This is a genomic window from Erythrobacter sp. GH1-10 (assembly GCF_045363165.1).
Lineage (GTDB): Bacteria > Pseudomonadota > Alphaproteobacteria > Sphingomonadales > Sphingomonadaceae > Erythrobacter.
Genome location: NZ_JBJFLP010000001.1, coordinates 2,401,721 through 2,515,692 on the forward strand (window position 1 = coordinate 2,401,721; position 113,972 = coordinate 2,515,692).

The following is a 113,972-nucleotide window of genomic DNA, read 5'->3' on the forward strand; positions in this document are numbered from 1 at the left end:
GCTGACGATCGACCACTGCATCGGCGAGCACGTTCGCGGCTTCCGAAGCTTCCCAGTCGCCGAGCGCGTGGAAGATGTGGCTGATCATGTGCTGCGCATGGCCCGCGTCCGGCGCGACCTTGGCGTACCGCTCCGCCGCGCGCTTGCCGAGCGGGGCATGGACCGGATCGTCGTAGGAATGGATCAGGTAGTGCAGGATGCCGGGATGCATCTCGTTGGTCATGAACCCCGGTTCGAGCAGTCCGGCGGCTTCCATGTAGATCGGGATCTGCCGCCCGCCGTGCGAGGTCCCGAGGATCGCAAGGCCGGTGAAGGCGCGCGCGTCGATGTCCGAGGGATCGGCCTCGAACAGGGCGCGCATCCTGGCGAGATAGAGGTGGTCGCGTTCCTCCTTCGTACCCTCGCCATAGAGCGTTTCGATCGCGTTCAGCCACATCGCTTCGCGCGGCGAGCGGACTTTGGCCTGCCGCGCTTCCGGCGTGGCTCCCAATCGCGCGAGGACGGCCAAGGCGGCGTCGCGATCCTGCTCCTGCCACAGCGGGTGGTTGTAGGTCATCGCCTCGCCCCAATAGGCCATGACGAAATCGGGATCGGCTTTCTGTGCCGACTCGAAGGCTGTTGCGGCGCGCCGGTATTCGAAGTTGTGAAGCAGCGCGAGCCCGCGCAGGAAATGCGCTTTCGCTTCCTCATCGGCCTCGACTTCCAGCACCATGTACTCGGTGCCGACCCCGTCGCCGCGCGGCTCCACGGTTTCAGCCGCAGCAGGCGCTGCCGTTGCGATACAGGCCGCAGCCAGCGTCAGTTTCAGAATTTTCATCGTTTCCCCCCTCGACTGCGACCAGTTTCGCACAATCGGTCGGGATCGCAAGTGGGCTCAGAGGCCCTGAATCATCATCTCGACCCCGCAGCCGCCTGCGACAGTTACCACGGTCTCGACCGCCTCGCGGTCATCGACCCGGCGAAGGCGCGCCATCGCTTCGCCGGTCGAGAGCGGGACACGGCTTTCCCCGTCCTGCGGCTTGATCCGCTCGAGTTTCCTGAGCTGGTTGATGCTGAGACGGTCGGCGAGGCGCGGTGCCATGCAGCCGGCCATTTCGGGCGGGACACGGTTGTCGAGCAAGGCCTGTTCGACCCGCGCGGCGGTCACCTGCTCGAGCATGCCGTCGTCGCGCAGGACGAACCATGCGCCGCCGCCTATCACAAGAAGGGCGAGGAGGATCACAGCCGCGCGCATCGAACCGTCAGTCGAGCGCCTTGTTGATTTCCTCGACCATCTTCTTCGCGTCGGACAGCAGCATCATCGTCTGGTCCATGTAGAACACGTCGTTGTCGACCCCGGCATAGCCCACGCCGCCCATCGAACGCTTGATGAAGAACACCTGCTTGGCCTTGTCGACGTCGAACACCGGCATGCCGTAGATCGGCGAGGACTTGTCGGTCTTGGCCGCCGGGTTCACCACGTCGTTGGCGCCGATAATGAAGGCGACGTCGGCCTGCGCAAACTCGGAGTTGATGTCCTCGAGCTCGAACACCTCGTCATAGGGCACGTTGGCTTCGGCGAGCAGCACGTTCATGTGCCCCGGCATGCGGCCCGCGACCGGGTGGATCGCGTATTTCACGTCCACGCCCTTTTCCTTCAGCAGGTCGGCCATCTCGCGCAGCACGTGCTGCGCCTGGGCCACCGCCATGCCGTAGCCGGGGATGATGATGACCTTCTCGGCCTGTTCGAGCATGAACGCCGCATCGTCGGCGCTGCCCTGCTTGTAGGGGCGCTGCTCGCGCGCCTCGCCGTCTCCGGCAGAGCCGCCATCCGCACCGAAGCCGCCCGCGATCACGCTGATGAAGCTGCGATTCATCGCGCGGCACATGATGTAGCTCAGGATCGCGCCGGACGAGCCGACCAGCGCGCCGGTGATGATCATCGCTGTGTTGCCGAGCGTGAAGCCCATCGCCGCCGCGGCCCAGCCCGAATAGCTGTTGAGCATGGAAACCACGACCGGCATGTCCGCGCCGCCGATCGGGATGATCAGCAGGAAGCCGATCAGGAAGGCGAGCACGGTCAGCGCGACGATATAGGGCAGGTTCGCTTCGGACCCCGGCGTGTAAGCGAACAGCGCCGTCAACACGAGAATGGCGACCAACGTACCCAGATTGATGACATGGCGCGCCGGCAGCAGGATGGGCGCACCGCTCATCTTGCCTGAGAGCTTGGCAAAGGCGATGACCGAGCCTGAGAACGTGATTGCGCCGATGGCGATGCCGAGGCCCATCTCGATCTTGCTGACGGGCGAAATAGCCATCGGCACCAAGCCTGACGGGGGATCAACATATACAGTATGGATGATATCCTGACCGCCCACTAGCAGCCCGAACGCGCCGGGGTTGAGATAGGCCGCCCAGCCGACCAGCACCGCGGCCATCCCGACCAGCGAGTGGAAGCCCGCGACCAGTTCGGGCATCTGCGTCATCGCGATCTTGCGCGCGATGATGAACCCGATCGAGCCGCCGACGAAGATCGCGATCGCGATCTCGACGATGTTGGCGATGTCGTGCGTGACGAGCGTGGTCGCCACCGCAATGATCATGCCGATCATCCCGTTGCGGTTGCCCGCCCGGCTTGTGGCGGGGCTGGAAAGCCCGCGCAGCGCGAGGATGAAGAACACGCCCGCGACGAGATAGGCGAGCGGCACCCAGGTCGGCGTCGCGGCGTCGGCGCCGGCGGCGAGAATGGAGAAGCTCATCACTTCTTCTCCTTCTTCTTGTACATCGCGAGCATGCGCTCGGTGACGGCAAAGCCGCCGAAGATGTTGACGCTAGCCAGCACCACGCCCGCAAGGCCCAGCCACTTGGCAATCGCGCTCCCCGCCTCAGCCGAAGCGATCAGCGCGCCGACGATAATCACCGAGGAAATCGCATTGGTCACCGCCATCAACGGCGTGTGCAACGCCGGAGTGACCGACCACACGACGTAATAGCCGACGAAGCACGCCAGCACGAAGATCGAGAGAATGCTGATGAAATCCATCTCTTAGGCTCCCTTCAGCCGCTCGTTGACGATCTCGCCGCCCTTGGTCAGGCGGATCGCGTCGCCGATTTCCTCATCGAGTTCGGGTTTGCCCGCTTCCTTGTCCCAGAAGGCGCTGAGAAAGTTGAAGTGGTTGCGCGCGAACAGCGCGGAGGCGTCCGCGGCTAGGTGTGCCGGTGTGTTGGCGTAGCCGATGATTTTCACGCCGTGCTTCTCGACCACGTCGTCGGCCTTGGAGCCTTCGACATTGCCGCCCTGCGCGACCGCGAGGTCGAAGATCACGCTGCCCGGCTTCATCGTCGCGATTTGCGCGTCGGTGATCAGCACCGGAGCCGCGCGTCCGGGGATCAGCGCGGTGGTGATGACGATATCCTGCTTGGCGATGTGTTCGGAAACGAGCTTGGCCTGCGCGGCCTTGTACTCGTCGCTCATCTCGGTGGCGTAGCCGCCCGAGCCCTCGCCTTCGATTCCTTCGACCTCCTCGACGAAAATCGCTTTCGCGCCAAGGCTTTCGATCTGTTCCTTGGTAGCCGATCTCACGTCGGTCGCGGAAACCTGCGCGCCCAGACGCCGCGCGGTCGCAATCGCCTGGAGGCCCGCAACGCCGACACCCATGACGAAGCACTTGGCCGCGTTCACCGTGCCCGCGGCGGTCATCATCATCGGGAAAGCGCGGCCATAGGTGTCCGCGGCGTGGACGACCGCCTTGTACCCGGCGAGGTTGGACTGGCTCGAAAGCACGTCCATCGACTGCGCGCGGGTGATGCGCGGCATGAATTCCATGCTCAGCGCCTCGAAACCGGCCTGTGCATACGCATCGACCAGTTCTTTCGACTGAAACGGATTGAACAGCGCCGCGACCCATGCGCCGGGCTTTGCGCCCTCGAGCAAGGCCACTTCGGGCGCCTGAATGCCGAGGACGATGTCCGCATCCTTCACGCAGGATGCCGCATCGCCGACCGTTGCGCCTGCCTCCTCGAAGGCAGTGTCGGAAATCGCAGCACTGGCGCCTGCGCCGGTCTCGACGGCAAACTCGTTATCCAGGCCGATGAACTTCTTCACCGTCTCGGGCGTTGCGGCCACCCGCGTTTCGCCCGGCGCGCGCTCTTTCAGTACAGCGATTTTCACGTGATATTGCCTGCCCTTATTCCGCGATCAGCATGATGACGAACAGCGTGATGATCGCAATGACCGGCACCGCCCATTTCAGCGCGCCCATGAAGCCGCTGTAGGTTGCGCGAGCCTTGTCCATATCGTGCGTAGCCATGACTTTGGTCTTTCCCTTGGATCCCAAACGTTGAAGCCGGCAGAAAGTTGCCGGAAAGTTGCTGCTGAAGCCCGTATCGCGGAGAGCAGCCGCACTCAAGCCCGCTCTATTGAGAGGGGTGGAAACGAAAACGCGACGAAATCCCGCGCATCGGGGATCAGCCTTAATCGGGTCTTTACCCGATTTGCCTACGGTCGAGCGACGTTTCACCCCGGGACGAGTGCCGGGGCAGCAGAGGATGCGCGGACCGGCCTATGGCGGATCTTGATTCGCACCTGGAATCGCAGCTTGGCCCGCGGGACGAATCGCGTCTCGTGATGCTGATCGACGATGAACCGGCGCAGAGCCGGTTGATCTCGGCCATCGCCGCGCGCGACGGCTGGCGCACGATCGTTGCCAGCGATGCCGAAACCGCGATCGCAATGCTCGGCACGCGCGAGGGCATGCAGCTTTCCGCGATCCTGCTCGACCAGTGGGTTCCGGGTGACGATGCCTGCTCGCTGATCGCCGAACTCAAACAGCGCCGCCCCGCCCTGCCGATCCTGATGCTCACCACCAGCGCCTCGCCGCTGCTCGCCGTCGAGGCGATGCGCGCGGGCGCGAGCGACTACCTCGTGAAACCGGTTTCTCCCGACCGGTTGATGGAAGCGCTGCGCACGGTCACCACCCGCGAGGCTCCACGCGACGAACTTGCGCCGTTGACCGAGAAGATGTCGGCCAGCCTCGATTTCGATGCGATGATCGGCACCGCGCCCAAATTCCGCACTGCTCTGGCGAAGGCGGCCAAGGCGGCGCGTGGGCACGGCCATGCGGTGATCGAGGGCGAAAGCGGCACCGGCAAGGAAATGCTGCTGCGCGCGATGCACGCCGCCTCCCCCCGCGCGAAGGAATCGCTGCGCTTCATCAACGTCGCCAGCGTTCCGCCCAATTCGATCGAGTCGGTTCTGTTCGGACACGAGCCCAATGCCTTTCCCGGCGCATTCGACCGGCAGATCGGCGCGCTGCAACACTGCGACGGCGGAACGCTGGTGCTCGACGAGGTCGAGCGCCTGACGCCGCATCTCCAGACCCGTCTTGCCGACGTGTTCGAGACCGGCATCGTCCGCCCGATCGGCGCCAAGCACGGGTTCCGCGTGGATGTGCGTTTGCTGGTCTCGACCAATATGGAGCTCGACACTCTGGTTAAGGGTGGCCAGTTCGAAGAGGCCCTTGCCAAGAAGCTGGGTGCAACCCGCATCGCCCTGCCGCCGCTCCGCGAGCGCACGGGCGACATCCCGGCGCTCACCCGTCATTTCCTCGGCCGGATCGGAGAGCAGCCCGGTCTCAAGCACCTGTCAGTTTCCGACAGCGCGCTGGCCCTGCTCGCCGCCTACGATTGGCCGGGCAACGTTCGCCAGCTGCAATCGGTGCTGTTCCGCGCGGCAGTCTATTGCGAAGGCAACACGCTGACCGCCGAAAGCTTCCCGCAGCTGTCCGAACTGCTCGGCGATGTGGAGAGCGATCCGCACTCGAACGCGCATGAGGGCGTGGGCGTGATGCTTTACACCGAAGACGGCAACCTGCGCCCGCTCGAAGAGATCGAGGCCGACGTGATCCGCCTCGCCATCGGCCATTATCGCGGACGCATGACGGAGGTTGCGCGGCGGCTCGGGATCGGTCGCTCCACCCTCTACCGCAAACTCTCCGATCTCGGGATCGACAACGCGGCGTAATCGGGTCAGGGTCTCCCAATTGCAAGGATTGGGGGATCGATCATGGCCAGGCTGGCAGGGAAGCTGTGTGTCGTAACCGGCGGCGCGCGCGGTATCGGGCGCGGCGTGTGCGAAGCATTCGTCCGCGAGGGCGCGAGTGTCCTGCTTACCGACATCGACGAGGACGAAGGCGAAAAGTCGGCGCGCGAGATCGGCTGCGAGTTTGCCGTGCTCGACGTTCGCAGGGAAGACGCATGGTCGGACCTCGCTGTGTCGCACCCGCAGATCGATGTGCTGGTCAACAATGCCGGGATTACCGGTTTCGAAGACAGCCCCGGCCCGCACGATCCCGAACACGCCTCGCTGGAGGATTGGCACCGGGTCCACGCGGTCAACACCGACGGGACCTTTCTCGGCTGCCGCTACGCCTTGAGAGCCATGAAAGCGAAAGGCGCGGGTTCGATCATCAACATGTCTTCGCGCTCGGGCGTCGTCGGCATTCCCGGTGCCGCCGCCTATGCCGCCAGCAAGGCTGCGATCCGCAATCACTCGAAATCGGTCGCGCTCTACGCCGCGCAGAACGGCTGGGCGATCCGCTGCAATTCGGTGCACCCGGCCGCAATCCTCACGCCGATGTGGGAAACGCTGCTCGGCGACGGCCCCGATCTCGAGGAACGCAAGGCGGCCATGGTCAAAGACACGCCGCTGAAACGGTTCGGTACGGTCGAGGAAGTCGCCGAGGCCTGCGTCTATCTCGCGAGCGACGAAAGCGCCTACATGACCGGAAGCGAACTCACGCTCGACGGCGGCCTGCTGGCCGGAAGCGCTGCGGCGCCGGGCGACTGACGCCGCTTACCAGCGCACCGTCCGCGTCACCCGTTCTTCGCCCTCGGCGCCGCGCAGGCTGAGAGTAAGGCTCTTCGCCCCCCAATCGATCTCGACCAGTCCGAAATTTTCCTCGGAGATGAAATCGGTAAGCCGCCTGGGATCGGGCTCGCGCGCGGTGTTCCGCTCGGTCGACGAGAACGAGTAGTTGAGCGAGGAACTGGTCAGCTCCCACAGCTGTTCGCCGCCCGCAGCCTCGGGACTGTCGCTGTAAATCCCGCCTGCATGGCGATCGCCCGAAAGCATCACCAGCCCGCTGTCCTCGCGCCCCGCCAGCAATGCGTAAAGCTTCGCACGTTCGAGCGGCAGGTTTTCCCAGCTTTCGTAATCGTGCGCATCGGTGATCACCTGGATCGAGGAGACGAGGATACGCAGGTCTGCCGGCTTCGCGAGCTCCTGCTCGAGCCACTGCCACTGCGCCTCGCCAAGCATGGTCTTGGAGGGATCGCTGCTCGGTACATACGGTCCGAGCGGCGGACGTTCGTCCTGATATGGCATCCGGTCGAGGTCCGAACGGAAGAAGCGGGTATCGAGCATGATCACCTGCGTGACCTTGCCGTCCGCGCCGAACATCCGGCTGTCGTATACGCCGGGGCGCGACCTCACCTCGTCGGTCGACCCCCAGAAGGTCTCGAAGATCGTCTCCGACCAGCTGCGGAACACGAAGCTCGCTCCGCCATCGTTGAAGCCGTAATCGTGATCGTCCCACATCGCCATCATCGGCACGCTGGCGCGGAAATCGGCCAGCTCGGGCGTCTTTGCCATCACGCCATAGGCTTCGCGCAAGGACGTGAGCGCGGCATCGCCGCTCCAGCCGTTGTCGCCGTAATTGTTATCGCCGATCATCAGGAAAAGATCGGGGTTCGTCGCTGCGATCTGCGCCCACATATGCTGGCTGCGGCTCTGGTGGTTGCAGCTGCCGAATGCGAGGCGGGTGATGGTTGTCTCGAGCGCGATCGCGGCGTTGGCGGGCGCGACCGGAAGCTCGACGCGCTTTTCGAGCTTGGCGTAATAGGCCGCCAGCAGGTCCTCCGCATACATCGGCACGTGGCCGTCGCCCATCATCGCGTGATGCTTGTGCGGTCCCTTCATCCCGCCGTGATTGTCGGCAAGAAGTGGGCCGGTCGCGAGACCGATAGCGGCGGTGGCAAGAGCGAGGCTGGTAAAGCGGCGCATTGGCATGTTCCCTGTTGTTGGTTCGCGCAGTCCCATGCGCGTCAAGCGTGACTCTATGGCGACGGCAGCGCGTCAGTCCATCGGCAGTTGGGAGAAATCGGTCAAGGCCGCATCGCGCATCCCGCGCCAAACGTTGCGCGCCTGCACCGTTGCCTTGACGTCGTGGACGCGCAGCATGTGCACGCCTGCATCCATCCCCTTCACCGCCAGCGCGATCGAGCCGCCGAGCCGCTCGTGAGCGGGTTCCTCGTTGGAGAGCGCGCCGATCATCCGCTTGCGGCTGACGCCGAGTAGCAGCGGTGATCCGAGCGCATGGAACAGCGGCAGCGCATTGAGCAGCGCGAGATTGTCCGCAAGCGTCTTGCCGAAGCCGATACCGGGATCGAGCATGATCCGGTCCTCGGCGATGCCGCCCGAAATCGCCTTTTCGCGGGCGTGCTTGAGGAAGTCGAACACATCGCTCACCACGTCGGTATAAATGCCGCCCTCATGCAGGTCGTCGCCTGTTCCCGGCGCATGCATCAGCACCGCCGGGCACCGGCTGTTGGCGACCAGTTCGAGGCTGCGCGGATCGTAACGCAGCGCCGACACATCGTTCGCCATGTGCGCGCCCGCGGCAAGCGCCGCTTCGAGCACACCCGCACGGCGGGTGTCGACGCTGATCGCTGCGCCCATCGCCGCGCAATATTCGACCGCGGGGAGCACGCGATCCTTCTCGTCGCCTTCCCATGTCGCCGCTGCGCCGGGCCGTGTGCTCTCGCCGCCGATGTCGATCACAGCCGCCCCCGCTTCGAGCATGGCGGCGGCGTGCGCGCGACCGGTATCGGGCTTTTCGAGGAACTCGCCGCCGTCGCTGAAGCTGTCCGGCGTGACGTTCAGCACCCCCATCACCTGCGGCTGGTCGAAACGGATCGTGCGCTCGCCCAGCTGCAGCGGCGCGTGGGTCTTCTGGAGGTTGGCCCATTGCCGCTGCGCCTCGGCGGCGAGCGCGCTGTCGAGACTGGTCGCTGCCGCCTCGAACCCGCGCGCGCCGAACAGCAGCCGCTGCGTTGCGGTCCCCTCGTCGCGCACCACCAAGGCAAAACGGCTGGCATAGACCATCGAACCGGCGAGCCGGATCGCCGCACCATCCTCGGCCTGCGGGCCGGAGGCGAAAGCGATGGGGTGGAGATAGACGGACGCGGTCATTTCGGGGCCCCTGTGACAGGAGATGGACACGGCATGGCGCGCGGTCGGAGAGCCAGGTTTCCGGGGGATCGTGGAGCGGTAATCGAGCCGGCGTAAGTCATGCGATCCGCCTTAGCGTCGGCGGGACGTGGAGGATAGCCAACCGTGCGGAAATCCACGGATCGGTGCGAATGGCCGGGTCCCGTCGCTACGCAGACGCAATGCGAGAAATGCGGTCTACCGGCAGCATTGCATCGGTCAGGGCGCGCGCCCGCTTCAGCGTTTCCGCATCAGCGATGGTCGGATGCCCGCATCCGAAAGGCGGCGCCGGATTGTACTCGATAATCAGTTCGATCAGGCGCGCCGTATCGGCCCCGGCAATCATGCCGGCCACCGTCAATCCGATATCGACCCCGGCCGTCACCCCGCCACCGGTACAGCGGTTGCGATCGATAACCACACGCTCGTGGACCGGTATGGCACCGAACACCTCGAGCGTGTCGATCACGGCCCAGTGGCTCGCCGCTTTGTAGCCATCCAGCAGCCCGGCCTTTCCGAGCAGAAGCGAGCCGGTGCAGACCGCCACAATCCAAGTCGCCCTTGAACCTCTCTGCGCGAGGAAATCCATTGTGCGATCATCGTCGAGAATGTCGATCGAAGGTGTGCCTGCGCCAGGCACCAAGAGCACGTCCGGCTCGGCCGAGGCAGTCTCGTAGGTGGCGCCTGCCATGATCGCAGCGCCGCAATCGCTTGCGCAGGCTCCCTTGCGTTCCGCCACGATCTCCGTGTTCGAATTGGGGATCTGCGACAAGGGCTGCAGGGCCCCGATGAGATCCAGCGTCGTAAAGCCTGGATAGACGAGCGATTGGATCAGCACGATACGAGCCCTCCCCTTGAGATTTCGTACCGTTTCGTATTTAAATCGCGCGTCGTCAATAATTAAATGCGAAACGGTACGAAAATGGTTCAAACGCCCCGCAAGCGCGGTCGCCCTCCTTCGGTCGACAAAGAGGCTGCCATGGAAGCGGCAATCGGACTCTTCCGCGCAAAGGGATTTGCGGCTGTCTCGCTTGATGACCTGTCGGAAGCCACCGGACTAAGCCGTCCCAGCCTGTACCGCGCCTTTGGCGACAAGCTCTCGATGTATCTCGGCGCCATGGACTCGTTCGCCTCGCAAGTGTCCAAAGGGGCAATGCACGCCTTGAAGGAAGACGCCGATCTGGAACTGGCGTTGACAAATTTCTACAGGAGTGTGCTCTCGATCTATTTTCGAGATGATCCGGTTGCCCCAGGGTGCCTCGTTTACGGAACGGCGCCGGGCAGTGCGGACCTGCCCCCTGTCAAATTGCGCCTATCCTCGTCAATCCAGCACCTCGACGATGCAATGCGTCAACGCATCGGCCAATCGTTCCCGAACGCACCGAGCGACCGGATCGAGGCGGCCGAGCACCTCGCGTCGAATACCCTGATTGCATTCTCGGCCCGCGCGAAAGCTGGCGCGTCGATGGACGAATTGGCGGACATGGGAGGGCGAACCGCCCGGGCGATTTGCCAACTGCTGGAGCGGGATGCGGAATTCAACCCCGGTCACTCCGGGAAAAGTGCCCTTTGAATACGGGTGCCCACCCTACGAAATACGGCGCGACGATCGCTCGAACGACCGGAGCTTTGTCCGGGAGCGGGAGCGGGGGCCACCGCACGAGGGCTGTTGATGCGTCCCGGCTTATCCAATTCTGACGCGAAAAGGGCCGCACCTTCCGGCACGGCCCTTGAACGAATGTCATCGGAAGCTTTCGATCAGCCGCCGAAGTGGAAGCGCACGCCTGCCGAAACGATCGACTGCGAAGATTCCACGCCCAGAGTTGCCGGGAGGAGTGTCAATGGAACGTCCGCTTCTTCCGTGGTGTCGCGCCATGTGTACTGGCCGAACACTTCGGCACTGTCGCTCAGTTCGAAGCTAGCGCCTGCCATCAGTTGGTAGGCGAATGTGCCGTCATTGTCGTCCCCGACCGCAACTCCGGAGGGCGAATAGTCGACATCCACCCACTGGTATCCGATGCCGGCGCCGACATAGGGTTTGAATGCGCTCCCGGTCTCGATGTCGTAATAGACGTTACCGAAAACGCCGAAATTGCTGACCTTCCCCTGGCCGTCGGCGATCACGTCTCCCACGGTGGGGTTGGCCGCATCTGCCGGACCGCGCGTCAGGACTGCAACGTCCGCACCGTCGATATTGGTTCCGCCGACGGTCAGGCCAGAGTGGCTATCGACGTCGTATTCGGAATAGGCCAGTTCGGCTTCCAGTCTGAAGCCGTTTTCGAAGGCATAACCGGCCTGGCCGCCGATAGCGAAACCGGTGTCGAACTGGGTGTTCCAGCCGAGCTCGGTGCCTGCGGGGATGGCACCAAAATCGGGGGTGGCGGGGACATCGGCGTCGAATTCGCCCGCATTGGTGCTGTCTTCGGGCAGTGCGACGCCGCCGCTCACCCCGACATAGGGGCCATCTGCGAGCGCTGCAGACGGGATGGCGGCGAGTGCTATTGCAGCAGCGGGGATGAGACTGCGGTTGATCTTATTGGTCATTTATTCCTCTTTTTCTCATGTGCAGACGTCCTAGGGAGACGCCCGTCTGCGAGAAAAACCGGGAATTATGGCAAGATATCCATCACTTGCGATGGATTGCATCGAGTTTGAGATAGATTGTTGCGCAGGTGTGTCAGGAACGATGAACCGATAAAGGGTCAGCCGTCCTCACTCGCCAGCAGGTGCAGCTGCCGCGCGTGATCGACCGGCTTCACGTCTTTGCCATTGGGACCGTCGATCTCGTAGTGCCAAAAGGTCCATCCGTTGCAGCTCGGCGCGCCTTGCAGGTCCTTGCCGAGCCCGTGGATCGATCCGGTTTGGCCCTCGTAGTCAAGCGAGCCGTCGGCCCGGACGATCGCTACCCAGCGGCGCTTCTTGTCGAACACCTTGCTGCCGGGAGCAATCAGTCCGGTTTCGACGAGCGTCCCGAAGGCGACCCGGGGCGCGGACTTTCTGCTCTGCATTGTTGCAAGAGCGCTTTCGTCCAGCGCAAGTTCCCGGGAAATGCGTTTTTCCGCTACGGAACGGTAGAATTCTTCGCGTTCGCAGCCGATCCAATTGCGGCCCAACCGCTTGGCGACCGCGCCGGTGGTGCCGGTGCCGAAGAACGGATCGAGCACGACGTCGCCCTTCTCGGTCGTCGCGAGCAGCACGCGGTACAGCAGCGCTTCGGGCTTTTGCGTGGGGTGCGCTTTCTTGCCGTTTTCCTTCAGCCGTTCGCCGCCCGAGCAGATCGGCAGCACCCAGTCGCTGCGCATCTGGAGCTCGTCATTGAGCGTCTTCATCGCGCGGTAGTTGAACTGGTAGCGCGCTTTTTCGCCCATGCTCGCCCAGATCAGCGTCTCGTGCGCGTTAGTAAAACGGGTGCCCTTGAAATTGGGCATCGGGTTGGTCTTGCGCCACACGATGTCATTGAGGATCCAGAATCCGAGGTCCTGCAGTATCGCGCCGACGCGGAAGATGTTGTGGTAGCTGCCGATCACCCACAGCGCGCCATCGGGCTTGAGCACGCGGCGCGCTTCGGTGAGCCAGGCGCGGGTGAAATCGTCGTAGACGCGGAAGCTTTCGAACTGGTCCCAGTGATCGGTGACCGCGTCGACCTCGCTGCCGTCGGGACGATTGAGATCGCCGCCGAGCTGGAGGTTGTAGGGAGGATCGGCGAACACGCAGTCGATCGAATTGTCGGGCAGCGAACGCATCGCCTCGATGCAGTCACCGTCGAGAATCCGGCCCAGCGGAAGCTCTGCGGCGGGTGCCTTCTTGGGCGCCGCAACAGCCGCCTCTGCCCGCATCTTGGCGGTTTCCATCACACCCATCACTCTTCCCCGAATTGAATCACGCCGGTTTGCGGCGCAAAGTTATCCACAGGGTGAGTCCAAGCGGACTCCGCGTCAAGCGGGAATTGTGAAGCGGTATGGTTAACGGGCCGTAAACCGCACCACACTTCGCGTGGAACGAAAGGAGACCGGCACAAGATGTTGAGTCCCCCGCGAATCGCGGGACTCGATATGGAGGGGTGTTGCCGCGAGGACTCAGCTGAATACGAGAACGACATTCCCGACAAAGGCGGCGACCAGCACCGCGCCGACAACACGCCCGATGCGCTTCGCCTGCCACAGCAGCGCGAGCAGGATCACCGCGCTTCCGGTCAGGAGCGCCATCTGCAGGCCCACGAGATCCGCGGGCAAGGCCGACGGGGCGATGCTCATCGTCGCACCGCCGATCAGCAGGATGTTGTAGATGTTCGAACCGACGACATTGCCGAGAGCGAGACCCGATTTGCCGCGAACCGCCGCCGCGATCGAGGCGGCGAGTTCGGGCAGCGAAGTGCCGACCGCGACCACGGTCAGGCCGATCACCGTCTCGGGCACGTTGAAGATCGTCGCGAGATCGATCGCGCCCACCACCAACGCGTTGCCTCCTGCGACGAGGATACCGAGCCCGACAAAGAACAGCATCGCCGAGACAACGCCGCTGGAAGGGCCGGTTTCGTCCTCGTCTTCCTCGACCTGCATCTGGCCCGGGTTGCGATAACGCCACACGATGTAGACGAGGATCCCGCCGAGCAGCACCAACCCGATCCAGCGCGCGCCGAGCTGCGACACTGCGAGCGCCCACAGCAGCAGCGTCACGCCGAGCGCGACCACCGCGTCACGCCGCCCCGCCCCCGAAAGCGAGATCGGCATCACCAGCGCCGCGACGCCGAGGATCAGCAAGGTGTTGGCGAGGTTCGATCCGACGATATTGCCCCACGCAATCTCCGGCGATCCGGCGAGTGCCGCCTGCACGCTTGCCACCATCTCGGGCATCGAGGTTGCAAAGCCGACGATCACGAGGCCGGTGATCAGGGTCGAAATACCGAGCTTTTGCGCAATCCCGACAGACCCGCGGACAAGCAGTTCGCCGCCGATGGCAAGCCCGACAAGCCCGGCTACGCTCAGGAGAATCGCGTTCAGCATGGCGCGCGCTTAGGCGAGACCGCCGTCAGAGCAAAGTCGCTTGCGCGACCGGGGCAAAGGAATGGCGGTGCAGGGGAGAAGGTCCATGCACGCGCAACGCCTCCATGTGCTCGGCGGTTCCGTAGCCCTTGTTCCGCTCCCAGCCGTAATGCGGGTGGCGTTCGGCGGCGGCGATCATCAGGCGGTCGCGCCATTCCTTGGCGACGATCGAGGCCGCGCCGATCGCCGGTTCGATCCCGTCCCCGCCCACGATCGCCCGAGCGGGCCAGCGCCAGTCGGAACAGCGCCCCTCGGGCGTCATGTTGCCATCGACCAGCACCTTGCACTCCGCATCGAGTTGCTGGACCAGATCGGCGACGCAGCGGGTCATCGCCTCCATCGTCGCGCGGAAGATGTTGAGCCGGTCGATCTCTTCCGGCTCGACCACCGCCACGGCCCATGCACAGCGGCTGCGGATCTCTTCGTCGAGCGCGGCGCGGCGTTTGGCGGTCAGCTTCTTGGAATCGTCGATCCCCTTGGGTAAGCCCTTTCCCAGCACCACGGCGGCGGCCACGACCGGCCCCGCCAGCGGCCCGCGCCCCGCCTCGTCAACGCCGATTACAAATGGCGGGGCACCGAATTCGAGATCGTGAGTTGGAAGAACCATGAAGCAAAAAACCAATCTATCGTTCGCACTTTCCCTGTCCGCCCTCGCGCTCGCAAGCTGCGCCCAGGCCGAAACCGGGGATAGTCAGGACACTGCCGCCGATACGCCGGTCAGTTTCACCACCACCGCCATGGGCGAATTCGAAGAGCCATGGGCAATCGAGTTCATTCCCGGCACCGCCCTGCTCGCGGTGACGGAGAAGGAAGGCACGCTCAAGCTGATGGACATAAAGACCGAAGCGATCTGGACCGTCGCAGGCGTGCCGGAAGTCGATTACGGCGGACAGGGCGGCTTCGGCGACATCGCTTTCCTCGAAAGCGAGGCGGACGCAGACCTGAGCGGGCGCACCGTCTATCTGAGCTGGGCCGAGGCGGGCGAAGGCGACACCCGCGGCGCGGCGGTCGGCAAGGCGACTCTGATGTGCCCCGAGATCGACGCTTGCGCTCTCGAAGGGCTCGAAGTGATCTGGCGTCAGACGCCAAAGGTCACCGGCAAGGGTCATTATTCGCACCGCATCACCTTTTCGCCCGACGAGCAGCACATGTTCGTCACCAGCGGCGACCGTCAGAAGCAGACGCCCGCACAGGATCGCAGCAACACGATGGGTACCATCGTGCGGCTCAATCTCGACGGCACCCCTGCAGCAGGCAATCCGTTTGCCGACGAAGGCGGGGCTGCCGCTGAAATCTGGACCTACGGCAATCGCAACATGCTCGGCATCGACTGGGATACCGAAGGGAGGCTGTGGGAGGTCGAGCACGGCCCGGCGGGCGGAGACGAGCTGAACCTTGTACAGAAGGGCGCGAATTACGGCTGGCCGACCCGCTCCTATGGCGACAATTACAATGGCGATGAAATCCCCGATCACACCGAGGATGACGGCTTCACCAAACCCGCGATCCACTGGACCCCGGTGATCGCGCCGGGCGACATGATCATCTATTCGGGCGACATGTTCGCTCCGTGGAAGGGCGATGCGCTGATAGCCGGTCTCAAGACCCAGGCGATCATCCGCGTTTCGCTCGACGGCGAGACCGCCACCGAAGCCGCGCGCTACGATTTCGACAACCGCCTGCGCTCGATCGAACAGGGCCCCGACGGCAGCATCTATGTCGCCGAGGATGGTCCCGGCGGGCGCGTGCTCAGGCTCACCGCCGAATAAAATGTTGGGAAAGGCGCGCCTAAACCCCTAAGCGCGCCGCCCAATGGCAGGCGATTCCGCGACCCTTATCCCGCTTTCGGCGGTCGAACCCGGCATGATCGAGGCAGTGCTCGACCGTGCCTTCGGGCCAGATCGGCATGCGCGTACCGCCTATCGTATCCGCGCCGGGATGGAGTGGCTGGAAACGCTCAGCTTTGCTGCGCTCGACGAGGACGAATTGCTGGTCGGCACGATCCAGTGCTGGCCGATCGCGCTGATCGGCGAGGATGCGCGGCCCGTCCCACTTGTCATGGTCGGACCGGTCGCGGTCGTGCCCGAACGGCAGGGCGAAGGCTTCGGCATCGGCCTTATGGCGGCGATGCTCGATGCCGAGGCCCGCATGACGGCGAGCGGTTCGCCGACCTTTCCGCAAGTGCTGATCGGCGATGCGGACTATTATGGCCGCTGGGGCTTTTCGGCGGCCGCAACCGGCGGATGGCGCTGCCCCGGCCCATACGAGCAGAATCGCCTGCTTGCGCGGGGAGCAGCGCTTTCGGCGATGCCCCACGAAGGGATGCTCGGCCCGTGGGATCCCAAGGGCGGAATTGCGGGACGCGACTAGTTTGCGATGTCTTCACGGGAACGCCGGTCTCTGGCATCGCGTTATCCCGATATGCCCTACGAACCTCCCCCCTATCTCGCCGAACTCACCCTCGCCGAAATCGCCGAGCAGGTTGCGCAGCGCAAGCTGCCGCCGGTCGAAGGCTGGGCGCCGCAGCAGATCGGCGACAGCGAAATGCGCATCGCTGCCGACGGCACGTGGTATCATCAGGGCGGCGTGATCCGGCGCCCCGGCATGGTCCGTGCGTTCTCGGGCCTGCTCACCCGCGATGATGCGGGCCAGCACTGGCTCGTCACGCCGTTCGAGAAACTGTCGATCGAAGTCGACGACGCGGCGTTCGTCGCGGTCGACTGCGTGCTCAAGGATGGCGAGATCGCCTTCCGCCTCAACACCGACGAACTGGTCGTCGCCGGGCCCGACAACGCGATCCGCGCGGCGGGCGATCCCGATACACCGGCGATCTATCTCCACGTGCGGCGCGGCTGCGAGGCGCGGCTCAACCGCTCGACCTACGAACAGCTGGTCCAGATCGCGATGGAGACGAGCGGCGACGATATCGAACAGGGCCTGATGGTAACCAGCCAGGGCGCGATCTTCTCTTTATTGCCATAAGCCCCTATCGCCCCGACATATGAGCAGAGTGTTCGATCAGCTGAAGGCCGCGTTCGAGGAAGGCCATGCGCGCGACATTACCGACCTGCTCACCGATGCCGAATTCGCCGATGGCCGCGCAACACCGGCGGCGGTGTTGATTGCTGTTACGGAAGTCCATGACGATCCGCAGGTGATCCTTACCCAGCGTCCGCGCGACATGCGCGACCATCCGGGGCAGGTCGCCTTCCCGGGCGGCAAGATCGACGCGGGCGAGGACGCGGTGACCGCCGCTCTGCGCGAGGCCGAGGAGGAGCTTTCCCTGCCTCGCGAAGAAGTGCGCGTCATCGGCACCAGCGATCTCTACCAGACCGGCACCGGCTTTGCCGTCACCCCCGTACTCGGGGTCGTCCCTCCCGGGCTGGACCTCACCCCCAACCCCAGCGAAGTCGAGGCCTGGTTCGAAGCGCCGCTTGCGCTGCTGCTCGATCGGAGTAACTGGACCACTAACGAAGTGTTCTGGCGAGGGGCTAACCGGCGCTATCTGGAAATGGATTACAACGGCTTTCGCATCTGGGGCGTGACCGCAGCGATCATCGCCAACCTGTCGCGGCGGATTTCGCTGGAGCGGTCGGCGTGAACACCCCCACCTTTCCCGGCTCGCTGGCCCGCGCCGACTGGCCGAAGCGCGAAGGGCTTGCGGCGCTCACCGCCGCCCTCGGCATCGAAAACGTGCGCTTTGTCGGCGGCGCGGTGCGCGACACGCTGCTGGGCGCGGAGGTGCATGACGTCGATTGCGCGACGCCGCTGCTTCCCGACACGGTCATGGATCGCTGCAAGCAGGCGGGCATCAGGGTCGTCCCCACCGGGATCGACCATGGCACCGTCACGGCCGTGTTCGACGACGGACCGGTCGAGATCACGACACTGCGCCATGACGTCTCGACCGACGGGCGCCGCGCCACCGTGGCGTTCGCAAGCGAGTGGCGCGAAGACGCCGCGCGACGCGATTTCACCATCAACGCGCTCTATGCCCATCCCGAGACGCTCGAAATCTCGGACTACTTCGGCGGGCTCGATGACCTTGCGGCGCGGCGGGTGCGGTTCATCGGCGACCCGCACGAACGCATCGCCGAGGATCACCTGCGGATCCTGCGCTATTACCGGTTCCAGGCGCGTTTCGGCGCGGAGCTGGATCACGAAGCCGAAGAAGCCTGCGCCGAACTTGCCGACACGCTAAAGGGATTGAGCCGCGAGCGCGTATCGGACGAATTGCTGCGCCTGCTCGCGCTTCCCGATCCCGGACAAACCGTGGAGCGAATGTACAACCGCGCGGTGTTGCGGGTGATCCTGCCAGAGACAGGGCTGCGCCATGTCGAGCTGCTGCGCGACCTGATCGAGCGCGAAAGCGCGCAAGGCTTCGCCGCCGATCCGCTGCGGCGACTTGCCGCCCTGCTGCCGCCCTCGCCCGATGTGGCCGAGATCGTCTCTGCACGTCTGCGACTGTCGAAAGCGCAAAGGGCGCTTCTTGTGGCCACGGCGGAACGGCTGGGCCGCGACACCGACGATATTCACGCGCTCGCCTATACCGAGGGAAATGCAGTCGCGATCAACCGGTTGCTACTCCTCGGATCGGACGCACAGCCTCTGCGCGACTGGGAAGCCCCGGTGTTCCCGCTTAAAGGGGGAGCGATCGTCGAACGCGGCGTCGAGGCGGGTCCCCAAGTCGCGCGAATCCTGAAAGCGGTCGAGCGTCGCTGGGTCGCCGAAGACTTCCCGGATGCCACCAGAGTGGCTGAAATCCTCGAAGAAGAGATAAGTTCGGGTTAACGTTTACGTTAAGGCGAGCTTCAGTTGCGGTGCGCCATACGGAGGTCACGGGCCGGGTGCTTGCCACGTGGCTTTTGGGTCCCTAGGGAACCAACCGCGCGTGTCGCTCATTACCTGAGTGCGCGCATTCCATCGCTCATGGCGTCCATATCGCTGGTCCAGCTTGCCGGTTCCGGTCGCCAATCATGCGTGCGCTGCCCTCCCGTTTGTGGCGGCGACCCGACGAGACTGAACAACGGAGAGTACACATCATGAAATTCGCAAAGCTGGCATTGTTCGCCACTGCAATCGCCGCCACCCCGTTCGTTGCGAACGCACAGGACGCCGGCACAACCATCTACAGCCAGGTCGATGACAGCGTCGTCGGCACCGTCGAAAGCAATGACGGCACCACCGTTGTGGTCGACACAGGCGATTACAAGGCACCGCTGCCCGGCAACTATCTCGCAGAGCGACCGATCGGCGACACCGGGAAGACCGGCTGGACCATCAACGCCACGAAGCCACAGATCGACGCGATGATGGCCGATCAGATCGCTAAGCAGGAAGCCGCAGCCGCTGAAGCGAAAGCCAAGGCCGAAGCCGAAGCCGCAGAACGTCTCGCCGCGGCTCTGGTCGTTGGCGCGCCGGTGATCACTGCCGACGAGCAGTCGCTCGGCATGGTCGATGAAATCACCGAAGCGAATGTCATCGTGAAGACCGAAGACGAGCAATTGGTGACTCTGCCGCAGAACCTGATGTGGGCGGATGAGGATGGCCAGCTGATGGCACGCGCAAACCTCGACGACATCATGGCTGCGCTGGAAGCAGTCGGCGGCTAAGCCACAAGTCCCAAACCGAATACGAAAGACCGCCGGGAGCGATCCCGGCGGTTTTTCTTTGCGCACCGGAAATCAGGTGAAGGTGTTGTCCTTGGGAAAGCCCTGCGGCGGGAGCCTTCCTGCGGCCCCGCGCGCGACCTTCCATTGCCAGATCTCGGTCTCGGTCCGGGTGCGTTCCCCCGATCCGCCCATTTGCCAGCTGAGACCGTCCTCGAGCTTGAACGTCGTCGCATCCGAAAGCCCGCCGTCGCGGTAGCGTTGCAGCATCACGCCCTGACCGCGCGCCATGATAGGCATTTCTTCCAGGTTGAAGACGATCAGCTTGCGGTTTTCTCCGACGCAGGCGACGTGGTCGTGCTCGGGCGCGATCTCGTGGATGACGCGCAGTTCGGCGTCTCCTTTGAGATTGACCACCTGCCTGCCTTTGCGGGTTTCCGCGAGCAGTTCGTCGGTCTCGGCAACGAAGCCCTTGCCGATGCTTGAGGCGAGCAAGAGCTTGCCGCCCTTCTTGTGCACCAGCATGCCGACTATGCCGGTATCGGCCTCGAGATCGATCATGGAGCGCACGGGCTCGCCGAAGCCGCGCGCGCCGGGAAGTTTGTCGCACCCGAGCGTGTAGAACCGCCCGTTGCCCGCAGCGATCAGCAGCTTGTCCGTGGTCTGCGCGTGCATGATGAAGGCCAGCTCGTCGCCTTCCTTGTACTTGAATTCCTGATCGAGCGGCACGTGGCCGCTGGCGGCGCGAATCCAGCCCTTTTGCGACAGGATCACCGTGACCGGTGCCTTTTCGATCATCGCATCCATCGAGAATTCGACTGCGGGTTCGGCTTCCTCGATCCGCGTGCGGCGCGCACCGAGCTTGGTATCCTCGGCGTAGTCCTTGCGCAGCGTCCGAAGGTCTTTCTTCAGGCGAGTGCGCTGGCGTGCGGGGCTGTCGAGCAGCTTGTTGAGATCGTCCTGCTCGGCGAGCAGCTCGTCCTTCTCCTGCCGCAGCTCCATTTCCTCGAGCTTGCGGAGGCTCCGCAGCCGCATGTTGAGGATCGCCTCGGCCTGCCGGTCGGTGAGCTTGAACTCCTCCATCATCACCGGCTTCGGCTCGTCCTCGGTCCGGATGATCTGGATCACCCGGTCGAGGTTGAGGAAGGCGATGATGTAGCCTTCGACCAGTTCGAGACGTCTGGCGATCTGGTCGAGCCGGTGGCGGGTCCGGCGCTGGAGAATCTCGATCTGCGCAGCAGTCCAGTGCTGGAGCAGTTCCTTCAGCCCCATCACCATCGGCGTGCGGGTCGCATCGAGCACGTTCAGGTTCAGACCGAAGCGGGTCTCCATGTCGGTGAGCTTGAAGATCGACTCTTTCAGCAGCTCCGGATCGACGTTGCGGCTCTTGGGGACGAGCACGATGCGGATCGTCTCGTCGCTTTCGTCGCGGACATCGTCGAGGATCGGCAGCTTCTTGTCGGCGATCGCCTGCGCGATCTGCTCGATCAGCTTACCTTTCTGCACCTGGTAGGGAATTTCGGAAATGACGAGCTGCCACTGGCCGCCGCCGAGCCGCTCGATACCCGCCTCCTTGTCTTCGTCCTTCTCCGCTTCGGGGGCCTCGAACACGCCGCGCACGCGGAAACTGCCGCGCCCGGTGGCGTAGGCTTCGGAGATCGCTTCCGCGGTGTCGATGATCTGCCCGCCGGTCGGGAAGTCAGGACCCTGAAACAGCTCCATCAGCCGCTCATGCTCGACATGCGGGTTATCGATGAGTTCGAGCGTCGCGTCGATGATCTCGGCGACGTTGTGCGAGGGGATGTTGGTCGCCATACCGACCGCGATCCCGCTTGCCCCGTTTGCCAGCAGGTTCGGGAACAGACCCGGCATCAGCTCGGGTTCCTGCTCTTCGCCATTGTAGGTCGGGATGAAATCGACCGTGCCCGCGTCGAGCCCGTCCATCAGCTGCATCGCGGTCTTGGTCAGCCGGGCCTCGGTGTAGCGGTAGGCGGCGGCGTTATCGCCGTCGATATTGCCGAAGTTGCCCTGCCCTTCGACCAGCGGGTATCGCAGCGCGAAATCCTGCGCGAGGCGGACCATGGCATCATAGGCGGCGGTGTCGCCATGCGGGTGGTATTTGCCGATCACCTCGCCGACGACGCGCGCGCTTTTCTTGAAGGTGCTCGACGGGTCGAGCTTCAGCTGCCGCATCGTCCACAACAGACGGCGGTGAACCGGCTTCAACCCGTCGCGCAGGTCGGGCAGCGAGCGCGCGGTGATCGTGGAAAGGGCGTAGACGAGGTAACGCTCGGACAGCGCGGCATCGAACGGGGCATCGACAATCGCGTCGAACGGATCAGAATCGTCGGTTGTATCGGCTTCGGACATGCTCTCCGCTTAGCAACGCCCCGCGCTACACGGGAGGGGCATTTCCACAGCAAAGAGCGTTACATTTCCATCAGCAAATCACGCAGCCCGTGGCGACGGGCCGCGCCCTGGGCTGGTAGTTGGTATTGTTCCCGGCCACGCTGTCACCCATCTTGCGTTCGCGCTTAAAGAATGTCGGCGTAAAGATCAGACCCTTCGGGCGGCCTTGCTCGTCATATTGCAGCAATGCCATGCGCCTCGGGCTGAAGCGGCCGCCACCTTCGTAGAGAGTGATCCGGTATTGCCCGTCGCGGTTGCGGCGCGAAACGCGAAAATTGCCCTTCGAATAAGGTTCGAGCCGCGCGCGGTCGAAATCGTCGAGTACGATCCGTCCGCCGAGCGTCATATCGCCGCCGTCGGTCACTGCCTTGCCGAATTCACGAAGGATCGCGCGTGGCTCGACCCCGTCGGGCGGCTTCCCCACAGCGGCGGGACTGGAGAGATCCTGCAGCATGCGATTGATCGAGAACCCCCAGAGCCTGCCATCCTCATGAAACAGCATGGCCGTGGTGCGAGCGAGCCCCGGCTTGTCGGTCCCCTCGCCGCACACCCAGTTGACGATCACTACGCGATCCCCGCCGCCGCGATTGAGCAATGCGTCGCACCCTGAAAGCTTGGCGAGTTCGGCGTATTCGGTCTCGGTCAGAGGCGGCAGCATCTCGCGGAGTGTGGTCATATCCCCGGTGAGGATCGCATTGCCCGCATTGGCCGCGGTCCTGGCGTAATCCTCCGCCTGAACCGGCGAATAAGCTCCGATGGCCAGAGCCGCCGCTGCCAAAGACATCCTGATCATCCGACTTCCCCCGAAAGCACGCGAACCGGTGCGAAGAGTGTCGTCACCGCGAACGGGAGTCAAATTCCGGAACGGTCGATGCTGAGCCACGCCTCACCGTGCCCCTCGGAACGATTCCCCGTTTTGCTCATTGATTTAACAAAAGAAATACAAGGAGATACCAGATCATGAAACGCATTCTGATCATCGCAACCGATGGATTTGAACAGTCCGAACTGATGCAACCCAAGGCGCTGCTCGAAGAAGCGGGCGCAGAGGTCGTGACCGCCTCGCTCGACGATGGCGAGATCAAGGGCTGGGACAAAGGCGACTGGGGCGAGGCCGTGAAGGTCGACATCACCGTCGATGAAGTCGCAAGCTCCGATTACGACGCGTTGCTGCTTCCCGGCGGCCAGATGAACCCCGATATTCTGCGCATGAACGAGCGCGTGATCGCACTTATCCGCGAATTCTACACCGCCGAAAAGCCGATCGCCGCAATCTGCCACGCACCGTGGCTGCTTGCCGAAGCCGATATCGTCAAGGGCAAGGTCGTGACCGGGTGGCCGTCGATCCGCACCGACCTGCGCAATGCAGGAGCGGAGGTTGTCGACCGCGAAGTCGCCGTCGACGCGCGCCTCATCACAAGCCGCAATCCGGATGACATCCCGGCCTTCACCAAGGCACTGCAGGACGCTCTCATGATGGAACGCATCCCCGAGAACGCCTGATCCGTAGCTTGCATGAGTCCGGCCATGGCCTCCCGTCATCTGGCTGACTCAGAGCCCCGTCATGCAGCGATGCGTGGCGGGGTTTTCTTTTTTTCTCTTGACCTTAGGGCCGCAATGATACTTCGTATCATTGATGGTGGTTGTATTGTGGCGAAAATGTGGCACGATTAAGGCGTAATTAAGGCACGACTCGGAAGAAGGCGGACCTGGTCGCGAGGTTCAAGAGGAGAGAGAAATGCGCAATCACATGATTTTGGCGGGAACTGCCGCCCTTGCCCTTGCCGCCTGTGGCCAAAGCGAACCGGCTTATGAGGAAATGAGCGCCGACGTCGCGGTCGAGGCCGCCGCCGAAGCTCCCAGCAACGAATTCGGCTTCATGGAAGCCCGCGAAGAAGGCGGCATCTCCAATCTTTTCACCGGCGACGATGAAGCGGCAGCGGATGCCATGGAGGCGGGAGCGGATGACGCATCCCAATCCACGGCTGTCGAACCTGACGCAGCCGTCGCCGCGCCGCAGATCGCCTATCGCTACGAAATGGGCTTCCGGCTCGCCGCCGGTGCGATCAAGCCGCTGCAGGAACGCCATGCCGACATGTGCGAGGCGCGCGGTCCCAACGTGTGCCGGATCATCTCGATGCGGCAGGCCGATAGCGACGGCGATTACGCCTATGGCAACCTGCGCATCGCGGTCGCCGCCAATATTGCCCGCGACTTCAGCAAGGAACTCGAATCGAGCTCGGGCAGCGTCGATGCCGAACTGGTCTCCTCCTCGATCGAGGGCGAGGACCTGTCCAAGGCGATCGTCGACACCGAAGCGAAACTGCGCGCCCGCACACTGCTGCGCGACCGGTTGATGGAAGTGCTGCGCACCCGCAAGGGCACCGTCGCCGAACTGGTCGAGGCCGAGCGCGGGGTTGCGCAGGTCAACCAGGAGATCGACCAGGCACGCAGCTGGCTCAATGAAATGCGCGGCCGGGTTGCCTTCAGCCAGATGGCGATCAGCTACGAATCGGGCGCGCGCAGCTCGGGCAGCTTCAGCGAGCCGATCCGAAGTGCTTGGAACTCGCTCGGTTCGATCCTCGGTTCGATGATCGCGTTCCTGATGCTCGCCTTCACCGTGCTCCTGCCGATCGGCATCCTCGTTTACGTCGGCGTGCGGGTTTGGCGCTGGATGCGCCGGAATTCAAGCATCGGCAGCAGTCAGGCGGTCGAGGAGAATGCACCGGGCGATCCTGCCGGCTGACAGCGGCTTCGGAACCGCTCATACCCCCGTGCGCTTCCATCGGTGACGGCTGCTTGACCCCGGCATTCGCATGGCGGAGAGAGCAGCCTCTCCGACGGTACTGAATACGAGGATTCGCGATGCGCGGTGTTTGGCTTGGAAAACTTCTTGCGTTGGTGACGGCACTGGTTGCGCTGCCGATGGCGACACAGGCGCAATCCTTTCTCGAGGCAGACTTCGATCCCGAAATACCGACTCTGGCCGAGACCGCCGGCCACGCGCCGGGCATGCGGATCACCTCGCCGGATGAGACCGTCGCCTACCTCAAGGCTCTGGCCGAGGCCGCGCCCGACCGGATGAAGATGGTCCGGTACGCGACCAGCTGGGAGGGCCGTCCGCTCTATTACGTGATCCTCACAGCACCGCAAAACATGGCGCGGATCGATGCGATTCAGGCCGATCTTGCGACCATCGCTGCAGGCCGCCCCGGCAACGGCGAGGCGCTGCCGGTGACATGGCTGACCTATGGCGTCCACGGTAACGAAATTTCCTCGACCGACGCCTCGCTGATGATGGCGTACCATCTGCTCGCCGCGCGCGGCGATGCGCGGGTCGAGCGGATCCTCGGCGAAACGATCGTCGTGCTCGATCCGATGCAGAATCCCGACGGGCGCGCGCGTTTCGTCAATCACTTCCGCGCCGCGCTCGGGATCGAACCGGTCGGCGACCGGCAGGCCGCCGAGCATGACGAGCGCTGGCCGAGCGGCCGCGTCAATCACTACATGTTCGATCTCAACCGCGACTGGTTCACGCTGAGCCAGCCCGAAACGCGGGGCAAGGTCGCTGCAATGCGGGCCTGGAACCCGGTGGTTGTGGTCGACGTCCACGAAATGGGGGGCGACGACACCTATTTCTTCAGCCCCGCCGCGCGTCCGCTCAATCCCAACATCACCGCCCGCCAGCGCGAAGCCTACGAACTGATCGGGCGCAACAACGCCGCGTGGTTCGATCGCATGGGCGAACCGTACTTCACCCGCGAGGTCTACGACCTGTTCTATCCGGGTTATGGCGACACCTGGAACGCACATCAGGGCGCGATAGGCTCCACCTACGAGCAAGGATCCTCGCGGGGTCTCGTGTGGGAACGGCGCGACGGGACCGAGCTCACCTACGCGCAGACGATACGCAACCATTTCATCGCCAGCCTTTCGACCGCCGAGGCGGTGTCGCAGAATGCCGGCCGTTTCCTCGCCGATTATGCCGCCTATCGCGCTGCCAACGCCAATGGCGCCGCCGGTCGCGGCACCTATCTGATCGACCTGTCCTCGCGCCGCTGGAATGCCGAAGCGCTCGGGCGGCGGCTGGTTGCACAGGGCATCACGGTGCTGCGCCGCGAGGGCGCCGTTACCGTCTGCGGCAGAAGCTATCCGGCGGGCTATCTCGCCGTGCCGCAGGCCCAGCCCGCCGCGCGGCTGGTGCGCAGCCTGCTCGACAAGGAAACCCCGCTGGCGCGCGACTTCGTCGAGGAACAGGAAAGGCGCCGCGAACGCGATCTCGGCCACGAACTTTATGACGTTACCGCGTGGTCGGTCGGCTTCATGTCGGGCGTCGATGTGACCCTGTGCAACGGTGCCGTGGGGGGCGATCCGCTTGCCGCCGATGCGCCCATCGCTCCGGTTGCCGAAGGTGCAGGCAGCTTCGCCATCGCCGTGCCATGGACCGACAGCGGTCAGGCCCGATTTGTGACGCTCGCCCTGCGCGAAGGGATCGAGGCGCGGGTGACCGACGAGGCGTTCGTCAAGGACGGGCGCACCTATCCGCGCGGCACCGTGCTGTTCCAAACCGCAGCGAATACGCCGGAGAGGATGGCGCGGCTCGCAGAACTGGCGCGCGAAGTCGGGGCGCACACGGTCGCGCTCGAATCCAGCTGGGTCGACGATGGCCCCAATCTCGGGAGCGAAAGTTTCGTCCGCCTGACGCTGCCGCGCGTGGCAATGGCGTGGGACGAGGGGCTTTCGCAGCTCAGCGCCGGATCGACCCGCTATGTGCTCGAGCGGCGGCTCGGCCTGCCGGTCGTGCCGATCCGTACCAACCGCTTCGCGCGCGCCGACCTCAGCGATTACGATGTGCTGATTGTGCCCGATGGCCGCCCCGCCGACGCGTTCGGCAAGGGCGGGCTCGAGACCATCCGCGAATTCGTGAAGCGCGGGGGCGTGCTGGTAACTTTCGAAAGCTCGATCTCGGCCTTCGCCGAGGGGGACAGCCCGCTGCTATCGATCAAGCGCGAAGCGGCGCTCGGGCGCAATCCGTCCGAAGCCGGGGACGATGACGAGAAAGCGCCGAGGCTCGCCGAAGCGACCGAGATCACCAGCGAAGGCGAGTATCGCGCTGCGATCCGGGACGAGGCCGCGCTGCCCGACACTCTGCCGGGCGCGCTGCTCAACACCGTGGCCGACACCGACCATTTCCTCTCGGCAGGCTACGACGATGGCGCGGTGGTGCTTGCCGCCGGATCGAGCATCTTCACACCGCTCGACCGGGCGGCGGGGACCAATGTCATGCGCTTTGCTGCCGCCGACGAATTAATCGCCAGCGGCTATGTCTGGGACGAAAACCGCCGCCAGCTCGCCTTCAAGCCGTACCTGATGGCACAGCCGACGGGCGACGGGCTGACGATCGGCTTCGCGCACGATCCCACGACGCGCGCGTTTCTCGACGGGCTGGACCTGATGCTGGCCAACGCCGTGCTGGTTGCGCCGTCGCGGGTGCGCTGAAGCCTCAGGCGGCGTTCTTGATGTCGACGAGGGTAAGGCCGAAGACGAGGTCCTCGCCCGCGAGCGGGTGATTGCCGTCGGCGCGGACCGCCTCTTCGTTCACGTCGGTGATGATGAGCTGCATCGACTGGCCGTCCTGCTGCTGCGCGGTCAGCGCCATGCCGGGCTGCGGCTCCGATTCGGGCGGCAGCTGCGTCCGGGGAATGTCGACGATCAGCTCTTCGCGGCGCGGGCCGAAGGCGTTGTCGCTCGGGATCGTGACGGTCTGCTCGCCGCCGACCTCCATCCCGGTCAGGACTTGCTCGATCTGCGGGAAGATCTGGCCCGCGCCGAGTTCGATCGTCTGCGGGCCCTGCCCTTCGGTGCCGCCGACGACTTTTCCTTCGCTGGTCGTGACGGTGTAGTCGATGGCGACGGTATCGCCGGTTTTGGGATTGGTCATGGAATTCCTTTCGTAGGGGAATGATCCGTGCGGGGCACGGCGGCGCGCATCGGTTGATCGCGCCATTTCGGGTTCGCGCGCGAGTCTCGCAAGCGCGCGGCATGGTGTCAAATCAAGCGGCGACGCGTCACATCTTGCGCGCGTCGTTGCTCTCGCTGGGCACTGTCACCGTGAGGCCATCGAGTTCCGCCGTGAGATCGATCTGGCACGACAAGCGGCTCGTGCGCCGGGCCCCGGCAGCGAAATCGAGCATATCCTCTTCTTCCTCGCTCGCCTCGGGCAACCTGTCGAACCATTCGGCAGCGACGATCACATGACAGGTCGAACACGCCATCTGCCCTTCGCACGTGCCCTCCAGCGGAAGCCCCGCCGCCTGCCCGATGCGCAGCAGGTTGTCGCCTTCCTCGCCGCGCGCCTCGATCCGGTCGCCGTAAGGGTCGATGAATGTCACGCCGATGGGACGGGACGCGGTCACAGACCCTGCGCCTTTGCCGCTTCGTTGATCGCTTTGGCTCCGGCTTCGAGATCTTCGAGCGAGGTGTAGCGCCCGAAACCGACCCGGATCGACGATTTCGCCTGCTTGTCGCTGAGCCCGATGGCCTTGAGCACGTGGCTGGTCTTGCCCGATCCGCTGGCGCAAGCGCTTCCGGCGCTGAACATCACATCGCGGCATTCGCTCATCAGGCGGTTCACATCCAGCCCCTTGCGCCGCACGTTCAGGTTGCCGTGATAGCGCGTATCCTCGGAGCCGTTGAGTTCCCAATCGGAGAACAGGTCGCGCGCGCGCTTCCATAACTCTTCGACGTGCTCGTGGTCTTCAGCCATGCGTTCCTTCGCGACCGCTGCTGCCGCGCCCATTCCGGCAACGAGCGCGGGGCTGAGCGTGCCCGACCGGTCGCCTTCCTGCAGCCCGCCGGTGATCTGCGGCTCCAGCTCGAGCCCGTCGCGCACCCACAGCGCGCCGATGCCCTTCGGTCCGTGGAATTTGTGCGCGGAAATCGCGATCATATCGGCCTGCGTGATCTCGATCTTGCCGTATGCCTGCACCGCATCGACGAGGAACAGCGCGTTGTTCTCCTTAGCCTTGCGATGCCAGTCGACCGTCGGCTGAATCGTCCCGATCTCGTTGTTGATCGACATGACCGCCACGAGGCGACAATCGTTGGGAAGGTCCTGCGCTGTATTGCATTGCCCTTCTTTCGAAACGTTGAGGACGTGCGCGGCCCCGAGCGCCTCGGCGGTTTCGTAGACCGCCGCATGCTCGATCGCGGAGATCGAGACCGAGCCGCCCGTCCCCGATCCGCGGATCGCCAGATTCAGCGCCTCGCAGGCGTTGCCGGTGAAGATGATGCGCCCGCCCGGCGGCAGCAAGGCCGCCACCCGCTCCCGCGCAAGCTCGATCGAGGCCTTGGCCTGCCGCCCGAGCTTGTGCGGCGAATGCGGGTTCGCAAAAGCGGTCCCGTCGGGCCCGTCGAGCCAGCGAAGCATGGCATCGCGCGCTTCGGGCGCGAGCGGGGTAGTCGATTGGTAGTCGAGATAGATCATCAGGAGTCCTCTTACCAAACCCGATCGTCATTGCGAGCGAAGCGAAGCAATCCAACGCCCGCCGGCTCTATTCTGCGCCAGGTTGGTCGATGGATTGCCACGTCGCCTTCGGCTCCTCGCAATGACGAATCAAGTGAGGGAGCGCCAGGCTTCAGCGAACCGCTCCAATTCATCCGGCGTCGTGGACCACCCGAGGCTTACCCTGATCGTCCTCTCGGCAACATCGTCGGGCACGCCGAAAGCATCGAGCACGCGGCTCTTCTTGAGTGTGCCCGAGGAACACGCGCTGCCAGCCGAAACGGCAAATCCCATGGCGTCAAGGCGGATCAGGAGGGCTTGGGCGCTCATGGTAGGGTGTGCAATCGCTGTGATCCAAGGACAGGACAAGAACGGATGCGCTGTCGCCAATTCGATAGAGTCGGCGTAATCACCTATCGAGTCATAGAGTGACTGCCTGAATTGATACTGCTGCGCATCTGTTGTTTTCCAGTTCTCGGTCCCTCCACATTCAAGCGCAGCGGCCATACCTAGGATAGCTGGGAGGTTTTCCGTGCCTTGCCTATAGCCGCGTTCATGACCGCCAATGGGCTCTAGCAAGTTGAAGTCACGTACCAACAAGGCGCCTACCCCAATGGGACCACCAAACTTGTGGGCTGAGACAACCGCAAAGTCTGGGTTTAGTTCGATGCCAAACTTTCCGGCAGATTGCGAACAATCTGTCAGGACGAGGGCGTCATGACTGCGGACAACTTCACTGAGCGAGTTGGCCTCGGACCACATATATGAACCGGTCTCAGAATTGATTGACTGAATTGCGCAAAGAGCTTTTCCGTCTTTTTGCAGCATATCGTCGAGCCAGTTCACATCGATCCATTGAGCCAGCCGATTAGGAACAATAGGAGCCACCTCAGCATCAGGTGCCGCACGGAACACAGCGTCGTGCTCGACTGCGCTCACGATCCGGCGCTTCGCCTTCGCGCGGTTGAGCGCGATCCACAGCGCCTCGCTAGCACCGCTCGTGAAGATCAGCTCGCCGTCCCACCCAAGCGCCGCCTTGATCCGCTCGCGCGCATCCTCGAGCGCGGCCTTGGCCTTGCGTCCTTCCGCGTGCGGCGAGGAGGGGTTCGCCCAGATGCGGAAACCCTCGTCCATGGCGGCTTTTGCCTCGGGGCGCAGCGGACTCGTCGCCGCGTGATCGAGATAGATGCGTTCAGGAATGGGAGACGCTCACAAAAAATTGCGAATTTTGCATGCAGCCCTATATAGAGCGCGCGTTCAGCCGCGCCACCCGGTGCGCGCGACATCCACATTTAGCAAGGTCCACAAATGCCGTCAGTCATCTTCCCCGGCCCCGAAGGCCGTCTCGAAGGTCGTTTCTCTCCGCCGCCGCGCCCGCGCGCGCCGGTCGCCATGATCCTGCATCCGCATCCCGAAGGCGGGGGCACGATGAACGACCGGATCGTGCAGCGGCTGTACAAGACCTTTGCCGACCGCGGTTTCGCGACGTTGCGCTTCAACTTTCGCGGCGTGGGCCGCAGCCAGGGCAGTTTCGACAACGGGATCGGCGAGCTGTCCGATGCCGCTTCGGCGCTCGACTGGGTCCAGTCGATCCACCCCGAGGCGCAGACGACCTGGGTTGCAGGCTACAGCTTCGGCGCGCTGATCGGCATGCAATTGCTGATGCGCCGCCCCGAAGTGCGCGGCTTCATCTCGATCGCGCCGCCCGCCAACATGTACGACTTCAGCTTCCTCGCCCCCTGCCCGGCGAGCGGCATCTTCGTGCAGGGCGCGGCGGACACGGTTGTGCAGCCCAGCGCGGTGCAGAAGCTGGTCGACAAGCTCCGCACGCAGAAGCACATCACGATCCACCACGACGAGATCCCGCGCGCGAACCATTTCTTCGAAAACGAAATGGAAGAGATGATGAAGTCGGTCGACAACTATCTCGACTTCCGCCTCTCCCCGGATTGCCCGATCAAATGAGTCTCTGAGTTTCGCAGCCCGTCCGGGCTGCGATATCCTCGCTCTCGCAACCTGAAGCTCACATCGCTGCGGGCACCCCGTCGGGCTTACGGTCGGCTGAGCCGACCGAGTGGCAAAACCAAACCATTGAATTCGGTGGTCAATCGCAACGCGATAGTCCTTGACCTCATAATGTTATGTTGTAACATTGCGTATGGAAGGTGTCGGTGACGTCCTCCTGTAATTCATGGCCGCCGGCCCCTTCTCGCAAGATAACGAGAGAGGAACCTGATCATGAGCTACGCACAAACCGCCAATCGCGCGAACCCCGCCGCGATGCTCGGCGCCCTCGGGGTACCGGCGGCCTTCGGGGCGATCCTCGTCCTTGGGCTGGCAGTGAAAGTGATCGTCGAGCCGAAGCTCGAGAATCCCGATACTGTCTTCGTAACCCCGACCATCCCCGATGAACCGCCTCCGCAGCCCAAGCCGACCGACCAGCGAACCGAAAGCGTTTCCCAGCAGCAGACGCCCATCACTCCGCCGGTGCTGCCCGACACGGAGTTCACTCTCGGCTCCACTTCACCAATCGAGACACTGCCGTTCTCCGGCGAAGTCATTACCGGTCCGGTCGAACTGGGCGGACCGATCGGGATCCCCTCTCCGATGCCCGCACTGCCCGATCCGATCGCCGCATCGCCCGCCAACAATCCGGGCCGCTGGGTGACCGACAGCGATTATCGCAGCACCTGGATCCGGCAGGAAATGTCGGGTGTCGCAAGCTTTGCGCTCACCATCGATTCGCGGGGCAAGGTCAGCGACTGCACCATCACCCGATCGACGGGGCATTCCGCACTCGACCAAGCGACCTGCACGTTGATCGAACGCCGCGCGAAATTCGACCCGGCCAAGGACAGCTACGGCAATCCGATCGCTGGAACCTACCGCAATTCGGTCAACTGGAAGATCCCCGAGTAACGCGTTCGAGCGGGCGGGCTAACCCTCTCCCGCCCGCTCGGCCTGTTCGACAGGTGAGGTGCCGTCCGCAGCCGGAATCGTCCAGATCAGCACATTGACGATCGCGATCAGCGCCAGCAACAGCATCAACGCCGGCTGCTTGATCTCACCCGTCCGCCGCCAATAGACGAACGCCCCAGCGATCAGGGCAAAGGCGGTGAGCATTACGAGTGACAGGACAATATTCATGCACAGTTCCGTTCGCTTGTGGTATCAGTCACTTGTTGGTCCGTCATACGGCTTGAACGATTGGCGGATAGCGTAACCACGACCATCACGGGAGGGACTTAATGGGTATTTTCAGTTCGATCAAAAACGCGATCTTCGGCGACGACAAGGACGAGGCCAAAGCGGAGACCAAGGGCGCTCCCACTGCGACGACCGGCCCCAGAACCCCGGCGCCCATCAGCATGGAAGAGGTCGAACGGCGAATATCCAACATCCCGGGTGCGGAAAAACTCAACTGGCAAACCTCCATCGTCGACCTGCTGAAGCTGGTGAAGATCGATCCGAGCTATGCCAACCGCAAGGAACTCGCCCAGGAAATGGGTAACACCGATTATTCGGGCACCGCCGAAGACAATATCGCGCTGCACAAAGCGGTGATGGAAAAGATCGCCGAGGCTGGCGGCGTCGTGCCGGGCGACCTCAAGGACTGATTGCTCAAAGAACGGGTTTGACACCTCCCCGGTGCGCGGTAGACCCGCTCGCCATGAGAGAGACAAACACGAAAATCACGCGCCGTCAGGCCCTCTACGGGCTTGGCGGCGTTTCCGCATTGGCGCTCGTCCCCGGCTGTGCGGGGGCGGCCTATCAGGCGGCCAACCAGCCCGTCACGCTTACGCCCGACGAGATGCTCGACGAGATCGCCTATGCGATGCTCAAACACGAGCCGGGGCGCGCGACCGGTCTCGGCGTCGATACTGGCCAGCATGCCGATTGGCGGGGGACTTTCGGCACGCCGGGCGAAGCAGGTCGGACCGATTACAAGGCCACCTTGCGCTGGGCGCTCGAACAGGCGCGCTCCTATCCCAAGGATAATCTCACTCCCGACCAGCAGGTCGGGTTCGACGTGGTCGAAAGTGCCTTTTCAAAGGCGCTCGAAGGCATGGACCTTCCCTATGGCGACGTCGCCGTGGGCAGCTGGCGCAACGCCCCTTATCTGATCATCCAGAATGTCGGTGGCTATATCGATTTCCCGCGCTTTTTTGGCGCGACCCAGCCGCTCCGCGACGCGCAGGATGTCGAGTATTATCTCGGTCGCCTGAACGAAGTTCCCGCCGTGCTCGATGGCGAACTCGAGCGCGTGAAGGAAGCGCGGGCGTTCGGGCTGGTCCCGCCCGATTTCCTGCTCGACAAGACCGTCGCGCAGATGCAGGCGGCGGTGAAAGACGCGATGGAAGGCGGCTCGCTGCTGCAGCCGCTGCTCGATTCCGATCTCGAAGCCGCGACGACCGCAAGCCGTCAGGCCAAGCAGATCATCACCAGCCGCATCGCGCCCGCGCTGGAAGCGCAGCTGGCCGAACTGTATTCGCAGCGCAAAATTGCCGGGTCCGATGCCGGCATGTGGGCGCAGCCCGAGGGCGAGGCATGGTATTCCTGGGCCACCAGTGCCTCGACCACGACCTCGCTTTCGCCCGACGAGATCCACCGGCAAGGGCGCGAGGAACTGGCGGAACTGCACGGACGGATGGATCCGATCCTGCGCGAAATCGGCTACACCAAGGGCAGCGTCGGCGAGCGTATGCAAGCTCTGAGCGAGGATCCCCGCTACAAATTCGCCGAGGGCGACCCGGGCCGCAGGGAGATATTCGATTTCATCGACGAGCGGATCGAGTGGATCAAGGCGCAGATGCCGCGCGCGTTCAACCGGCTGGTCGACCCCAACATGGAAGTCACCCGCATCCCGATCAACGAGGAAGCGGGAGCACCCGGCGCCTATGGCGGCGCGGGCAGCAAGGACGGCAAGATACCCGGCAGGTTCTGGATCAATCTGCGCACAACGGACCTGCACCGCAAATACGACCTCGCCGACCTCACCTATCACGAGGCGATCCCCGGGCATGTGTGGGAAGGTGAGTATTCGAACCGTCTGCCGCTGATCCGCTCGATCCTCGCTTTCGGCGCGTTTTCCGAAGGCTGGGCGCTCTACGGCGAACAGCTCGCCGACGAACTCGGCGCCTATGACGATTTCAAGGTCGGGCGGCTCGGATACCTGCAAAGCCTCGCTTTCCGCGCCTGCCGCCTCGTGGTCGACACCGGCCTGCACTCGAAGCGCTGGACCCGCGAACAGGCGCGCAAGTTCTTCGTCGAGGAGAACGGCTCGAAATACGAGGAAGTCGCCAGCGAAGTCGATCGCTATTGCAGCTGGCCCGGCCAAGCGTGCAGCTACAAGATCGGCCACAGCGAAATCGTTCGGCAGCGTGCCCGGGCCGAGGCCGAGCTTGGCAGCGCCTACGACTTCAAGGCGTTCAACACTGCGGTGATCCTCGGCGGCAACGCCCCGCTCGACGTGGTCGGGAAGACAGTCAGCCGCTACATTGCCAATGCCCGCGGCTGACCCCATCTAGCCTTCCGGGACACCTCGGGAGGCGCGCATGGAACAGCTGGGACAAGATCTTGAGACCATGCGGCGCGTGCCGCTTGCGGACGAGCATGTCGCCGCGATCCGCGAAATCGGCGAGGAAAGAACCTATCCCGACGGCCATATCGTCGCAAAAATCGGCGATCGGATGGATTGGTTCGTCTATATCATCGAGGGCGAGCTCGAGGTGATCGATCCCAATACCGGTGTCCGGCTTCTGGAACACAGCCTCGGCCCGACGCAGTTCATGGGCGAAATCGGGTTCCTCAATCGCGGCGTCAATTATCTGACGATGCGCGCCGCGAAGGAAACGCGCGCCATCGCCGTCCCGCGCGAGGCGATGCTCGACCTGATGAGCCGGGTGCCCGAGCTGTCTGACCACATCATCACAGTGTTTGCGGCGCGGCGTCGAGCACAGTTCGAGATGTCGAACGGAGCGATCAAGGTGATCGGTGCCGACCGCGATGCGAAGGTCCAGGCGGTCGAGCGCTTCCTTTCGCGAAACCGCCTGCCGTTCCAGAGCTACGATCTCGACGCCCGCGACCCCGAGAGCCTTGAGCTGTGCTCCGCGCTCGGCCACGAGCCCGGCGTGATCCTTGCGGGCAAGCACAAGCTCGAAGATCCCACCCCGCGCAAAATCGCAAAGGTGCTCGGGCTCGACCTCGACATCTGTTCGCAGCGCGATTTCGACCTGTTGATCGTCGGCGGCGGACCTGCGGGCGTCGCTGCGGCAGTGTATGCCGGATCGGAGGGGCTCGAAGCGCTGGTGATCGAGGACACTGCGATCGGCGGTCAGGCGGGCACATCTAGCCGCATCGAAAACTATATGGGTTTTCCGACCGGGATCAGCGGTACGGACCTGACCTGGCGCGGGCAGATCCAGGCCTTGAAGTTCGGCACCCGCTTCGTGATGCCGCGCCGGGTGGTCGGGCTGGCAAAGCGCGAAGACGGCTCTTTCTGTGCGACGCTGGACGATGGCGACGAAATCTGCGCAGGCGCGATCCTCGTCAGCACCGGCGTTCAATATCGCAGGCTGCCGCTGGAACGGCTGGAGGAACTCGAGGGCGCGGGGATTTTCTATTCGGCGACCGAGATGGAAGCGCGCTTCTGCGCCAACACCGAAGCGGTGGTGATCGGTGGCGGCAATTCGGCCGGGCAGGCGGCGATGTATCTCTCGCGCGCAGCCGCGCATGTGCATCTTGTCGTACGCTCTGGAAGCCTCGCCGCTTCGATGTCGAGCTATCTCAGCCGCCGCCTCGAGGCCGACCCCAAGGTCACGATCCACTATCACACCGAGGTGAGCGCACTCCAAGGCGAGAGCGGGCTCGAAGGCGTCACCTTTTCCGGGTCCGACGGCGAACGCCGCGTCGATACCCGCGCGCTGTTCATCATGATCGGCGCCGCGCCCAACACCGATTGGCTCTCCGGCCTCGTCGAGACCGACGACAAGGGCTACGTCCTTACCGGAGCGGAAGTCGGTCGCCCGTCCCCGTTCGAAACCGGCACCGACGGGATATTCGCGGTCGGTGATGTGCGCGCGGGTTCGGTCAAGCGCGTCGCCAGCGCAGTGGGCGAAGGCTCTGTCGTGGTCAGCCGTATCTGGTCTTACCTGGAGGACCGGCTTCAGAAGAACGGCACAAGGCCGAAAGCGCGAGGTTCGTAACCTTCTCGGACAGCCGCGTGGATGACCTCCAGCAGTTCGGCCAAGGCCGCACAGGTCCCGCCGATCTAGCGCACTTGCGCGTCGGTCTCGACCAACCGGATTTCGAACAGGCTTGGCCACAGCTTGCCGGTTACGAACAGCCGCCGGTTTTCCGCGTCCCACGCGATCCCGTTGAGCACCGCCCCGTGATAGTCGACCGGGACCTGCGCGACGATATGGCGGAGGTCTATCAGCTTGTGGACCCTGCCGTCCGCAGGATCGATCGCGACAATGTATCCGGTTTGCCAGATGTTCGCGAAGACGAGGCCGTCGATGAATTCGAGCTCGTTAAGCAGGCCGAGCGGCCGTCCGTTGAGTGTCACGTCCACACTGCGTTCGACATCATAGGTTGTCGGTTCAAGCACGCGCAGGGTCGCGCTGCCGTCCGAGTGGATCAGACCTTCCTCGAAGGTCGTCAGGCCCCACCCTTCATACGGGAACCCCGAGAAAGATCTGATCGGTGAAAGGTCGTCCGCCTTCCAGCGATGGATCGCCCCGTCCTGCCAGGTGAGGCTGATGAATTCATCCTCCCAAAGCGCCAGGCCTTCGCCGAACTGTTCTGGCGGGATCGCACGCTCGGCCAGCACTTTGCCGGTTTCGAGTTCGACCTTTCGCACGCGCGACTGGCCGACCTGGCCGGTGCTCTCGTAGACCGCGCCTTCGTGCCACAGCAGGCCCTGTGTAAAGGCTTCGGAATCGTGCGGATACTCGGCGAGGACTTCGGCGCGATAGACCTTGGGCCCAGTGTAGACCGGCGCTTCCGCGCCGGGTGCCGGAGCGGGCGGCGGAGTTTGCCCGGCGACCAATCCGGTTGAGATCAACAGCAGGCCGATGCCTGCCAACACGACTGGATTTCTCATGATATCGCGCAGGCCTGCCTCAGTAATTCAGCGGGTCATCATGCCGCTGACGATCGAGCCGAGAATACCGCCGAGCGCCCCGCCGGCAGGTGAACTTTCGCCCGGAACCTCTCCGGCAGCCTGTTTCGCCAGATACCCGGCGACCGCCATCGCCAGGATCGGCAGCATCTTCTTGAGCAGGCCCTCATCGATGCCGGTCATCGCCGAAACCTCGCCCGCGACCGATCGGCTCACATCCTTGCTGCCGAAGATGTTGCCGAGAATGTCGTTGCCGGGCTGGGTCGGTGTCGGACTGGTGCCGAGCACGGCATCGAGCAAACCACCGCCCAAGCCTCCGGCAAGCGAGCCCCCGAGTGAGGCAGAAGAAGAGCCGCCGCCTCCGACGATGGCTCCGACAAGGCTCCCGAGGCCTCCCATAGGTTCGGATGTGACCGCTCCGCCGGTGGCGCTGCGCCCCATTCCTGCAACGATGGCAGGGAGCAGTGCCCCCGCGGCGGTCTTGGCGGTGCCTTCATCGACACCCAGTTCGCGTGCCATCGAAGAAATCGCACCGGTCTGTTGCAGCATTTGTGCAAGGCTCATGGCCTGCCCTCCCCTCGTCGTCGCCGGGTCGACTATTTCTTGCCGAACAGGCCCTTGGCCATGTCGGTAACGTCGTCGATCACGTCCCCATCGCCATCGCGGTCGAGCAGCTTCGAGAAGCTCGTCGGATCGTTCTTGATCGCATTGGCGAATTCCATCAGCGACCCTTCGCCGCCGATCTGTTCGACGATCTGGCCGAGAACACCGGTATCGAGCCCGGTCTTGGCCGAGGCGAGCTCTACAGTGTCGCCTTGCATCTGGTGGGTCTGCCCGAGTGTCGCGATCGCCTTTTCCGCCATTGCCGGGTCGATCCCGACCTTCTCTGCGAGATTGGCCACATCATCGGGCGCGCCGCCGATACTTTTCAGAATTCCGTCGAGCAGGCTCATTTCGTTCTCCATTCTTTGCGAGTCGTTTGCGGAGTGTGCCGCAAAGCCGCGGTAAAACAAGGAAAAAGCCCCGCCCGGCTGCATGCCGAACGGGGCTCTCCTCTCCAACGGGTCAAATTCGTCAGGCGGCGACGGGCGCTTCGGGCGCAGCTTCGCGAACGCCTTCGTCGACATGCGCTTCGAACTCGGTGAAATTGTCGATGAACAGCTGCACCAGCTTGTGCGCGGTCGCATCGTATTCGGCCTTGTCGCCCCATGTGCTGCGCGGATCGAGGATCGTCTGATCGATTCCCTGCTCGGCCAGCACCGGCACGTGCACCGGCACATCGAAGCCGAAGTTCGGATCCTTGCGGTATTCGACATTGTCGAGATCGCCGTCGAGCGCCGCATTGAGCAGCGCACGGGTCGCCTTGATCGGCATGCGATTGCCGACGCCATACTTGCCGCCGGTCCAGCCGGTGTTAAGCAGCCAGCACTGCACCCCGCCCTTGGCAATGCGTTCCTTGAGCAAGTTGCCATAGACGCTCGGGTGGCGGGGCATGAAAGGCGCTCCGAAGCAGGTCGAGAAGGTCGCTTCGGGCTCAGTCACACCGATTTCGGTGCCGGCGACCTTGGCTGTGTAGCCCGAGAGGAAGTGATACATCGCCTGATCGGGCGTGAGCCTTGCGATCGGAGGCAGAACGCCGAACGCGTCGGCGGTGAGCATCACGACGTTCGACGGCACAGGGCCGAGATTCTTCTCGCTCGTGTTGGGGATATATTCGATCGGATAGGCGCCACGGGTGTTCTCGGCGAGCGAGTTGTCGTCGAAATCGAGCTCGCGCGTTTGCTCGTCCATCACCACATTTTCGAGCACCGTGCCGAACATCTTGGTGGTCGCGTAGATTTCCGGTTCAGCCTCTTCGCTGAGGCGGATCATCTTCGCGTAGCAGCCGCCTTCGAAGTTGAAGACCGCCGTGTCCGACCAGCCGTGCTCGTCATCGCCGATCAGCGTACGGCTCGCGTCTGCCGAGAGCGTCGTCTTGCCGGTGCCCGAGAGGCCGAAGAACACCGCCGTCTTGTTGTCGGGCCCGATATTGGCCGAGCAATGCATCGGCATCACACCCTTGGTCGGCAGCAGGTAGTTGAGGATGCCGAACACGCTCTTCTTCATCTCGCCAGCGTATTTGGTGCCGCCGATGAGGATCAGCTTTTCGGTGAGGTTGACCGCGATCACCGTTTCGCTGCGGGTACCATGGCGCTCGGGATCGGCTCGGAAGCTCGGCAAATCGATGATGGTGTATTCGGGCGCGAAGCCAGCGAGTTCGCCCTTGGTAGGACGCACCAGCAGCGTGCGGATGAAGAGATTGTGCCAGGCCAGTTCATTGATCACCCGCACGTTGACGCGGTGCTCGGGCTGCGAACCACCGAACAGGTCGGCGACGTAGAGCGTTTCCTTGTCCTTGACCGCGGCCATGAAGTCCGCCTTCAGATTGGCGAAGTGCTCGGGCGTCATGCCCTTGTTGACCTTGCCCCACCACACGGTGTCCTCGGTCGTGGCATCGCGCACGATGAACTTGTCGTTGGCGCTGCGCCCGGTGTGGGCGCCGGTCTTCACCACCAGTGCGCCGTGCTTCGAAAGCGCGCCCTCGCCTGCGGCGAGCGCAGCTTCGACCAGCGCGGGCGTGCCGAGGTTGGGATGGATCTCTGCCTGGGTTTCGATCCCCTGACTGGACAGCGATTGGGCAAGAGGCGTCAACGTGAATTCTCCATCGAAGGATTGTCGTGCGGCGAACGGCTGCAGCTCATCGGCACCGATTCTGCATACGTATGCATTAGCACACGGAATACGCCAAAAAACAGGCCAAAAAGAGTCGTGCATGAACCGCCCGATCCCGTCGGTGGCGCGCATAAAGCGCTGCAATCTGCACGTCAAACCGGAGTGCCGCGAATCCTCCGGACAGGTGGCATCGGTGCGACCGGACGTTGAAACCGCCTGTGGCCATCCGCCGCGTTGTCTCCGCTTCAAGAACCCGCTAACTCTCGGGCGAACGGGACGCGTCGATTTCGCGGGAGGAACAGCCATGATCGATATGCAGGGCGAACAATCCGCCGGCCACGAGCCGGGCGGTGAGGACGCGGCGGTCATCGCGCTGGTCGACGACGATCGCAATATCCTCACCACGGTATCGATCGCGCTGCAGGCCGAGGGATTCGTGACCCGGCTCTATTCGGATGGCGAGACCGCGCTGAAAGCCTTGATCGAGAACCCGCCAGCGCTCGGTGTTTTCGATATCAAGATGCCCAAGATGGACGGGATGGAGCTGTTGAAGCGCGTGCGCGAACATGTGCCGCTGCCGGTGATCTTCCTGACCAGCAAGGACGACGAGGCCGACGAAGAGGCGGGGCTGGAGCTCGGCGCCGACGACTACATCGCCAAGCCTTTCAGCCAGCGATTGCTGATCGCCCGTATCCGCGCGATCCTGCGCCGCGCCGACCCGCTGCGCGAACCGGCAACCGAAAGCGGCGAAAGCGATCCGGCCAGCCCGGGCATTGCCCGGGGCCGTCTGCAAATGGACCCCGCACGCCACCACGTCACCTGGGACGGCAAGCCGGTCAGCCTGACCGTCACCGAATTCCTGATCCTCGAAGCGCTCGCCGCGCGCCCGGGCGTAATCAAGAGCCGCAACCAGTTGATGGATGCCGCCTACCCCGACGACATCTTCGTCGACGACCGCACGGTCGACAGCCATATCAAGCGGATGCGGCGCAAGTTCCGCAGCGTCGATCCCGAGTTTAGCGCGATCGATACGCTTTACGGCGCAGGGTACAGTTTCAACGATGGCTGAAAAATCCGGCGAGGAAGCGCCGCAACTGAGCAGCGGCGAAACGCTGAGCACGACCGGGCGGTTTTCGCTCACGGCACGCATCCTGCTGGTCAACATGCTGCCGCTGGTGTTCCTGGGGGGCGGGCTGTTCTACCTCGACAGCTATCGCACCCAGCTGATCAACGAGCGATTCAAGCTGGCGCGGATCGAAGCGCAGATCACCGCCGAAGCGCTGGCCGGCGCCACCCGCGAGCGGCAGGAAGCGCTGCTGGTCCAGATCGGCAAGGAGCAGGGGATGCGGCTCCGCATGTTCGACGCCGAAGGCAGACTGTGGGCCGATAGCTTCGCGCTCGACGAACCGGCTTTCACCTTCGACGACATCACCGACGATACCTGGGACCAGCAATTCGCGCGCTGGCTCGATCGCACGGTCGATACGATTGTCGCGGCCGAGACGGTGACCGACTATGTCGAGCCCGAGAGCGACACGGCCGAAGCCTGGCCCGAGCTTGTCCGCGCACGCGAAGAGCGGGTGAGCCAGGTCAACCTTTACGACTGGCGCGACGGCACGCCGGTGATCACCGCTGCCGCGCCGGTCGGGCTGAACGGGGCGACACTGCTCACCGTGCGAAACGCAGTCGACATTACCGCGACGGTCCGCGCCGCGCGGACCACTTTGGTCACGGCAGTGTTGCTCGTGCTGTTCGCCTCGGCGATGCTCTCGCTCTATCTCGCGCGCACGATCGTGACCCCGCTGCGCCAGCTTGCCAATGCTGCTGTAAAGGTCCGACAGGGGCGCGAGCGCGAGGTCGAAGTGCCGCGCCTGCCCGATCGCAGCGACGAGATCGGCCTGCTCGCCCGCGCCGTCTCCGACATGACCGGAGCGCTGCGCCAGCGCATCGATGCGGTCGACAGCTTCGCCGCCGACGTCGCGCACGAGATCAAGAACCCGCTCGCGAGCCTGCGCAGCGCGATCGAATCGCTCCCGCGGGTCGAGGATCCTAAGCTGCGCCGCGAGCTCGAGCAGATCGCCACCCACGACGTGCGCCGGATCGACCGCCTCGTCACCGAAATTTCCGACGCGAGCCGGATCGATGCCGAAATGTCGCGCGCGACGCTGGAGCGGATCGACATGGCGGACCTGATCCGCTCGATCATCGGCAGCCGCGAATACCGCGCGGAAAACCAGAACCATCGCATCGAACTGACCACGCGCGGCTTTGCGGCGAATGTGCTGGGCGTCGGAGCCCGGCTCGAACGCGTGATCGAAAACCTGCTCGACAACGCCGTGTCATTCTCGCCGCCCGAGGCCGCGATCGAAGTGACCGTCGACAATGACGGGACCTGCGTTTCGGTGACGGTGTGCGATTCCGGCCCCGGGATTCCGGAGGATTCGCGCGAGAAGGTGTTCAAACGCTTCCATTCGGTGAGGCCCGAGCAGGAGGACTTCGGCAATCATTCGGGGCTCGGGCTAGCGATCGCCCGCGCGATCGCCGAAGCGCATGACGGTTCGCTGCTTGCCGAAAGCCGCTCTGACGGCGCTCCGGGGGCATGCCTCCACCTTCGCCTGCCTGCGGCATGACCGATACACCGGACACCCTCGTCCAAGCGAGCGCGGTCGCCATCGACGGGCGCGCCCTGCTGATCGAAGGGCCACCCGGCAGCGGAAAATCCAGCCTTGCGCTCGCGCTGATCGATCGCGGTGCCGGCCTGATCGGGGACGACGGGGTGAGCCTCATGCCCGAATCCGGCACGGTGCTCGCGGCATGCCCGCCCAATATCGCCGGGTTGATCGAAGTGCGCGGCGTGGGGCTCGTCAGACTGCCGGCAACAGAGCAAGCTCCTTTGGCTCTGATCCTGACGCTCGGCGGCGAAAGCGAACGCCTTCCCGAAACCCTCGCCACCCGCACCATTTTCGACATCGAGATCCCGGTCCTGCCATTCGATCCCGGCGCTATCGCGCCCGCCGTGCGAGCCGAATGGGCGCTGCGCGAGCACGGTCTTCCGCTCACCTAGGCGGGAGAATCCACAAGCCTTGCAGAAAAGGCGCTTTCCATTCGCCGCGATCATAGCGAGATTGCAGGTATGACCAGCGCGCCGAACGCCGACTCATCCCCGCCCGACGCCGCGCAGCGATTGCTGCTCGTCACCGGGCTGTCGGGTGCGGGCAAGTCGACTGCGCTCGATGTACTCGAGGACCTGGGCTGGGAAACCATCGACAATTTCCCGGTAAGGCTCCTCAAGCGTCTGGTCGGCCAGTCCGGCCAACCTTTGGGGCAGTCGCGCAGACCCCTCGCGATAGGGTTCGATTCGCGCACCCGCGGTTTCGTTCCTGCCGAGATGATCGCCCTGCTCAAGGACCTCGCCAAGCGCGACGACCTGACCGTCAGTTTCATGTTCATCGACTGCGCCGACAGCGAGCTTGAGCGGCGATACAACGAGACCCGCCGGCGCCACCCGATGACGCAGGGACGCCCGCTGCTGGACGGTATTGCCGCCGAACGCGAATTGCTCGAACCGCTGCGTCGCTGGTCCGATATCGTGATCGACACCAGTGCGCTTTCCGCGAACGACCTGCAGAACCATGTCCGCGACCTGTTCGAGGCCAGCGAAACGGGTGAAATGACACTCACGGTTTCCAGTTTCGGTTTCGCGCGCGGGATGCCGCCGCTGGCGGATCTCGTGTTCGACATGCGGTTCCTCGACAACCCGCACTGGGTCGAAGGCCTACGCGAGCTCACCGGACAGGATGCGCCGGTGGGCGAGCACATCGAGAAAGATCCGGCCTTCACGAGCGCGTTCGAGCAGATCCACAACCTGCTGCTGACGCTGCTTCCGCGCTACCAGGCGCAGGGCAAGAGCTACGTTCACATCGCCTTCGGCTGTACCGGGGGAAGACACCGTTCGGTATTTACCGCCGAACGCATGGCGCAAGGCTTGCGTGACGCCGGATTTTCGCCCACTGTCCGCCACCGCAATTTGGGCTCGCGCGCCGCAGACGAAATCGAACGCAAGCGCGCCGGTACATCGAAGCCAGGTAACTAACGGACGCGAAATCCCTGTATGATTGGTTTGATCCTGGTCACCCACGGCCGCCTTGCGGACCAGTTCGTCGAAGCGATGGAACATGTCGTGGGAGCGCAATCGGGCATCGCCACGGTCTGCATCGGCCCCAATGACGACATGGAACTGCGCCGCGAAGAGATCGCGAAGGCGATCGGCTCGGTCGATGTCGGCAGCGGCGTCATCGTGTTGACCGACCTGTTCGGCGGAACGCCATCAAACCTCGCGATTTCGCTGCTCGATGCGGGCCGGGTCGAGGTCATTGCCGGTATCAACCTGCCGATGCTCATCCGCCTCGCCGGAGCGCGCAAGAGCATGGGCGTGGTCGAGGCGGTCGAGGCGGCCCAGCAGGCCGGACGGAATTATATCACCGTCGCCAGCGAACTTCTCGGCGACGATGCGGGCAAGAAGGCCGCCGGGGGCTGAGGCACGAGCGATGGGTGAATTGCGCCGGACCGTTACCATCGTCAACAAGCGCGGCCTGCATGCGCGGGCAAGCGCAAAGTTCGTGGGCGCCGTGGCAGCGCTGTCCGAAGGCGTCTCGGTCAAGGTGGCCAAGGATGCCAACGAGGCGGCGGGCGGCTCGATCCTCGGGCTCATGATGCTCGGCGCTGCCAAGGGCGACAGTGTCGAAGTGATCGTCTCGGGCGACAATGCCGAGGCGGTGCTCGGCGAACTGGCAGGCCTGATCGAAGACGGCTTCGGCGAAGAATAGCACCGGTTCGCCATGCGCAAGCAGATCACCGGATTCTCCAACCCGACGGTGAAATACCTTCGCAGCCTGCGCGACAAGAAACACCGCAAACGCGCGGGACAGTTTCTTGTCGAGGGCCTTCGCCTGCTTGAGGATGCGCGCGAAGGCGGACGCCTGCCCCGCCAGCTGGTACTCGCCGACAGACGCGATCCGCACCCGCTGCTCGAACGACTCGAAGCCGAGGTCGACGCGGCAGGTGGCGAAGTGATCGAGACGACGCCCGATATCCTCACCAAGATCACCGGCAAGTCGAACCCCCAAAGCGTTGCTGGCGTGTTCGACGAATGGGACACTTCGCTCGGCGCGCTCGACTGCGGCACCGCGTCGATATGGCTGGTCGCACAGGCTTTGCGCGATCCCGGCAATCTGGGCACCATGCTGCGCACCGGCGACGCGGTCGGCGCAGGTGGGCTGATCCTGATCGACGACTGCGCCGACCCGTTCAGCGCCGAAGCCGTGCGCGCGAGCATGGGGGCGATCTTCACCCAAGGGCTCGCGCAGGCGCGGTGGGAGGAATTCCTGCCGTGGCTACGGAGCGGATCGGGGCAGTTGGTCGCAGCGTCCCTGCGCGATGCGGTACCCTATCGCGGAGCGCCCTACGCCGCCCCGTGCTTCATCCTTGTCGGCAACGAATCGCAGGGCCTGCCGGAAGACTACGAGGCGGCGTGCGACTTGCGCGTTACCATGCCTATGAAAGGGCGCGCCGACAGCCTCAATGCGGCGGTTGCAGGGGCGGTGCTGGCATACGAGGTGCTGGCAAGCCTGGACGATTGATCCACCGCAAATGGCATAGTGTGCAATTGCTGCTAGGCTGGATGCAACCACACAGCTTCAGCACGGGGCGCGATGTCCGCACGACTGGTTCAGATCTATCTTCCCGAAAGCCATATTGTGCGGGTGGAAGACATACTGCCGCGCCATTCACGGCGGTTCTGGCGCGAGACCATACCCGGCGGACAGGAGAAATACTCCTGCATCGTCCAGCAGCGTTACACCGAGCGACTGCTTGACGAACTCGAGACCGAATTGGGCTCGGTCGAGGGCTTCCTGCTTACCGTCCAGCAACTCGAAGCCGCCTTTCCCACGATAGAGGAAACCGCGGAGACCGAGCTTCGCCTCCATACCGACCTGCCCCCGCCCAACGCGCTCGAACGCTTCTTCAGCCGTGACCGGTTGAGCACCGACGAGATCAACGACGATATCGACGAGAGCCTTCACATTCGTCCGTCCTACCTGCTGACGGTGACGCTCTCTGCGATTATCGCCGGGCTCGGGATGAACGCTGGCCAGGTCGCGGTGGTCATCGGCGCGATGATCATTGCGCCGCTGCTGGGGCCGACCATGGGGCTCGCACTGGCGGCCACGGTGGGCGACAATCGGCTCGGCCTGCGTGCCGCCGCAACCCTCGCCATCGGGTGTATCTTTGCGCTGCTGTCAGGCTGGGCGCTGGGAATCGCGGTCGAGATCGATCCGCTCGTCTCCGAACTGCGCAATCGCACGCTGGTGCAACCGGCGGACATCGCGCTGGCGCTGGCGTGCGGAGCGGCGGGAGTTCTCGCCTTCAGCCGCGGTGCGTCGCTGTCGCTGGTCGGGGTGATGATCGCGGTCGCGCTGGTCCCGCCACTCGCGGCTGCGGGAATGTACTTCGGTGCGGGCTACCCGCAATCCGGAGGCGCTGCGCTGTTCCTGTTCGCGATCAACCTCGTATGCGTGAATGTCGCCGGGATCGCGATGTTCCTGTTCCAGGGCCTCCCGCCCAAGAGCTGGCGCATGACCGGCGGGATCCTCGCGCTGTGGACGGGAATCCTCGTGGTGCTGGCGCTCATGGTCGCAGGCCGAATCGCTCTCGGGGTCGGGGCATGAAGAACGACCTTCGGATCAGTCGCCCGCGACGAAAGTCGTGATAACCCAGCGCCCCTCGCGACGTTCGGCGATCAGGCGGTAATCGATCTGCGAGCGGATTTGCTCGTATTTCATAAACCCTTCCTTGCCGTCGCGGGTGCGCACCGGGGCATATATCTGGCCGGGTTCCTCCAGTTCCATCCGCACCATGATGCTCTCCCAGCCTAGCCTGTCGATCAGGCGCGCGTTTTCGTCCGGTTCGGAGTAAAGCGGGACGTCGCCGCCCATCACCACATAGGTCGAGAACGGATCGTCGAAGCCGAGATCCTGCGACCAGTAATAGGGCATGACGATCGCATCCTCGTATCCCACCGCGCAGCCGAGCCGGGTGACTTCGTCGAGTTCGGCCCACAGATCATAATCGGTGGCTTTGAGGCGCGCACGCAATTCGTCCCAACCGGCCCCTCCGCCGAAATCCAGCAGGATCTGCGGGTGGACGAGCGGTTCGAGCATATCCGCATTGCGATTGGCGACTGCGGTCACCAGAGCCATCCGAAAGTCATCCGCGCCTTCGAGCTCTCCGCACGCATTGCGCGGATAAAGATGCTCGGCGTGAGCAGGAACGGCGAACGCCAATGCGGCGACGACAGCCAAGACGGTCTTTTTCATGATGCCCTCTGAGTCTCCCTACTCGGCAGCATCCCGCTTGTCTTCGAGAGCGTCAACCTCTTCGGCGTCCGCGGCGTTGTAGCGCGGTGCGGCTTCGACCAGCGGCACTTCCTCGATCTCGCGCTTGCCGATCTCGATTCCCTTTTCGGCGAGCCGCTTGCCCGAGGACAGCACGTTGCGTTCGAAGCTGCCGACGAACTTGTTGTAATTGTTGACCGCGCTCTCAAGGCCGCCGCCGACACGTTTGAGGTGCTCGGCGGCGGTGGCGAGGCGGTCGTAGAGCTCGGCACCCATCCGGCCGATTTCCTGCGCTTCTTTCGCCAGCCCGTCCTGCCGCCAAACCTGCGCAACGGTGCGTGCGATGGCGACGAGGTTGGTCGGGGTCGCGAGCAGCACGCGGCGCTCGAAAGCGAAGTCCCACAGCGCCGGATCGTGTTCGAGCGCGGCGGCGACGAAATGCTCGCCGGGAACGAACATCACGACATAGTCGGGCGCGTCCTCGAACTGCGTCTGGTATGACTTGGCACCGAGTTGTTGCACGTGATTGCGCATCGAGCGGACATGATCGGCGAGCGCGGCATCGCGCGCTTCCTCGTCGTCGGCCTCGAACGCCTGCTGATAGGCGTTGAGCGAAACCTTGGCGTCGATCACCAGCACCTTGCCCCCGGGGATGCGCACGATCGCATCGGGGCGCAGCCGTCCGTCCTCGGTCTCGATCGAGGCTTCGAGCTCGAAATCGGTGTGCTGCGCAAGACCGACCTGTTCGAGCAGGTTCTTGAGCTGCTGCTCGCCCCACCGCCCGCGCGCCTTGGGCGCGTTGGTGAGCGAATTTCCGAGCCGCTGCGCCTCGCGCCGGACCTGCTCCTGCCCCTCGCGCATCGACTGGATGAGGCCGTTCAGCTGCCCGAAGGCATCGACGCGCTGCTTTTCCAGCGTTTCGACCTGTTCCTCGTATTTCTTCAGCCGCTCGCCAACCGGATTGAGCAGCGCCTTGATCTTGGCCTCGCCGGTTTCCTCGGACTGCTTGAAGCGCTCCTCGGCGCGTTTGAGGAATTCCTCCTGGCTGCGCGAGAGCACCTCACCGCCGACCGCCTTGAACTGCGCGAGCATCTCCTCGCGCGCTTCCTTCATCTGCGCCATCTGCTTGTCGAAACTTGCAGCGTTGGCCTCGAGCGTGGCGACCTTGATCTGCGCTTCGCCCAGTTGGGCGATCGCGGCCTTGAATTCGTCTTCTCTCTCGTCCGCGAATTCCTCAGCATCTGCAACTCGATCTTCTAGCTCGGCAACTCTACGAGACAGAAAGAACCAAACGCCAGCAGCGCCTAGAACAATACCGAGTATCAAAGCGATCAATGGCAAAAGCTGACTGTCCATACATTTCCCCTGACGCTTGAGGGGGCGGACGTGTTCGCCCCCTCGCGTCGGTGTCAGGCGAGTTGCCCGACAATGTCAGCCTTTGCTAGTTCTTCTGTCAGAAACCCAACAGACGACTGAGCCACGCACCGGCTTCCATCACGAGACAGAGCCACCCAGTAGCAAAGGCCATCAATCCAACGCAGCACGTAGGGTCGGCCAAACATAGCCGCTCTCCTTTTCACTGCGATTTACTGATTTTGTGGATGGCTTCAGTTGAGTGTCGGACGAAGATTCACACTTTCAGACCTGCTATGCATCTGCCTTCTTTCGGGCATTCAAACAGGCAAGGCCATACTCGTGTCGGTTCGCCAGCTCAGGTGACGCCAAGCCACAGTTCATGAGCTTAATCGCCCTCGCGGCGTTTCGGGTAATCGTAAGGCTCCTCCGACTCAGTGAGAACAGAGGATGAACGTGCCACAATGGCCGAAAGAATCCAACAGGCGTAATCGACCCTCTGTGGATTGCGCGGAGAACTAAGCCGCTTGCCGGAGTTTCTTGAGCTTCTTCAGCGCCATATTGCGCTTCAACCGGCTAAGGTGGTCGATGAACAAAATCCCTTCGAGGTGGTCCATCTCGTGCTGGAGGCAGGTCGCCAGCAGCCCTTCGAGGTGTTCCTCGTGGCTGTTCCCGTCGAGGTCCTGATATCGCACGGTGCAGGTCGCCGGGCGATCGACATCGGCGTAGATCTCGGGGACCGAGAGGCAGCCTTCCTGATAGGTCGAAAGCTCGTCCGCCGGATCGACGATCTCGGGATTGATGAAAATGCGCGGCTCTTTCTTGGTCGCGGGATGAGTGTGCTTGTGCCCGTCATGCTCGCACTCGACCGGCTCTGCATCGGGGTCTTCGGGTTGAAGATCGATCACCAGCACGCGCTTGGGCACGCCGACCTGGATCGCCGCGAGGCCGATCCCGGGCGCGTCGTACATGGTCTCGAACATGTCCTCGACGAGCGTCTTCAGCTCGGCGTTGAACTCTTCCGGCTTGACCGGTTCGGACACGGTTTTGAGCCGGGGGTCCGGCACTTCAAGGATTTCGCGAATAGCCATGGGAGGAATTTAGTGCCGCGCCATCAAAACCACAAGTGAGTCCCCGCGCAGGCGGGGACCTCAGTGCTATCCAGAATGCGGCTCCCGCCTTCGCGGGAGCTCACGTCTACGAAAGAGGCCGTCGCGCCCTGAGCGCCTGCGCCAGCGTTCCTTCGTCGAGGTAATCCAGTTCTCCGCCCACCGGCAGGCCGTGCGCCAGCTGGGTGATGCGCAGGCTGAACGGTTCGAGCCGCTCGGCAAGATAGTGCGCGGTGGTCTGCCCTTCGAGCGTGGCGTTCATGGCGAGCACCACCTCATCGACCGCCCCCTCCTCGACCCGCACCAGCAGCGAGGCGATGTTGAGGTCCTCGGGCCCCACCCCGTCGAGCGCCGACAGCCTGCCGCCGAGCACATGGTAGCGACCCTGGAACAGGCGCGCCCGGTCGAGCGCCCAGACGTCGGCGACATCCTCGACCACGCAAAGCGATTTCGCATCGCGCTTGGGATCGGCGCAGATGCCGCACGGATCGCGCGTGTCGACATTGCCGCAGGTCTGGCACTCGACCAGCGTCTCGGACACCGCATCCAGTGCTTCGAGAAGCGCGGGCAAGGCCCGTTCGCGGTTTTTCACCAGCCACAGCACTGCGCGCCGCGCCGAACGCGGACCGAGCCCCGGAAGCCGGGCGAGCGCCGCTGAAAGCTGTTCAATTTCCTGTGAGGCCAAAGCGCCAATCTCTCTTTCCGCTCGCCCTGAGCTTGTCGAAGGGTTGCACTTCTCTTTATGGGCCGCGCTAGAAGAAAAGACAGGGCTTCGACAAGCTCAGGGCGAACGGATATTTTTTCAAGGCTTTTGCTATGCGCATAATCTTCATGGGAACGCCCGATTTCGCCGTCCCGGCGCTGGTTTCGCTGCACGAAGCGGGGCATGAGGTGGTGTGCGTCTACACCCAGCCGCCGCGCCCGGCGGGTCGGGGCAAGAAGCTGCGCCCCTCGCCGGTGCAAGCCAAGGCGGACGAACTGGGCATTCCGGTACGCTCGCCGAAATCGCTGAAGGGCGAGGAAGCGCAGGCCGAATTCGCCGCGCTCGATGCCGATGTCGCGGTGGTCGCCGCTTACGGCCTGATCCTGCCGCAGCCGATCCTCGATGCGCCCAGGCATGGCTGCCTCAACATCCACGCCTCGATCCTGCCGCACTGGCGCGGGGCGGCGCCGATCCACCGCGCGATCATGGCGGGCGACGAGGAAACCGGCGTCACGATCATGCAGATGGAGGCCGGGCTCGATACCGGTCCGATGCTGCACATCGTCCGCACGCCGATCGACGACAAGACGACGGGCCAACTGACCGAGGAGCTGTCCGTACTGGGCGCGAGCGCGATGGTCGAAGTGCTGGCCGATCTCGACGGCTACGCCCCGCAACCGCAGGACGACGCGCTTGCCACCTACGCTCCCAAGATCGACAAGGCCGAAGCGCGGATCGACTGGTCGCGCCCGGCGCGCGAACTGGTGCGTCATGTCCACGGCCTCGCGCCTTTCCCGGGCGCGTGGTTCGAACTGGAACAGGAACGAATCAAATTGTTGGGCGCGGAAGCAATCCCGAGTCCCCGCGAAGGCGGGGACCTTGTGCCGGATGAAGGAGGCTCCCGCCTACGCGGGAGCTCGCAGGTGGGCGAAGTCCTCGACGACGATTTCACCGTGGCGTGCGGTGAAGACGCAATCCGCCCAACCCGCCTCCAGCGCGCCGGCAAACCGGCCATGGCGCGCGAGGCCTTCTTGCGCGGGCGGGCAGTAGCCAAAGGCACGGTGCTCGATTGACCCGTTTCGCGCTCACCTTTGAATTCGACGGCACGCCGTTTCAGGGGCTCCAGCGCCAGAAGCACGGGCCAAGCGTGCAGCAGGCGATCGAAGACGCACTCCACCGTACCACCGGCGAGAAAGCGGTGCTTCACAGCGCAGGCCGCACCGACACCGGTGTCCATGCGCTGGCGATGCGAAGCCATGTCGATCTCGACAAGGACATCGCGCCGTTCCGCCTGATGGAAGCGCTCAACGCGCACCTGCGCCCCGATCCGATCGCGATAAACCATTGCGAAGTCGTCGCCGATGACTGGCACGCGCGCTTTTCCTGTGTGGGTCGCAAGTATCTCTACCGCATCGTCAATCGCCGCGCGCCGCTTGCGCTTGCCCGCGACCGTGCGTGGCAAGTCGCGCAGGAACTGGATATCGAGGCTATGCAGAACGCCGCGCAAGCGCTGGTCGGGCGACACGATTTCACCACCTTCCGCTCGGTCCATTGCCAGGCGAAAGACCCTGTCAAAACACTCGACCGGCTGGACGTGGTGCGGGCGGAAGCGGATTTCGGCCCCGAGATCCACTTCCATGTCGAAGCCCGCAGTTTCCTGCATCACCAGGTGCGCTCGATGGTCGGATGCCTGAAGCTGGTCGGCCAGGGCACATGGGCGGTCGAACAGGTCGGGAAAGCGCTTGCCGCGCGTGATCGCGCCGAACTGGGTCTCAACGCACCGCCCCACGGGCTCTATTTCGTCGAAGCGGTCTATCCCGCTGCCGATTGATCCAACGTCACCCTAGCCAAGCGGGATTGGCGGGCCTACCTCCGGGACAAACAGCAACAGGAGACGGATCATGGCCCATACCGGCAAGCAACTTTTCACCACGCTCGACGCAGGCGGCGAACTGACGCTCGAGCTCGACGAAAAGACCTTCCCCGAGCCGACAGGCAACCAGGTGCTGGTCAAGATGGAAGCCGCTCCGATCAACCCGTCCGACCTCGCAATCCTGACCGGTGCGGCCGATTTCGACCATGCCGACTACTCGACCGGCAAGGTCGTGGCCAAGATGCCGGAACCGTTCCTCTCCGGCCAGAAGGCACGCCACGGACAGAAACTCCCCGCCGGCAACGAAGGCGCGGGCACGGTTGTCGCGACCGGAGACGGCGATGCTGCCAAGGCGCTGATGGGCCAGCGGGTCGCCTGCGTGCCGGGTACCGCGTTCAGCCAGTATGCCATCGCCGATGCGATGATGTGCCTGCCGCTTGGCGATCACAGCGCCGAGGAAGGTGCTTCGAGCTTCGTCAATCCGATGACCGCGCTCGGCTTCGTCGAGAATGCCAAGATGGACGGCGCAAAGGCGATTCTCCACACGGTCGGGGCCTCGAACCTCGGCCAGATGCTCAACCGCATCTGTCTCGAAGACGGCATGGGCCTCGTCAACATCGTGCGCAAGGACGAGCAGATGAAGCTGCTCAAGGACCAGGGCGCAACCCATGTGGTGAACTCGTCCGACCCCGATTTCATGGAGCAGTTGAAAGCCGCGATCGACGAGACCGATGCCTATTACGGTTTCGATCCGATCGGCGGCGGGCAGATGGTCGATACCTGCTTCAAGGCGATGGAACAGGTCGCAGTCGCCAAGATGACCGAATATTCGCGCTACGGATCGAACCAGCAAAAGCGCATGTTCATCTATGGCCGCCTCGATTTCGGACCTACGACTTTGACCCCGAGCTACGGTTTCGGCTGGACGCTTTCGGGCTGGCTGCTGACCCCGTTCCTGCAGAACGCCGGGATGGAAACCGTGATGCGGATGCGCCAGCGTGTGCTCGAAAACCTGACGACGACGTTCGCTTCAAGCTACAAGACCAAGGTCGATCTCGAAGGCATGCTGACGAAGGATGCGATCACCGACTATCGCCAGATGAAGACCGGCGAAAAGTACCTCGTCACGCCCTGGGGCTAGTTCTCACATCGCTCACCCTGAGCCTGTCGAAGGGTCGTACTTTCTTCAAATGCGACGCCCGCAAGCAAGAAAGACGGTGCTTCGACGCGCTCGGCACGAGCGGTTCTGGATTTTGGACGCCTACGGCTGATCGAATGCTGCCTGGATCGCCGCAGGGTCGGTGACCCCGTTCGCGATCAGGACCATCAACAGGATGCGCGCCTTGGCCGGGCCGAGCGCGCGCGCGGCGACAAAACCGCGCGCGTCATCGTCGACCTCGACATTGCGATCGACCATGCCCTCGTCGACGCGGCTCGATCGGACCACCGGCACGCCCGCATCGACCGCGGCTTCGAGAGCATCGAGCACCACGCGCGGCGCGTTGCCCTGTCCCATCCCCGCGATCACGATACCCTTGCAGCCGATGCCGAGCAGCGCCTCGACCGGTTTTGAGTCCATTCCCGCCCCGGCGGTGAGGATCGCGACGCGGGGCAGTGCTTCGGGCCATGCGAAACGGGGCGGTTGTGCGGTACGATGTGGCGGCGCGAACCAGTCTAGACTCGACGGCGTCACCCTTGCCAGCGGTCCTCGCGGGAAGCCCCGAAACGCATCGACGCTCGCGGTCGCAGCCTTGCGCACGTCGGCAGCGGCGAAGACGGTATCGCCCATAACCACCATCACCCCGCGTCCTGCGGCATTCGGATCGCCCGCGACCCGTACCGCATTGGCGAAATTGCGCATGCCGTCGCTGCCGACCGCATCGGCGGGCCGCATGGCCCCGACCAGCACCACCGGCTTGCCCGCCGCCAGCGTCAGGTCGAGCAAGTAAGCGGTTTCCTCGGCGGTGTCGGTGCCATGGGTGACGATGATGCCGTCGACGCCTGTATCGTCTTGTGCCACGGTGATTTCGCGGTGGAGCGCATCCCACTCGGTCCAGCCGATATCCTGCGAGCCGATCCGGGCGACGGCCTTGGGCAGCAACTCTGCCTCCAATCCCAGCGCGCGAATCTCGCCCAGCATCGTGTCGAGCGGCACTTCGCCCGCAGCATAGGCCTTGCCGGTCGAACTTGCGGCCCTCCCGGCGATGGTTCCGCCGGTGCCGAGAACGAGGATGCGCGGGTCGGTCATGCCCGCTGCCTTTAGCCGCGCATTGCGAAATCCACCACATGCGCAATTGATTTTGAGCTTTTTGCCGCTAGATAGCGCTCACCCGCTCCGATGGAGCGCGAGGCCGTAGGGCGATTAGCTCAGTTGGTAGAGCATCTCGTTTACACCGAGAGGGTCGGCAGTTCGAGCCTGTCATCGCCCACCACGCAGTCAATTCTCCTTTGGATTCGATTTCTTGAGGAGAATTGACTGCGTGGTCTTATCGCACCACTTCCAATCGACACGCGTAAGTTCAATAACTTACAATTCTCGCAAGAGACACTTTTGGTCGTCGCAGGCAGTCCAACAATTAGTCCCGGCTCTCTAGCTGCCGATTTTTGCGGTCGGAGGACGCATTGCACGTTCGCTGCAGATTTGACGCTCATTTGCTGCACTTCAGATTGTGCATTAAACGAGAGGGTTTGCGTTTCGAACACGCTACTTTCCACTACACGGTTACTATTCCCGCTGGATCAGGCCGAAACAGCAATCCTCAATGCCAGTGCGCGCAAAACAGACGCACAAAACGAACCCGCACAAGCCAACAATTTTTCGGCTGCGGCTGCTGCTCGCGGCGCCGACGGCTCGGCTGCAAGGAATGCCTATAACCACTTCGGAGCAAATCTTGACAATAGTGATCCACTAAGCGTGGCTCAGGCTGCTGTTTTATTTGACATTGCAAGAGCCGCGGCGAATGAGGTGAGTGACGCGGTAGATCGTGCAGTGGCAATCATCGCCTCTACCGCGGTTGTTGAACATCGCACTGCGGCCATGCAGGCGCTTTCAGCTGCCAATACTGGCAACGCGATAACCATCCCAAGCTTTAGAATTCTGCTGTGCATTTGGGCTCATTCCTGGCCAAGGATGGCCTCTACATACGCGTAACAAGTGCATGACTTTACATGGCACTTGAAACTGATTGGGGCTGCATTCCATGGCCTTACTCGTTAGAGAACCGAGTTGCTTGTTAATCATATCCGAGTTCCAAGGAACGCAATCGAGCAGGAGCATTGGACGAAAAGGTCGTAAGCAGGATTCCAATTCGCAGAAACTCAGCTTCATTGGCGAGCCAGCCCCCTCTGGCATGAGGGCAAGAAAGAGTATGAAATTGAGCGCTTTAGCCGCTCGCGCCTTGATAGTGTGAAACGATCTGCCGTGGACCGATCGTATCCAGCGACTTCCTTCCCAGAAAATACGTTCCGCTCGCGGCGTCGATCGCGAAATCTCGTGGAATCACAAGATCGAAGATTTGCGCCCAAGAGAATGCCAGCTTTGCGATCTTGCCGGCCAATCTGGACCGGAAGAGTGAGCGCGCGAAATAGTCCGCCGACCACATGAGCTGGATTCCCGGCCCACCGCAGACACCTGAATCGATAAGCCTGAATCGACGGAAGAGATATCTGTGCCCACTTTCGGTGAATCGCGTGAAGTCGTACGCGCCTTCGTGGACATGCTGCATGAAGGGGGTTTCTGCGTAAACCAATCCATCCTGCTTGAGGACTCTCCAGATCTCGGCGACGACCTTTTGAGGTTCGAGCACATGCTCGAGCACCGCTTGCACGATGACGGCATCAAAGAATTCATCGCAAAGCGGAAGAGCGTGGGCATCCGCGACGAACTGAACTGTGGGCGACGCATAGATATCGAAGCTGTAGATCTCGATCTTCTCGTCATCGTAGAGTGGGTTGAGAGAGCGACCCACCGACCCTCCGCCGATAACCAGGACGCGGGCAGGCTGCGGAAGCGAGTGCAGCATTTCCCGTAGCTTTGCGATGTTTGCGCGCGTGTTGCGATTCTCGGGTGAGAGGATCCGTTTCAGCAACCCTGCGGGCCCGGAATATTCGTTTCGCGCGACTTCGCTTGCGCCCTTGGTCTTTGTAACGGTTTCTCGATCCACTACGGAATTGTCGAAGTCGATGAGAACAGGCTTTCCATCAACAATCGGGTATTCGCGCCTGATCCCTGAACGGTCATCTGTGGAGACGAGAACATCGCCAGTTTCTACCAATCTGGATTGGGAGATCGGGCACCTCAGGTCTTCAAGGCACTCTTCAGCTCTCACAAGCATGAGCCTGTGCTCCTTCGTCTGCACATCGGAACTCGAACTCTCAATGCTTTAGTTCCACTCCTGCTCACTAAGCGCGACACCGTGAGAGCAACCGACAGTCTCGCAAACCATTTGCACAACTCGGTCCAACGTACTGAAAAATCGACGCACTCGGCCCCACCCCAATCGGGCATTCGCCTACTCTTGCAAGGTTGATTGCGTGATGCCGCTGGAAATCGGACGATAATACTAAATGGTCAAAGGCGCGTGTCGAACATCGGCTATGTTGCGAACGGGGCAGCGGAAACTGAGTGAATGGTGCACAAGTCCGAACAAGAGATCGCTGGTTTTTCAGCATCGGAGCGAGAGAAATTCCCGATGACTCTCATCGGCAATGTCTTCGCCGCGCTACGCGTTCCGCAATGGTCCAAGAACCTGCTGATCTTCCTGCCGACCCTCATCACCCACTCTTTCGATCCTGCGTCATTGACCAGCGCTACGCTCGCTTTTTTCGCATTCTCCTTGGCGGCTTCGGCGACCTACGTGTTTAACGACCTGAACGATCGGAAGTCTGATCGCAGCCATCACAAAAAGCGTTTTCGTGTATTTGCCGACAATCGCCTGGAGGCACGTACGGGTTATGCAATGATTGTGATCCTGCTCTTGCTGAGCGGTGTGATTGCTTCACAACTGCCTTGGCAATTCGGCCTGGTCCTCCTGACTTATGTTGCGAGTTCCGTTGCGTATACGCTCTTGTTCAAGCGTATGCTCGGCTTCGACGTTATTGTTATCGCATGCCTCTATGTTCTGCGGGTCATCGCCGGTGACGAAGCCATTGGAGCCGAGTTCCAAGGCATCGATTCCTCCAACTGGATTCTCGGCTTTTCGTGCCTGTTCTTCTTCTCGCTGGCGATGGTGAAACGTTGTTCCGAGCTTGCGAATGAGCTCACTGATCTCGAAGCCAGAATGCCTGGAAGGGCGTATCGTGTGGAAGATTATCCGGTGATGCTCGCTTTTGCGGTTGCCTCGGCGATGGCCTCGATCGTGATCTTTATGCGGTATATCGATTCTTCCACCGTAACCGAGAGCTTCAGTGCCCCGGACACGCTTTGGCTCATGGTTCCGATCCTGGTCTTTTGGCTGGTGCGCACAATTCTTCTCGCGAACCGTGGGAAGATCACGGAAGATCCCGTGCTGTTCACCTTGAAGGACGGCAAAAGCCAAATCTGCACCGTTGCGGCTATATTGGTCACGCTAGCGGCTTGGTGACATCGGACATGGAGAACACGGAGGCTACGGGATCTCGGCAACTTACGACCGAGATCTTGGTCCAACTCAGGCAACGATTCACGCATCTGCGCTGGTCCGACCTTTGGGCCGCTCTAGTTCTCGCATTCGCCGTGGCGGCAGCTTCGGCATGGAGGATCGATGCGACCCAGGCCGCCACACTGGTCAACAATTGCATCTTCGGAACCGACACAGTGACCTTTTGGCGATGGCTTCTCGAAGGGAATTATCTCGGTCTCGGCGTTCACAAGCACACCCTGTCAGTCATTCTGACCGCAGTCATTGCCCACCCTCTCGTTTGGTTAGGCATGTCGAATGCGACCGCGGTAGCCTTGGGAATGGCCGCCGTATGGGGAGGCGTCGCTGCGGTCTCCTTTGTGTATTTTCGACAGGCCGGACTAACGAAATGGGCCTCACTCGCATTCACCGTTCTGGCGATGTCTGCTTTCGGAACCGCTACGCATTCCGGCATCGCCGAAACCTACGGCGCAACCTTGCTTATGATCGGCGTCGCAGTCCTGCTGTTGCCCGTGATCGCACAGATCGCAGAACGATACATGATCGCCAGTGCGACGATGGCTGGCGGAATTGGTGCCGGACTGGCACTGGCTAACGCGCCCTCGATAGCGTTTCTGCTAATCTACTACGCATGCCTTGCCCCTGTCTGGAAACGCGGGAAGGCTGGCAAGCTTGTATTTGTCGCCGTCGCGATCCCGTTCGCGATGGTTTCCCTGGCCGTCATTTCACCTGCAATCGCAGCGGAAGGCCTTGCGGGCACCAGCTGGCACAACGACTACTTAGGGCGCTACTCAGATCTCGCAAACTTCACCGATGCGGCGACCATCAAAGATTACCTTGCAAGCGCTTTCGTATTTTCCTTTGTCGCACCGCTCGATTACCTTCAGTGTCGATATGTCGCTTCGGAGCTGGCGGGGATGATATCCCGCCCGTTTGCCCTAATGGCGTATCTGACGACAGTCTCCCTGGTTGCAACGGGGATTTTCCGCGCGCTGAAAGGAAGTCGGCGCCCGGAAGCCCTCGGCCTTCTGGGAGCCGTTGCGAGCATTCTCCTTTTCTACCTCTACTTCAATCCCGACGAGGCCTTGCTTTACAGCCCTCAATGGCTGGCCGCCCTCTTCTTCGCCGCTGCACCCAGCTTTCGTGGCGCTGCAATCTGGGCAGGGGTTGGCGCGACGCTATGTTTGTCCGTCAACATCGCTCCGCTGCACCACCCTCGCACATCCAACCCCGAAGCCTGTTGCCCAAACCCGCCCGCCAGCATGCTTCCGCGCGAATATCCCAGCGCACTGGAAAAATTCCGGGCGGACAACGAGATGCCGAGATGAGCGGCGATCATTCGATCTCGATGTCTCGTGACAGTGGAGCCCAGAGCAAAAGTCCGGGCAAAGTTGCCTATCTCGGATATCTTGAGGGATTTCGCGGCATGGCGATCATCTTCGTCGTGATGATCCATGCCAACAACGCCATGCTCCAGCGAGGCGTCGAAGGCGTGACCGGTGACTTCTCATGGGTCTGGACGACCTTTCACATCCTGTCTCACAACTCGACCGTTTATTTCGCGCTGATTTCCGGTGTCTTGTATGCCTATCACCTGCATCGGAAACCGCATGGCGTGTTCTTGCGATCCCGCATCGAGGCAGTGGTTGTGCCCTATATCCTTGTGAGCGTCGTTTTGACTCTGGCGCTAGCGGGGATTGCGACGCTGAGGGGAGATGGTGCAATTCAGCCGAGCGATCTCGCCGGGCAGATCGCCTACAACATTCTGTTCGGCGAAGCGTGGAATACCCTCTGGTACATTCCGGTCATCGCCGTCCTCTACGTTATCAGCCCTCTGCTATTGAGACTCCTGGAGGATCGCAACTTTGGCTTACCGTTCGCGGCATTGATGGTGCTTTTACCGCTTGTCATCTCGAGGACCGGAACTGAGGTGACCCCCTCGATGCTGCTGTTCTTCGCCGGCGTCTATACCGTCGGCCTCTTGATTGGCAGGGATCCCGAGAATTCACTCGAGCGGTTGCAGCGATCGACGACCGCTATCGCAATTGTCGCATTTCTTGCCGCAGCGACAGTCTGGGCGCTCGACCGGTCCGGGATCGAATTCGTCGGACCGACTTCGATCCGAGAAAGCGCAATCTACGTATTACGCATAGCGTTGGCCTTGCTGATGCTGATAGGATTGCGAGCGTATTCCGACCGCTTCGGGCCACTTACCAACAGAGCGCTGAAGCTGATCGCAGCTTACTCCTTCGGAATATACTTCCTGCACGCACCGCTGCTTCGCCCGATCGTAAAGGTGGTCGGTTGGTTCGTTCCGGAAGGAAATCCGTCTTGGGCGCTCGCGGCGGCGGTGCTCGTGACATTTGCGATATCGCTTGTCTCGACCACGCTCATTGTGTGGGCGATCAAGACCGCCACCGGCAAGTACTCGAAGTATATAATCGGAAGCTAATGCTCAGGCGAACCCAAATCTGGAGAACGCGTTAAGTTTCCTTTTGAATTGGCAGCCGCCGGCTACCTGCGCGGCTTTCCGCAATTGTAGGGTGGAAGTGTAGCGTTACCCGAATTGTAGATATCACGGTACCGCGTGTGATCGTTCGCGAGCCAATTGAGGTATTCCTCGATGTTCGGATAGCCGTCCCCGTCTGGATCATCATTGGCATCCCAGACATTGGCATTTGTGCCGCTAAATTGATTTTCCCAAGCATCGGGCATGCCGTCATTGTCGCTATCTACGGAAGGACCGCCGGTGCTTCTCAGCCTCGCGTAGCCACCGGTCGCCGCAACGGTCGAAGTCCAGCCACTTTCGAAAAGGCGTGGCGATCTGTCGCAAGTCTGGACATCTTCAATGAACATTTCATCGACGTTGTCCCGGCACCGTCCATCGCGGCACCGATCGGCCCCGGCAAAGCTCAGCACGTTCCGTTGCGCCTGCCGATAATCCACCAGCATCCAGGACTGCAGCCAGTTCCTCGCCGCGCCCCTGGCAGAAACCATCCGACCAGAACGCACGACGTCGAGACCGGTCACGGAACAATCCTTCAGTCCGTTCGAGGCATTGCAAACCGAACCTGGCGTGGTGCCTTTGAAAAAGCCGAAATATCCTTTGAAATCCGCCGTGCTGGAATTGAAAGGACTGATATTATCCTGCGCATTGATCCGGAAACCATGTCCGAAGGTGTCAACGTTCGTGTAGAGCGCGGCTCCGAAATTTCCATTCCCACCAGTGACGAACCGTGGCCCCTCATAGGTCGTATTGGAAATGTAGTTGACGATCGGATGTGCATACTGGTTCGAAACCAGCCCACTTTCCTGCACGAAGTTGTAGACGAAGTTGCCGATCACATCGATCTGGGCTTCTTCTCCATAGTTGAACGGGAAAGAACCCGGGGCGATGTTAATACCGCGTTGCTCACCATGCTGCGAGAGGTTGTAGGCTAGGGTAAGGTCCTTGGCCGGTTTGAAGAAGAACGTCTTGCAGTGGAACGACGTGCTCGAATGTCCCGCATCACGGCAGATGTTCGGCCCAATTATCGACCACTGAACTGTGCAGGTCTGGCATCCGCCTTCAAAGCTTTCGTCAGTCCCGAACATTGCCGATACATGGTCGGCGATCTGGAAGTTGGTGGAGTTCCATCGTATGGCATCGCCATTCGGAGAAGGCCTATCCGGATGCTCGCCAAGGCGGGCTCGGATATGACGGATGATCGCATGATCGCCTCCGCGGCGCGTATCGATCAGCGAGTCTGCCGGAGCGTAGTTTGCCCCAAGTCTGAATTCGATACCCCCGGGAGAGGTCTGTCCTGCAATGTAGATGTGCGGTGTCTGGATAAACGCAGGACTTTGCAGTTCGATCGCGCCCGAGACTTCGAACACGCAATAACGTGGGCGACCCGCAGGGATCTGATAGGGCGACGTCACCGACAGGGCCAGCGCGCACTCACGATAGGTGATCTTACCGTCGCCGGGGTTGGCCGAATCCTCGAGACTGTTGATCTTGTAGACCACGGCATTTGGCGAACGCACCCGGGTTTGCGCCCCGAAACCTATAGCCGTCGGGAACGCGATGGGATGGTTCGCCCGGTCCGGAATGCTCCCGTCGTCTGGATTGACGAACGCGTTGGCAGCTCCTGCACTCGGGGGAGGAGCCGGAGACGGGCTCGGGCTCGGCGACGGACTTGGGCTTGGGCTCGGTGACGGACTTGGGCTCGGGCTCGGGCTCGGCGACGGACTTGGGCTTGGCGATGGAGCAGCCGCCACACCGGAACTGGGCGACGCTTCATCGGAGCCACAGCCCGTCAAAGCCACGAGCGCGGAGACGAGCATCGACGTTGAACAGAGAAAGCTGCGGGTCATCAAATTTTCTACCTGGCGACTTATTATTGGCATCGAGTTTGCTGCTGCGCGAAGGGGGGCCTCGGCGGAGCGCTCTTTAGTCCAACGAACGGCAAGGCCGGAATCCCGATTTGACGCGTGGTGTCGAAACTCGGACAAGATGTGGCTCGTTTTCGCTAAGCTGCGATTTTATCGACGAGCTTGGTTAAGGCGGAGTTGAAAACTACGCTTTCCAAATGGTTTCGCCCGAAATCGGGAATGTCTGAGGAAAATTGACGGTTTCGCAAGCGTACTGGATGCGAACTTAGGCAGAGATTATCTGACTATTTGTCTAACAGTTGCAAAGGCTTCTGCAGCTTTTAGGAAGACCGTCGATCCCCGTAGCCGTGCCAAAGCTTCAATCGCTTCAACCGAACGTTCTTCGGGAAATGGCCTCACCTGACTCTCGAATTTCTTGAACGCTTCAATTTTTTTCGAAAGGGTATCGCTGATGTCGACAAAGACATTGGGGGTAAAGGCGGGCGTCATCGGCGGCGCATACCAGTTTGTTTCCGAAAGGGTTTCGTAGCACAGGATCTGTCGCGGAGCCTGCGCGCTACGGGGTCTTGCGGCAACCATTGCGGCAGTGAAGACGATCTGATGGTCACTGTGAATGTCGCCGAAAAAGGGAAGCAGGAGGGTCTCAGGACGAATCGAGTCGATTCGCTCGGCGATCGCTGCATTGACCTTGCTTGCAGGCACGGTGTCGAGTGCTGCGGCAGGCAGATCGAGTTGATGCGTTTGCGTTACACCGAGCGTCGCATGGGCTATGCGCATTTCCTCCCGCACCCGCTCTACCCCATCCTGCGGAAACTGCGGCGGCTTTCCCTCGGTGGCAACCAGGACTTGCACCTCATCACCTTGGGCAACCAGTCGTGCAATCGTGCCTCCGCATCCCAAAACCTCATCGTCTGGGTGAGGCGCGATCACCAAAGTCCGCCCGAAATTCTCAATCAGTGGCACGCTCGCTCCTAAGGATGGAATGCAGCAAGGGCGGCTTTTCGCCTTCGATTTCCCAATCAGTCAACGCGAGCAGACCATCTTTCGTTGCGATGCGAAGGGTCCCTTCCTCGCGTTCAACGATCTGTCCTGCTTTCGCGTGATACCTGCTCGGCTGCGTCACGATCTCACTACGCCAGATCGTGATCTTGCGTTTGCCAACAAACGAGTAGGCGCCAGGATAGGGCCGACCCACGGCCCGAATGAGTCTATCGATGGATCGGGTGTCGTCGTGCCAGTCGATCAGACCGTCCGCGGGTGTTCGCTTGGCAGCCCATGTTGCACAACGCTCATCCTGCCGGGTTCGGGTTTCATCCCCTGCAGCCAACGAAGGCAGAACCTCTTGAAGCATCCGGGAGAGGCACCGCATGTGGCGATCATAAAGCTCGGCTACAGTCTCGTCGCCTGCAAGATGAAAGTAGTGCTGAGCCAGAAGGTCACCGTCATCGGTGCCCTCACCCATCCAAAACAGGCTACCTGCTGTAATTCTTTCATCCAGCAAAATCGTCCATGGAAGCGCCGCGCGACCACGCAATCTCGGGAGCGGTGCCGGGTGGTAGCCAATCACCTTTCCGGGGCGAATTGCGAGAAAATCAGCGGAGCAAAGCTGGGACCATCCGACGACAAAGACATAGTCGGGCTGGGCCTCGTCGATTGCCTGGAGCGTTCCGGGATCGTTGGTTTTCCCGGTGCGGAAGAGCCTCGATCCGAGCCGCTCGGCGAAGGGAGAAAGTTCGACCAGATCGGAATGCCTTCTATAGAGCTCCTGCGGCAGCGTCACGACGATCGGAACGTCCCACTGGTCCGAGTTGGCCAGCTCCTCGAGAAGTATTGCAGTGCTTCCCACCGCTCCTACCACCGCTGCGCGCATCAGTTTGCTGCGCCTTCGTTTGCCGCGAGATCGATTGCTGGTTGGCCCGGTCGAGCGGTGGGCTCACTTTGGTCCACGCTTGGGCGGTTCGAAGACGGTCCCCGTGGTGGGTTCAGGGCCGAAAGGTCCATTGCATCGAGAAGCTGGCGATTCACTTTGGCGTCACTGTAAATTTCCTCGGCGAGCTCTCTTGAGCGCCTGCCCATCCGTGCGACAAGCATGGGATCGGACGCCAGCTTTTCCATAGCATCGGCCAGCGATCCCGCGTCGCGAGGAGGCACGATGAAGCCATTTTGGCCCTCTTCGATCGGATCCCGGCAACCCGGCTGATCGGTAGTGATGATCGGGCGACCAACCGCCATCGCTTCAAGTATCGTGCGAGGGAGACCTTCGCGGTAATAGGACGGGAGCACGAAGACGGACGATTGCGCAAGATACGGGCGAACGTCCGCAGTGCCCGGAATGAATTCGACCGGATATTGCTCGCCGTATTGCTCAATCTCCGCCTTTGTAATGCCTTCCGGATTCTGATCGTCGACATGACCGAGGATCAAGAAACGGCTTTCGGGATGCTGCTCCGAGACACGTTTCGATGCCTCGAGAAACTCTGGGATTCCCTTGTTTCGCAAGAGCCGCGCGATCATGAGAAACGAGGTGCCATCTTGCGATAAGGGTTGCCGCTCGAATTTGGCCAGATCGACCCCAGAACCCGGAACTTGGATCACCTTTTGCCGAGCGTCGATGATCCCGAGATCAATCATGTCCTGTCGGTCGTCAGCGTTGAAGACGAAGATGGCGCGCGCGCGCCTGACCGCTTCCCTGTAGAGCCTCTTGGTCACCCATCTTAGCAGAGAGCTCGTCTTGCTTCCGGGGCTGAAGACGTGGCCAAGTCCCGACATCAAAGCAAAGAAGCGGGGTACAGCGACAAACCGCGCGGCCAGCCCGCCATAGATTATCGGTTTTTGCGTATAAGCAAGCACCAGCTGGGGCTGCTCGCGCAACATCAACCAGACATAAGCAGCGAAGAGCCGGAGGTCGGCAATGGGATTCGTCCCGGCCCGCTGCATCGGAATGACCCTGTAGTCGACACCGCTTCGGGAAAGCTCGCGCGCGACGGCATCGTCGTGATCCGGCGCGACAGCGATCACTTCATGGCCATTGGCCAACATTTCACGGAGAAGGTTGCCGCGGAAATTCGTAAGTGAGAAAGCGAGACTGGAGAGGACGACGACTTTCACAAAAACGTTTGCCTTTTCCAACCAGCTTGTTGTCCGCGAGAGAGCCGATACGCACCGACCCCGTCGGCGCCGTCGGCATCGCAATAAGTCCATGTTTATCGGGGACGGGTTCCTGCGGGCAATCGGCATTCCGGATCATATCCATCCGATATCAGCCCGTCCGGCGGGAATCCGGGAGGTCTTTGGTGCAACGATGAATGACCGATGGTGCCGAACGATCTTCCCCCTTCGGCGGATATCCGACCATTTTGGTTATCGCCACTTTGCCCGCCTGCCTTGCAGCGCCACGTTTCGGTATCACTCCAGAGTCGAGAAGCACCGAGGTCCCTCGGGTCACGAACATCAATCGCCATTGGCTAGTGGAGGAACAGGAAGATGGAGCGAAAGTCTTCGACTGGTCCCGTTCCGAAACCTCACTCTGAACCCGCTCGCATCGAGAAGATTGTCGGGCTTCGGCCAAGCCGTCGTAAACCGAAAATCGGAAAGCGAAGGGCAAGCCTGCGGAGATTGCTGCGCCGGGTAGTTCTTGGCGGGGTCGACTGCTTTGCGGTCCTGACGAGCCTCTACATAACCGCTTCCCTGATTTTCGCTCCAAGCCTGGCTGAGCAATTCTTCTCTTCCTCCGTCGCCGCGATCTTCGTCGGATCCGCGGCTTTAGTCTTCTACATTTCTGGCCTCTACAATCGCAGTTGGCGGTTCTTCGGCTTCGGGCATGCGATGATGGTCGTGCTGGTGAGTTTGATCGCCAACGCGATTGCGTGGTCGGCAACACTGACAATGCTTGCGAAATCCCCGGGTATCGGGTTCTTCGCAGCCGCGCTGACGCACTGGTTGCTAACGATTGCGCTCATGATGGGCGCGCGTTCGTTGCGACGGTCGGTGCAGGAAGGGCTTAAGCCCAAGACCGTCGCCAAAGCGCTGTCGACAAAGCCGCTGGACGAAAACCAGGGAATTGCACTTCTGGTCGGATCTCCGCAGTGGGCGCTGTCAGTTCTTGATCTGATCAAGGCCGAAGACAGCCCAAATTTCGAGGTCGCAGGGGTCCTCTTGCCCTCGATCAGTGACCCGATCGACCGGGTGGGCAAGGCCAAGGTGCTCGGCAGCCACGACATGCTTGTCGAGGTAGTGGAGTCGCTTGCGTTGCAGGGACGCCGTCCGACGATCGTCATCGCAAGCGATGACGGAATACATCTGAGCCAACGGGAAATCGCGCGCCTCTCTCACCGGGCAAAGGAACTGGGTCTCGAGCTTTCGCGCATTCGGGACTGCTGGAGCGAAATCCTGCTCAAGACCCACCCCAATCGCCCTCAGGAACTGGACGTGAAATCCCTGCTGGGACGCAACGAGTACAAGACAAATGACAAATTGATTGCCGGTCAGGTTGAAGGCAATTGCGTGCTGACCACGGGTGCAGGAGGCACGATAGGAGGCGAGCTTTGCCGACAGATCGCCAGCTTCAAGCCATCGCGGCTGGTGCTGGTCGATCATTCGGAATTCAATTTGTACGAGATCGAGATGACGCTGAGAGAGCGATTTCCCGATCTCGATATCCGGTCGGAAGTCTGCAACATCCGCGATGCACGCAAAGTTCGGAGGGTCTTCGCGGAGCACCGCCCTGCGATCGTCTACCATGCTGCCGCTTTGAAGCATGTACCGATTGTCGAATCCAATCCCTGCGAAGGCGTGTTGACGAACGTACTCGGGACCAAGACCATCGCCGATGCCGTGTGCGAATTCGAAGCGCGCGCGATGGTTCAAGTGTCTACGGACAAGGCCGTCAACCCGGTCGGCATGATGGGCGCGACCAAGCGGGTCGGAGAGCTCTACAGTCAAGCGCTGGACATGTGCGGCGTAGACGACCCCAACGCTCCCCGCTTCATGACTGTCCGGTTCGGCAACGTGCTCGGTTCAAGTGGTTCGATCCTGCCCTTGTTCCAGCGGCAACTCGAGCAAGGAAAACCGCTGACTGTCACGCATCCAGACATCGAGCGCTTCTTCATGACAGTGCGCGAGGCTGTGCAACTGATTCTACAAAGCAGCTCGTTTGCTCTGGAAAAAGATACCGAGCGCGGCACGATTTTCGTGCTCGATATGGGCAACCCCGTTAGAATCATCGATCTCGCATATCGACTGATCTCGGCCTACGGGCTCGAGCCGGAAGTCGACGTACCGATCGAAATTGTCGGATTGCGACCAGGCGAAAAGCTCTTCGAAGAACTGTTCGACAATTGCGAAGAACAGGTCGATTCCCGGCTCGAGGGGATTATCGAAGCGCGCTCGCAGCCTATCCCATTGCCATTCATTAAAAAGAGCCTCGAACGGCTCGAAATGGCGGTACGCGAAGGCGATCGCGAGGAAGCGAAGCGCATTACGCACCATCTCGCCAGACTTCCCAGCAGCGGCGTGAAGTTCGATCTGCGGATGCCCAAGCGCTCAAGCAGGGTAGCTCGCTCGCTGGATCCGGTTTGATCATGAAGAATGCGGGAATCGCGATGGAACTCCGCCCACAGGAGGCGCTGGCTCCGGTGCACAGCCAATGGCCCCGCTTTGAACCGGACGAGATTGAGGCTGCCACGCTCGTTTTGAGATCGGGGCGCGTGAACGGCCTGGTTCACGGCGAAAAGACAGCCGCATTTGCGCAGGCATTCACGCAATACTGCGGTGCCAAGCATGGCTTCTGTGTCGCGAACGGCACGCTTGCTCTCGAAGTGGCACTTCGAGCGCTTGGAATTGGCCAGGGGGACGAGGTAATCGTTTCCGCACGCTCGTTCTTCGCGTCTGCAAGCGCCATTCTGGCGGTCGGAGCAAGACCGGCGTTTGCCGATGTGTCGAGCGACAGCCAAAATCTGGATCCCGCATCGGTCGAAAGGCTCGTCACCGACAGGACCAGAGCCATTTTATGCGTCCACCTCGCCGGCTGGCCCTGCGAAATGACCGCGCTTCAGGAAATCGCCGACGCACACGATCTGCTTCTCGTCGAGGACTGCGCACAGGCCCACGGGGCGTCAATCGCTTCAAAACGCGTCGGTTCGTTCGGCGACGCAGCGGCATTCTCTTTTTGCACCGACAAGATCATGTCGACAGCCGGCGAAGGCGGCCTCGTGCTTTTCAAGGACGAGGCGCATTACGAGGCTGGTCGAAGCTACAAAGACCACGGCAAGAATTTCGCCAAGATGAGCGATGGGCAGGGAGAACCGGGCCAATTCCGCTTTATCCACGATCTGCCGGGATCGAACTTTCGCCTAACCGAATTCCAGGCCGCCATCGGCCTGCGGCAGCTGGAGAAGCTCCCGATCTGGCTAGAGCAACGCTCGAAAAATGCCGAGGTGCTCCTCTCAAGATTTGCCGGCGACGAAAGACTGCGGCTTCCCCTGCCCGCACCGGAAATCAACCACGCATGGTACAAGTTCTACGTGCAGCTCACCCTTCCCGAGGATGTCGAGGGTTATCGAGCGCAGGTGATCAATCGATTGCATGCGAGCGGAATTCCGGCAGGAAGCGGTTCCTGCCCGGACATGAGCCGGGAAAAGGCATTTGCGGGAATGGAGGTGATAGCAGACGGCCAACTTCAGGTGGCTCGTGAACTTGGAACGCGTACAATCATGGTCCCTGTCGACCACACCTTGTCGCAGCATGACATGCACCGCATCGCCGACGCGCTGCTCGCGGCGCTGGAGGAGTAAAGCCGTGACAGCGAGAAACGAGCTGCCTCATTTCATCGTCATCGGAGCGGCGAAGGCGGCTACGACCTGGATCCAGACGCAACTGCAATCGAACCCCGCGATCTTCATGCCCGACCCGGAGCCTCACTTCTTCTCGCGAGAATATCATCAGGGTGAAGCTCACTACCGAGCTTGGTTCGCGGGAGCGCCTGCAGGGGCCACCATTCTGGGCGAGAAGTCTGCAGACTATCTTTCCGATCCGCGAGTCCCCTCACGGATTGCCGGCTTGGTTCCGAATGCAAGATTGGTGGTCCAATTGCGCAATCCGATCGAGCGCGCCTATTCCGACTATAAGATGTATTTTCGACGAGGCCTGGTCGACGGTACGCCGGAAAAATACCTTTCATTCCCGAACAATGAGTATCCCCGCTTTCTCCTCGATGGCCTCTATGGGCAGCACATCCGCGGTTGGCTGGATCATTTCCCACGAGAGCAGATCCTGGCCTTTCGTTTCGAGGATGTGAAATCGGATCCGCGCACCATCGTCGAGCAGGTATCTCGACACATCGGCGTTGATCCGGTGTTCGACCACGATCTTGCAAAAAGGCGTGAGAACGACAGCAAAGCCCGCATACTCCCCCTTCCCGTCCGCAATCTGCTCGCGCCGCTCAAGGAAAGCGCGAAGCCTTTTCGCGGGCGTCCCTGGTTCGAAAACGCTCGTTCGCTTCTCGCTCGCGAAATAGTTTACCCGCCCCTATCCGATAATCTGCATTCGGATCTTGAGAACTTCTATCGGGAAGATATCCGGCAAACCGAAGTCCTTCTCGGACTCGACCTTTCGGACTGGCGCGCCAAACGCGAAGACGGCAACAAGGCCGAAGCCGCTTGAGACACCTATTCGGTCTGGCTAATCCAAAAGAATGGAAGCGATTCACCTAAAGGGTCGAAGCAGAGACGATTGAATCTGAAACTCACCAAATGCGCACACACTTTGCGGCCGAGTTGGTCTAGCCTTGGCAGCAGAAAACGGGCGGGAGCCAACTCTCGGGGAGGTCACAATGGGATGGATCGCAGCTAGAGCGCGAGTAGCGCTAATCCCCATCGCAATGGCTATGTCATTAGCAGGCTGCAGCAGCGGCCTTGCGAGCCTCGAGCCAATTCCTGCGGCGCCGGTCGGTCCCCAGCAGGTGGAAACCGGCGACAGTATCCGGATTGCCATAGACGACATCGACAACACGGATGGCGAGTACACCGTCAGTGGGGCAGGCACGATCTCCCTTCCCTACATCGATGAGTTGCAGGTTCGCGGCCTCACCATTCCGCAAGTGAAGGAAAGGATCGAACAGGCTTACCGGGCGGCTGGCATCTTCAATGAACCGGAAGTCAACGTTCAACCCGCCCAGTTGCGCCCATATTACGTACTGGGTGAGGTAAACCGCCCCGGTGAATTCGAGTATCGTCAGGGAATGACGGTTCAGGCTGCGATTGCGGCCGCGGGCGGCTATACCTACCGGGCGAAAAGCGACGAGGTCGAGATTACCCGGACAATCGATGGGCGCGATGTGGTCGGCACCGCGACCAACCAGACGCCGATCACACCGGGCGACCGAATCCGCGTTCTCGAAAAATGGTTCTGAAGAACTTGCAAAGCGTCCCGATCAAGGCGCTCGCGGTCATCATCGCCGCTACACCAGCCACGCTAAGCGCGCAATCCATGCCGGATGTTGCGCCTGCCATCCCGCGCGACGATCCGGAGTTCGACCCGGCGCCAATCTTCCTCGGTACGGTCGAACTCAGCGTCGAAGGTGATGTCCGGATCGAATACGACGACAATGTCTTCGCGCTGCCGGACGATCCGACGAGCGATGGCGTATTCGTCCTTTCGACCCAAACCGAACTGACCCATCGAACCGGAGACGTCACAACGAGCTTCGTCGCTGGCATCACAGCACGACGATTCATGGATCAGATTCAACAGAACTCCGACGCCGCGCTATTCAGACTCGGTTTGACTTGGGAACCTCGCGAGGCCGAGACCTTAAGCCTTGGTGCAAGTTGGGAACGCGCCATAGAGGACAGGGGCGACCCGGAGGCACGCCAATCGACTGCGCTGGGCCCGAGGCAAATCGATATTTCATCTGCGCGCGTCGGTTATCGCCGAGCGCAGGGCAAACTGCTGCTCGATGTCGGCGCCGAAGCGACCAAGTTCGACGCGCGAGCGCCAATCGATGATGATCGCGACTTCACCGTCTACGGCGGAACCGCAAAACTCGGCTTCAAAGTCGGAGGGCGGATGTTCGCGACAGCTTCAGCATTCGTTACCAAACGCGATTTCCGTTTAGCGGTATCCAGCCAGGGGATCGATCGCGATGCGACTATTTACGGCGGGCGCGTTGGCGTCGAGATACTGCCCGGTGGATTCTTCGAAGGATCGATCTCCGGCGGCGTGTTTAGGAGCGAGCCTTCCGATCCTCTTCTCGACGCACGCACCGGGCTCTCGTTGGAGGGAATGCTCACCTATCGACCAACACGCCGGATGGCGTTGATTCTCGACGCTTCGCGGGGAGACGTGGCAACTTTTCGGGGTGGTGCAAGCGGCCGAACCGACACGACCGTAAGGATAACCTGGCAGCAGGAAATCCGTCACAACCTCTTCTCCAGCGTCAGCGTCGGCTATCGCGACAGCGCATTCGTCGATGCTGCGATCAGCGAACAGACGGTGATTGCACGGGCAGATGTCGAATATTTGGTCGGCCGCAATCTCTCGCTGGTCGGACAGCTCGGCTACGGATCGCGCGATAGCGACTTGCCGCTTGAGCAATTCGATCGTTTTCGGGGCAGTCTCGGAATTCGCTTTCGATTCTAGGAAGTATCTCAGCGAGCTATCAATTCGCGATACACCTCCAAGACCTCGTTCACATGGCGCTCGCGCGAGAATTTTTCGCGCGAGACGCGCTTGGCCCTTTCGAGCATCGAATGCCGTCGCTCATCGTCGTTCAACAGCTGGATCGCTGCCTCGGCCATTGTCTGAGCCTTTAGATCCGGCACCAGCACGCCGCATTCGCCGGCCAACGCTTCGGGATTTCCTCCCGAATTCGTTGCAACGACAGGGGTCCCCACCAGCATCGCTTCCACCAACGTGCGCCCAAGCGGTTCGTCGATCGCAGGGACCAATAAGAGATCGCACCCGCTCATCCACTCATGCCCCGGCGACCGGTATCCAACGTCCAAAGCCAGCCCCTTACTCTCGGCGATCTTGCCGGCGATGGACAATGCTTCGATTTCATTGGTCGCTTCACCGAAAAGCAACCCCTTGACCGGACGCGATGTCAGCTTGCTCAATTCGACAACGGCGTCGACGAAGGCGAGCGGGCGTTTTCGATCGATAAACGTGCCGAAATACCCGCATATTATTGTGTCTTCGGCCAACCCGAATTCATTGCAAATCCGCTTTCGCGCAAGCTCGCGGTCCACACTGATCGAAACGTCGAATGGACTGTGGACTACCCTTGCTTTGCCGGACGCGACCAATTCCTGGGTCGGCATCGCAAAAGAGGAGACAGTGATGATGCGGTCCGCGAGCCAGCGCGCGACATGGCGTGAACCACGTGCATTGGGATTGCCGCGATGATGCCAGAGCAGCTTCTTGTTCGCGAGCTTGGTTGCCAAGGCCCAGGTCGCGTGCGTGCGTCCGTCGTTTGTGTGCACGATATCGATGTCGTTCTCTTTGAGGAACGCACAACGTTGCCGCAATCCTGTTAGCGTGCTCAGAGCGCTCTTTATTCCGAAAGGTTCTCCGGCTTTGAATGGTGTCTTCGGCGGCGCGGGATCACTGACTTGCTCGAATGCGCTGTAATGCTCGGCCAGCCTGCCGTCCGGTACTTCAAGACCGACGATGATGCGAACATTTGCGGGATCGAGGCCTTCGAGCAAGCCAAGCAGCGAGACATGGCTTCCCCCCATCGTATCCCCGGCCATTGGATAGAATACCGTCAGGCGCCGATCCGAGACAGGCACCGCCCCAACGCTGGCTCCGGACTTCGATCGGGAGGATGCGGCGGAGGCTTGCATCACCGTTGCAACTCTTTTTCCCGAAATGCGAGGAATGCCTCGAAACGCGATATTCCGTCACCGTCGGGGATCTCCCAGGAATCCGCCCGGTTCGGGTCTGCGCCTGATTGACGCTCCCAATCGTCGTCCATTCCATCCTGATCTCGGTCCGGGTAAGCCTTCGCGCCGCTCGATTGCGCGAAGTTGCGGGGAAGGTAGCCAATACGTCCCGAGCGGGTCCTGATCTCGTCCACAACCTGGCGGTCGATTGCGTCGCGCGGGTATGCTCCCGCGCCTTTGAGCACGATCTCGGAGGCGGTTGTTGCCGCGATGGGGGCAAGCGTGAGCTTGCATGGTGGGGCATCGGTCAGGACCTCGATTGCATTCGCGCTTATCCGGGTGAATTCCCCGACAAACCGGTTCTCCGCAGCGAATATCTTCGCCCTTCCGGTCGACCCTCGGTGATCGTTCTCGATGCCTACGCTCGACGGGCGGGTGTCCGGCCCAGCGATAAAGCTGTTGCCAACAATGGAAATGGGAGTGCCGCCTTCACCTTCCCACACTTCCGCAAATTCGGATTGCGCGTTGTAGAATTGGTTATTGATCACCTCCACGCAGGAGCCGGGTGGAAAATTGGCGTCGGGATTGCGATCGCCATTGTGGGCGCAGACGTTGCCGACGAAGCTCAGATTGACCGGGTCGACCGGATCGCTGGCCAGAAGCGCACATTTGTCGTGACGCGGCACGCCGTACGAAAAAATCGAGTGGCTGATCGTGATGTTGTCGTTGTTCCCGTGTCCATTGATGATTTCGTCACGCGCTCCTGAAGCACTGACATGATCGATGATCACGTTGCGACTATTTTCGATCGTGATGGCGTCTTCTGCCCGGCGGTCGCCCCCATCGCGATCAAGGCGAACACGGATATGCCGAACGATCACATCATGCGTGTTCTTTATCACCAGGGGTGTTCGACCGTCATTCCCGCCGGAATGCGTGAGCGTGATGCCGACTCCTGGTGCCGTCTGCCCGGCGATCGTGAGATAGGGCTGGCGAATGATAGGCGGACGCCCGGTAAACCTGATCACGCCATCGACGCGGAAGACGCAAACCCGCGGACCTGAGGCCTCGACGCATGCCCGATAAGATCCGGGTCCGCTGTCACGCAGGTTTGTCACCGCGATTATCGCGCCGCCCTCGCCGCCGCGACTGGAGGCCCCATATCCGATCGCTGCTGGGAAAACGGCCGCATGCGGAGGAGCGGAAGAAATATCGGTCGCCTCCACTTCCGGGAATTCGGGCGACTGGTTTGCGGCGTTCGAACAGGACGCTGCCGCGAGCGCAATCAGCAAGACTGCAAGCTGGACCGAGGCAGCAAATTTACCCGGAATAGAGGAATCCAACCTGTTCAAACCGTCCATCGTCTCGGCGCGTCCGCTCGACTGGCGCGTCTCTCAGAAATCTCAAAGATCACTCATGATTACGCTTCGCTTTCCTCCGTCGACAGTCCTCAATTAGAGATGCACAGCTGCCCCCAACCGCCAAATGATGTACTGCCAATGCCCCAGCCGTTGGCCCTAGGTCCCTTTGCCAAAGCGCAAATATCGGGGCACTGTCGGGGGATGTTAACTGCGACGGAGCAGCGGGGTCTTGGACTGGAAATTGGTGGAAGGCCACTTCCGCCCGCGGCCTATGCGCCAGATGGATTCGCAACGATCTACTCGGCGGCGCGCTGGATAGTCCTGATCGCCTGCTTCTTCTTGTCGTGGCAGTTGGTGCGCATACCCGCGCTCAACTTCACGTTGTCGGATGGTGCCTTTATTCTCGCGCTCGTCGCCCTTTTGCTTGCGGGCCGCCTGAACCCGGCATTCTTCGGGCGCCTTACCTCGCTTTGGATGGTGGGTGTTTTGATGCTGATCGGGGGGCTCTTCGTTGGTTCGATCGTCCACGATCAGACGCTGCGGTGGTCCATCGTCGCGAGCCAATATTTGATCGTCTTCCTGTTTGTCCCACTCGTCCTGACGAGTTTCGATCGCGATTTCCTCGGCAAGGCGACCCTTGCGTTCACTTATGGCGTCGCGACTTCACAGGTGCTGGGCATCATTGCCCTGAAATGGTTCGGTTACGATGCGGTGGTGCCCTATGTCGGACGAACGGTCGTTCGTGGAAATGATCGTATCGGTGCGATGACTGCCGAACCCAACGCCAACGGGGCAGTATGCGTTTTCGCTCTGGTTTTCCTCGTCTTGGCAATGATCGACCGCCGCATTCATCCGTTCCTTGGTGCGCTCATTGCTGCGATTGTCGGCGCCGGCCTGCTATTCAGCGCCAGTTTCACGTCGCTGCTTGCACTCGCCGCTTCGCTCGGTCTGATCGGGATCCTGACCTGGTCGAACGGATTCAAGTCGATCGGGATGCCGCTGCTGGTCATTGCAGTGCTCTATATCGGACTGGGTGGGCCTCTGCCTCAGATCTTCGTCGAACGGGTGGCCGAGGCGGTCGTCGGGCTGGATTTGAGCAAGGCGGGCACTTTTGCAGGTCGATCGGCTCTCATCGCCGAGGCTTGGACACTTGCCGATCCTCACCTCCTTATCGGCATGGGTGTCGACAAGTTTCGCGAAGCGAGCATCCACGGAGCCCCCGTTCACAATCTCGCTCTGTTGTTGTTGAATGAAGGGGGCGCGATTTCCCTTATCGGTCTCACAACCCTCCTACTCTGCCTGTTTTCTGCTTCGATCATGGTCGGCCGTACGGACCATGTGGGCGGGGCGGCGTGCTTCGCGGTTCTTGTCGTGATCCTGCTTTACACGATGTCTTTGCCGCACATGTATGCCAGGCACTGGTTCGGTCCGGTGGTTCTGACTTTTTCCTTCTATATGGCGACGAAACGGTTGCCGTTTTCCCCTCACCCGACATCTCAGGATGTTCATTCGCCACACGGACCTGGCTTGCAGCCCGGATCGGTGCCGAAATGAGCATAACCGCGTCTGAAGGAGGGGTGCCTGCGAAGAGGCCCGGGTCGGTTTCGAACGAAGCAAGTGCAGCGCGGGGAGAAGGAGGCAAAAAACTCCTGCGCCAGCGTTTCGAGAGCCTGCTCCATTTGCTGGGGGGCAATGTCGGCGTTGCAATCATCATGTTCGGGAGCATTTCGCTCGCGGCACGCGCCCTTGGCCCAAAAGACTTTGGTGCCTTCGTTCTGATTCTCGCTATCGGTCGAGTGAGCGAGCGTCTTTTGCGGTTCGAATCCTGGCAACCGCTGGTCCGCTTTGTCGCTGCCGAGGAAATCACGGGCGACGGCTCGAAAATCGCTCGCCTGTATGCCTATGGCTTGCTGCTGGACATCGGCGCCGCTGCCGCAGCAGCTCTGGTCGCCATTGCTGCAGGATTCCTGATCGGCCCCTTGATCGGGCTTGAGAGCGACCAGTCCGGGCTTGTAGCGATCTACGCTGTGGCAATTGCGTGCAATATTCGCGGCATGTCGAGCGCTGCTTTGCGCATGGCAGGCAAGTTCAAGACGCTGGCCTATATCCAGGCAATTTCCGGTCTGGCGCGACTGGGAATTGCATTCGTACTTCTGGTCAACGGATTCGGGCTGTTAGGCTTCGTGGTCCTGTGGGCTGCGATGCAGATTTTCGACGCGGCAATATTCAATGTGATGGGCTGGCGGAGCTTGAAGGAACAGAGCGTTCCCAGCCTCTTTTCGGTAAGCTGGCGCGGCCTGCCGGAAAGCTTCCCAGGCTTTTTGAAGTTCGCATTCTCGACCAATCTCTCCTCTACCTTGCGAACTCTCACGCATGAGGCAGATACCTTGCTCGTCGGTTTCTTTGTCGGGCCGGCCGGGGCCGGCCTTTACTTCCTCGCGAGGCGTATTGCGAAAGTTGCCCAGCAGGTCGGCGATTTGGTGCAGATGATAGCCTATCCCGACCTCGCGCGTTTGTGGGCACGCGCGGACCTCAGGGACTTCTCGCGGATCGTGAAATGGGTCCAGGTGCTTCTCGGCGGGTTTGCAGTGGCGGCGATCGTTGGAATCTGGCTGCTTGGCAAGCCGATCCTCGGTTTCGCTTTCGGGCCTGAGTTTGTGGCTGCCTTCCCATTGTTGATAGCGCAGTTGGTCGCGGTGATGCTCATCCTGCACGCTGCGCCTTCGCGGTCCGCCTTGCTCGCAATGGATCGCCCGACATTCGTGCTTGCCGTCGCCGCTCTTTCGACGGCCATTTTCTTTATCACCGCTTTCGTAATGATCCCTCATTTCGGGGCGATCGGAGCAAACTTTGCGCATATTGCTTTTGGACTTGTGACCGCAGGGTTGCTCGATGCCACTCTCTGGCGGGACCTAAAGCTCGCCGGGAAGGAGGCGGAACGGTGAATATTGCCGTGTCGCAGATGGCCTCGGAAGAACGGGAAGCGTGGCCCGCTACTCAACCGCTCGAGCTTTGGTCGATCATCACCAGCCTGACGACCGGCGGGGCGGAGAGCCTTGTGTCGGGGTTGAACCGCTGTTTCGCCGACATGGGCGTGAATCACACCGTTATCGCTCTGTGCAATGCGAGCGCAGTCGGGAATTCACCCGAAACCGAGCGCCGAATGGCGACCCAGATCGCTGAGGATGGCGGACGCTTCGTTTCGCTCGATCTCAACCGTTGGCGCGATCCGATTTCAGGCATGCTTTCACTGAACAGACTACTTGGCCAGAATACGCCCGACATCGTTCACGCCCATACGGTCCGCGCGATACCGATGTTGGCATTATCCCGCTTTGACGGCCCCATTGTCTTCACCCATCACAACAGCCGGCTGTCGTTCCCCAAGGCCTTCTTCCGATACATCGACAGTGTGGTGGATGGCTACGTGGCGATCAGCGCCGAAACAGAAGAAATCTATAAATCGCAGTGCCGCACACCGGCTAGGCGTATCTCCAACGGTGTCTCAAGCAGCTTCCTTACGAAGACAGATCGCAGCGCGCCCAAAAAACCCCTTGGAATCATCAGTGTGGGGGCGATTTCCGAACAGAAGAACTATGACCTCCTGATCGCGACGGCCTGCGAATTGCATACGCGTGCTGAGGACCGCCCTCTTGCACGCTTCAAGATTGCAGGCGCGGGCGATGGTCTCGAAGGCCTTCGGCGGAAGGTCGAAAGCCTAGGCCTGAGCGAGGTTGTCGAGTTTCTCGGCGAGCGATCCGACGTCCCGGACTTGCTCGCGCAGGCGGATGTGTTTCTGAACACCTCCAACTATGAGGGCCAATCGGTAGCGATGCTCGAAGCGATGGCCATGGCATTGCCGGTGGTTGCAACCGACGTTCCGGGCAACCGCGACCTGATCTCGCACGAAGTTGACGGCCTCCTGATTGCTCACAACCAGCCGAAAGCCCTCGCGGATGCGATCATGCGTTTAGTCGGAGATCAGCAGCTCTATGCAGCCCTTTCTAAGGGTGCACGGGAGGCAGGTGAACTGCACTCGGTCGAAAAGACCGCAGCTATGCACCTTGAACTCTACCACTCGCTTGCCCCGAAAGGGTAATGCCTGAGCCGAAAGGGCTACGATTAATGCCCCGCCTGTCCCCCGTATGCCCTTTATGAATGGCGGTCGTTTGTCCGCATAATGCCGTGAACTCTCGCGCGAGCTACGGGGATCGCCCAACGCATTCTCATTCGCGCCTGGAATTGTTCGAGAACACGGGATGGATCAATGTCACAAGCGCTAACGCCGACACCGCAGCCTTCGGCTTCGCTTGCGCCCAATCTCCCCATCGATCCGCACGGAATGATGCCGGCCAACAATGCGCCGGTTACGCTACGCGATCTGATCCGCATTGCGAACCGACACAAGTTCATGATCATTGCCATCGTATCGATCGTGACGCTGTCGGTCCTCGCCCAGCAATTGCTATCGCCCAAGATCTATCGCTCAACGGCGCATGTGCAGGTTGAGCTCATCGACGAGGTCGGCCTGAACCAGGCAGATATCGGTTCTCGCAATAATCAGCGTGTCTCGAATTCCGTGCGCCTGCATCGCTCGCGTTCTTCTGCGGAGCGGGTTCTCGACGATCTTAATCTGCTTGAGGACCCTGCGTTCCTTAATGAGCTGCAGGACACGAGCGGAACGAGAGCAGAGCTTCGGCAGCGCGCCACGAACACGCTTTTGTCGATGATCGATGTGACGACCGAACCGAACTCCGACCTCTTGCAGGTTACCGTGTCGTCGCAATCGCCCGAACTTTCCGCCAAAATTGCAAACCAGCTACCGGAGTCGGTGGGGACGGTTCGAAATTCGATTGTCAACGAGCGCCGCGCGGAGCTTTTGGAAGAACTGCAAAGAGAGCTTAGCGAACGAGAGCGTACCGCGCTCGAAGCCTCCAAGAAGGTCGCCGATTTCCGGAAGGAAAACAGGATGCTTGTCGGCGCAGGAGGAATTGAGGATTTCTCCCAACTGAACCGCATCGCGGCGGCATCGGCTACTGCAAGTTCGGCTCGCGCAGGTTCGGCCGCACGGGCAAGCGGGGTCTCCGCAGCATCCTCGATATCGAGCACCGCGCAGGCAAGTTCTCCGGCACTCGAACAGCTGCAACGCCAGCGGGCGCAGCTGCTCGCCGAACAATCGCGAATGGCTCCCAACTTCGGACCGAACCATCCGGATATGGTCCGCGTGACTTCAGAACTTTCGGCTGTTGAGGCCAATATCGACATCGAGCGTCAGCAGGCTCGTGCTGCTGCTGCAGAGGTGAACGCCGCGAATGCGGATCGGATGGTGGGACTGGCCCAGAGCGAAGCATCCCGGGATGCCGCAACCGCCGCGCGCCTCGCTGGAATTGCGTCTACTCTCGAGAATCGGGCCTTTCAGAATGTCGCCAATTCCGTCGAACTGAACGAGCTCGTCCGGACAGCGGAACTTGCCGACGAAGCATTCCAGTCCATTGCCGCACGTGTTGAGCAGGTTCAGGCACAAATGCAGCTTGAAGGGGTGTCGTCCTCGATGGTCTCGCCTGCTGTGCCGAGTTTCGATGCGGTATCGCCAACTCCCATCAAGACTACGCTCTTTGCCCTTCTGGCGTCGCTTACTATGGGATTCATGGTCGCGTTCACGCGAGAATTCCTGGATGACCGGCTGCGGACTGCAGCCAATATCAGTCGCTATTTCAATCTTCCGACATTTGGCATGTTGCCCTTGATGCCCAAGGAACTGTCCGAGGACGATCCGAACGACAACCCGGTCATCGAAGATCCGCATTCGCTCTTCGCCGAGGTAGCTCGGTCCGCATACAGCGACGTTCGCGGGTTGCGAGAGACCAGTGGGTCACAGGTCGTGTTGGTAACCTCGCCCCTGCCTGGGGATGGGAAGTCGACTGTGTCCGTTACTCTGGCAGCAGCCGGCACTGCGGTCGGTGACAAGACCCTGGTGCTTGATCTTGACCTGAGAAAACGAGGTATGGTTCAGCAGTTGCAGGATACGATCGATGCTCCCGATTTGCTCGATCTGATCGCTGGGAAGATTGAACTCGATACGTTGCTTCCGCTCACACTGAACACCTTGGAAAACGGGGATGTCGAATCTGAGCCGCTCAACGCAGTCAATGTCCTCAGCGCCAGCCGGAAAGTCGATCATCCAAACTCCATGATCGCGTCTCGCAAACTGAGCGAACTTATTACGGCCCTGCGCGAACGGTTCGACTTCATCGTAATCAACGCACCGGCAACGCTGGCCGTGCGCGATGCGCGGGCGCTGTGCGATTTTGCCGACCAAACCATCATGGTCGCGCGCTGGGGACGGACAACGAGTGAACAGATGCGCGCGGCGCTGCAACTGCTCAGCTTTCGCCCGAAAGGAGTGATCTTCGACCATGTCGATTACGCTGAACATGCGCGTCGTCGCTATGGTGATTCAGTTCAGTTCTACGTCGATTCTTCCGATTACTATTCGAGCTACTACGATCCGCCAACGCGCTTCGAAACTCTGAGAGAGCGAATTGCGCGGTTCTTCGGCAAGGCTAACCGTGCGGCCTGAATCCCGATCTTGAAGGAGGGGCCTGAGCCATGGGCAACCTGATGTCGAGGATCGCCGCTGCGGGGCTCCTGCTTGCCGCCGCTCCACTGATCCTAGTTCTGGCGCTGGGGGTGCGCATTTCCATGGGTTCGCCCGTATTGTTCCGCCAGCGAAGAGCGGGTCTCAACGGAAGTTCCTTCGTCATGCTGAAACTGCGCAGCATGCGGGATAGTCGGGCCGATGATGGCTCGCTGTTACCGGACGAGCTGCGCGTAACCGCAATCGGTATGTTTTTGAGGCGCAGTCGGCTCGACGAATTGCCCGGCCTGTGGAACATAGTTCGCGGCGAGCTCGCCTTTGTCGGCCCTCGCCCTCTTTTACCGGAGACAATCGAGCAACTCGGCGCTCGCGGCGTCGAACGGGGAATAGTTCGTCCCGGCCTAACCGGTTGGTCGCAAGTCAATGGCAACACCTTGCTCTCGCTCGATCGCAAGATCGAGCTGGATCTTTGGTATGTCGAAAACCGGAATATTTGGCTCGATCTACAGATCCTCATGCGGACCTTCGCGGTCATGATCTTCGGTGAAAGAGAGACGCGCCCTGCGCTCAAGCCGAAAGGGACCAGCGATCGAACCTGAGCGGGAACGTCAGAGCTTAGTCTGCGCCCTGCCTCGTTACGATACGCAATTCGTCAAAGCTTGAGATCAGATGGGTGGCAGCATGATCGGAGCTGGGTGGCAGACCCGTATGTACCCGCCCCTCCCTCAGGATCTGTACCGTTTGCCAGCCTAGTCCCTTCGGCGCGAGGAAGTCCTTTGCTGCGTTGTCGGCTATGTAGACGTGTTCGCACGCTGGAAATCCGGTCGAATTCTGCACATGCTCGAAGGCGCGCGGATGGGGCTTGCCAAAGCCTTCCGGCCACTCGCCGGTAAGAACTATGTGATCGATCCGTCCCGCCAGTCCGAGAGCCGCGACTTTGGCCTTCTGAGTTTGACCTGGACCGTCACTGATCAATCCTGTCGGAGCTGATCCAAGCTGCGACAGGAAGCGCTCGACGTCCGCGCAGAGGCGTATGTCCGGCCGATGTCGGCGGTATGCATCGACCATCTCCCCGATAAGGCCATCAGGAGGAGTGACACCGAGTTCGCGCAAGGCGAGATCGAAGATATTCCCGCGCGCTCCCGCAAGGAGCAATGCCGCGCAAATCTGCGCGAATGCGTCGCCATCGAACCGGTCACCGAATTCCCGCCCGATGGCTGCAAAACCACTGCGCGCGAAATCTCGTTCGAGGTAGAGCGTATCGTCCATATCGAAGACCACCACTCTCGCATCGATCCGGACTCCCTCAACCACTGAAGATCGCCGCGTCGTAGCGTGTCATGAGGACGTCTGCGCGCCAATCATCGCTCGCGCATTCCGGCTTTCCCGTGACCCTTGCTAGGAGGCTTTCAGCGAAGCGGCCGCCAGCGTGATCGGCCAGCGGATATCCTCCGCCAAAACGCGCGTTTATCTCGAATACTCTAGGCCCGCGCTGATGGTCATCCACCAATTGGAAACACATCACGCCGGTCGGATCGGGCAACGCAGCGACGAGCTTCTCGGCGATCTCGCAGATATCAGGGCGCGAGACGGTACACCCTTTCTCGACTTCGCCGGCGCGAACCGAAAGGCGCTTGTGCGGAATAGCAGCGACGAGTTCGCCATTCGCGTCGACGTAAATGTTGATTGTGAATTCGTCGCCCTGCAGAAACTCCTGCACGATCATGGGCTCGGGATAGTGTCGTGCGATCTGCGAAGGGTCCTCGATGAGACCGATCCCCCGGCTCGCGCTACCTCCGGAAGGTTTCATGAATACGGGCCATGACCACTCATCAGGTGCGCCGCGAGCGACTTCCGCCGAGGCGGTCTTTGGCACTGGGACACCGGCCCGACCCAATATCTCGGCAGTCTTGGCTTTGTCTCGCACGATCGCAATCGTGTCGGGACCACTGACATGCAACCAGGTCCCGATATCCGCAAAGCGCTTCCGCGCCTGGGCTAGAGGCATCAATTCAGGGTCTATCGTCGGTACGAGGATACGGATCGAATGTTCCCGGCAGTATTCGTAGAGAACGTCGATGTATTCCGGCGCGTCACAACGTGGAACTGCAAAGGAATGATCTGCATCATTGCATGCCGCACTCAATCGTGGATCCATATCGCACGCGTGCACATCGATCGTGAGACCGAGTTTTTCGGCGGCGACTCTGAAACATCGAGTCAATTCGACCCTGCGTCCGGCGGACGTGAAAAGGATCGGGAGCGTTGCGTCGCTCATTGTGCCGGATGTACCTCGTGAGCCTCGGTCACAATCCGATCCGATGAATTGCGGCCATCAGCAACTGCAGCGATGAGGCGATCCCATTTCCTCATCACATCGGCGGTAGCAAATCCTTTCACAGCTGCGGGCGCTTCCTCCGCAAGTTGGCGGCGCAGGGCCTCGTCGGAAATCAACCGATCCAGTGCCGCAGCGAGGCTCGCTTTGTTACCCGGAGATACGATCAAGCCGTTGCGCCCGTGCTTGACCATTTCGGAGGGGCCAAAATCGCAATTCGTCGCGATCACCGGCAAGCCTGCGGACATCGCTTCGCCGAGGACGTTGGGAAATCCCTCATAGCGTGAAGCGAGGACAAAGATGTCGCATTCCTCCATCCAACCGCCCGGTCGATCCGATACCCCGCGAAGATGTATCCGACCTGTCATGCCTCGTGACTCAATCTGCCTCTGGAGCGAGTGTCTTTCAGGCCCTTCGCCCCAGATATCGAGCGACCATTCCGTGTGTCGGGGCGCGATCCGGGCAAAGGCATCGACCAACAGGTCGAAACCTTTTTGTCGATCGAGCCTGCCCACCGCGGCGATCCTGGTTCCCCGACCGCGCTCTCGCCGGTCCATGGGCTTGATCGGATTGGGTATGACAGCGATCCTGTCCTGAGTAGCGGCAGGAAAACAACGACGTACACCATTGGTCTGGCAAACGATCGCATCGGCCCGACGATATGCAAAATGCAGCATCCTGTTCCACATCGGATGCGTTTTCTGCCGTTCCGGATTGTTTCGTTCGCAAGGAATCCAATCGAGATGCGTGCCTGTTTTGGCAATCGAGGCGAGCAAGTTGTTCTTGGTCAGAAACGAGACGAGAATGTCGGCTCTGACCGTTCGAAGCGCACGCGTCAGTCGGAGCAATCGCTGCAAGTATCCCGCCAACCCGGCCTTGGGGCAATCGAGCCGCCGAATCCTGACTGATGCCGGCAGCGGGTGAAAGATCTTATCCGCCGGAGCATCGAATGTGAAAACGGTTATCTCGTGGCCGCGATTAGACCAGTGCTCCGCCAGTTGCGCGATCACGCGCTCTGCTCCACCGGGGCCGAGGCCTGTAACAAGGATCGCGATCTTACGGGGGCTCAAAGCGCAAGGCTCCTGTAATTTATGAATTGGGGCCCAGCCTAGCATGACAGCGGGACGGAACACGCGAGTGCATTGGGTCTAACCCATTTGGGAACCTGCGCGGTTTCGTGATGAGCGCCGTCTACCCATCCAGAGTAGTTAACTCGTCATTGTCCTCGTAAGTGGCGGATGGCGGGGGCATCACAGTGATCGAACAGTATCGCGTCAACCGGAGATGTAGTGCGTGTCGGCCGTTGAAGACAAACCCTCGGTTGATCCCAAAGGCGCTGTATTGGGATATGCGTTGCTTGGCATGGTTCTTCTGGGACTGGCAGGCCGCTTGCTTGCCTATCCGCATAACCGCGACGAGAATATGTTCGTCTCTGTCGCCAGCCAGGTAGGAAATGGCGATCTCTATCGCGATCTGGGTTACAACCACCTGCCAAACCTCGCCTATTTGATGGCGGGTGTGTTTTCCCTCACGGGGACCGATCACTTCCTTTTCGTCGCGCGCCTTGTCGTTTTTTCGGGCTGGATTGCAGCCATCCTCGGGCTCTGGCTGATCGTCAGGCGATTGCGGTTGGGTGTTGAGGTGTTCTTTGCCGCCGCCGCGTTGATCCTCGGAAATGTGCTCTTGCTCGGCCCCTCGGGTATGCTCGCCTCTAACAATTTTCTGCCCATCCCCCTCGTCTTTTTCGCTTTTTACTTCCTCTTGGGAGCTCTTGACGATGAAATGCCGCGCAGCGGCAGCGCATTCCTTGCCGGAGTGTTGGTCTCATTGACAATCGGCATGAAAGCCAATTTCGTGATCGTGGCTCCCCTCTTCGCCCTTGCGACGCTCTTTTCCCCGCAGCAGAGATCATGGCGGGAAAGGATCATGCGATCGTTCGTGCCGCTCGCAATCGGCGGGGTGATTGGAGGCGCGCCTGTGCTCGTCCACCTTGCACTCGATCCTCAAGGATTTCTGGCGCACACCTTGCGGTACTTCACCGAATTGCAAACCGCGTATTGGCGGGACGCAGACGTTCCACAGACCGTAAATCCGGCCGAGAAGGTGCTTCTTGCCGAACTTATCTGGTTTCGTGGCACATTCATGCTGGCGATTGCGGCATCGGCAATCTTGACCGCAAAAATCCTTTTGAAATCCAGCTGGCGCTCGCTGCTAGACTGGCGTCTGATCGTGCTATCGAGCCTGCTGATCGGCGGCGGAGTGGTCGCGTTTGTACCGACTCCTTCATTTCCACAGTACTTCGTGCCCCCGATCCCCTTCCTCGTGCTGCTTTTTGTTGTGCTAGCAGATGTAGCGCGAGAGGACGGTCGCAACGCGATCCTTCCGATCATGGTAGCGGTGGCCTTGCTCGGAGTGCTCACGGGCGCATCCCGAATTGTGCCCGGACTCATGGAATTCCGCAAAACGTCTGCCTGGGAGACCTTGGCACTCAAAAGGGAGGTCATGAAGACGGCCGATGAAGCGGGCCTCGCCCGTGGTGCACGGGTTGCCACACTGACACCGGTCTTTGCCCTTGAGGGCGGGTTTTCGATCTATCCGGAATTCGCGGCGGGCCAGTTCGTGTTCCGTGTCGCGCCCTACATATCCGAAGCGGATAGAGTGTATTACCGCACAACCTCGCCTACTGGACTCGAGGCCTTTCTGGATGCGGATCAACCAGATGGGATATTGGTGAACCGCGCAGAGCCGATCGAGCGCGCGCTCGCCGATTATGCGAGATCACGGGGCTACGAAACCTATACCAATACCTCGGTTGCACAGGGTTTCGACCTCTATGTACCGGCAAGAAATATCCGCTCGCCATAACTAGCCACAAGGGTCAATTCGCTGGCTCAAGCAGCCTAATCCGGATGCCCCCTTCGAAGGAACGGGCCTCTCCCCTAGAATTCATGAGCATCTCGCAGGCGTCCGCGCCAACTTCACCTGCGCATCAAGGGGAAAGGCGATGAAGGTTGTCCTATTAGCTGGAGGGCTGGGTTCACGCCTGGCCGAAGAAACTACCCGGATTCCGAAGCCCATGGTCGAGGTCGCAGGGCGACCGATCATGCTCCACGTCATGGACATCTATGACCGCTTCGGTTTCGGAGATTTCATTGTCGCCTGCGGATACAAGGCGATGCTGATCAAGAAGTTCTTCCAGGATTTGCACCTGATGAACAACGATTTCACCATCGGGATCGGCGATGGCGAAATGAGCCTGAAACCAACCAGCAAGCTCGACTGGCGCGTGTCGGTGGTGGATACCGGGCTAACGACCATGACGGGCGGCCGCGTCCGGCGCCTCCGCGACTGGATCGGCGACGAACCTTTCATGGTCACCTACTCCGACGGTGTGGGAAATATCGATATCGGGAAGCTGGTCGAATTTCACAACTCTCATGACAAGCTGGCAACCGTCACTGCGGTCCAGCCGCCTGCCCGCTTCGGCAACCTTGAACTCACGGGCGATCAGGTGACCGAGTTCACCGAGAAGGTGCGCAAGCATGAGACGTGGATCAATGGCGGCTTCTTCGTCTTCGATCCGGGCGTGCTTGATTACCTCACCGGAGACGACGAACCGCTAGAGAAAGAGCCGCTGACCAAGATTGCGCGTGACGGCCAACTGATGGCTTTCAAACATCATGGATTTTGGCATCCGATGGACACAATCCGCGACCGCGAGACGCTCGAAAAGCTCGGCGCGCAGGACCTGCCACCATGGATGGATTTCGAGCATGGTAAGGCGGTCACCAGCACCGACATGCCCTCCGAACTGATGAGCGCCTGAGTAAATGTCGGACGCGGCCTTCAAGACGACAGCCGATGCGTTTCGTGGGAAGCGCGTGCTCGTTACCGGGCATACGGGCTTCAAGGGCGGCTGGCTGTCGCTGTGGTTGTCCGAGATGGGTGCGGAGGTAACAGGGGTTGCCCTTCCTCCGCCCGATGGGCCGTCCTTGTTCGAAAGCGCGGGGATCAAAGATGTCGTGGATCACCGCCTTGCGGATATTCGCAACGTGGAGGAATTCGAGCGTGCGACCGCCGATTGCGATCCCGAGCTGGTCATCCATATGGCGGCTCAGTCGCTCGTCCGTCCTTCCTACGAGGATCCGATCGGAACGATCGCCACCAATGTGACTGGCACTGCGGTCGTCCTTGACCGCGCGCGCCGAATGTCACGCCTGAAAGGCGTGATCGTGGTGACCAGCGACAAGTGTTACGAGAACCACGAATGGGCCTGGCCCTATCGCGAGAATGACCAGCTGGGAGGCGCCGACCCTTACAGCGCTTCCAAGGGCTGTACCGAGATTGTCGCAAACGCGTTCAGACAATCCTATTTCTCCGCGCCGGGCAGCGCTCCTGTCGCCACCGTGCGGGCTGGAAACGTGTTCGGCGGCGGCGATTGGGCGGTCGATCGCCTGATACCCGACATTATCCGCGCCACGCTTTCCCGGTCAAAGGTGACAATCCGCAATCCGTCAAGCGTGAGGCCGTGGCAACACGTGCTCGAACCGCTCTCGGGCTATCTTGAGCTTGGCGCGCATCTGATGTCCGGTGATGGCGATGACTATGCCGAAGCGTGGAATTTCGGCCCCCCTTCAGATGCGTTCATGGAAGTCGATACTATCGCCAGGGGCCTCCAACGCCACTGGGGGGAAGGTGCCGCTGAGATCGAATTCGGCAAAAGAGACGGCGATCCTCACGAAGCAGGAATGCTCACTCTCGACAGCAGCAAGGCGCGGCAGCGGCTTCACTGGAAGCCCATGCTTTCGACCGAGCAAGCCATAGCAATGACCGCAGAATGGTATCGCGCTTTCGCCGATGGAAATGCCGACATGGGCACCGTCACCCGAACACAGATCCGGCACTATGAAAACCTCACTGCCAAGTCCCAACCTCAGGAAGAAAAGCTCACTCTATGCGCGTAAATTACGGACAGACCGTTCACGGCGAGGAAGAGATCGCGGCCGTCGTCGATGTGCTTCGCACCTCCACCCAGATGGGTCCAAAAGTGCGGGAGATGCAGGAGCGCGTCTCCGCCCTTTTCGCCAAGGATCACGGTATCATGGTCAATTCCGGATCCTCGGCCAACTATCTGGCCATGGAGCTTCTGAACCTGCCAGAAGGCAGCGAGGTCATCACCCCGGCCCTTACCTTTGCGACCACTGTGGCCCCGATCGTGCGGAGCCGGCTGGTTCCAGCCTTCGTCGATGCGTCTGAGGGCACTTACAATATCGACGTCGAACAGATCGAGGCGATGATCGGGCCGAAGACGAAAGCGATGATGATCCCCTCGCTGATCGGCAACCTGCCCGATTGGGACCGCATTCGCGAGATTGCCGACGAGCATGGATTGATGGTGATCGAAGATAGTGCGGATACCCTGGGGGCCACATTGCGCGGCTCCAGCACCGGCACGCGCTCGCACATTAGTACGACAAGCTTTTACGGCAGTCACGTCATCAATGCCGCCGGCAATGGCGGCATGCTGTGCGTGTCCGATCCCGAACTCGCAAAACAGGCGCTGCTCTTGCGATCCTGGGGGCGTTCGTCATCGCTGTTTGTGGAAGCGGCGGATTCAGAGAGCATCGAAAACCGGTTCAATATCGAATTGGACGGAATTCCCTACGATGCGAAGTTTGTTTTCTCCGACCTTGGCTACAACGTCGAGCCGTCCGAGATGGGCGCTGCTTTCGGGCTGGTCCAGCTTGGCAAGCTGGAGAAAAACATCGCGTTGCGCGAACACAATTACGCACGTCAGATCGAATTCTTCAGCAAGTATGAAGATTGGTTCGTATTGCCCCGGCAAATGGAACAATCGCGCACGGGCTGGCTCGCATTTCCGCTGACTCTGCGCGATGATGCGCCGTTCACGCGCCGCGACATGCAGATATTCCTCGAAAAGCGCGACATCCAGACCCGTGTGGTCTTCACTGGCAACATCCTGCGCCAACCGGCGATGCAAAACGTCGAGTGCAAGACGAGCGCCGAGGGCTACCCGGTTTCGGATGCAGTCATGCGCGGGGGCATCCTCCTCGCCTGCCACCATGGCCTGACCGACGAGCAGCTCGACTATCTGCATGAGTGTTTCGAAGAATTCGCCAGATCGACTTCCGCCCACAAAAACAGCGAGGCAATCCATGCTTGATCCGCAATCGACCCAGAAGATACCCAGTTCGACCATGGACAAGTGCCGCGCTTGCGGCGCGAAAGATCCGTACCTGTTCCTCGAGTATGGCGAGCATTCTCCGGCTCAGATGCTGGTCCGCCCGGAAAATATGGACGAGCCGCAGCCGTCCTTCCCGCTCAACGCTCAGGCATGCCTCGAATGCGGCCTGATCGCCGTCGCCGACCAGATCCCGGAGGACTTCTTCAAGCACTATCTCTACATGCCATCCGGCGCGGCGACGATGCACAACCACTTCGATGAGTTCTCGGGCGTGATTGCGGAGCGCGCGGGCACGCAGGAGCTGATCGTCGATGTCGGCAGCAATGACGGGCTCCTTCTCGCGGCGTGCAACGCTCGCGGCTGCACCACGCTGGGCTTCGATCCAGCTGAGAACATCGCCGCAATCGCTGCCGAGCGAGGCGTCGAAACCTATATCGACTATTTCCATCCGGCCTCTGCAAAGGACGTGCTCGGAAAATATGGTCCGGCGAAGGTCATCACCGCCACCAACACCTTCAACCATATCGGCGACCTCCATAACTTCATGGAAGCCGTCTGCATCCTGTTGACCGATGACGGGACCTTCATTGTCGAGGTTCCATGGGCGAAGGAAATGCTCGAGCGCGCCGAATTCGACAACATGTATCACGAACACGTCTCCGAGTTCAGCGTCCTGTCGATGGTAAAACTCGCGGAGGCATTCGGCCTCGAAGTCAGCGACGTGACATTCCTGAAGGGCATCCATGGTGGTTCGATCCGCGTTTTCATGACTCGCAAATCGGCAGCTTTCCCGATCGGCGAGAATGTCGCGAAGATGCTCGCCGAAGAAGCGGCCGTCGGCATGCTCGACAAAGCAACCTACGATGCGCGCAAGGCCGAATTCGACGCCACCGGCGAGGAACTGCGTCGGATCTTCGCTGAGCTCAAGTCACAGGGTAAGAAAATCGCCGGATACGGCGCATCGGCGCGCGGCAATACGACGATCACATATTATGGGATCGGCGCCGAACACCTCGACTTCCTGGTCGATAAGAACCCGCTGAAGCAGGGTCTCTATTCGCCGAACACACGTATCCCGATCAAGCCGGTCGAGGCGATCGAGCAAGAAAAGCCCGACGTGCTGTTCATGCTGGCATGGAATTTCTTCGACGAGATCTATGCACAGCAGGAAGCTTTTCGTGCGCGGGGCGGCCAGTTCCTGGTCCCGTATCCCAAACCGCGACTCGTATCCTGATCTCGTAGGAGACAGCGTTTGGAAGGTCGCGCCTGCCTAGTCACCGGGGCCGCGGGGTTCATCGGCTCCCATCTCGTCCGGCGTCTCGTCGCGCTGGGAGCCAAGGTCGATGTGCTGGTGCGACAGAGTTCGTCGCTTGATCGTCTCGCCGATTGCCGCAGCAAGGTTCGCCTGCATTATGCCGATCTGCGCGACGAAGCGGCGACCCGCGAAGCGCTCGCTTCGGCGAAGCCCGAATTCGTGTTCCACTTCGCGAGCCCAAGTCGCGGAGCGAACTCCGCAGACCTTGAGCCGACACGCAAGTCGATCGAGGATATCCTCAAACCGCTGATCGGGCTGGTGGATGCGGCAACAGCGCTTCAGACGCCGCCGCGGGCGTTCTTTCGCTCTGGCACCATTGCCGAGTACGGCGCGGTTGCCCTGCCCTATCGCGAACGTCAGCGCGAGAATCCGATTACGGCATACGGGGCGGCGATGCTTGCGGGGACACACTACCTCGAGATGCTCCAGCGAAATCTCCCTTTTCGCGCCATAACGGCAAGGCTGGCGCTTACCTATGGGAGCGGTCAGTCGGACGAGTTCCTTATCCCGCAGTTGGTCGATGCCTGCCTCGAAGGGCGCAGAATAGAGATCAAGCGGCCCGACGACCGACGCGATCTCATCCATGTCGACGATGTCGTTTCGGCGTTTCTCGCCTTTGCAGAGACGCGCAACGTCCGCAGCCGTGTCATAAATGTCGCAACGGGTTCTGCACCGAGCATGCGCGAAGTCGCCGCCGAAGTGATTGCGGCGACGAAATGCGACCCGGCGCTGGTAGAGCAACACCGTTCGCCGCCCGGAGAGGCTATCAACGAGTTGCGCTGCGACACCTCCCTGGCTCGCGAGACTTATTCGTGGTCGGCCACAATCGGTTTACGACAGGGCCTGTCGCAACTCATCTCGGCACGCCGCGCGCAAATCGGTGCCGGAGAAACCGGACTCTCGGCGAAAGCCTATGGCTAAAGAAGAGAACACACTCGTCTCGGTGCTCGTCCCCGCATATAACGAGGAGGACAATGTCGAGCGCGCCTATGAAGCGATCGTAAAGACGTTCGAACGGCTGCCCGATTACGATTACGAGATCATTGTCACCGACAATCATTCGACCGACCGCACCTTCGACATCCTCCAGCGGCTGGCCAAAGAAGACGAAAAGCTGAAGGTCATCCGCTTCTCGCGAAACTTCGGATACCAGCGCTCCCTGCTGTGCGCCTACAAGTCGGCCTCGGGCGCTTGCTCGATCCAGATCGATTGCGACCTGCAGGATCCGCCCGAGCTCATCCCGAAGATGCTGCAATTATGGCGGATGGGGCACGAGGTGGTCTTCGGGATCCGCCGCACCCTCGCCGATGGCTTCATAATCGCTTCACTGCGGCGGAGTTTCTATAAGCTGCTCGCCAGCGTCAGCGAGGACGACCTCCCGATCAATGCAGGGGAATACCGGCTGTGCGACCGCGTGATCCTCAACGAATTGCGCAAGGTGGACGACACTGCGCCATATTTGCGCGGCCTCATCAGCTCCATGGGATTTTCGCAAATCGGTTTCGAATACGACCGCGCCGATCGGATTGCAGGGGAAAGCAAGTTTCCTCTTCGTTCGATGGTTTCTTTGGCCATAGACGGGTTGTTGAACCATTCGATGCTGCCACTCCGGCTGGCCTCCTATGCCGGCCTTTTCATCGGATTTCTGAGCCTTCTGCTCACATTCGGCTATCTCATAGGGAGGTTGTTGTTTGGCCAAGCATGGCCAGCAGGTTTCGCTACGACGACCATCCTCCTGCTCATGTCCATTTCAATCAACGCGATGTTCATGGGTATCCTGGGCGAATATATCGGCCGCCTGTTCATCCAGTCGCGCAGCGACGCAGATCCGATCATCGAAAAAAAGCTCAATTTCGAGGATCCGGTGCCATACCGGCTTCGTGGAATACGATCAGTCGATTGAGCACGTAGAGAACAGCTGCGTAGGTGCAGATCGCCAGCAGTTGCACCAGGGGGCTTTCCACGTATCCCATCGCCCGGCCAGCTGCCACCACGCCAAGATTCGTGCCATACGCGACCAAGAATACGGCGATGAACTGCATCGCCTCAGCGCGAGACGGGGCAACCGTAGCCTTGAAAGTAAATCTGCGGTGAAGTGCATACGCGATCGGCATTCCGAGGGCGAACCCTGCCACGTTGGCAAGATAGTCGCCCGCCCCCAGGAACAGGCCTGCGAGAATGAAGCCGTAACCCAGCAGGGTGTTGAACATTCCCACCAGGATAAAGCGGACGATCCTCGCCGCTTCACGGCTCACGGGATGCGACGCGTCGTACCGCACCGACTACTGTCCGATCCCGATATACTTGATTCCGAGCATTTCGATCTCCTCGCGGTCGTAGATGTTGCGCAGGTCAACCAGAACATTGTCCGCAAGGCATTCCTTCACCCTCGCGAGATCGAGGGCGCGCAGTTCGTCCCACTCGGTAACAATCGCAACGGCATCCGCCCGTTCGACCGCTGCATAAGGAGAATCGCAGTATTCGACATCATCCAGCCAGTTTCTCGCCTGCTCCATCCCTTCGGGATCATATGCTGCGATCTGAGCCCCGCCATGCTGCAGCGTGCTGATGATCGCAATCGCGGGGCTTTCGCGCATATCGTCGGTATTTGGCTTGAACGTCAGTCCGAGGATAGCGATGCGCTTCCCTCTTACATCTCCGCCAACGGCGTTAACGATCTTTCTCCCCATCGCCGATTTCCGCTTTTCGTTCGAGGAAACCACCGCTTCCACGATATGAAGCGGTCTTTCGACGTCCTCTGCCGTCTGTAGCAATGCCCTCGTGTCCTTGGGGAAACACGACCCTCCATATCCAGGCCCGGGATTGAGGAACTTCTTTCCGATGCGCTTGTCGAGACCGATCGCCCTTGCGATATCCTGCACGTTCGCATCGACGCGTTCGCACACATCCGCGATCTCGTTAATGAAGGCGATCTTGGTGGCCAGAAAAGCGTTCCCCGCATACTTGGCCAGTTCTGCCGAGGCACGGCTCATTTCGACCAAGGGAGCTTTGTTCAGGTAGAGAGGGCGATAGACTTCCCGCATGACCGCAAGTGCGCGCTCGTCGTCGCTGCCAACCACAATGCGATCCGGCCGTTTGAAGTCTTCGATCGCAGCGCCTTCGCGGAGGAACTCCGGGTTGGATACGACTGCGAAATCGGCGTCGGGGCGAATTGCGCGGATGATCTTTTCGACCGTGTCCCCGGTCCCGACGGGCACGGTCGACTTGTTCACGACGACTGTGAAGCCATCCATGGCCGCTGCAATGTCCTTCGCAGCCTGCTCGACAAAGGAAATGTCGGCGTGCCCATCGCCGCGGCGCGATGGCGTGCCGACTGCAATAAAGACCACCTCCGCGCTCGCGACCGCCGCGTGAAGATCCTTCGTGAATGCCAAGCGACCAGCGTCGACGTTACGCTGAATCAGCGCATCGAGGCCCGGTTCGAATATAGGGCTTTTCCCTGAGTTGAGAGCTGAGATCTTGTCGCTATTATTATCGACACACACGACCTCGTGCCCGAAGTCGGAAAAACAGCTTCCAGAGACCAGACCAACATAGCCAGCACCGATCATAGCGATCCGCATAAAAGCCTCCGCCTCAATCCTGCATCACCCTTCAAGGATTGTGCAGGCTTGGGATCGGCGTCAAGCCAACCACATGGGTAGAACGCACGCGAAAGGGTTGTCTCTTTCGCGCCAGCGATCGCCGATTCCTGTAGGCGGGGAGTGCGGGAACGGCCCGCAGCAGCCCTGCAAATCAGGCCCCGGCGCTGATCGCTTCGATATCGCCTTCTTCTGCGTTGTCGTTGGGAGACTTCGCAGCAAGAGTTGCGCATGCTGCGTTGGCATCCAGCCCGTTATTGACCGCCCAGATCGCGGCTTGCGTGCGATTTTGAACGCCCAGCTTGCGAAGGATGGCCTTCACATGGACCTTTACCGTCGCCTCGCTTATGTCGAGCCGGTAGGCAATCACCTTGTTCGGATAGCCCATGATGAGGCATCGCAGCGTTTCGAGTTCTCTGTCGGACAAAGAATCGAGCAACTCCGATTGATCGGCCAGGCTTCCGTTCTCCATCGCGCTCCGCAACGGCAGATGCTTCACCAATTGGCTTGGCAGCACCTTTTCACCCAAAGCAATGAGCTTGAGCGATTCAATGAGTGATTGGCATTCAATGTCTTTGATGATGTAACCATCCGCACCTGCGCGGAAAGCGTCGATCATGCCGTCGAAATCGAATGAATCCGCCAGCAGCACGAGCTTGCAGTTGGGATGCTTTTCATGCAGCGCGCGAATATCCTGATCGATATCCGGCCCTGACGATTCGAACAGGACTAACTCGCCGTCATCGAGAAACGCGCCCTCGCTCTCATCATTCAAGAGAGAGGCAGCATTTCCGAGTGAGTGACGAACTGAGAAAGTATCTTCGGAGAGGATCCGTCTCAAGCCTTCTTTCACAAGCGAGTTGGGACAGACGATCGAAACGTTGATTTCTTCATGCATCATTTTCGAGTACCTCGCAAAGCGGTGAGAGTGGTACGCGAACCCTGATTTTTTTGACCCGAGGGGATGCAAGGCCTCTTGGCCTGATCGTTATGGATAAACCCCCCGGTAAGCAATTGTTAGCACTTCGAATCAGACTAGTCGACCCAGATTCTGACGATGAAGGCGCTTCCGGGTTAGTCAGATGCAACTTATCGCCATCAGCCCGAAATACAAACCTGTTATTTCAATTCTTTAGAGGTGATATCGGGTACACTGTCTCAATTTGGTGCACATCGAATTAGTCCGTGTTAGTCGCCTGAAAATCCGCTCCGTAGCCCGCCATCCTGCAACGGGCGAGCCCTCGCCCGCACGATTTCGCGTACGTCTCTTCGGGCCTCTCACTGCATGCCTTGAGCGATGCCGACTAAGTCAGGTTACCGTCTGAAGGCATTGGCTGCTGGTATTGGACCTCTAAGGCTAGCGAGCCCATTGCCGCTTTAATGTAGCTGAAGAGTTCGTGTGGTTCTCGCTTGGGGTGAAGCACATCGGCTTCGTGGCGGCGATGCACGCCGCCACTCGCGAGCATGATTGTTTCATCCTGCGTTGGAATGGCTGACGACGAGAGATGGTCCCTGCCCACTTCTCCAGAAGCATGCCAGAGAGGTCGACTTCGTGCAGGCGCTGCAACACGAAGATGATCACGCCCTTCTGCTTGTCATCTAGCCGAGAAGCGAACGTCGACTGGAACCATTTGTTGACCGATTTTCGTGCGGCTTGAGAATGGGCTTCATCGGGCTTGATGAAATGGTCCAGAATGATGATGTCCCCGCCGCGCCCTGTCAGCGTGCCGGCCACCGAGGTGGCCAACCACCCTCCTCCTTTGGTGACTTCAACGTGATAAGCAGCGGAACGCGACTTCGAGATGATCGTGCCGGAGAATATCTCGCGATACCAACGGGACTCCATAACCGATCGGCAATCGCGTGCGATCTTCGCGGAAAGCCCGTTTGAATAGCTCACAGAAACGAAGTTGAGTGTAGGATCCATGTCAAGCCGCCATGCAACCCAAAGCACGGAGACGATCTTCGTCTCGGCATTAAGGGGCGGCAGGTTGATAAGCGAACGGCGAATCTCGCCGAACTGCACCTGCTCAAGCCGATATGCCATGGCATCGATTTTCGAGTTCCAGTCGATTAAGTCGCGACCATCGATCCAAGGCCAGGCCGTGCGGACATAGACCGAGAAATCCTCTTGGCAGAGCTCAATGAGCAAGTCCTGCGGGTCTTCAAATGCATGTTCAGTCATCGGTCTCAGTGTCTACTACCTTGGGCCCTTCCTCGTTGGGAAGTCGACCAAGCAGCTCGTCGAGGATCTGCTTATCTTTTTTAGAAAGCCGCTTGGTTCCATCTCCGCGGTCTTCAGGCCCAAACACCTGCATCAGCAGCACGGGCGCTTGATGTCTTGAGCATCAGCCGCTGCTTGGTCCCGCTGATCCGCTGGCCATTGATCTGTATCTCCAAGTTCGAGACCAATTCTGCGTGGAGATCAGTCTTGAGACCTCGCGCGCCCTTGGGCCTGCCAGAGGGGTTGCCAGATTGGCCCTTCTGCCAGCGTGTGTTTTTAGGTGGCTTACCGTAGCCCACTTCATAGTCGTCGTTGTCATCAGACATGGCTCATTCCTCCTCGACTTCGGAATGGCTTGCCTGAGCGATCTCATCGAAGGTGCGCCCATCTCCGTCGAGAACGGCGTTCAAGCCGGTAGCCGCGGTTATGCGACGAATCGCCGTGTCAACGTAGAGCGGATCGAGCTCCATGCCCGCACCACGCCGGCCAGCCATTGCCGCTGCGAGAACCGTGGTCTCAGAGCCAAGGCAGGGATCGACGACAACGTCACTGCGGTTTGAACAATCAAGCAGGAATCCACCACCATTGCCGTTGACTTGACGGTCGAGTGAGCCCCCAGGTCGGCATCGCGCCCCTTGTAGAAGGTGCTTGCACCCGGATTGTCAACGACATTGGTACGATAGCGACCGCCCTCGCCAAGCCTGAAATTGTTGATGTGCCTGGCCCTGCCCGCCTTGAACACAAATACGAGTTCGTGCTGGTTGCGGCAAAAGGCATCCTGCCGTCCTACGCCTTTATTCAAGACAATCAGCTGCTTGAACTGGTCGTAAACACCGCCTGCTGCATCGAGGATTTCACGAATGTGGCGCCAATCCATACATTGATAGTCGATTGAGCCTTCTGTCGAAAGAGACGCAATAGCGAAAGATCGCCCGCATAAATGTGGAGAACTCGGCGGGCGAAAGTTCGCCAGCGCCGACGAGAAAGTCTCGGCGGCGGTTCTTGCCAATGCCCGAAACGAATCCAACAATTGGTACGTCATAGGACAGGTCGCCAAACACTATGGCCGCACGGTCATCGCCAAGCAGGCGTTCCCTGTCCTCGAATTTACGCGCATCGCCGGACAGGATACGGTGCTGGCCAGGTTCCAAAGGTCACCAGCCTACTTGGCGGCCTATACCTCATCATCAGGAATTTCGACCGCATCAGGCTTTTCGCCCGCAGCCTCTGGAATCGTAAAGTCAAGAGCGGTCGTCGAGAAGCCGGTGATTTCCAGATCATAGCCATCGTCAAACAGGCGATTGAGCTTGCGCTGGACAGCGGCATCGTCCCAGCCAGCCAGTTCAGCAATCTTGTTGTCAGCTAGTGCCAACGCGCGGCGGTCAACTTCACAAAGGTTGCTGACCTGCGGCCCAGGGATCTGCTTGATGCCGAGCTTCTTTGCAGCCCTATACCTACCGTTGCCCGCCAGAATCATATTGTTCTCGTCAACAACGATTGGCGCGTAAAAGCCAAAGCGTTCAATGCTTCCGGCGATCAGCCCAATCTGCATGTTACTGTGCGTGCGCGCATTGTCCGGATCCTCAGCGAGCACTGAGCTCGGGAGATAATCGGTTTGAGACGGTCTATTTTTCCCACGTGTGCCTCCTTCGAGAAAGAAGGCTCACCGGTTATCGCCTTGTTGGCTTCGCGCTAAGGACAATAAATCGGGATATTCGCTCCAAACCACTTGAGGCGATAGCCGGGCTGGTGCTCGATCTGGCTATCGTCTCCGGTCTTGGCGCCATAGAACGGAAACAGATCCGAAAATCTCAGCGGCTTTACAGCTTATTCCTGTGGCGTCTTGCGAACACTGTTTACAAGGCGCGTCACGGTAATGTTCGGGTCCCAATCATACATGATCAAAGGCACGGAGCTGCTATATCCCTCAGCGAAATGAGGCTCGTAAACGCTATCTCGTGTCCGTTAGGCCAGTACGGGCTGTGCAGAATATTGCTGGATGAGCGCAACCAAGCCCGCAACATGGTGGTCCAACAATCTATCATCGCCAAGACCTCGACGTGGCTTCAAGACTTCAAGTGTCTTATATCCTGCCAACCCGATGTGTCTCTGGCTAATCTCGACACCTTCTTCGGCAGCCAGTCTTCTAGCGAGATGCATTACGGCCATCTCGACTTCTGGATGGAGCCGTCTTCCACGATGCTTAGCCTTCCGCTTTCGTGCAAGGCTGCGCCTAAGTCGCTTAAGTGAATCCTTGAAGACAGCTTTGTTGTCCCCCAAGAGCCTTTCTTCCAATGAGAAAGCTCTACCTCACGAATGCCAGTCGATCAGTGAACTGCTCCAATAGCTCATTCACGCGTGCCGGTTCCGTCGGCAGGTTGAGCTCAACCGGAAGATTTAAGGGATCTAATGCGCGAGGACGAGGCACGATTATTCCATTCTGAACCAAGAATAGCCTTTACCGCATCGGAGTGAAAGTTTCCTTCAGGTTCCCCTGCTAATTCCCTGTTTCACAACTTAGGGAGATGCGGTCCAGAGCTCGCGGATTTCCACTAATCCGGTGGCAAAATGACGGCAATTCGTGGTCGGAAACCCATAATTTCCCTCTAGATTACCTGGTTGTCTGGGAAATCCGCAGCCGAGACTGGGTCGCTCAGAACTGCTTCCACCACGGCACCTCCACCCAGGATTACTTGCCGATCGCTTGGCTGATCTGCGCGATCGCCTCTTGCGAATCCCATTCGTAGCCGCCTGCGACGCGGAAGACTTCCTTCCCCTCGGCATCGAAGAGGATCGTAAGCGGCATCAACCCGTCCTCGTTGAGCTCGGCGGACAGATTCGCGTCGGGATCGAGCCATTGTTCGAGATGGGTGAAATCGCGCTGCGCGAAGAAGGGGGCGACCACCTCTGCCCCGCGCACATCCTGACTGACGGTCAGGACCTTGAGATCGTCGCCCATCTCGCCCGCGAGTGCCTCCAGCGTGGGCATCTCGACGACGCAGGGCGCGCACCACGTCGCCCAGATGTTGAGCAGCACCGGTGTTCCGATCAGTTCCGCCGTGTTCAATGCCGCCCCGGACGGGTCGGTGAAGGTCATTTCAGGCATCGCCGTGCCCGCCTGCACCCGCACGATCTTGCCCGGCAGCGGAGGCGGCGCAGGCGCGTCGATCGCGCTCCCGCGTTGCGCTTGCTCCCCGGGCGCACTATCGCAGCCCGTCAAGGCAAGGATCGACACAGTAAGAATGACCGAAAAGCGCGACATCCCGAATTCTCCGGATAGTGCCTCCAACCAGATGTGGGGTGGCAGGTTCGCCGACGGGCCTAGCGCGATCATGCGCGAAATCAATGCCTCTATCCCGTTCGACAAGGCGCTGTGGCGGCAGGACATTGCCGGATCGAAGGCGCATGTGGCGATGCTCGCCAATCAGGGCATCGTCAGCGAAACCGATGCGGCGGTGATCGCAGACGGGCTCGACCGGGTCGCCGCCGAATACGAGGCCGATGGCGTACCCGAAGATTGGGACCTCGAAGACATCCATATGACCACCGAGGCGCGGCTTGCCGAACTGATCGGTCCGGTCGCTGGCCGCCTCCACACCGCACGCAGCCGCAACGACCAGGTCGCGACCGATTTTCGCCTGTGGGTGCGCGAGACGATCGACCAGATGGACGCGGGGCTTGCAGTTCTGCAGCGGGCGCTTGTTTCCCGAGCGGGCGAACATGCCGAAAGCATTATGCCCGGGTTCACCCACCTACAGACTGCGCAGCCCGTCACTCTCGGCCACCATTTGATGGCCTATTACGAGATGATCCGCCGCGATCGTTCGCGGCTCGCCGACGCCCGCGCGAGGCTCAACGAATGCCCGCTCGGATCCGCAGCGCTCGCCGGGACCGGCTTTCCGATCGACCGGGAGATGACCAGCGAAGCGCTTGGCTTCGATCGGCCCACCGCGAACTCGCTCGACGCTGTGTCCGACCGCGATTTCGCAATGGATTATCTGCATGCAGCGAGCCTGTGCGCGCTGCATCTCTCGCGCCTCGCCGAGGAACTCATCATCTGGGCGAGCCAGCCTTATGGCTTCGTGCGGATGCCCGACACGCTTTCGACCGGTTCGTCGATCATGCCGCAGAAGAAGAACCCCGACGCTGCCGAACTGGTGCGCGGCCATGCGGGACGCGTTGTCGGCTGCGCGACCGCGCTGATGATCACGATGAAAGGCCTGCCGCTCGCCTATTCGAAGGACATGCAGGACGACAAACCGCCGGTGTTCGAAGCCGCCGGGCTCATGGCGCTGAGCATCGCTGCGACCACCGGAATGATCGCCGATGCGACGTTCAACACCGCGCGGATGCGCGAGGCGGCGGAGCTCGGCTATGCCACCGCGACCGATCTGGCCGACTGGCTCGTGCGCGAGGCCGATATCCCGTTCCGCGAGGCGCACCACATCACCGGTGCCGCGGTGAAGCTGGCCGAAGATCAAGGATGCGCGCTGGCCGAACTGCCGCTTGGCGAGCTCAAAAAGATCGATACGCGGATTGACGAGCGGGTGTTCGAAGCGCTGAGCGTCGATGCTTCGGTCGCTGCGCGGTCCAGCTATGGCGGAACCGCTCCCGAGCAGGTACGTAGTCAGGTGAAACGCGCGCGCGCTGCGCTGGGAATGGACCAATGATGCGAACGCTCATCCTTTGTGGCCTCGGACTGGCACTCGCCGCCTGCGGCACGCGTGCGCCGCTGACTCCGCCCGAGGACGCCAGCCTCCCCGTGGCCCCCTACGGCACCAATGAAAAGCCGACGTCCGAGGAATTGCTCCAGCTCGATGCCCTCGCCGCGCCCGAACGAAGCGTCGAGCTGCGACGCCGATCGGAAGACCGCGCGGACGACCCGTTCGACCTTCCGCCAGAATAAGCACACGTAACGATGGACCATTTTGCACTGAAGGGCGGCGTGATGCACGCCGAGGATGTTCCGCTGCCGCGCATCGCGGACGAAGTGGGCACACCCGTCTACGTCTATTCGCGCGCGACGCTGGAACGCCATGCGAAGGTGTTCCGCGACGGGCTTGCCGATGTGCCCGACAAGCTGATCGCCTTTGCGGTCAAGGCCAATCCCAATCTTGCGGTGCTCAAGGTGTTGCAACGGCAGGGCTACGGCGCGGATTGCGTCTCGGTCGGCGAGATGCGCCGTGCGCTCGCCGCAGGGATTTCGCCCGAGAAGATCGTGTTCTCGGGCGTGGGCAAGACCGCCGCAGAGCTGCGCGCCGCGCTCGAAGCGGGGATCGGCCAGTTCAACATCGAGAGCGAGGAAGAAGGACTCGAGCTGGCGGAGATCGCCGCCGATATGGGCCTCACCGCGCAATGCGCGCTGCGGATCAATCCCGATGTCGATGCGGGCACGCACGACAAGATCTCGACCGGCAAGGCAGATAACAAGTTCGGCGTTCCGATCGACCAGGCCGGGCAGATTTTCGGCAAGCTTGCGAGCATGCCAAGCGTGAACTTGCGCGGTGTCGCGGTGCATATCGGCAGCCAGCTGGGCGAGCTTGCGCCGCTTGAACGCGCATTCGAGAAATTGGGCGAGCTCGTCATAGCCCTGCGCAGCGCGGGCCACACGATCACCCATGTCGATCTCGGCGGCGGTCTCGGTGTGCCCTATCGGAAAGACGAAGTGACACCTCTTCCCGCCGACTATGGCGCGATGGTCGCGCGCGTGACAAAGGACTGGGGTGTCACTCTGATCTTCGAACCCGGACGGGTGATCGCGGGCAATGCCGGCGTGCTGCTGACCCGCGTTGTTCGGGTGAAGCGCGGGCTCAACAATCCGTTCGTGATAGTGGACGCGGCGATGAACGACCTCGCACGGCCTGCGCTCTATGGCGCCTATCACCATTTCGAAGCGGTCGAGCCCTCGGGCGAGCAGATGGTCGCCAATATCGTCGGCCCGATCTGCGAAACCGGCGATACCTTCGCGATGGGCCGCGAATGCGATGCGGTTGGCGGGGGCGAACTGGCCGTGTTCCGCACTGCGGGCGCCTACGGCGCAACGATGGCGTCCTCCTACAACTCGCGCGGTTTCGTCGCCGAAGTGCTGGTCGATGGCGACAAGTTCGCAGTCGTCGCCGACCGGATCGACGCGGGCGCGATCATGGATGCCGAGCGCGTCCCCGATTGGCTTTAGGCCAGACTGGCTCGCATGAGCGAACTCCAGAGCCTCCCACTGTTCCACCGGATCGAGGGCCAGCAAGTGCTGGTGCTCGGAGAAGGCGAGGCTGCCGAACCCAAGCGGCGGTTGGTCGAGCGCGCTGGCGGCGTCGTGGTGGACGATATGCAGCGCGCGATCGACGAAGGCGTGCGGCTGGCATTCGTCGCCTATGACGATGTAAAGGCGTGCGAAGTTGCGGCGATCAACCTGCGCTGCGCGGGGCTGCTGGTGAACGTCGTCGACCGCCCGGAACTGTGCGATTTCACCACCCCGAGTATCCTCGATCGCAACCCGGTGCTGATCGCGGTCGGCACCGGCGGCGCATCGGCCGGGCTCGCGAAGCATATCCGGCTGAGGCTCGAGCGGATCCTGCCGACCAATCTCGGCGACCTTGCCAAGGCGCTTTTCGCCGCGCGCGACAAGTTGCGCGATCTGTTTCCCGATGGCGGCGAGCGGCGGCGGGCGATCGACGGATTGCTCGGGGAAGGCGGTGCGCTCGATCCGTTGAATCCGACCACCGGCGGAATGGCGAAAGTGATCCTTGAAAGCGCGGACCAGTCGCTGCGCGTCGGCAATTGCACCGTCTCGTTCACGGTCCGTGACGAGAACCCCGATTTTCTCACCGTCGGACAGGCGCGCGAACTCGGCATGGCCGACACCATTCTCATCGACGGCGACGTGCCCGATACCATCCTCGCCCGAGCGCGCGCCGATGCGCGGCGGCTTCCCTACAGCGAGGAAGCCAAGAAAGAGTGGGCCGACGGGATCACGGTCATCCTGCGTTGGCGACCCGACGACTGAGCGTCAGGCTGCCCGCATGAGCGGCGTCTCGACTTCGGCAAAGTAGCGCGCCATTGCATGCAACGAGCGCTCGCTCAGTGCGATGAAGGCGCGGCGGCCGTCGCTGGCATCGGCGATCCGTTCGAACACACCGCTTGCGACCAGCTGTTTGATCCAGCGCAGCGCAGTCGTCGCCGGCACGCCCGAAGCGATGCACAGCGAAGTGACCGAAACGCGCTTGTGCTCGGCATGCGCGGCGGTGAGATCGAGCAGCATGTCCCACGCCGGATCGGCAAACAGCTCTGCATCGAAGAATTTCGCGCGCGCCTGCCGCGCTCTAATCATACGCCGTACCATGCGCGGATCGGGAAGCGCTGCCGTTCCGGAATTCGGTTTGGCCAGCTTCGAGACTGATGGGTCGGCTGCGTGCCACTCCTGCTTGAACTCGCTCAGCCGCTGCCTGGTGGAATCCTTGCCTTCCGAAATGCGGTCGAGCTCCTGCGCGATGGCATCGACCTGCTGCGAAAGCCTGAGCAGCGCCAGCCGGTCTTCCTCTGTCATTTCGCGGACGCGTGCCTTGCCGATGTCGGCGAGCACCCGCCCGACGGCGACCACGCGCTCCGCCCGGCTCGGCTCGACCAGAATCTCGGGCTGCGACTGGTCGAAGGCGGCAAATACCTCGTCTAGCGCCTCGATCGAGGTCGCCACGATCAAGCGCGCGTCCGAGCGTGCCACCCGCATATCGAGCCGCATCAACGCCGCCATGCGCTGCGCGTCGATGACCGGGCAATCGACCATCACCACATCGCCGAGCACCGCAATCGGTCCATCGAGCAAAACGGCGATTTCCCCGCCGTCGAGACCCCGGAATCCCGCGCCTGCCAGATCTTGATGGATCTGCGCGCGCGTGCTCGCCCGGTCGGCAAAGATCGCCACCCGTACAGGCAGCCCGGCCGCATCGCGCGGACCCTCGTATGCGAAATCCTCGACCGTGTAATCCGCCTGCGTCATCGAATCGCCTCCTGCTGGTGAGAACGAGAGTAGAACAAAACAGGATCAGGTCAAGATTGAAGCGTGTTCAGGAGCGGATTTCGATCGGCGTTCCGTCGGGCACGATCCGCCACAGTTCCTCGATCTCTGCATTCGTCAGCGCGATACATCCGTCGGTCCAGTCGCCTCTCAATGGGGGGCCGCGATAGCCGGTCGGTTGGCCGTGGATGAAGATGTCTCCGCCCGGAGAACGCCCGTATTGCGCGGCATAGGCCCGGTCGCGCGCGTTGGGATAGGAGATGCCGAGCGAGAGATGGAACCGGCTTTGCGGATTGCGCCGGTCGATTGTGTAGAGCCCCTCGGGCGTGCGCTCGTCGCCTTCGAAGCGTTTGTGCCCGATTGGCGCATCGCCGAAGCGAATGTCGCGATAGGCGCGGATCGGTCGGCCGTCGCGATAGGCGACCAGCAGCCGCTCGGACTTGTCGACGATCAGGTAGTCGGCGGTGAGCGGCAGCGGCTGGACCACGGGCGAGGATATCGCGCGCGAACCAACGCGCTGGGCATCGGATACCGGCGCTTCGCCAACCCGCTTGGCCGGCGCCGCACAGGCGGCAACCAGCATCAGCAGGAACAGGGCGAGCAGGCGTTGCATGCGCGGGAAGCTAACCCGCTGCGACGCTTCGCACAATTCCGAAGTCCGCCTCGTTTCCCATGCAGGGACCGGCCAGGCGATCAGTCGACGAAGGGGTCCCGCATCAGGATGGTGTCGTCACGCTCGGGGCTGGTCGAGACCAGGGCCACCGGGCATTCGATGAGTTCCTGGATGCGCTGGATGTACTTGATCGCGTTCGCGGGCAGGTCGGCATAACTGCGCGCGCCCGCCGTGCTCTCGCTCCAGCCCTCCATCTCCTCATAGATCGGCTCGACCGCCGCCTGGTCGCCCGCGTGGCTCGGCAGGTAATCGTAGACATTGCCGCGCAGGCGATAGCCGGTGCAGATCTTCACCGTCTCGAGCCCGTCGAGCACATCGATCTTGGTAAGCGCGATGCCGGTCACGCCGCTGATAGCGCAGGTCTGGCGCACGATCACCGCATCGAACCAGCCGACCCGGCGCTGGCGCCCGGTGACGGTGCCGAATTCATGGCCGCGCTCGCCGAGGCGCTGGCCGATATCGTCCTCGAGCTCGGTCGGGAACGGGCCGCTGCCGACGCGTGTGGTGTAGGCCTTGACGATGCCAAGCACGAAACCGGTCGAATTCGGGCCGAGACCGCTCCCGGCAGCCGCGGTGCCGCTGACGGTGTTGGAACTGGTCACGAAGGGATAGGTGCCGTGATCGACATCGAGCAGCACGCCCTGCGCGCCTTCGAATAGGATCTTGGCGCCCGCCTTGCGGACCTTCTTCAGGCGCTTCCACACCGGCTGGGCGAAGCGCAGGACAAAGGGCGCGACATCGCGCAACTCGGCGAGCAACGCTTCGCGATCTACCGGCGGCTGGTCGAAACCCGCGCGTAGCGCGTCATGATGCGCGCACAGGCGATCGAGCTGCGGCTCGAGATCGTCGAGATGCGCGAGATCGCACACACGGATCGCGCGGCGGCCGACCTTGTCTTCATAGGCCGGGCCGATCCCGCGACCGGTCGTGCCAATCTTGCCCTTGCCAGCCGCGGTTTCGCGCAGAGCGTCGAGATCGCGATGCAGCGGCAGGATCAGCGGACAGTTGTCGGCGATAGCGAGATTGTCATCGTTGATCGTGACGCCCTGCCCTTCGAGCTTCTGCACCTCGTCGCGCAGCGCCCACGGATCGAGCACCACCCCGTTGCCGATCATGCTCATCGTGCCCGAAACGATGCCCGAGGGCAGCAGCGAGAGCTTGTAGGTGGTGCCGTCGATCACCAGCGTGTGCCCGGCATTGTGCCCGCCCTGGAACCGGACGACGGCATCGGCGCGGCTGGCGAGCCAGTCGACGATCTTGCCCTTGCCCTCATCGCCCCACTGGGCGCCGATCACGGTGACGTTGGCCATGAATTCGCTTTCACTTCCGGGTAAACAAACCGCGCGGGGTTAGGCGTTTGCCGCGCCGATCACAAGGCGCAGGATTACAATTTGCGACATCTCGAAGGTTGGCCCGGCAAAGGGTTTGTACGAGAGTGGCGTTCACAGGGGATTGAAACAGGAGATTCCGCGTGAACCGGATTTACCAACCCCTCGCGATCGCGTTGATCATCGCGGTGATGATTGCGCTGATCGCGGTGCCGTTGCTGGCGCTGGAGCGCGAACGCCCCTCCCCAGAATGTGTGCGCGAGATTGTGCAATTGTGCGGGCGCGATCGCTCGAAGATCCGCGCTTGCTTGCGCGAGAAATCCGCAGAGCTTTCGGACACATGCTCCGCCGAGCTGCGCGAGCGGATGCAGCAGCGTCGCGGGCAGCCGGGCCAACCGGGTAACGCACCGCAGGCCGTTGTCCGGCCAGACCGCACCGTCATTTATGGCGAGCACCCCCGCCAGCAAATCGATGTATTCGAGCCCGCAGGCGCCGTCGACGAACTGCCACTGGTGCTCTTCATCCATGGCGGCGGCTGGTCGTTCGGCAATCACAAGCTAGTGCAGGCCAAGCCCGCCCATTTCACCGGAATGGACTACTATTTCGCCTCGACCGGATATCGATTGCTCCCCGAATCTCCGGTCGAGCAGCAAGCGAGTGATATCGGTGCAGCAGTCAAGGCGCTGCGTGGGCAGGCGACGGCCATCGGGTTCGATCCCGACCGGATCGTTCTGATGGGGCACAGCGCGGGCGCACATCTCGCCGCGCTCGTCGCAACAGATCCGACCTATGCCGGCGATGCGTTCGCAGCGATCAAGGGCGTGATCCTGCTTGATGGCGCGGGCTATGACGTCGCCGACAGCATGGCCAATGCCGAACCGCGAGCGGCGCGGCTCTACGACAGCGCTTTCGGCAGCGACCCGGCACGGCAGGCGGCGCTTTCCCCGGTCACACATATCGGCGGGCCGGATGCTCCCAACTGGTTGGCGCTGTATGTCGCGGAGCGTGACCGGTCCAAGCTGCAGTCGGAGCGGCTGGTCTCGGCGCTGGTCGATGCAGGCGTGAAGGCTCAGGCGATCGGAATCGAGAACACCGACCACGGCCGCATGAACCGCGAGCTCGGCACCGAGGCCGGCGCGCATCAGACGCAGGCGATTACTGCGTTTCTTGCGCAGGCATTCGACTAAAGCGGCTTCGCCTCGCCATTTGCCAGCACATGCGTGCAGCCCAGCTCCTTCGGGTCTTCGTCGCTGGAGAGCTGCTCGACCGTGCGCCATCCCTCGGCGCGTAGCCGCCGAGCCTTGGCCTCGCTGAACCCCGTCGGAAGATACACGGACCGTGCTCCTTCCGGGGCCGGAGCGGCTTCGGCGACGCTATCGACATAGAGCGTGAAGCCCGTTGCGGGCTCTCCGCTTCCGCCGATCCGGTAGGTACCGCCGCGCCCAGCCGCACCGCGCACGCCGTGGGCGTAGAGGGTGAAGCCGAACCAGCTCTGATATTCGAACCCATGGCGCTCCGAAGGATCGAGGGTAATGCGCGCTGCATCGCCAAGACGACCGGCGATGGTCTCGAGGCCGTCTAGCCGTGTCGCCAAAACCCCTCCCGCGTCGAGCTCGCGCAGCGTGGCCATCGCTTCGGCAAATGGCCCGGTTGCGTAGAGCAGTGGCAGATAGGCCTCGCCCCCGGCGGCCTTCAGCCCGCCCGCATCCTTGGTATCGAGCTCACGCCGCACGGCCTCGATCCGGTCGGGCGAGAGCGGCATGGCTTCGGCAGAGAGCGTGTCGACGAGATCGGGAAGCGTGAAATCCACCGAAATACCGGTCAGCCCCGCTGCCGTCAGCGCTTTCACCGCCAGCGCGACAACCTCCGCCGCCGCCGCTGCGGTGTCCGCACCGATCAGTTCCGCGCCGAGTTGCAGGCGTTCGCGCGCCGGATCGAGCTGGTTTGCGCGGATCAGCGCTGTGTCGCCGCAATAGGCGAGCCGCAATGGACGCGGAGCGCCCGCCATGCTGGTCGCCGCGATGCGACCGATCTGCGGGGTGATGTCGCTCCTCAGCGCCAGCGTGCGCAGGCTGGAAGGGTCGACGAAGCGGAACATCTGCCGCGTGTGCAATCCCTCCATCCGCTGGGCGAGCGAGCCTTCGAACTCGAGCAGCGGCGGGCGCACCCGGTCGTAGCCGTGCGAATCGAGCACATCGAGGCAGGCTCGCATGGCCGTGGTGATCCGCGCGGCCGAGGCCGGCAGACGGTCTTCGAGACCTTCGGGCAGGAGGTCGGTGTTGTCGCTCATTTCGGTTGCCCGACTGTGCCGATCGCGGCTCCGGGTCAAGCCCGGAGCGCACCTATCGTCAGAATACCAGCGACTTCACAAGTTTCACGCCTTCGACCTGTCCGGCCTCCGCCATGACATCGGCAGAGGGCGTCTCGTCGAGGCTCAGCAGCAGCACGGCTTCCCCGCCCGCATCGCGGCGGCCGAGGTTGAAGGTGCCGATGTTGATCCCGTGGCTGCCCAGCAGCGTCCCGATGCGCCCGATGAAGCCGGGTTTATCATCGTTGACGATGTAGAGCATGTTGCCGTCGAGATCGGCTTCGATCCCGATACCGAAAATCTCCACCAGTCGCGGCTTGTCGCTCCCGAACAACGTGCCCGCAACCGAGCGTGGCCCGGCATCGGTTTCGACCGTGACGCGGATCAGCGTGTTGAACGCGCCCTCGCGCTCATGGCGGATTTCGCTGACATCGAGCCCGCGCTCCTTCGCCAGATAGGGCGCGTTGACCATGTTCACGCTGTCGGAATAGCGGCGCATGAAGCCCGCCAGCACCGCGCCGGTGATCGGCTTGCCGTTGAGTTCTGCCGCGGCGCCTTCGCGCTCGATGCTGATTTTGGTCAGATTGCCGTGCGCCAGCTGGCCGACGAGCGAGCCGAGTTTTTCCGCCAGCGCCATGTAAGGCCGCAGCTTGGGCGCTTCCTCGGCGCTGAGGCTCGGCATGTTGAGCGCGTTGGTGACACCGCCGTTGACGAGATAATCCGCCATCTGTTCGGCCACCTGCAGAGCAACATTGACCTGCGCTTCGGTGGTCGAAGCACCGAGGTGCGGGGTGCAGATGAAGTTGGGCGCGTCGAACAGCGGGTTCGCCTTCGCCGGCTCTTCGGCAAACACATCGAGCGCAGCTGCGGCAACCTGGCCGCTTTCGAGGCAGTCCTTGAGCGCAGCCTCGTCGACCAGCCCGCCGCGCGCGCAGTTGACGATACGGATGCCCGACTTTGCGTTTTCAAGCCGCTCGCGGCTCAGGATGTTGCGCGTCTGGTCGGTCAACGGGGTGTGCAGCGACACGAAATCCGCGCGGCTCAACAATTCGTCGAGATCGACCTTCTCCACGCCCAGTTCGATCGCGCGCTCCTCGGTCAGGAAGGGATCGTAGGCGATGACCTTCATCTTGAGACCCTGCGCGCGGCTGGCGACGATCGAGCCGATATTGCCCGCGCCGATCAGGCCCAGCGTCTTGCCCGTGACCTCGACGCCCATGAAGTCCTTCTTGGGCCATTCGCCCGCCTTGGTGCGAGTGTTGGCGTCGGGAATCTGGCGAGCGAGCGCCATGATCATCGCGATCGCGTGTTCGGCCGTGGTGATCGAGTTGCCGAAAGGGGTGTTCATCACCACCACGCCCTTGCCGCTGGCATAGGGGATATCGACGTTGTCGACTCCGATCCCCGCGCGGCCGATAACCTTGAGATTGGTCGCGGCGTCGAGGATTTCGGGCGTCACCGTCGTCGAAGAGCGGATCGCGAGGCCGTGATATTCGCCAATGCGGCCCTTCAATTCTTCAGCGCTTTCGCCGGTGATCACATCGACCTCGCAGCCACGCTCTTCGAAGATGCGCGCGGCGTTGGGGTCCATCTTGTCAGAGATGAGTACTTTGGGTTTGGTCATTGATCTTGCTCCAGTGCGAGTCCCCGCGAAGGCGGGGACCTCATGCAGTCAGGAAATCGCTTGTTCGAAGGAGGTCCCCGCCTTCGCGGGGACTCACACTCAATGGTTCAGCCGTTCTTGACGGTCTCGTATGCCCACTCGATCCACGGCAGGAGGCGATCGATATCCTCCGCCTCGACCGTACCGCCGCACCAGATGCGAAGGCTCGGCGGGGCATCGCGATAGCCGTTGAAATCGTAGCCGACGTTGCGCTCTTCGAGCAGCTTGACGATCTTCTTCGGCACCGCGGCCTGATCCTCTGTCGAAAGGCTCTCATACCAGTCGCCCTGGAACATCATGCACACGCCCGTATTGGTGCGCTTGGCCGGGTCGGAGACCATGTTGCGCAGCCACGGCTTGGCTTCGATCCAGTCCTTGACGATCTTGGCGTTCTTGTCGGCCCGCTCGAACAACGCCTTCCGCCCGCCGATCGACTTCGCCCACTCGAGCGCGGCGATATAATCCTCGGTCGCGAGCAGCGACGGGGTATTGATCGTAGCGCCTTCGAAGATGCCCTGATTGATCTTGTCGCCCTTTTTCAGGCGGAACAGCTTGGGCAGCGGCCATGCCGGATCGTAGCTTTCGATCCGCTCGACCGCCTTGGGCGAAAGGATCAGCATGCCGTGCTGGGCTTCGGACCCCATGACCTTCTGCCAGCTATAGGTCGTGGCATCGAGCTTGGGCCAGTCCATCTCCTGCGCGAAGATCGCGCTGGTAGCATCGTTGATCGTCACGCCCTCGCGGCCCTCTTCAAGCCAGTCGGTGTTCGGGATCATCGCGCCAGACGTCGTGCCGTTCCAGGTGAAGACGACATCGTTGCGCTGCGGGATGGTGGTGAGATCGGGGATCTCGCCGTAATCGGCACTCAGCGTTTGCAGATTCGGCAGCTTCAGCTGCTTCACCGCATCCTGGATCCAGACATTGCCGAAGCTTTCCCACGCGGCGACCGTCGCCGGGCGCGCGGGATCGAGCATCGTCCACATCGCGCATTCGAGCGCGCCGGTGTCCGATGCGGGCATGATGCCGACAAGATAGTCCTCGGGAATGCCGAGCAATTCCTTCGACAGGTCGATCGCGTATTTGAGGCGCGACTTGCCCACCGCCGAACGGTGCGAGCGCCCGAGCGATTCGGTTTTCAGCTTGTCGAGGGACCAGCCCGGGAATTTCACCGTGGGGCCGGAGGAAAATTGGGGACGTTCAGGTTTTACAGGCGGCTCGTGGAGCAGCCCGCGTGCGTATGCAGTCATGTATTCTCTCCTTCCAGAGAGCTCGCGCGGCGTTGGGACCGCGTGGCCCACGCGCGGCACTAAAGTTGCGCGCCAAATAGTCAATCTGGAATCGCGCATGTTCGACAGAATGCACCGCTGTAACGATCAAACCGGCGATGCATGGCTCTCGCAATCTACGGTCGAGTGGCCTAAACGTGCCGACATAATGGAGATAGCCGACCTTCGCATTGCCCTTTTCAGCGGCAACTACAACTATACCCGCGACGGGGCGAATCAGGCGCTTAACCGCCTGGTCGGCTCTCTGCTCGCACTCGGCGCGAAGGTGCGCGTCTATTCCCCGACGGTTGAAAAACCCGCCTTCGAGCCGACCGGAGACCTGATCGGTGTGCCTTCGATGGGCGTACCGTTCGGGCGCGGAGAATACCGCCTCGCCACCCATCTCGGGCGCAAGGTCAAGCGCGATCTCCAAAAATTCGCGCCGAATCTCATCCACCTTTCCGCGCCCGACTTTGCCGCACACGCGGCGCTGCGCTGGGCGCAGGATCACGACATTCCGGTGCTCGCCTCGGTCCACACGCGGTTCGAAACCTATCCGCGCTATTACAAGCTTGGTTTCATGGAGCCGTTCGTCGTCTGGCTGCTGCGACGATTCTACAATCGCTGCGACGCGCTGGTCGCTCCCTCGCAGAGCATGATCGACGAACTGCTGGCGATGGACATGCACGACGACATCGCGCTTTGGAGCCGCGGGGTCGATCGCGAGATCTTCTCTTCCGAAAAACGCGACATGGAGTGGCGGCGTTCGCTCGGCCTTGCCGATGACGACATCGCGATCGTCTTCCTCGGTCGACTGGTGATGGAAAAGGGGCTCGACGTTTTCGCGGAAACCATCGTGCAACTGAGGAAGCGACAGGTCCCGCACAAGGTGCTGGTGATCGGTGACGGTCCCGCGCGCGGCTGGTTCGAGGACAACCTTCCAGGGGGCATTTTCGCGGGTTTCCAGACCGGTTCCGATCTCGGCCGCGCGACGGCGAGCGGAGACATATTCTTCAATCCTTCGATCACCGAGACTTTCGGCAATGTGACGCTCGAGGCGATGGCCTGCGGTCTGCCGGTCGTGGCCGCCGGCGCGACCGGCGCGGCGAGCCTTGTCGACGATTGGGAAACCGGT

108 protein-coding genes and 1 tRNA gene (2 of these 109 running past the window's edge) are annotated in these 113,972 nt (G+C 61.5%); 56 read left to right on the forward strand and 53 right to left on the reverse strand.

What is annotated here, in order from left to right; translation table 11 throughout:
* The 6 genes in view from ACI5KX_RS11920 to ACI5KX_RS11945 are tightly spaced (at most 57 nt apart) and all read right to left on the reverse strand, a layout consistent with a single transcriptional unit that may run on beyond the window.
* Positions 1–817: the 5' portion of a hypothetical protein gene (locus tag ACI5KX_RS11920; RefSeq protein WP_406810878.1), read on the reverse strand. It extends 695 nt beyond the left edge of the window; 817 of the gene's 1,512 nt are visible here — the first part of the coding sequence; the start codon lies at positions 815–817; its stop codon lies beyond the left edge, outside the window.
* A gap of 57 nt (positions 818–874) precedes the next feature.
* Positions 875–1,234 (reverse strand): hypothetical protein, encoded by a 360-nt coding sequence (locus ACI5KX_RS11925; RefSeq protein ID WP_406810879.1) that lies wholly within the window; start codon positions 1,232–1,234, stop codon positions 875–877.
* A gap of 7 nt (positions 1,235–1,241) precedes the next feature.
* Positions 1,242–2,741 (reverse strand): NAD(P)(+) transhydrogenase (Re/Si-specific) subunit beta, encoded by a 1,500-nt coding sequence (locus tag ACI5KX_RS11930; protein WP_406810880.1) that lies wholly within the window; start codon positions 2,739–2,741, stop codon positions 1,242–1,244.
* Positions 2,741–3,025 (reverse strand): NAD(P) transhydrogenase subunit alpha, encoded by a 285-nt coding sequence (locus tag ACI5KX_RS11935; RefSeq protein ID WP_406810881.1) that lies wholly within the window; start codon positions 3,023–3,025, stop codon positions 2,741–2,743. The genes ACI5KX_RS11930 and ACI5KX_RS11935 overlap by 1 nt, the downstream gene beginning before the upstream one ends.
* Positions 3,026–3,028: 3 nt before the next feature.
* Positions 3,029–4,153, reverse strand: coding sequence for an NAD(P) transhydrogenase subunit alpha (locus ACI5KX_RS11940; protein WP_406810882.1), 1,125 nt, complete (start codon positions 4,151–4,153; stop codon positions 3,029–3,031).
* 16 nt (positions 4,154–4,169) lie between these two features.
* Complete coding sequence (locus tag ACI5KX_RS11945; protein WP_406810883.1) at positions 4,170–4,292, reverse strand: hypothetical protein; 123 nt, start codon at positions 4,290–4,292, stop codon at positions 4,170–4,172.
* Positions 4,293–4,609: 317 nt separating this feature from the next.
* Here ACI5KX_RS11945 and ACI5KX_RS11950 point away from each other — a divergent pair, with 317 nt between their 5' ends.
* Entirely contained in the window at positions 4,610–6,004 is a 1,395-nt protein-coding gene (locus tag ACI5KX_RS11950; protein ID WP_406810884.1) for a sigma-54-dependent transcriptional regulator, read from the forward strand.
* A gap of 42 nt (positions 6,005–6,046) precedes the next feature.
* Positions 6,047–6,829, forward strand: coding sequence for an SDR family NAD(P)-dependent oxidoreductase (locus ACI5KX_RS11955; protein ID WP_406810885.1), 783 nt, complete (start codon positions 6,047–6,049; stop codon positions 6,827–6,829).
* Positions 6,830–6,835: 6 nt separating this feature from the next.
* Here ACI5KX_RS11955 and ACI5KX_RS11960 read toward each other — a convergent pair whose 3' ends face one another.
* From ACI5KX_RS11960 to ACI5KX_RS11970, 3 genes are all read right to left on the reverse strand, one after another.
* Positions 6,836–8,044: an alkaline phosphatase D family protein gene (locus tag ACI5KX_RS11960; protein ID WP_406810886.1), complete on the reverse strand. Its 1,209-nt coding sequence runs from the start codon at positions 8,042–8,044 to the stop codon at positions 6,836–6,838.
* A gap of 72 nt (positions 8,045–8,116) precedes the next feature.
* A complete protein-coding gene (gene folP / locus ACI5KX_RS11965; protein ID WP_406810887.1) occupies positions 8,117–9,232 on the reverse strand; it encodes a dihydropteroate synthase in 1,116 nt (371 codons plus the stop codon).
* Between the two features lie 187 nt (positions 9,233–9,419).
* Positions 9,420–10,181 (reverse strand): DJ-1/PfpI family protein, encoded by a 762-nt coding sequence (locus tag ACI5KX_RS11970; RefSeq protein WP_406810888.1) that lies wholly within the window; start codon positions 10,179–10,181, stop codon positions 9,420–9,422.
* Between the two features lie 48 nt (positions 10,182–10,229).
* Here ACI5KX_RS11970 and ACI5KX_RS11975 point away from each other — a divergent pair, with 48 nt between their 5' ends.
* Positions 10,230–10,823, forward strand: coding sequence for a TetR/AcrR family transcriptional regulator (locus ACI5KX_RS11975; RefSeq protein WP_406810889.1), 594 nt, complete (start codon positions 10,230–10,232; stop codon positions 10,821–10,823).
* Between the two features lie 185 nt (positions 10,824–11,008).
* Here ACI5KX_RS11975 and ACI5KX_RS11980 read toward each other — a convergent pair whose 3' ends face one another.
* The 4 genes from ACI5KX_RS11980 to ACI5KX_RS11995 form a co-directional block, all read right to left on the reverse strand.
* Complete coding sequence (locus ACI5KX_RS11980; RefSeq protein WP_406810890.1) at positions 11,009–11,794, reverse strand: outer membrane protein; 786 nt, start codon at positions 11,792–11,794, stop codon at positions 11,009–11,011.
* A gap of 158 nt (positions 11,795–11,952) precedes the next feature.
* The gene (locus tag ACI5KX_RS11985; protein ID WP_406811368.1) at positions 11,953–13,086 is read right to left on the reverse strand and encodes a site-specific DNA-methyltransferase; all 1,134 of its coding nucleotides are present in this window, start codon (positions 13,084–13,086) and stop codon (positions 11,953–11,955) included.
* Positions 13,087–13,326: 240 nt separating this feature from the next.
* Complete coding sequence (locus ACI5KX_RS11990) at positions 13,327–14,253, reverse strand: calcium/sodium antiporter (RefSeq protein WP_406810891.1); 927 nt, start codon at positions 14,251–14,253, stop codon at positions 13,327–13,329.
* A 25-nt stretch (positions 14,254–14,278) separates the two neighbouring features.
* Positions 14,279–14,899 carry a ribonuclease HII gene (locus ACI5KX_RS11995; RefSeq protein ID WP_406810892.1) on the reverse strand — a complete coding sequence of 207 codons (621 nt, stop codon included), beginning with the start codon at positions 14,897–14,899 and terminating at the stop codon, positions 14,279–14,281.
* Here ACI5KX_RS11995 and ACI5KX_RS12000 point away from each other — a divergent pair.
* From ACI5KX_RS12000 to ACI5KX_RS12025, 6 genes are all read left to right on the forward strand, one after another.
* Positions 14,898–16,061, forward strand: coding sequence for a PQQ-dependent sugar dehydrogenase (locus tag ACI5KX_RS12000; RefSeq protein ID WP_406810893.1), 1,164 nt, complete (start codon positions 14,898–14,900; stop codon positions 16,059–16,061). The genes ACI5KX_RS11995 and ACI5KX_RS12000 overlap by 2 nt on opposite strands.
* Positions 16,062–16,104: 43 nt before the next feature.
* On the forward strand, positions 16,105–16,662 hold the full coding sequence (locus ACI5KX_RS12005; RefSeq protein ID WP_406810894.1) for a GNAT family N-acetyltransferase: 558 nt from the start codon (positions 16,105–16,107) through the stop codon (positions 16,660–16,662).
* Between the two features lie 51 nt (positions 16,663–16,713).
* Positions 16,714–17,274, forward strand: a complete 561-nt coding sequence (locus ACI5KX_RS12010; RefSeq protein ID WP_406810895.1) for a DUF1285 domain-containing protein — start codon at positions 16,714–16,716, stop codon at positions 17,272–17,274.
* 19 nt (positions 17,275–17,293) lie between these two features.
* The gene (locus ACI5KX_RS12015) at positions 17,294–17,893 is read left to right on the forward strand and encodes a CoA pyrophosphatase (protein ID WP_406810896.1); all 600 of its coding nucleotides are present in this window, start codon (positions 17,294–17,296) and stop codon (positions 17,891–17,893) included.
* Positions 17,890–19,083, forward strand: a complete 1,194-nt coding sequence (locus tag ACI5KX_RS12020; protein ID WP_406810897.1) for a CCA tRNA nucleotidyltransferase — start codon at positions 17,890–17,892, stop codon at positions 19,081–19,083. The genes ACI5KX_RS12015 and ACI5KX_RS12020 overlap by 4 nt, the downstream gene beginning before the upstream one ends.
* 251 nt (positions 19,084–19,334) lie before the next feature.
* The gene (locus ACI5KX_RS12025) at positions 19,335–19,904 is read left to right on the forward strand and encodes a hypothetical protein (RefSeq protein WP_406810898.1); all 570 of its coding nucleotides are present in this window, start codon (positions 19,335–19,337) and stop codon (positions 19,902–19,904) included.
* Positions 19,905–19,976: 72 nt separating this feature from the next.
* Here the strand turns inward: ACI5KX_RS12025 and parC are convergent, their stop codons facing one another.
* Positions 19,977–22,271, reverse strand: coding sequence for a DNA topoisomerase IV subunit A (gene parC, locus ACI5KX_RS12030; RefSeq protein WP_406810899.1), 2,295 nt, complete (start codon positions 22,269–22,271; stop codon positions 19,977–19,979).
* A 70-nt stretch (positions 22,272–22,341) separates the two neighbouring features.
* Positions 22,342–23,103 carry a hypothetical protein gene (locus ACI5KX_RS12035; protein WP_406810900.1) on the reverse strand — a complete coding sequence of 254 codons (762 nt, stop codon included), beginning with the start codon at positions 23,101–23,103 and terminating at the stop codon, positions 22,342–22,344.
* A 167-nt stretch (positions 23,104–23,270) separates the two neighbouring features.
* Between ACI5KX_RS12035 and ACI5KX_RS12040 the strand changes: the two genes are divergently transcribed.
* The 3 genes from ACI5KX_RS12040 to ACI5KX_RS12050 all read left to right on the forward strand — a co-directional run bounded on the left by ACI5KX_RS12040 (position 23,271) and on the right by ACI5KX_RS12050 (position 27,809).
* A complete protein-coding gene (locus tag ACI5KX_RS12040) occupies positions 23,271–23,813 on the forward strand; it encodes a type 1 glutamine amidotransferase domain-containing protein (RefSeq protein WP_406810901.1) in 543 nt (180 codons plus the stop codon).
* A gap of 316 nt (positions 23,814–24,129) precedes the next feature.
* A complete protein-coding gene (locus ACI5KX_RS12045; protein WP_406810902.1) occupies positions 24,130–25,056 on the forward strand; it encodes a DUF4349 domain-containing protein in 927 nt (308 codons plus the stop codon).
* A gap of 155 nt (positions 25,057–25,211) precedes the next feature.
* On the forward strand, positions 25,212–27,809 hold the full coding sequence (locus tag ACI5KX_RS12050) for a M14 family metallopeptidase (protein ID WP_406810903.1): 2,598 nt from the start codon (positions 25,212–25,214) through the stop codon (positions 27,807–27,809).
* 4 nt (positions 27,810–27,813) lie between these two features.
* Here the strand turns inward: ACI5KX_RS12050 and ACI5KX_RS12055 are convergent, their stop codons facing one another.
* The 4 genes from ACI5KX_RS12055 to ACI5KX_RS12070 all read right to left on the reverse strand — a co-directional run bounded on the left by ACI5KX_RS12055 (position 27,814) and on the right by ACI5KX_RS12070 (position 30,948).
* Positions 27,814–28,251: a peptidylprolyl isomerase gene (locus ACI5KX_RS12055; protein ID WP_406810904.1), complete on the reverse strand. Its 438-nt coding sequence runs from the start codon at positions 28,249–28,251 to the stop codon at positions 27,814–27,816.
* 127 nt (positions 28,252–28,378) lie between these two features.
* A complete protein-coding gene (locus ACI5KX_RS12060; RefSeq protein WP_406810905.1) occupies positions 28,379–28,726 on the reverse strand; it encodes a 2Fe-2S iron-sulfur cluster-binding protein in 348 nt (115 codons plus the stop codon).
* Positions 28,723–29,796, reverse strand: a complete 1,074-nt coding sequence (locus ACI5KX_RS12065; RefSeq protein WP_406810907.1) for a cysteine desulfurase family protein — start codon at positions 29,794–29,796, stop codon at positions 28,723–28,725. The genes ACI5KX_RS12060 and ACI5KX_RS12065 overlap by 4 nt, the downstream gene beginning before the upstream one ends.
* Positions 29,797–29,925: 129 nt before the next feature.
* Complete coding sequence (locus ACI5KX_RS12070; protein ID WP_406810908.1) at positions 29,926–30,948, reverse strand: cysteine desulfurase family protein; 1,023 nt, start codon at positions 30,946–30,948, stop codon at positions 29,926–29,928.
* A 174-nt stretch (positions 30,949–31,122) separates the two neighbouring features.
* On the opposite strand from ACI5KX_RS12070, the gene ACI5KX_RS12075 reads away from it, so the two are divergent.
* A complete protein-coding gene (locus tag ACI5KX_RS12075; protein ID WP_406810909.1) occupies positions 31,123–31,779 on the forward strand; it encodes an alpha/beta hydrolase in 657 nt (218 codons plus the stop codon).
* Positions 31,780–32,052: 273 nt separating this feature from the next.
* Positions 32,053–32,733: an energy transducer TonB gene (locus ACI5KX_RS12080; protein ID WP_406810910.1), complete on the forward strand. Its 681-nt coding sequence runs from the start codon at positions 32,053–32,055 to the stop codon at positions 32,731–32,733.
* A gap of 18 nt (positions 32,734–32,751) precedes the next feature.
* Here the strand turns inward: ACI5KX_RS12080 and ACI5KX_RS12085 are convergent, their stop codons facing one another.
* Positions 32,752–32,961 (reverse strand): hypothetical protein, encoded by a 210-nt coding sequence (locus ACI5KX_RS12085; RefSeq protein WP_406810911.1) that lies wholly within the window; start codon positions 32,959–32,961, stop codon positions 32,752–32,754.
* A gap of 101 nt (positions 32,962–33,062) precedes the next feature.
* On the opposite strand from ACI5KX_RS12085, the gene ACI5KX_RS12090 reads away from it, so the two are divergent.
* The 3 genes from ACI5KX_RS12090 to ACI5KX_RS12100 are packed head-to-tail and all read left to right on the forward strand — an operon-like array spanning position 33,063 to position 37,019.
* Positions 33,063–33,431 carry a DUF3597 domain-containing protein gene (locus ACI5KX_RS12090; protein ID WP_406810912.1) on the forward strand — a complete coding sequence of 123 codons (369 nt, stop codon included), beginning with the start codon at positions 33,063–33,065 and terminating at the stop codon, positions 33,429–33,431.
* Between the two features lie 53 nt (positions 33,432–33,484).
* The gene (locus ACI5KX_RS12095) at positions 33,485–35,332 is read left to right on the forward strand and encodes a DUF885 domain-containing protein (RefSeq protein WP_406810913.1); all 1,848 of its coding nucleotides are present in this window, start codon (positions 33,485–33,487) and stop codon (positions 35,330–35,332) included.
* Positions 35,333–35,369: 37 nt separating this feature from the next.
* Positions 35,370–37,019, forward strand: coding sequence for an FAD-dependent oxidoreductase (locus ACI5KX_RS12100; protein ID WP_406810914.1), 1,650 nt, complete (start codon positions 35,370–35,372; stop codon positions 37,017–37,019).
* A gap of 65 nt (positions 37,020–37,084) precedes the next feature.
* Here the strand turns inward: ACI5KX_RS12100 and ACI5KX_RS12105 are convergent, their stop codons facing one another.
* From ACI5KX_RS12105 to ACI5KX_RS12120, 4 genes are all read right to left on the reverse strand, one after another.
* Positions 37,085–37,918: a glutaminyl-peptide cyclotransferase gene (locus ACI5KX_RS12105; RefSeq protein ID WP_406810915.1), complete on the reverse strand. Its 834-nt coding sequence runs from the start codon at positions 37,916–37,918 to the stop codon at positions 37,085–37,087.
* A gap of 27 nt (positions 37,919–37,945) precedes the next feature.
* Positions 37,946–38,500 (reverse strand): DUF937 domain-containing protein, encoded by a 555-nt coding sequence (locus ACI5KX_RS12110; RefSeq protein WP_406810916.1) that lies wholly within the window; start codon positions 38,498–38,500, stop codon positions 37,946–37,948.
* A gap of 32 nt (positions 38,501–38,532) precedes the next feature.
* Entirely contained in the window at positions 38,533–38,901 is a 369-nt protein-coding gene (locus ACI5KX_RS12115) for a hypothetical protein (RefSeq protein ID WP_406810917.1), read from the reverse strand.
* Positions 38,902–39,010: 109 nt separating this feature from the next.
* Complete coding sequence (locus ACI5KX_RS12120; protein ID WP_406810918.1) at positions 39,011–40,627, reverse strand: phosphoenolpyruvate carboxykinase; 1,617 nt, start codon at positions 40,625–40,627, stop codon at positions 39,011–39,013.
* Between the two features lie 334 nt (positions 40,628–40,961).
* Between ACI5KX_RS12120 and ACI5KX_RS12125 the strand changes: the two genes are divergently transcribed.
* From ACI5KX_RS12125 to ACI5KX_RS12160, 8 genes are all read left to right on the forward strand, one after another.
* Positions 40,962–41,717 (forward strand): response regulator, encoded by a 756-nt coding sequence (locus ACI5KX_RS12125; protein ID WP_406811369.1) that lies wholly within the window; start codon positions 40,962–40,964, stop codon positions 41,715–41,717.
* Positions 41,710–43,278, forward strand: coding sequence for an ATP-binding protein (locus ACI5KX_RS12130; RefSeq protein ID WP_406810919.1), 1,569 nt, complete (start codon positions 41,710–41,712; stop codon positions 43,276–43,278). The genes ACI5KX_RS12125 and ACI5KX_RS12130 overlap by 8 nt, the downstream gene beginning before the upstream one ends.
* Positions 43,275–43,712 carry an HPr kinase/phosphorylase gene (locus tag ACI5KX_RS12135; protein WP_406810920.1) on the forward strand — a complete coding sequence of 146 codons (438 nt, stop codon included), beginning with the start codon at positions 43,275–43,277 and terminating at the stop codon, positions 43,710–43,712. Before ACI5KX_RS12130 ends, ACI5KX_RS12135 begins: the two co-directional genes overlap by 4 nt.
* Positions 43,713–43,781: 69 nt before the next feature.
* Positions 43,782–44,741 carry an RNase adapter RapZ gene (gene rapZ, locus ACI5KX_RS12140; RefSeq protein WP_406810921.1) on the forward strand — a complete coding sequence of 320 codons (960 nt, stop codon included), beginning with the start codon at positions 43,782–43,784 and terminating at the stop codon, positions 44,739–44,741.
* A gap of 18 nt (positions 44,742–44,759) precedes the next feature.
* Positions 44,760–45,185, forward strand: a complete 426-nt coding sequence (locus ACI5KX_RS12145) for a PTS sugar transporter subunit IIA (protein WP_406810922.1) — start codon at positions 44,760–44,762, stop codon at positions 45,183–45,185.
* Between the two features lie 10 nt (positions 45,186–45,195).
* A complete protein-coding gene (locus ACI5KX_RS12150) occupies positions 45,196–45,474 on the forward strand; it encodes an HPr family phosphocarrier protein (protein WP_406810923.1) in 279 nt (92 codons plus the stop codon).
* 12 nt (positions 45,475–45,486) lie between these two features.
* Positions 45,487–46,287, forward strand: coding sequence for a TrmH family RNA methyltransferase (locus ACI5KX_RS12155; protein WP_406810924.1), 801 nt, complete (start codon positions 45,487–45,489; stop codon positions 46,285–46,287).
* A gap of 72 nt (positions 46,288–46,359) precedes the next feature.
* Positions 46,360–47,376 carry a TIGR00341 family protein gene (locus ACI5KX_RS12160; RefSeq protein ID WP_406810925.1) on the forward strand — a complete coding sequence of 339 codons (1,017 nt, stop codon included), beginning with the start codon at positions 46,360–46,362 and terminating at the stop codon, positions 47,374–47,376.
* A 15-nt stretch (positions 47,377–47,391) separates the two neighbouring features.
* Here the strand turns inward: ACI5KX_RS12160 and ACI5KX_RS12165 are convergent, their stop codons facing one another.
* From ACI5KX_RS12165 to recR, 4 genes are all read right to left on the reverse strand, one after another.
* Positions 47,392–48,024: a hypothetical protein gene (locus ACI5KX_RS12165; RefSeq protein ID WP_406810926.1), complete on the reverse strand. Its 633-nt coding sequence runs from the start codon at positions 48,022–48,024 to the stop codon at positions 47,392–47,394.
* An 18-nt stretch (positions 48,025–48,042) separates the two neighbouring features.
* Positions 48,043–49,398, reverse strand: a complete 1,356-nt coding sequence (gene rmuC / locus ACI5KX_RS12170) for a DNA recombination protein RmuC (protein ID WP_406810927.1) — start codon at positions 49,396–49,398, stop codon at positions 48,043–48,045.
* Between the two features lie 515 nt (positions 49,399–49,913).
* Positions 49,914–50,486 carry a peptide deformylase gene (gene def / locus ACI5KX_RS12175; RefSeq protein ID WP_406810928.1) on the reverse strand — a complete coding sequence of 191 codons (573 nt, stop codon included), beginning with the start codon at positions 50,484–50,486 and terminating at the stop codon, positions 49,914–49,916.
* A 106-nt stretch (positions 50,487–50,592) separates the two neighbouring features.
* Positions 50,593–51,189 (reverse strand): recombination mediator RecR, encoded by a 597-nt coding sequence (gene recR / locus ACI5KX_RS12180; RefSeq protein ID WP_406810929.1) that lies wholly within the window; start codon positions 51,187–51,189, stop codon positions 50,593–50,595.
* Positions 51,190–51,320: 131 nt separating this feature from the next.
* Between recR and fmt the strand changes: the two genes are divergently transcribed.
* The 3 genes from fmt (at position 51,321) to ACI5KX_RS12195 (ending at position 54,221) form a co-directional block, all read left to right on the forward strand.
* Positions 51,321–52,280: a methionyl-tRNA formyltransferase gene (fmt, locus tag ACI5KX_RS12185; RefSeq protein ID WP_406810930.1), complete on the forward strand. Its 960-nt coding sequence runs from the start codon at positions 51,321–51,323 to the stop codon at positions 52,278–52,280.
* Positions 52,277–53,038: a tRNA pseudouridine(38-40) synthase TruA gene (gene truA, locus ACI5KX_RS12190; RefSeq protein ID WP_406810931.1), complete on the forward strand. Its 762-nt coding sequence runs from the start codon at positions 52,277–52,279 to the stop codon at positions 53,036–53,038. Before fmt ends, truA begins: the two co-directional genes overlap by 4 nt.
* Before the next feature lie 70 nt (positions 53,039–53,108).
* On the forward strand, positions 53,109–54,221 hold the full coding sequence (locus ACI5KX_RS12195; protein WP_406810932.1) for a zinc-binding dehydrogenase: 1,113 nt from the start codon (positions 53,109–53,111) through the stop codon (positions 54,219–54,221).
* Between the two features lie 120 nt (positions 54,222–54,341).
* Here ACI5KX_RS12195 and ACI5KX_RS12200 read toward each other — a convergent pair whose 3' ends face one another.
* Positions 54,342–55,328 (reverse strand): asparaginase, encoded by a 987-nt coding sequence (locus ACI5KX_RS12200; protein WP_406810933.1) that lies wholly within the window; start codon positions 55,326–55,328, stop codon positions 54,342–54,344.
* Between the two features lie 108 nt (positions 55,329–55,436).
* Between ACI5KX_RS12200 and ACI5KX_RS12205 the strand changes: the two genes are divergently transcribed.
* Both ACI5KX_RS12205 and ACI5KX_RS12210 read left to right on the forward strand, forming a co-directional pair.
* A tRNA-Val gene (locus tag ACI5KX_RS12205) sits at positions 55,437–55,512 on the forward strand.
* 209 nt (positions 55,513–55,721) lie between these two features.
* Positions 55,722–56,231 (forward strand): hypothetical protein, encoded by a 510-nt coding sequence (locus ACI5KX_RS12210; RefSeq protein ID WP_406810934.1) that lies wholly within the window; start codon positions 55,722–55,724, stop codon positions 56,229–56,231.
* A gap of 232 nt (positions 56,232–56,463) precedes the next feature.
* On the opposite strand, the gene ACI5KX_RS12215 is transcribed toward ACI5KX_RS12210, so the two are convergent.
* The gene (locus tag ACI5KX_RS12215) at positions 56,464–57,354 is read right to left on the reverse strand and encodes a class I SAM-dependent methyltransferase (RefSeq protein ID WP_406810935.1); all 891 of its coding nucleotides are present in this window, start codon (positions 57,352–57,354) and stop codon (positions 56,464–56,466) included.
* Positions 57,355–57,708: 354 nt separating this feature from the next.
* Here ACI5KX_RS12215 and ACI5KX_RS12220 point away from each other — a divergent pair, with 354 nt between their 5' ends.
* The 3 genes from ACI5KX_RS12220 (at position 57,709) to ACI5KX_RS12230 (ending at position 61,150) form a co-directional block, all read left to right on the forward strand.
* Positions 57,709–58,662, forward strand: a complete 954-nt coding sequence (locus tag ACI5KX_RS12220) for a UbiA family prenyltransferase (RefSeq protein WP_406810936.1) — start codon at positions 57,709–57,711, stop codon at positions 58,660–58,662.
* Between the two features lie 131 nt (positions 58,663–58,793).
* Positions 58,794–60,026, forward strand: a complete 1,233-nt coding sequence (locus tag ACI5KX_RS12225; protein ID WP_406810937.1) for a hypothetical protein — start codon at positions 58,794–58,796, stop codon at positions 60,024–60,026.
* A complete protein-coding gene (locus tag ACI5KX_RS12230) occupies positions 60,023–61,150 on the forward strand; it encodes an acyltransferase (RefSeq protein ID WP_406810938.1) in 1,128 nt (375 codons plus the stop codon). The genes ACI5KX_RS12225 and ACI5KX_RS12230 overlap by 4 nt, the downstream gene beginning before the upstream one ends.
* 62 nt (positions 61,151–61,212) lie before the next feature.
* Here ACI5KX_RS12230 and ACI5KX_RS12235 read toward each other — a convergent pair whose 3' ends face one another.
* From ACI5KX_RS12235 to ACI5KX_RS12250, 4 genes are all read right to left on the reverse strand, one after another.
* Complete coding sequence (locus tag ACI5KX_RS12235; RefSeq protein WP_406810939.1) at positions 61,213–62,706, reverse strand: hypothetical protein; 1,494 nt, start codon at positions 62,704–62,706, stop codon at positions 61,213–61,215.
* A 642-nt stretch (positions 62,707–63,348) separates the two neighbouring features.
* Complete coding sequence (locus tag ACI5KX_RS12240; RefSeq protein ID WP_406810940.1) at positions 63,349–64,035, reverse strand: PIG-L deacetylase family protein; 687 nt, start codon at positions 64,033–64,035, stop codon at positions 63,349–63,351.
* Entirely contained in the window at positions 64,022–64,942 is a 921-nt protein-coding gene (locus ACI5KX_RS12245) for a methionyl-tRNA formyltransferase (protein ID WP_406810941.1), read from the reverse strand. The genes ACI5KX_RS12240 and ACI5KX_RS12245 overlap by 14 nt, the downstream gene beginning before the upstream one ends.
* A complete protein-coding gene (locus ACI5KX_RS12250; protein WP_406810942.1) occupies positions 64,942–66,180 on the reverse strand; it encodes a glycosyltransferase family 4 protein in 1,239 nt (412 codons plus the stop codon). The genes ACI5KX_RS12245 and ACI5KX_RS12250 overlap by 1 nt, the downstream gene beginning before the upstream one ends.
* Positions 66,181–66,687: 507 nt before the next feature.
* Between ACI5KX_RS12250 and ACI5KX_RS12255 the strand changes: the two genes are divergently transcribed.
* From ACI5KX_RS12255 to ACI5KX_RS12275, 5 genes are all read left to right on the forward strand, one after another.
* Positions 66,688–68,649: a polysaccharide biosynthesis protein gene (locus ACI5KX_RS12255; protein WP_406810943.1), complete on the forward strand. Its 1,962-nt coding sequence runs from the start codon at positions 66,688–66,690 to the stop codon at positions 68,647–68,649.
* Positions 68,650–68,672: 23 nt separating this feature from the next.
* Positions 68,673–69,863, forward strand: coding sequence for a DegT/DnrJ/EryC1/StrS family aminotransferase (locus ACI5KX_RS12260; RefSeq protein WP_406810944.1), 1,191 nt, complete (start codon positions 68,673–68,675; stop codon positions 69,861–69,863).
* Positions 69,864–69,867: 4 nt separating this feature from the next.
* Positions 69,868–70,731 carry a sulfotransferase domain-containing protein gene (locus tag ACI5KX_RS12265; protein WP_406810945.1) on the forward strand — a complete coding sequence of 288 codons (864 nt, stop codon included), beginning with the start codon at positions 69,868–69,870 and terminating at the stop codon, positions 70,729–70,731.
* A gap of 223 nt (positions 70,732–70,954) precedes the next feature.
* Positions 70,955–71,479, forward strand: a complete 525-nt coding sequence (locus ACI5KX_RS12270; RefSeq protein WP_406810946.1) for a polysaccharide biosynthesis/export family protein — start codon at positions 70,955–70,957, stop codon at positions 71,477–71,479.
* A complete protein-coding gene (locus ACI5KX_RS12275) occupies positions 71,470–72,708 on the forward strand; it encodes an outer membrane beta-barrel protein (RefSeq protein WP_406810947.1) in 1,239 nt (412 codons plus the stop codon). The genes ACI5KX_RS12270 and ACI5KX_RS12275 overlap by 10 nt, the downstream gene beginning before the upstream one ends.
* Before the next feature lie 8 nt (positions 72,709–72,716).
* Here ACI5KX_RS12275 and ACI5KX_RS12280 read toward each other — a convergent pair whose 3' ends face one another.
* Together ACI5KX_RS12280 and ACI5KX_RS12285 are read right to left on the reverse strand one after the other, a co-directional pair.
* On the reverse strand, positions 72,717–73,913 hold the full coding sequence (locus ACI5KX_RS12280; protein ID WP_406810948.1) for a glycosyltransferase family 4 protein: 1,197 nt from the start codon (positions 73,911–73,913) through the stop codon (positions 72,717–72,719).
* On the reverse strand, positions 73,913–75,178 hold the full coding sequence (locus tag ACI5KX_RS12285; protein ID WP_406810949.1) for a polysaccharide lyase family 1 protein: 1,266 nt from the start codon (positions 75,176–75,178) through the stop codon (positions 73,913–73,915). Before ACI5KX_RS12285 ends, ACI5KX_RS12280 begins: the two co-directional genes overlap by 1 nt.
* 336 nt (positions 75,179–75,514) lie before the next feature.
* Between ACI5KX_RS12285 and ACI5KX_RS12290 the strand changes: the two genes are divergently transcribed.
* From ACI5KX_RS12290 to ACI5KX_RS12310, 5 genes are all read left to right on the forward strand, one after another.
* Entirely contained in the window at positions 75,515–76,867 is a 1,353-nt protein-coding gene (locus ACI5KX_RS12290) for a hypothetical protein (RefSeq protein WP_406810950.1), read from the forward strand.
* Positions 76,864–78,258, forward strand: coding sequence for a lipopolysaccharide biosynthesis protein (locus ACI5KX_RS12295; protein ID WP_406810951.1), 1,395 nt, complete (start codon positions 76,864–76,866; stop codon positions 78,256–78,258). The genes ACI5KX_RS12290 and ACI5KX_RS12295 overlap by 4 nt, the downstream gene beginning before the upstream one ends.
* Positions 78,255–79,412, forward strand: coding sequence for a glycosyltransferase family 4 protein (locus ACI5KX_RS12300; protein WP_406810952.1), 1,158 nt, complete (start codon positions 78,255–78,257; stop codon positions 79,410–79,412). The genes ACI5KX_RS12295 and ACI5KX_RS12300 overlap by 4 nt, the downstream gene beginning before the upstream one ends.
* 168 nt (positions 79,413–79,580) lie before the next feature.
* A complete protein-coding gene (locus ACI5KX_RS12305) occupies positions 79,581–81,893 on the forward strand; it encodes a GumC family protein (protein WP_406810953.1) in 2,313 nt (770 codons plus the stop codon).
* A gap of 29 nt (positions 81,894–81,922) precedes the next feature.
* A complete protein-coding gene (locus tag ACI5KX_RS12310; RefSeq protein ID WP_406810954.1) occupies positions 81,923–82,510 on the forward strand; it encodes a sugar transferase in 588 nt (195 codons plus the stop codon).
* Between the two features lie 16 nt (positions 82,511–82,526).
* On the opposite strand, the gene ACI5KX_RS12315 is transcribed toward ACI5KX_RS12310, so the two are convergent.
* From ACI5KX_RS12315 to ACI5KX_RS12325, 3 genes are read right to left on the reverse strand one after another with little or no spacing between them, the layout of a single operon-like run.
* Positions 82,527–83,225, reverse strand: coding sequence for an HAD family hydrolase (locus tag ACI5KX_RS12315; RefSeq protein ID WP_406810955.1), 699 nt, complete (start codon positions 83,223–83,225; stop codon positions 82,527–82,529).
* Positions 83,218–84,189 (reverse strand): ATP-grasp domain-containing protein, encoded by a 972-nt coding sequence (locus ACI5KX_RS12320; RefSeq protein ID WP_406810956.1) that lies wholly within the window; start codon positions 84,187–84,189, stop codon positions 83,218–83,220. The genes ACI5KX_RS12315 and ACI5KX_RS12320 overlap by 8 nt, the downstream gene beginning before the upstream one ends.
* Positions 84,186–85,361, reverse strand: coding sequence for a glycosyltransferase family 4 protein (locus tag ACI5KX_RS12325; protein ID WP_406810957.1), 1,176 nt, complete (start codon positions 85,359–85,361; stop codon positions 84,186–84,188). Before ACI5KX_RS12325 ends, ACI5KX_RS12320 begins: the two co-directional genes overlap by 4 nt.
* A 178-nt stretch (positions 85,362–85,539) precedes the next feature.
* Here ACI5KX_RS12325 and ACI5KX_RS12330 point away from each other — a divergent pair, with 178 nt between their 5' ends.
* From ACI5KX_RS12330 to ACI5KX_RS12360, 7 genes are all read left to right on the forward strand, one after another.
* The gene (locus ACI5KX_RS12330) at positions 85,540–87,111 is read left to right on the forward strand and encodes an ArnT family glycosyltransferase (RefSeq protein WP_406810958.1); all 1,572 of its coding nucleotides are present in this window, start codon (positions 85,540–85,542) and stop codon (positions 87,109–87,111) included.
* A gap of 139 nt (positions 87,112–87,250) precedes the next feature.
* Complete coding sequence (rfbF, locus tag ACI5KX_RS12335; protein WP_406810959.1) at positions 87,251–88,072, forward strand: glucose-1-phosphate cytidylyltransferase; 822 nt, start codon at positions 87,251–87,253, stop codon at positions 88,070–88,072.
* A gap of 4 nt (positions 88,073–88,076) precedes the next feature.
* Complete coding sequence (gene rfbG, locus ACI5KX_RS12340) at positions 88,077–89,210, forward strand: CDP-glucose 4,6-dehydratase (RefSeq protein WP_406810960.1); 1,134 nt, start codon at positions 88,077–88,079, stop codon at positions 89,208–89,210.
* Positions 89,201–90,430, forward strand: a complete 1,230-nt coding sequence (locus ACI5KX_RS12345; RefSeq protein WP_406810961.1) for an aminotransferase class I/II-fold pyridoxal phosphate-dependent enzyme — start codon at positions 89,201–89,203, stop codon at positions 90,428–90,430. Before rfbG ends, ACI5KX_RS12345 begins: the two co-directional genes overlap by 10 nt.
* Positions 90,423–91,685 (forward strand): class I SAM-dependent methyltransferase, encoded by a 1,263-nt coding sequence (locus ACI5KX_RS12350; protein ID WP_406810962.1) that lies wholly within the window; start codon positions 90,423–90,425, stop codon positions 91,683–91,685. Before ACI5KX_RS12345 ends, ACI5KX_RS12350 begins: the two co-directional genes overlap by 8 nt.
* An 18-nt stretch (positions 91,686–91,703) precedes the next feature.
* The gene (locus ACI5KX_RS12355) at positions 91,704–92,687 is read left to right on the forward strand and encodes an NAD-dependent epimerase/dehydratase family protein (RefSeq protein WP_406810963.1); all 984 of its coding nucleotides are present in this window, start codon (positions 91,704–91,706) and stop codon (positions 92,685–92,687) included.
* Positions 92,680–93,669 carry a glycosyltransferase family 2 protein gene (locus ACI5KX_RS12360; RefSeq protein WP_406810964.1) on the forward strand — a complete coding sequence of 330 codons (990 nt, stop codon included), beginning with the start codon at positions 92,680–92,682 and terminating at the stop codon, positions 93,667–93,669. Before ACI5KX_RS12355 ends, ACI5KX_RS12360 begins: the two co-directional genes overlap by 8 nt.
* On the opposite strand, the gene ACI5KX_RS12365 is transcribed toward ACI5KX_RS12360, so the two are convergent.
* From ACI5KX_RS12365 to ACI5KX_RS12400, 8 genes are all read right to left on the reverse strand, one after another.
* Complete coding sequence (locus ACI5KX_RS12365) at positions 93,614–94,021, reverse strand: GtrA family protein (RefSeq protein ID WP_406810965.1); 408 nt, start codon at positions 94,019–94,021, stop codon at positions 93,614–93,616. The two genes, ACI5KX_RS12360 and ACI5KX_RS12365, sit on opposite strands and share 56 nt — an antisense overlap.
* A 27-nt stretch (positions 94,022–94,048) precedes the next feature.
* Complete coding sequence (locus ACI5KX_RS12370; RefSeq protein ID WP_406810966.1) at positions 94,049–95,350, reverse strand: UDP-glucose dehydrogenase family protein; 1,302 nt, start codon at positions 95,348–95,350, stop codon at positions 94,049–94,051.
* 172 nt (positions 95,351–95,522) lie between these two features.
* On the reverse strand, positions 95,523–96,266 hold the full coding sequence (locus ACI5KX_RS12375) for a LuxR C-terminal-related transcriptional regulator (protein ID WP_406810967.1): 744 nt from the start codon (positions 96,264–96,266) through the stop codon (positions 95,523–95,525).
* A gap of 459 nt (positions 96,267–96,725) precedes the next feature.
* A complete protein-coding gene (locus ACI5KX_RS12380; protein ID WP_406810968.1) occupies positions 96,726–97,553 on the reverse strand; it encodes a hypothetical protein in 828 nt (275 codons plus the stop codon).
* Between the two features lie 113 nt (positions 97,554–97,666).
* Complete coding sequence (locus tag ACI5KX_RS12385; RefSeq protein WP_406810969.1) at positions 97,667–97,918, reverse strand: DUF5681 domain-containing protein; 252 nt, start codon at positions 97,916–97,918, stop codon at positions 97,667–97,669.
* Positions 97,919–97,921: 3 nt separating this feature from the next.
* The gene (locus ACI5KX_RS12390; protein ID WP_406811370.1) at positions 97,922–98,164 is read right to left on the reverse strand and encodes a DNA methyltransferase; all 243 of its coding nucleotides are present in this window, start codon (positions 98,162–98,164) and stop codon (positions 97,922–97,924) included.
* Between the two features lie 602 nt (positions 98,165–98,766).
* Positions 98,767–99,186 (reverse strand): ParB/Srx family N-terminal domain-containing protein, encoded by a 420-nt coding sequence (locus ACI5KX_RS12395; protein WP_406810970.1) that lies wholly within the window; start codon positions 99,184–99,186, stop codon positions 98,767–98,769.
* A 1,095-nt stretch (positions 99,187–100,281) separates the two neighbouring features.
* Positions 100,282–100,854, reverse strand: coding sequence for a TlpA family protein disulfide reductase (locus ACI5KX_RS12400; protein WP_406810971.1), 573 nt, complete (start codon positions 100,852–100,854; stop codon positions 100,282–100,284).
* A 31-nt stretch (positions 100,855–100,885) separates the two neighbouring features.
* Between ACI5KX_RS12400 and argH the strand changes: the two genes are divergently transcribed.
* From argH to ACI5KX_RS12420, 4 genes are read left to right on the forward strand one after another with little or no spacing between them, the layout of a single operon-like run.
* Positions 100,886–102,262: an argininosuccinate lyase gene (gene argH, locus ACI5KX_RS12405; RefSeq protein ID WP_406811371.1), complete on the forward strand. Its 1,377-nt coding sequence runs from the start codon at positions 100,886–100,888 to the stop codon at positions 102,260–102,262.
* Positions 102,262–102,498 carry a hypothetical protein gene (locus ACI5KX_RS12410; RefSeq protein WP_406811372.1) on the forward strand — a complete coding sequence of 79 codons (237 nt, stop codon included), beginning with the start codon at positions 102,262–102,264 and terminating at the stop codon, positions 102,496–102,498. The genes argH and ACI5KX_RS12410 overlap by 1 nt, the downstream gene beginning before the upstream one ends.
* 12 nt (positions 102,499–102,510) lie before the next feature.
* Positions 102,511–103,767, forward strand: coding sequence for a diaminopimelate decarboxylase (gene lysA / locus ACI5KX_RS12415; RefSeq protein ID WP_406810972.1), 1,257 nt, complete (start codon positions 102,511–102,513; stop codon positions 103,765–103,767).
* 15 nt (positions 103,768–103,782) lie between these two features.
* The gene (locus ACI5KX_RS12420; RefSeq protein WP_406810973.1) at positions 103,783–104,592 is read left to right on the forward strand and encodes a bifunctional precorrin-2 dehydrogenase/sirohydrochlorin ferrochelatase; all 810 of its coding nucleotides are present in this window, start codon (positions 103,783–103,785) and stop codon (positions 104,590–104,592) included.
* Positions 104,593–104,595: 3 nt separating this feature from the next.
* On the opposite strand, the gene ACI5KX_RS12425 is transcribed toward ACI5KX_RS12420, so the two are convergent.
* The 3 genes from ACI5KX_RS12425 to ACI5KX_RS12435 form a co-directional block, all read right to left on the reverse strand.
* Positions 104,596–105,582, reverse strand: a complete 987-nt coding sequence (locus ACI5KX_RS12425) for a MarR family transcriptional regulator (RefSeq protein ID WP_406810974.1) — start codon at positions 105,580–105,582, stop codon at positions 104,596–104,598.
* 67 nt (positions 105,583–105,649) lie between these two features.
* Positions 105,650–106,213: a murein L,D-transpeptidase family protein gene (locus ACI5KX_RS12430; protein ID WP_406810975.1), complete on the reverse strand. Its 564-nt coding sequence runs from the start codon at positions 106,211–106,213 to the stop codon at positions 105,650–105,652.
* 80 nt (positions 106,214–106,293) lie between these two features.
* Positions 106,294–107,583, reverse strand: a complete 1,290-nt coding sequence (locus ACI5KX_RS12435) for an adenylosuccinate synthase (protein ID WP_406810976.1) — start codon at positions 107,581–107,583, stop codon at positions 106,294–106,296.
* 161 nt (positions 107,584–107,744) lie between these two features.
* Between ACI5KX_RS12435 and ACI5KX_RS12440 the strand changes: the two genes are divergently transcribed.
* On the forward strand, positions 107,745–108,788 hold the full coding sequence (locus ACI5KX_RS12440; RefSeq protein WP_406810977.1) for an alpha/beta hydrolase: 1,044 nt from the start codon (positions 107,745–107,747) through the stop codon (positions 108,786–108,788).
* On the opposite strand, the gene ACI5KX_RS12445 is transcribed toward ACI5KX_RS12440, so the two are convergent.
* The 3 genes from ACI5KX_RS12445 to ACI5KX_RS12455 form a co-directional block, all read right to left on the reverse strand.
* Positions 108,785–109,891 carry an ATP phosphoribosyltransferase regulatory subunit gene (locus tag ACI5KX_RS12445; RefSeq protein WP_406810978.1) on the reverse strand — a complete coding sequence of 369 codons (1,107 nt, stop codon included), beginning with the start codon at positions 109,889–109,891 and terminating at the stop codon, positions 108,785–108,787. The two genes, ACI5KX_RS12440 and ACI5KX_RS12445, sit on opposite strands and share 4 nt — an antisense overlap.
* A 58-nt stretch (positions 109,892–109,949) precedes the next feature.
* Complete coding sequence (gene serA / locus ACI5KX_RS12450; protein WP_406810979.1) at positions 109,950–111,533, reverse strand: phosphoglycerate dehydrogenase; 1,584 nt, start codon at positions 111,531–111,533, stop codon at positions 109,950–109,952.
* Between the two features lie 107 nt (positions 111,534–111,640).
* On the reverse strand, positions 111,641–112,819 hold the full coding sequence (locus tag ACI5KX_RS12455; protein ID WP_406810980.1) for a phosphoserine transaminase: 1,179 nt from the start codon (positions 112,817–112,819) through the stop codon (positions 111,641–111,643).
* Positions 112,820–113,006: 187 nt separating this feature from the next.
* Here ACI5KX_RS12455 and ACI5KX_RS12460 point away from each other — a divergent pair, with 187 nt between their 5' ends.
* On the forward strand, positions 113,007–113,972 hold the 5' portion of the coding sequence (locus tag ACI5KX_RS12460; protein WP_406810981.1) for a glycosyltransferase family 4 protein. 237 nt of this gene lie beyond the right edge of the window; only the first 966 of its 1,203 coding nucleotides appear in the window; the start codon lies at positions 113,007–113,009; its stop codon lies beyond the right edge, outside the window.

Bases quoted from the DNA above. Each gene is read 5' to 3' on its own strand.
- ACI5KX_RS12105 (WP_406810915.1), bottom strand. From the start codon at position 37,918: ATGAGAAATCCAGTCGTGTTGGCAGGCATCGGCCTGCTGTTGATCTCA.
- ACI5KX_RS12035 (WP_406810900.1), bottom strand. From the start codon at position 23,103: ATGATCAGGATGTCTTTGGCAGCGGCGGCTCTGGCCATCGGAGCTTAT.
- ACI5KX_RS11930 (WP_406810880.1), bottom strand. From the start codon at position 2,741: ATGAGCTTCTCCATTCTCGCCGCCGGCGCCGACGCCGCGACGCCGACC.
- ACI5KX_RS12260 (WP_406810944.1), top strand. From the start codon at position 68,673: ATGGAACTCCGCCCACAGGAGGCGCTGGCTCCGGTGCACAGCCAATGG.
- ACI5KX_RS11950 (WP_406810884.1), top strand. From the start codon at position 4,610: ATGCTGATCGACGATGAACCGGCGCAGAGCCGGTTGATCTCGGCCATC.
- ACI5KX_RS12130 (WP_406810919.1), top strand. From the start codon at position 41,710: ATGGCTGAAAAATCCGGCGAGGAAGCGCCGCAACTGAGCAGCGGCGAA.
- ACI5KX_RS12100 (WP_406810914.1), top strand. From the start codon at position 35,370: ATGGAACAGCTGGGACAAGATCTTGAGACCATGCGGCGCGTGCCGCTT.
- rfbG (WP_406810960.1), top strand. From the start codon at position 88,077: ATGTCGGACGCGGCCTTCAAGACGACAGCCGATGCGTTTCGTGGGAAG.
- ACI5KX_RS12090 (WP_406810912.1), top strand. From the start codon at position 33,063: ATGGGTATTTTCAGTTCGATCAAAAACGCGATCTTCGGCGACGACAAG.
- ACI5KX_RS12010 (WP_406810895.1), top strand. From the start codon at position 16,714: ATGCCCTACGAACCTCCCCCCTATCTCGCCGAACTCACCCTCGCCGAA.
- lysA (WP_406810972.1), top strand. From the start codon at position 102,511: ATGGACCATTTTGCACTGAAGGGCGGCGTGATGCACGCCGAGGATGTT.
- ACI5KX_RS11995 (WP_406810892.1), bottom strand. From the start codon at position 14,899: ATGGTTCTTCCAACTCACGATCTCGAATTCGGTGCCCCGCCATTTGTA.
- rfbF (WP_406810959.1), top strand. From the start codon at position 87,251: ATGAAGGTTGTCCTATTAGCTGGAGGGCTGGGTTCACGCCTGGCCGAA.
- ACI5KX_RS12080 (WP_406810910.1), top strand. From the start codon at position 32,053: ATGAGCTACGCACAAACCGCCAATCGCGCGAACCCCGCCGCGATGCTC.
- folP (WP_406810887.1), bottom strand. From the start codon at position 9,232: ATGACCGCGTCCGTCTATCTCCACCCCATCGCTTTCGCCTCCGGCCCG.
- ACI5KX_RS11935 (WP_406810881.1), bottom strand. From the start codon at position 3,025: ATGGATTTCATCAGCATTCTCTCGATCTTCGTGCTGGCGTGCTTCGTC.
- ACI5KX_RS11980 (WP_406810890.1), bottom strand. From the start codon at position 11,794: ATGACCAATAAGATCAACCGCAGTCTCATCCCCGCTGCTGCAATAGCA.
- ACI5KX_RS12345 (WP_406810961.1), top strand. From the start codon at position 89,201: ATGCGCGTAAATTACGGACAGACCGTTCACGGCGAGGAAGAGATCGCG.
- ACI5KX_RS12045 (WP_406810902.1), top strand. From the start codon at position 24,130: ATGAGCGCCGACGTCGCGGTCGAGGCCGCCGCCGAAGCTCCCAGCAAC.
- ACI5KX_RS12350 (WP_406810962.1), top strand. From the start codon at position 90,423: ATGCTTGATCCGCAATCGACCCAGAAGATACCCAGTTCGACCATGGAC.
- ACI5KX_RS12110 (WP_406810916.1), bottom strand. From the start codon at position 38,500: ATGAGCCTTGCACAAATGCTGCAACAGACCGGTGCGATTTCTTCGATG.
- ACI5KX_RS12295 (WP_406810951.1), top strand. From the start codon at position 76,864: ATGAGCATAACCGCGTCTGAAGGAGGGGTGCCTGCGAAGAGGCCCGGG.
- ACI5KX_RS12380 (WP_406810968.1), bottom strand. From the start codon at position 97,553: ATGACTGAACATGCATTTGAAGACCCGCAGGACTTGCTCATTGAGCTC.
- ACI5KX_RS12155 (WP_406810924.1), top strand. From the start codon at position 45,487: ATGCGCAAGCAGATCACCGGATTCTCCAACCCGACGGTGAAATACCTT.
- ACI5KX_RS12445 (WP_406810978.1), bottom strand. From the start codon at position 109,891: ATGAGCGACAACACCGACCTCCTGCCCGAAGGTCTCGAAGACCGTCTG.
- rmuC (WP_406810927.1), bottom strand. From the start codon at position 49,398: ATGGACAGTCAGCTTTTGCCATTGATCGCTTTGATACTCGGTATTGTT.
- ACI5KX_RS12085 (WP_406810911.1), bottom strand. From the start codon at position 32,961: ATGAATATTGTCCTGTCACTCGTAATGCTCACCGCCTTTGCCCTGATC.
- ACI5KX_RS12200 (WP_406810933.1), bottom strand. From the start codon at position 55,328: ATGACCGACCCGCGCATCCTCGTTCTCGGCACCGGCGGAACCATCGCC.
- def (WP_406810928.1), bottom strand. From the start codon at position 50,486: ATGGCTATTCGCGAAATCCTTGAAGTGCCGGACCCCCGGCTCAAAACC.
- argH (WP_406811371.1), top strand. From the start codon at position 100,886: ATGTGGGGTGGCAGGTTCGCCGACGGGCCTAGCGCGATCATGCGCGAA.
- ACI5KX_RS12115 (WP_406810917.1), bottom strand. From the start codon at position 38,901: ATGGAGAACGAAATGAGCCTGCTCGACGGAATTCTGAAAAGTATCGGC.
- ACI5KX_RS11985 (WP_406811368.1), bottom strand. From the start codon at position 13,086: ATGCGGGCAGAGGCGGCTGTTGCGGCGCCCAAGAAGGCACCCGCCGCA.
- ACI5KX_RS12360 (WP_406810964.1), top strand. From the start codon at position 92,680: ATGGCTAAAGAAGAGAACACACTCGTCTCGGTGCTCGTCCCCGCATAT.
- ACI5KX_RS12400 (WP_406810971.1), bottom strand. From the start codon at position 100,854: ATGTCGCGCTTTTCGGTCATTCTTACTGTGTCGATCCTTGCCTTGACG.
- ACI5KX_RS12325 (WP_406810957.1), bottom strand. From the start codon at position 85,361: ATGCTAGGCTGGGCCCCAATTCATAAATTACAGGAGCCTTGCGCTTTG.
- fmt (WP_406810930.1), top strand. From the start codon at position 51,321: ATGCGCATAATCTTCATGGGAACGCCCGATTTCGCCGTCCCGGCGCTG.
- ACI5KX_RS12015 (WP_406810896.1), top strand. From the start codon at position 17,294: ATGAGCAGAGTGTTCGATCAGCTGAAGGCCGCGTTCGAGGAAGGCCAT.
- ACI5KX_RS12195 (WP_406810932.1), top strand. From the start codon at position 53,109: ATGGCCCATACCGGCAAGCAACTTTTCACCACGCTCGACGCAGGCGGC.
- ACI5KX_RS11945 (WP_406810883.1), bottom strand. From the start codon at position 4,292: ATGGCTACGCACGATATGGACAAGGCTCGCGCAACCTACAGCGGCTTC.
- ACI5KX_RS12230 (WP_406810938.1), top strand. From the start codon at position 60,023: ATGAGCGGCGATCATTCGATCTCGATGTCTCGTGACAGTGGAGCCCAG.
- ACI5KX_RS12165 (WP_406810926.1), bottom strand. From the start codon at position 48,024: ATGAAAAAGACCGTCTTGGCTGTCGTCGCCGCATTGGCGTTCGCCGTT.
- ACI5KX_RS12435 (WP_406810976.1), bottom strand. From the start codon at position 107,583: ATGGCCAACGTCACCGTGATCGGCGCCCAGTGGGGCGATGAGGGCAAG.
- ACI5KX_RS12000 (WP_406810893.1), top strand. From the start codon at position 14,898: ATGAAGCAAAAAACCAATCTATCGTTCGCACTTTCCCTGTCCGCCCTC.
- ACI5KX_RS12220 (WP_406810936.1), top strand. From the start codon at position 57,709: ATGGTGCACAAGTCCGAACAAGAGATCGCTGGTTTTTCAGCATCGGAG.
- ACI5KX_RS12075 (WP_406810909.1), top strand. From the start codon at position 31,123: ATGCCGTCAGTCATCTTCCCCGGCCCCGAAGGCCGTCTCGAAGGTCGT.
- ACI5KX_RS12310 (WP_406810954.1), top strand. From the start codon at position 81,923: ATGGGCAACCTGATGTCGAGGATCGCCGCTGCGGGGCTCCTGCTTGCC.
- ACI5KX_RS12370 (WP_406810966.1), bottom strand. From the start codon at position 95,350: ATGCGGATCGCTATGATCGGTGCTGGCTATGTTGGTCTGGTCTCTGGA.
- ACI5KX_RS11925 (WP_406810879.1), bottom strand. From the start codon at position 1,234: ATGCGCGCGGCTGTGATCCTCCTCGCCCTTCTTGTGATAGGCGGCGGC.
- ACI5KX_RS12290 (WP_406810950.1), top strand. From the start codon at position 75,515: ATGTTAACTGCGACGGAGCAGCGGGGTCTTGGACTGGAAATTGGTGGA.
- ACI5KX_RS12065 (WP_406810907.1), bottom strand. From the start codon at position 29,796: ATGATCTATCTCGACTACCAATCGACTACCCCGCTCGCGCCCGAAGCG.
- ACI5KX_RS12270 (WP_406810946.1), top strand. From the start codon at position 70,955: ATGTCATTAGCAGGCTGCAGCAGCGGCCTTGCGAGCCTCGAGCCAATT.
- ACI5KX_RS12025 (WP_406810898.1), top strand. From the start codon at position 19,335: ATGAAATTCGCAAAGCTGGCATTGTTCGCCACTGCAATCGCCGCCACC.
- ACI5KX_RS11990 (WP_406810891.1), bottom strand. From the start codon at position 14,253: ATGCTGAACGCGATTCTCCTGAGCGTAGCCGGGCTTGTCGGGCTTGCC.
- ACI5KX_RS12385 (WP_406810969.1), bottom strand. From the start codon at position 97,918: ATGTCTGATGACAACGACGACTATGAAGTGGGCTACGGTAAGCCACCT.
- ACI5KX_RS12320 (WP_406810956.1), bottom strand. From the start codon at position 84,189: ATGAGCGACGCAACGCTCCCGATCCTTTTCACGTCCGCCGGACGCAGG.
- ACI5KX_RS12040 (WP_406810901.1), top strand. From the start codon at position 23,271: ATGAAACGCATTCTGATCATCGCAACCGATGGATTTGAACAGTCCGAA.
- parC (WP_406810899.1), bottom strand. From the start codon at position 22,271: ATGTCCGAAGCCGATACAACCGACGATTCTGATCCGTTCGACGCGATT.
- ACI5KX_RS12280 (WP_406810948.1), bottom strand. From the start codon at position 73,913: ATGCAAGCCTCCGCCGCATCCTCCCGATCGAAGTCCGGAGCCAGCGTT.
- ACI5KX_RS12160 (WP_406810925.1), top strand. From the start codon at position 46,360: ATGTCCGCACGACTGGTTCAGATCTATCTTCCCGAAAGCCATATTGTG.
- ACI5KX_RS12125 (WP_406811369.1), top strand. From the start codon at position 40,962: ATGCAGGGCGAACAATCCGCCGGCCACGAGCCGGGCGGTGAGGACGCG.
- ACI5KX_RS12375 (WP_406810967.1), bottom strand. From the start codon at position 96,266: ATGCATGAAGAAATCAACGTTTCGATCGTCTGTCCCAACTCGCTTGTG.
- ACI5KX_RS12455 (WP_406810980.1), bottom strand. From the start codon at position 112,819: ATGACTGCATACGCACGCGGGCTGCTCCACGAGCCGCCTGTAAAACCT.
- ACI5KX_RS12425 (WP_406810974.1), bottom strand. From the start codon at position 105,582: ATGACGCAGGCGGATTACACGGTCGAGGATTTCGCATACGAGGGTCCG.
- ACI5KX_RS12410 (WP_406811372.1), top strand. From the start codon at position 102,262: ATGCGAACGCTCATCCTTTGTGGCCTCGGACTGGCACTCGCCGCCTGC.
- ACI5KX_RS11955 (WP_406810885.1), top strand. From the start codon at position 6,047: ATGGCCAGGCTGGCAGGGAAGCTGTGTGTCGTAACCGGCGGCGCGCGC.
- ACI5KX_RS12005 (WP_406810894.1), top strand. From the start codon at position 16,105: ATGGCAGGCGATTCCGCGACCCTTATCCCGCTTTCGGCGGTCGAACCC.
- ACI5KX_RS12420 (WP_406810973.1), top strand. From the start codon at position 103,783: ATGAGCGAACTCCAGAGCCTCCCACTGTTCCACCGGATCGAGGGCCAG.
- ACI5KX_RS12135 (WP_406810920.1), top strand. From the start codon at position 43,275: ATGACCGATACACCGGACACCCTCGTCCAAGCGAGCGCGGTCGCCATC.
- serA (WP_406810979.1), bottom strand. From the start codon at position 111,533: ATGACCAAACCCAAAGTACTCATCTCTGACAAGATGGACCCCAACGCC.
- ACI5KX_RS12150 (WP_406810923.1), top strand. From the start codon at position 45,196: ATGGGTGAATTGCGCCGGACCGTTACCATCGTCAACAAGCGCGGCCTG.
- rapZ (WP_406810921.1), top strand. From the start codon at position 43,782: ATGACCAGCGCGCCGAACGCCGACTCATCCCCGCCCGACGCCGCGCAG.
- ACI5KX_RS12095 (WP_406810913.1), top strand. From the start codon at position 33,485: ATGAGAGAGACAAACACGAAAATCACGCGCCGTCAGGCCCTCTACGGG.
- ACI5KX_RS12275 (WP_406810947.1), top strand. From the start codon at position 71,470: ATGGTTCTGAAGAACTTGCAAAGCGTCCCGATCAAGGCGCTCGCGGTC.
- ACI5KX_RS12305 (WP_406810953.1), top strand. From the start codon at position 79,581: ATGTCACAAGCGCTAACGCCGACACCGCAGCCTTCGGCTTCGCTTGCG.
- ACI5KX_RS11975 (WP_406810889.1), top strand. From the start codon at position 10,230: ATGGAAGCGGCAATCGGACTCTTCCGCGCAAAGGGATTTGCGGCTGTC.
- ACI5KX_RS12145 (WP_406810922.1), top strand. From the start codon at position 44,760: ATGATTGGTTTGATCCTGGTCACCCACGGCCGCCTTGCGGACCAGTTC.
- ACI5KX_RS12055 (WP_406810904.1), bottom strand. From the start codon at position 28,251: ATGACCAATCCCAAAACCGGCGATACCGTCGCCATCGACTACACCGTC.
- ACI5KX_RS12245 (WP_406810941.1), bottom strand. From the start codon at position 64,942: ATGCGCGCAGCGGTGGTAGGAGCGGTGGGAAGCACTGCAATACTTCTC.
- ACI5KX_RS12070 (WP_406810908.1), bottom strand. From the start codon at position 30,948: ATGGACGAGGGTTTCCGCATCTGGGCGAACCCCTCCTCGCCGCACGCG.
- ACI5KX_RS12430 (WP_406810975.1), bottom strand. From the start codon at position 106,213: ATGCAACGCCTGCTCGCCCTGTTCCTGCTGATGCTGGTTGCCGCCTGT.
- ACI5KX_RS11960 (WP_406810886.1), bottom strand. From the start codon at position 8,044: ATGCGCCGCTTTACCAGCCTCGCTCTTGCCACCGCCGCTATCGGTCTC.